The 105571-nt window shown below is 41.7% G+C and carries 91 protein-coding genes (1 of these 91 only partly in view); 55 read left to right on the top strand and 36 right to left on the bottom strand.

Annotated features, from left to right (window positions below; translation table 11 throughout):
* Nucleotides 1–135 precede the first annotated feature (135 nt).
* Nucleotides 136–678, top strand: coding sequence for a gamma carbonic anhydrase family protein (locus ACGHEH_RS14465; RefSeq protein ID WP_390446506.1), 543 nt, complete (start codon nt 136–138; stop codon nt 676–678).
* Here the strand turns inward: ACGHEH_RS14465 and ACGHEH_RS14460 are convergent.
* Nucleotides 661–900, bottom strand: a complete 240-nt coding sequence (locus ACGHEH_RS14460) for a DUF1488 family protein (protein WP_390446504.1) — start codon at nt 898–900, stop codon at nt 661–663. The genes ACGHEH_RS14465 and ACGHEH_RS14460 overlap by 18 nt on opposite strands.
* Nucleotide 901: 1 nt before the next feature.
* Nucleotides 902–1720, bottom strand: coding sequence for a shikimate dehydrogenase (gene aroE, locus ACGHEH_RS14455; protein WP_390446502.1), 819 nt, complete (start codon nt 1718–1720; stop codon nt 902–904).
* Between the two features lie 23 nt (nt 1721–1743).
* Between aroE and ACGHEH_RS14450 the strand changes: the two genes are divergently transcribed.
* Nucleotides 1744–2202 carry a group II truncated hemoglobin gene (locus ACGHEH_RS14450; RefSeq protein WP_390446500.1) on the top strand — a complete coding sequence of 153 codons (459 nt, stop codon included), beginning with the start codon at nt 1744–1746 and terminating at the stop codon, nt 2200–2202.
* 103 nt (nt 2203–2305) lie between these two features.
* Nucleotides 2306–3913, top strand: a complete 1608-nt coding sequence (locus ACGHEH_RS14445; RefSeq protein WP_390446519.1) for a methyl-accepting chemotaxis protein — start codon at nt 2306–2308, stop codon at nt 3911–3913.
* A 76-nt stretch (nt 3914–3989) separates the two neighbouring features.
* Here ACGHEH_RS14445 and hemF read toward each other — a convergent pair whose 3' ends face one another.
* From hemF to ACGHEH_RS14415, 6 genes are all read right to left on the bottom strand, one after another.
* Nucleotides 3990–4904 (bottom strand): oxygen-dependent coproporphyrinogen oxidase, encoded by a 915-nt coding sequence (hemF, locus tag ACGHEH_RS14440; protein ID WP_390446498.1) that lies wholly within the window; start codon nt 4902–4904, stop codon nt 3990–3992.
* A 2-nt stretch (nt 4905–4906) separates the two neighbouring features.
* Nucleotides 4907–5476 carry a Sua5/YciO/YrdC/YwlC family protein gene (locus ACGHEH_RS14435; RefSeq protein WP_390446496.1) on the bottom strand — a complete coding sequence of 190 codons (570 nt, stop codon included), beginning with the start codon at nt 5474–5476 and terminating at the stop codon, nt 4907–4909.
* The gene (locus ACGHEH_RS14430) at nt 5476–6042 is read right to left on the bottom strand and encodes a type I DNA topoisomerase (protein ID WP_390446494.1); all 567 of its coding nucleotides are present in this window, start codon (nt 6040–6042) and stop codon (nt 5476–5478) included. The genes ACGHEH_RS14435 and ACGHEH_RS14430 overlap by 1 nt, the downstream gene beginning before the upstream one ends.
* Before the next feature lie 89 nt (nt 6043–6131).
* Complete coding sequence (locus ACGHEH_RS14425) at nt 6132–6605, bottom strand: DUF494 family protein (RefSeq protein WP_058028302.1); 474 nt, start codon at nt 6603–6605, stop codon at nt 6132–6134.
* 2 nt (nt 6606–6607) lie between these two features.
* Complete coding sequence (gene dprA, locus ACGHEH_RS14420) at nt 6608–7705, bottom strand: DNA-processing protein DprA (protein WP_390446492.1); 1098 nt, start codon at nt 7703–7705, stop codon at nt 6608–6610.
* A gap of 37 nt (nt 7706–7742) precedes the next feature.
* Nucleotides 7743–8864 (bottom strand): LysM peptidoglycan-binding domain-containing protein, encoded by a 1122-nt coding sequence (locus tag ACGHEH_RS14415; protein ID WP_390446490.1) that lies wholly within the window; start codon nt 8862–8864, stop codon nt 7743–7745.
* A gap of 118 nt (nt 8865–8982) precedes the next feature.
* On the opposite strand from ACGHEH_RS14415, the gene def reads away from it, so the two are divergent.
* Genes def through trkA form a run of 4 tightly spaced genes read left to right on the top strand, consistent with a single transcriptional unit; the run spans nt 8983 to nt 13135 of the window.
* Nucleotides 8983–9492, top strand: coding sequence for a peptide deformylase (gene def, locus ACGHEH_RS14410; RefSeq protein ID WP_390446488.1), 510 nt, complete (start codon nt 8983–8985; stop codon nt 9490–9492).
* 27 nt (nt 9493–9519) lie between these two features.
* Nucleotides 9520–10464 carry a methionyl-tRNA formyltransferase gene (fmt, locus tag ACGHEH_RS14405; protein WP_390446486.1) on the top strand — a complete coding sequence of 315 codons (945 nt, stop codon included), beginning with the start codon at nt 9520–9522 and terminating at the stop codon, nt 10462–10464.
* Complete coding sequence (rsmB, locus tag ACGHEH_RS14400; protein ID WP_390446484.1) at nt 10464–11747, top strand: 16S rRNA (cytosine(967)-C(5))-methyltransferase RsmB; 1284 nt, start codon at nt 10464–10466, stop codon at nt 11745–11747. Before fmt ends, rsmB begins: the two co-directional genes overlap by 1 nt.
* An 11-nt stretch (nt 11748–11758) precedes the next feature.
* Nucleotides 11759–13135: a Trk system potassium transporter TrkA gene (gene trkA, locus ACGHEH_RS14395; protein WP_390446482.1), complete on the top strand. Its 1377-nt coding sequence runs from the start codon at nt 11759–11761 to the stop codon at nt 13133–13135.
* 15 nt (nt 13136–13150) lie between these two features.
* On the opposite strand, the gene ACGHEH_RS14390 is transcribed toward trkA, so the two are convergent.
* The 5 genes from ACGHEH_RS14390 to ACGHEH_RS14370 all read right to left on the bottom strand — a co-directional run bounded on the left by ACGHEH_RS14390 (nt 13151) and on the right by ACGHEH_RS14370 (nt 19682).
* The gene (locus tag ACGHEH_RS14390; RefSeq protein ID WP_390446480.1) at nt 13151–13840 is read right to left on the bottom strand and encodes a flagellar brake domain-containing protein; all 690 of its coding nucleotides are present in this window, start codon (nt 13838–13840) and stop codon (nt 13151–13153) included.
* A gap of 115 nt (nt 13841–13955) precedes the next feature.
* Nucleotides 13956–15407: a TrkH family potassium uptake protein gene (locus ACGHEH_RS14385; RefSeq protein WP_058028291.1), complete on the bottom strand. Its 1452-nt coding sequence runs from the start codon at nt 15405–15407 to the stop codon at nt 13956–13958.
* A 52-nt stretch (nt 15408–15459) separates the two neighbouring features.
* Nucleotides 15460–16074 carry a YigZ family protein gene (locus ACGHEH_RS14380; RefSeq protein WP_390446478.1) on the bottom strand — a complete coding sequence of 205 codons (615 nt, stop codon included), beginning with the start codon at nt 16072–16074 and terminating at the stop codon, nt 15460–15462.
* Between the two features lie 307 nt (nt 16075–16381).
* Nucleotides 16382–17704, bottom strand: coding sequence for a Xaa-Pro dipeptidase (gene pepQ / locus ACGHEH_RS14375; protein ID WP_390446476.1), 1323 nt, complete (start codon nt 17702–17704; stop codon nt 16382–16384).
* A gap of 91 nt (nt 17705–17795) precedes the next feature.
* On the bottom strand, nt 17796–19682 hold the full coding sequence (locus ACGHEH_RS14370) for a transglycosylase SLT domain-containing protein (RefSeq protein WP_390446474.1): 1887 nt from the start codon (nt 19680–19682) through the stop codon (nt 17796–17798).
* Between the two features lie 364 nt (nt 19683–20046).
* Here ACGHEH_RS14370 and fadB point away from each other — a divergent pair, with 364 nt between their 5' ends.
* The 3 genes from fadB to tusA all read left to right on the top strand — a co-directional run bounded on the left by fadB (nt 20047) and on the right by tusA (nt 23895).
* Entirely contained in the window at nt 20047–22209 is a 2163-nt protein-coding gene (fadB, locus tag ACGHEH_RS14365) for a fatty acid oxidation complex subunit alpha FadB (RefSeq protein WP_390446472.1), read from the top strand.
* A gap of 7 nt (nt 22210–22216) precedes the next feature.
* Nucleotides 22217–23383, top strand: a complete 1167-nt coding sequence (fadA, locus tag ACGHEH_RS14360) for an acetyl-CoA C-acyltransferase FadA (RefSeq protein WP_058031497.1) — start codon at nt 22217–22219, stop codon at nt 23381–23383.
* 272 nt (nt 23384–23655) lie between these two features.
* Nucleotides 23656–23895, top strand: a complete 240-nt coding sequence (gene tusA, locus ACGHEH_RS14355; protein WP_058028286.1) for a sulfurtransferase TusA — start codon at nt 23656–23658, stop codon at nt 23893–23895.
* Nucleotides 23896–23928: 33 nt separating this feature from the next.
* Here tusA and ACGHEH_RS14350 read toward each other — a convergent pair whose 3' ends face one another.
* The 7 genes from ACGHEH_RS14350 to dnaA all read right to left on the bottom strand — a co-directional run bounded on the left by ACGHEH_RS14350 (nt 23929) and on the right by dnaA (nt 33682).
* The gene (locus tag ACGHEH_RS14350; protein WP_390446470.1) at nt 23929–24369 is read right to left on the bottom strand and encodes a hypothetical protein; all 441 of its coding nucleotides are present in this window, start codon (nt 24367–24369) and stop codon (nt 23929–23931) included.
* 183 nt (nt 24370–24552) lie between these two features.
* On the bottom strand, nt 24553–26622 hold the full coding sequence (gene glyS / locus ACGHEH_RS14345) for a glycine--tRNA ligase subunit beta (protein ID WP_390446468.1): 2070 nt from the start codon (nt 26620–26622) through the stop codon (nt 24553–24555).
* A 2-nt stretch (nt 26623–26624) separates the two neighbouring features.
* A complete protein-coding gene (glyQ, locus tag ACGHEH_RS14340; protein ID WP_390446466.1) occupies nt 26625–27524 on the bottom strand; it encodes a glycine--tRNA ligase subunit alpha in 900 nt (299 codons plus the stop codon).
* Nucleotides 27525–27702: 178 nt separating this feature from the next.
* A complete protein-coding gene (gene gyrB / locus ACGHEH_RS14335) occupies nt 27703–30126 on the bottom strand; it encodes a DNA topoisomerase (ATP-hydrolyzing) subunit B (RefSeq protein ID WP_390446464.1) in 2424 nt (807 codons plus the stop codon).
* Nucleotides 30127–30141: 15 nt separating this feature from the next.
* Nucleotides 30142–31227 (bottom strand): DNA replication/repair protein RecF, encoded by a 1086-nt coding sequence (recF, locus tag ACGHEH_RS14330; RefSeq protein WP_390446462.1) that lies wholly within the window; start codon nt 31225–31227, stop codon nt 30142–30144.
* 3 nt (nt 31228–31230) lie between these two features.
* Nucleotides 31231–32334: a DNA polymerase III subunit beta gene (dnaN, locus tag ACGHEH_RS14325; protein WP_130254917.1), complete on the bottom strand. Its 1104-nt coding sequence runs from the start codon at nt 32332–32334 to the stop codon at nt 31231–31233.
* 19 nt (nt 32335–32353) lie between these two features.
* The gene (dnaA, locus tag ACGHEH_RS14320; protein ID WP_390446517.1) at nt 32354–33682 is read right to left on the bottom strand and encodes a chromosomal replication initiator protein DnaA; all 1329 of its coding nucleotides are present in this window, start codon (nt 33680–33682) and stop codon (nt 32354–32356) included.
* A 621-nt stretch (nt 33683–34303) separates the two neighbouring features.
* Here dnaA and rpmH point away from each other — a divergent pair.
* The 35 genes from rpmH to glmU all read left to right on the top strand — a co-directional run bounded on the left by rpmH (nt 34304) and on the right by glmU (nt 73800).
* Nucleotides 34304–34438, top strand: a complete 135-nt coding sequence (gene rpmH / locus ACGHEH_RS14315) for a 50S ribosomal protein L34 (RefSeq protein WP_008488847.1) — start codon at nt 34304–34306, stop codon at nt 34436–34438.
* 6 nt (nt 34439–34444) lie between these two features.
* Nucleotides 34445–34873, top strand: a complete 429-nt coding sequence (gene rnpA / locus ACGHEH_RS14310) for a ribonuclease P protein component (RefSeq protein ID WP_058031496.1) — start codon at nt 34445–34447, stop codon at nt 34871–34873.
* 81 nt (nt 34874–34954) lie between these two features.
* Nucleotides 34955–35248 (top strand): membrane protein insertion efficiency factor YidD, encoded by a 294-nt coding sequence (gene yidD / locus ACGHEH_RS14305; RefSeq protein WP_390446460.1) that lies wholly within the window; start codon nt 34955–34957, stop codon nt 35246–35248.
* Nucleotides 35249–35256: 8 nt separating this feature from the next.
* The gene (yidC, locus tag ACGHEH_RS14300) at nt 35257–36942 is read left to right on the top strand and encodes a membrane protein insertase YidC (protein WP_390446458.1); all 1686 of its coding nucleotides are present in this window, start codon (nt 35257–35259) and stop codon (nt 36940–36942) included.
* A gap of 151 nt (nt 36943–37093) precedes the next feature.
* Complete coding sequence (gene mnmE / locus ACGHEH_RS14295) at nt 37094–38458, top strand: tRNA uridine-5-carboxymethylaminomethyl(34) synthesis GTPase MnmE (protein WP_390446456.1); 1365 nt, start codon at nt 37094–37096, stop codon at nt 38456–38458.
* 662 nt (nt 38459–39120) lie between these two features.
* The gene (gene mioC / locus ACGHEH_RS14290; RefSeq protein ID WP_390446515.1) at nt 39121–39564 is read left to right on the top strand and encodes an FMN-binding protein MioC; all 444 of its coding nucleotides are present in this window, start codon (nt 39121–39123) and stop codon (nt 39562–39564) included.
* A 426-nt stretch (nt 39565–39990) separates the two neighbouring features.
* Complete coding sequence (mnmG, locus tag ACGHEH_RS14285; RefSeq protein ID WP_390446454.1) at nt 39991–41880, top strand: tRNA uridine-5-carboxymethylaminomethyl(34) synthesis enzyme MnmG; 1890 nt, start codon at nt 39991–39993, stop codon at nt 41878–41880.
* A gap of 16 nt (nt 41881–41896) precedes the next feature.
* A complete protein-coding gene (rsmG, locus tag ACGHEH_RS14280) occupies nt 41897–42517 on the top strand; it encodes a 16S rRNA (guanine(527)-N(7))-methyltransferase RsmG (protein WP_058031488.1) in 621 nt (206 codons plus the stop codon).
* Between the two features lie 12 nt (nt 42518–42529).
* Nucleotides 42530–43315 carry a ParA family protein gene (locus tag ACGHEH_RS14275; protein WP_058031487.1) on the top strand — a complete coding sequence of 262 codons (786 nt, stop codon included), beginning with the start codon at nt 42530–42532 and terminating at the stop codon, nt 43313–43315.
* 14 nt (nt 43316–43329) lie between these two features.
* Complete coding sequence (locus ACGHEH_RS14270) at nt 43330–44286, top strand: ParB/RepB/Spo0J family partition protein (RefSeq protein ID WP_390446451.1); 957 nt, start codon at nt 43330–43332, stop codon at nt 44284–44286.
* A gap of 138 nt (nt 44287–44424) precedes the next feature.
* Complete coding sequence (locus ACGHEH_RS14265; protein ID WP_130254907.1) at nt 44425–44805, top strand: ATP synthase subunit I; 381 nt, start codon at nt 44425–44427, stop codon at nt 44803–44805.
* A 15-nt stretch (nt 44806–44820) separates the two neighbouring features.
* Complete coding sequence (gene atpB / locus ACGHEH_RS14260) at nt 44821–45678, top strand: F0F1 ATP synthase subunit A (protein ID WP_349284988.1); 858 nt, start codon at nt 44821–44823, stop codon at nt 45676–45678.
* Nucleotides 45679–45734: 56 nt separating this feature from the next.
* Entirely contained in the window at nt 45735–45968 is a 234-nt protein-coding gene (atpE, locus tag ACGHEH_RS14255) for a F0F1 ATP synthase subunit C (RefSeq protein ID WP_349284987.1), read from the top strand.
* A 41-nt stretch (nt 45969–46009) separates the two neighbouring features.
* Complete coding sequence (gene atpF / locus ACGHEH_RS14250) at nt 46010–46480, top strand: F0F1 ATP synthase subunit B (RefSeq protein ID WP_058031482.1); 471 nt, start codon at nt 46010–46012, stop codon at nt 46478–46480.
* 15 nt (nt 46481–46495) lie between these two features.
* Nucleotides 46496–47029 carry a F0F1 ATP synthase subunit delta gene (gene atpH, locus ACGHEH_RS14245; RefSeq protein ID WP_058031481.1) on the top strand — a complete coding sequence of 178 codons (534 nt, stop codon included), beginning with the start codon at nt 46496–46498 and terminating at the stop codon, nt 47027–47029.
* A 14-nt stretch (nt 47030–47043) separates the two neighbouring features.
* Entirely contained in the window at nt 47044–48585 is a 1542-nt protein-coding gene (atpA, locus tag ACGHEH_RS14240) for a F0F1 ATP synthase subunit alpha (RefSeq protein ID WP_058031480.1), read from the top strand.
* A 57-nt stretch (nt 48586–48642) separates the two neighbouring features.
* Nucleotides 48643–49503 carry a F0F1 ATP synthase subunit gamma gene (atpG, locus tag ACGHEH_RS14235; protein ID WP_130254903.1) on the top strand — a complete coding sequence of 287 codons (861 nt, stop codon included), beginning with the start codon at nt 48643–48645 and terminating at the stop codon, nt 49501–49503.
* Nucleotides 49504–49535: 32 nt separating this feature from the next.
* Nucleotides 49536–50921 carry a F0F1 ATP synthase subunit beta gene (atpD, locus tag ACGHEH_RS14230; RefSeq protein WP_390446447.1) on the top strand — a complete coding sequence of 462 codons (1386 nt, stop codon included), beginning with the start codon at nt 49536–49538 and terminating at the stop codon, nt 50919–50921.
* Between the two features lie 14 nt (nt 50922–50935).
* A complete protein-coding gene (locus tag ACGHEH_RS14225; protein ID WP_058031477.1) occupies nt 50936–51352 on the top strand; it encodes a F0F1 ATP synthase subunit epsilon in 417 nt (138 codons plus the stop codon).
* A gap of 234 nt (nt 51353–51586) precedes the next feature.
* On the top strand, nt 51587–53803 hold the full coding sequence (locus ACGHEH_RS14220; protein ID WP_390446445.1) for a winged helix-turn-helix domain-containing protein: 2217 nt from the start codon (nt 51587–51589) through the stop codon (nt 53801–53803).
* A gap of 1044 nt (nt 53804–54847) precedes the next feature.
* The gene (locus tag ACGHEH_RS14215; RefSeq protein ID WP_390446443.1) at nt 54848–54988 is read left to right on the top strand and encodes a hypothetical protein; all 141 of its coding nucleotides are present in this window, start codon (nt 54848–54850) and stop codon (nt 54986–54988) included.
* A gap of 20 nt (nt 54989–55008) precedes the next feature.
* Nucleotides 55009–55590 carry a hypothetical protein gene (locus ACGHEH_RS14210; RefSeq protein WP_390446441.1) on the top strand — a complete coding sequence of 194 codons (582 nt, stop codon included), beginning with the start codon at nt 55009–55011 and terminating at the stop codon, nt 55588–55590.
* A 1250-nt stretch (nt 55591–56840) separates the two neighbouring features.
* On the top strand, nt 56841–57023 hold the full coding sequence (locus ACGHEH_RS14205; RefSeq protein ID WP_390446439.1) for a hypothetical protein: 183 nt from the start codon (nt 56841–56843) through the stop codon (nt 57021–57023).
* Between the two features lie 16 nt (nt 57024–57039).
* Nucleotides 57040–58746, top strand: coding sequence for a hypothetical protein (locus tag ACGHEH_RS14200; protein WP_390446438.1), 1707 nt, complete (start codon nt 57040–57042; stop codon nt 58744–58746).
* The gene (locus ACGHEH_RS14195) at nt 58747–59790 is read left to right on the top strand and encodes a formylglycine-generating enzyme family protein (RefSeq protein ID WP_390446436.1); all 1044 of its coding nucleotides are present in this window, start codon (nt 58747–58749) and stop codon (nt 59788–59790) included.
* Between the two features lie 302 nt (nt 59791–60092).
* Nucleotides 60093–61967 carry a WD40 repeat domain-containing protein gene (locus tag ACGHEH_RS14190; RefSeq protein WP_390446434.1) on the top strand — a complete coding sequence of 625 codons (1875 nt, stop codon included), beginning with the start codon at nt 60093–60095 and terminating at the stop codon, nt 61965–61967.
* A gap of 645 nt (nt 61968–62612) precedes the next feature.
* Entirely contained in the window at nt 62613–65690 is a 3078-nt protein-coding gene (locus ACGHEH_RS14185) for an efflux RND transporter permease subunit (protein ID WP_390446432.1), read from the top strand.
* 1 nt (nt 65691) lies between these two features.
* Nucleotides 65692–66498 carry an efflux RND transporter periplasmic adaptor subunit gene (locus ACGHEH_RS14180; RefSeq protein ID WP_390446430.1) on the top strand — a complete coding sequence of 269 codons (807 nt, stop codon included), beginning with the start codon at nt 65692–65694 and terminating at the stop codon, nt 66496–66498.
* A 55-nt stretch (nt 66499–66553) separates the two neighbouring features.
* The gene (locus tag ACGHEH_RS14175) at nt 66554–67555 is read left to right on the top strand and encodes a class I SAM-dependent methyltransferase (protein ID WP_390446428.1); all 1002 of its coding nucleotides are present in this window, start codon (nt 66554–66556) and stop codon (nt 67553–67555) included.
* A 2-nt stretch (nt 67556–67557) separates the two neighbouring features.
* A complete protein-coding gene (locus ACGHEH_RS14170; protein ID WP_390446426.1) occupies nt 67558–67986 on the top strand; it encodes a VOC family protein in 429 nt (142 codons plus the stop codon).
* A gap of 4 nt (nt 67987–67990) precedes the next feature.
* Nucleotides 67991–69259 (top strand): DUF6687 family protein, encoded by a 1269-nt coding sequence (locus ACGHEH_RS14165; RefSeq protein ID WP_390446425.1) that lies wholly within the window; start codon nt 67991–67993, stop codon nt 69257–69259.
* Nucleotides 69252–70589, top strand: a complete 1338-nt coding sequence (locus ACGHEH_RS14160; RefSeq protein ID WP_390446423.1) for an MATE family efflux transporter — start codon at nt 69252–69254, stop codon at nt 70587–70589. The genes ACGHEH_RS14165 and ACGHEH_RS14160 overlap by 8 nt, the downstream gene beginning before the upstream one ends.
* 55 nt (nt 70590–70644) lie before the next feature.
* Nucleotides 70645–71265 (top strand): NADPH-dependent FMN reductase, encoded by a 621-nt coding sequence (locus ACGHEH_RS14155; RefSeq protein ID WP_390446421.1) that lies wholly within the window; start codon nt 70645–70647, stop codon nt 71263–71265.
* Between the two features lie 49 nt (nt 71266–71314).
* Nucleotides 71315–71947 (top strand): GTP cyclohydrolase II, encoded by a 633-nt coding sequence (ribA, locus tag ACGHEH_RS14150; protein WP_390446419.1) that lies wholly within the window; start codon nt 71315–71317, stop codon nt 71945–71947.
* A 491-nt stretch (nt 71948–72438) separates the two neighbouring features.
* Nucleotides 72439–73800: a bifunctional UDP-N-acetylglucosamine diphosphorylase/glucosamine-1-phosphate N-acetyltransferase GlmU gene (gene glmU, locus ACGHEH_RS14145; protein WP_390446418.1), complete on the top strand. Its 1362-nt coding sequence runs from the start codon at nt 72439–72441 to the stop codon at nt 73798–73800.
* Between the two features lie 48 nt (nt 73801–73848).
* Here glmU and ACGHEH_RS14140 read toward each other — a convergent pair whose 3' ends face one another.
* Nucleotides 73849–74037 (bottom strand): hypothetical protein, encoded by a 189-nt coding sequence (locus tag ACGHEH_RS14140; RefSeq protein WP_390446416.1) that lies wholly within the window; start codon nt 74035–74037, stop codon nt 73849–73851.
* A gap of 176 nt (nt 74038–74213) precedes the next feature.
* Between ACGHEH_RS14140 and ACGHEH_RS14135 the strand changes: the two genes are divergently transcribed.
* From ACGHEH_RS14135 to ACGHEH_RS14115, 5 genes are all read left to right on the top strand, one after another.
* Nucleotides 74214–75458, top strand: coding sequence for an HlyD family efflux transporter periplasmic adaptor subunit (locus ACGHEH_RS14135; protein ID WP_390446414.1), 1245 nt, complete (start codon nt 74214–74216; stop codon nt 75456–75458).
* 46 nt (nt 75459–75504) lie between these two features.
* Nucleotides 75505–77628 (top strand): peptidase domain-containing ABC transporter, encoded by a 2124-nt coding sequence (locus ACGHEH_RS14130; protein ID WP_390446412.1) that lies wholly within the window; start codon nt 75505–75507, stop codon nt 77626–77628.
* Between the two features lie 1037 nt (nt 77629–78665).
* Nucleotides 78666–79877 (top strand): lanthionine synthetase C family protein, encoded by a 1212-nt coding sequence (locus ACGHEH_RS14125; RefSeq protein ID WP_390446410.1) that lies wholly within the window; start codon nt 78666–78668, stop codon nt 79875–79877.
* 9 nt (nt 79878–79886) lie between these two features.
* Complete coding sequence (locus ACGHEH_RS14120; RefSeq protein WP_390446408.1) at nt 79887–83066, top strand: lantibiotic dehydratase; 3180 nt, start codon at nt 79887–79889, stop codon at nt 83064–83066.
* 219 nt (nt 83067–83285) lie between these two features.
* Nucleotides 83286–83801 carry a hypothetical protein gene (locus tag ACGHEH_RS14115; protein ID WP_390446406.1) on the top strand — a complete coding sequence of 172 codons (516 nt, stop codon included), beginning with the start codon at nt 83286–83288 and terminating at the stop codon, nt 83799–83801.
* A gap of 25 nt (nt 83802–83826) precedes the next feature.
* Here the strand turns inward: ACGHEH_RS14115 and ACGHEH_RS14110 are convergent, their stop codons facing one another.
* A complete protein-coding gene (locus ACGHEH_RS14110; protein WP_390446404.1) occupies nt 83827–85068 on the bottom strand; it encodes a serine hydrolase domain-containing protein in 1242 nt (413 codons plus the stop codon).
* 134 nt (nt 85069–85202) lie between these two features.
* Between ACGHEH_RS14110 and thpR the strand changes: the two genes are divergently transcribed.
* Nucleotides 85203–85730, top strand: coding sequence for an RNA 2',3'-cyclic phosphodiesterase (gene thpR, locus ACGHEH_RS14105; RefSeq protein WP_390446402.1), 528 nt, complete (start codon nt 85203–85205; stop codon nt 85728–85730).
* Here the strand turns inward: thpR and ACGHEH_RS14100 are convergent.
* The 6 genes from ACGHEH_RS14100 to ACGHEH_RS14075 all read right to left on the bottom strand — a co-directional run bounded on the left by ACGHEH_RS14100 (nt 85722) and on the right by ACGHEH_RS14075 (nt 91717).
* Nucleotides 85722–86741 (bottom strand): helix-turn-helix domain-containing protein, encoded by a 1020-nt coding sequence (locus ACGHEH_RS14100; RefSeq protein WP_390446400.1) that lies wholly within the window; start codon nt 86739–86741, stop codon nt 85722–85724. The genes thpR and ACGHEH_RS14100 overlap by 9 nt on opposite strands.
* Nucleotides 86738–87388 carry a glycoside hydrolase family protein gene (locus ACGHEH_RS14095; RefSeq protein ID WP_390446398.1) on the bottom strand — a complete coding sequence of 217 codons (651 nt, stop codon included), beginning with the start codon at nt 87386–87388 and terminating at the stop codon, nt 86738–86740. The genes ACGHEH_RS14100 and ACGHEH_RS14095 overlap by 4 nt, the downstream gene beginning before the upstream one ends.
* 28 nt (nt 87389–87416) lie before the next feature.
* Complete coding sequence (locus tag ACGHEH_RS14090) at nt 87417–88208, bottom strand: hypothetical protein (protein ID WP_390446396.1); 792 nt, start codon at nt 88206–88208, stop codon at nt 87417–87419.
* A gap of 46 nt (nt 88209–88254) precedes the next feature.
* Entirely contained in the window at nt 88255–89535 is a 1281-nt protein-coding gene (locus ACGHEH_RS14085) for a LysM peptidoglycan-binding domain-containing protein (protein WP_390446394.1), read from the bottom strand.
* A 146-nt stretch (nt 89536–89681) separates the two neighbouring features.
* Nucleotides 89682–90524, bottom strand: coding sequence for an S-formylglutathione hydrolase (gene fghA, locus ACGHEH_RS14080; protein ID WP_390446392.1), 843 nt, complete (start codon nt 90522–90524; stop codon nt 89682–89684).
* 62 nt (nt 90525–90586) lie between these two features.
* Nucleotides 90587–91717: an S-(hydroxymethyl)glutathione dehydrogenase/class III alcohol dehydrogenase gene (locus ACGHEH_RS14075; protein WP_130254874.1), complete on the bottom strand. Its 1131-nt coding sequence runs from the start codon at nt 91715–91717 to the stop codon at nt 90587–90589.
* Between the two features lie 200 nt (nt 91718–91917).
* Here ACGHEH_RS14075 and ACGHEH_RS14070 point away from each other — a divergent pair, with 200 nt between their 5' ends.
* On the top strand, nt 91918–92805 hold the full coding sequence (locus tag ACGHEH_RS14070) for a LysR substrate-binding domain-containing protein (RefSeq protein ID WP_390446390.1): 888 nt from the start codon (nt 91918–91920) through the stop codon (nt 92803–92805).
* 103 nt (nt 92806–92908) lie between these two features.
* Complete coding sequence (locus tag ACGHEH_RS14065; RefSeq protein ID WP_390446388.1) at nt 92909–94759, top strand: choice-of-anchor I family protein; 1851 nt, start codon at nt 92909–92911, stop codon at nt 94757–94759.
* A gap of 587 nt (nt 94760–95346) precedes the next feature.
* Here ACGHEH_RS14065 and ACGHEH_RS14060 read toward each other — a convergent pair.
* The 6 genes from ACGHEH_RS14060 to ACGHEH_RS14035 form a co-directional block, all read right to left on the bottom strand.
* Nucleotides 95347–96909 carry a PepSY domain-containing protein gene (locus ACGHEH_RS14060; RefSeq protein ID WP_390446386.1) on the bottom strand — a complete coding sequence of 521 codons (1563 nt, stop codon included), beginning with the start codon at nt 96907–96909 and terminating at the stop codon, nt 95347–95349.
* The gene (locus ACGHEH_RS14055; protein ID WP_390446385.1) at nt 96906–97175 is read right to left on the bottom strand and encodes a hypothetical protein; all 270 of its coding nucleotides are present in this window, start codon (nt 97173–97175) and stop codon (nt 96906–96908) included. Before ACGHEH_RS14055 ends, ACGHEH_RS14060 begins: the two co-directional genes overlap by 4 nt.
* Nucleotides 97175–97510, bottom strand: coding sequence for a hypothetical protein (locus ACGHEH_RS14050; protein ID WP_390446383.1), 336 nt, complete (start codon nt 97508–97510; stop codon nt 97175–97177). The genes ACGHEH_RS14055 and ACGHEH_RS14050 overlap by 1 nt, the downstream gene beginning before the upstream one ends.
* A 139-nt stretch (nt 97511–97649) precedes the next feature.
* Nucleotides 97650–99992 (bottom strand): TonB-dependent receptor, encoded by a 2343-nt coding sequence (locus ACGHEH_RS14045; protein WP_390446381.1) that lies wholly within the window; start codon nt 99990–99992, stop codon nt 97650–97652.
* A gap of 314 nt (nt 99993–100306) precedes the next feature.
* Nucleotides 100307–100855, bottom strand: a complete 549-nt coding sequence (locus ACGHEH_RS14040) for a hypothetical protein (protein WP_390446379.1) — start codon at nt 100853–100855, stop codon at nt 100307–100309.
* 93 nt (nt 100856–100948) lie between these two features.
* Nucleotides 100949–101800 (bottom strand): LytR/AlgR family response regulator transcription factor, encoded by an 852-nt coding sequence (locus tag ACGHEH_RS14035; protein WP_390446377.1) that lies wholly within the window; start codon nt 101798–101800, stop codon nt 100949–100951.
* Nucleotides 101801–101981: 181 nt separating this feature from the next.
* Between ACGHEH_RS14035 and ACGHEH_RS14030 the strand changes: the two genes are divergently transcribed.
* Together ACGHEH_RS14030 and idi are read left to right on the top strand one after the other, a co-directional pair.
* The gene (locus ACGHEH_RS14030; RefSeq protein ID WP_390446375.1) at nt 101982–103232 is read left to right on the top strand and encodes an acyltransferase family protein; all 1251 of its coding nucleotides are present in this window, start codon (nt 101982–101984) and stop codon (nt 103230–103232) included.
* Between the two features lie 181 nt (nt 103233–103413).
* A complete protein-coding gene (idi, locus tag ACGHEH_RS14025; RefSeq protein WP_390446373.1) occupies nt 103414–103956 on the top strand; it encodes an isopentenyl-diphosphate Delta-isomerase in 543 nt (180 codons plus the stop codon).
* A gap of 4 nt (nt 103957–103960) precedes the next feature.
* Here idi and ACGHEH_RS14020 read toward each other — a convergent pair whose 3' ends face one another.
* Both ACGHEH_RS14020 and ACGHEH_RS14015 read right to left on the bottom strand, forming a co-directional pair.
* On the bottom strand, nt 103961–104854 hold the full coding sequence (locus tag ACGHEH_RS14020) for a Brp/Blh family beta-carotene 15,15'-dioxygenase (protein ID WP_390446371.1): 894 nt from the start codon (nt 104852–104854) through the stop codon (nt 103961–103963).
* A protein-coding gene (locus ACGHEH_RS14015; protein ID WP_390446369.1) for a lycopene cyclase family protein crosses the window boundary here: on the bottom strand, nt 104851–105571 show its 3' portion. It continues 425 nt past the right edge of the window; 721 of the gene's 1146 nt are visible here — the last part of the coding sequence; its start codon lies beyond the right edge, outside the window — the gene reads right to left on this strand; its stop codon occupies nt 104851–104853. Before ACGHEH_RS14015 ends, ACGHEH_RS14020 begins: the two co-directional genes overlap by 4 nt.

Genomic DNA, 105571 nt, shown 5'->3' with positions numbered 1-105571 from the left:
GTACTTTAATGTTGTAATTTTGGTCACATCTGAGTGTTAACTGCTATTTTTAAGCTATGGTAAATTTCTCGCTTTGACTCTAAACTAATTACAAAGCATAAATAACATCTCAATAAAACTCGGGGCTCTACACAAATGATAAGAAGTTATAAAGGGATCTATCCTAAATTAGAGAAGTCGGTCTATATTGATGAATCAGCCGTTTTAGTCGGTGATATCACTATTGGTGAAGATAGTAGCGTCTGGCCTCTAGTTGCAGCGCGAGGAGATGTTAACTATATACAGATCGGTGAGCGCACTAATATACAAGATGGTAGCGTACTTCATTTAACGCGTAAGACCGCTAACAATCCTGATGGTTACCCGCTTATTATCGGTGATGATGTGACTGTTGGTCATAAAGTAATGCTACATGGATGTAAGCTTGGTAACCGTATATTAGTAGGCATGGGTGCTATCGTGATGGACAATGCGATTGTCGAAGATGATGTCATCATTGGTGGCGGAGCATTAGTACCACCTAATAAGAAACTTGAATCAGGCTATTTATATGTAGGTAGCCCGGTGAAACAAGCTCGCCCGTTAACTGACTCAGAATTAGCCTTCTTGAAAATATCTGCGCTCAATTATGTTGAGTTGAAAGATGATTACTTAGCAGAGTCAGACTCGGCTAAGTAATACTTCCCCTTCTGCTGAGTAGCTTTCTTCTTCGATAAGCGCCTCAGCTTGCATTTCATAATCAAATTGATGCTCTGCAAAGTGTGCTAGCGCTGTCGCCTCTTCTCCTTCAAATGCAACACAGCAACGAATGATTAAACCAGAATTCATCGCTGTGAACTCTATTCTTTGCTGAGTCGCATTAAACCTGGCATCATCATTAAATAAGATTGCTTGATTCATGTTAGCCCTTAGCAAATGTATTTATTACCGGAGTTAATTCAGGCATATCACCTTGCCAAAGGTAGTATGCTTCTGCGGCCTGCCCTATTAGCATACCAATTCCATCTACTAACTTGGTATTTGAGTTAATAGACTCGACCCATTTCAAGAAGCTAGTTTGCTCATTGCTATAAAACATATCGTAGGCAAGGTGACATTGTGTAAAAGCAGCCTCCGATATATTTGGAAACTCACCGGTCACACTCGATGAGGTTGAGTTAATCACCACTTGATAAGTCGAATCGGACACCTCGTCTAAGCCAACCCCTTTCACATGACCATAAGCAGAAAACTGCTCGGCCAATATCTCAGCTTTCTCTTTGGTGCGATTCGCAATGGTGATGTCTTTTACCCCTGCTTGAAGTAAAGGATAAATACACCCTCTTGCTGCGCCACCCGCACCAATAAGTAATACAGATGCGCCATCTAGTTTGCATTCATTACGAATTAAGTCAGCCACTAACCCAGCGCCATCGGTATTATCACCGAGTAACCGACCATCATCTAACTTCTTAATAGTATTCACAGCGCCCGCTAGCTGTGCCCTTTCTGTGAGTTCATCCACGAGCTCAAATGCACGCTCTTTAAAAGGCAAGGTGACATTGGCTCCCTCACCGTCTTTATTTGTGAAAAAGTCTTGTGTGAATGCTTCAAATTCATCTAGTGGCGCTAGCAAAGCTTGATAATCTATTTGCGTTGAAAACTGCTCTGCAAATTGCCTATGGATCTGTGGCGATTTAGAATGTTTTATCGGATTACCAAATACCGCGAATTTACCCATTAAATAAGCCCAGTGAATTGTTTATGAAGCAGCTAATTAAACGCATCTTCAACAAAGATGCAAGTAAAGAACAAGAGAGTAATATGCACGAGACCCCTACAGTGGAAAAATCACCTTATGAAATTTTAGGTGGGGAAGCAGGTGTTAAAGCCTTAGCAGATCGCTTTTACGATGTAATGGCAGAAGAAGAATACGCAAAACCACTATATGACATGCATCCACAACCTTTAGATAGAATACGTTTAGTCTTTTTTGAATTTCTATCTGGTTGGTTAGGGGGCCCTGACCTATTTGTTGAGAAATACGGACACCCTATGCTGCGTAAGCGTCATATGCCCTTTGCAATTGACAAAGACTTAAGAGATCAGTGGATGTTTTGCATGAATAAAGCACTCGAAATCGAAGTGGATAACCCGCTGTTAAGAGTGGGGCTAAGAAAGTCTTTCGAGCAATTAGCCACACATATGATAAATAAGGACTAAACTATTAATCAATTGTTAAATTAGCTGTGGCTCATTTGCGCTGCATCAAGCTCCTGTTCTCTAAAATTTGCATAATTGAATGACATATGAGTTTGATTGAATAATTACTGTGAAATCGATACAACATAAAATTTATGTACTTTTAGCGATAACGGGCGTACTTGTACTCATAGCCAGTATTTGGAGTAGCTCAGATCAGCAACAAAAGCTTGCTCAAGAGACCGTCGCAGAGAATATCAAGTTATTAGCCGATAACTACTTTGATTCTATTAATACCATGATGCTGACCGGCACGATGGCGAATCGTGAGATACTCAGTGAAAAACTACGCGCTCACCCTAGCATCGAAGATGCCCACATTATTCGAGCAGAGTTAATCAACAAACTTTACGGTCCTGGCAACCCCAATCAGGCTCCAACCAGTGATGCTGAGCGTGATTCACTGAGGGGTAAAGAAACTTTAGTCATTGAGCAACGCGATGATATGCGTGTAATGACATTTCTTAGACCTATGATTGCCAGCAGTGACTATAAAGGCACGAACTGTTTGGGTTGTCACATGGCCAAAGAAGGCGATGTCTTAGGGGTTGTTCGCATTAGCTATTCGCTAGAAGACATAGATAACACAGTGACCAGCAATACTTGGTTAAGCACAGGGTTAATGTCGGCCATTTTCGTCTCAGCGTTTGTCATTTTAGGCATGCTATTTAGAAAACTATTTATTGTGCGTCTAAAAAACCTTGGCCGCACCATGCGCCTTGCTACACAGAATAAAGATTTAAGTCTTCGTATTGATGATGATATTGACGATGAGCTTGGCCGTTTAGCGACGAACTTCAATAAAATGATGACCTCGTTTAAAGAAAATATGGCGCAAGTCTCCCACTCTTCTCATGTGCTTATTCGCTCGGCAGAGAGTATTTACAACTCAGCAGATACCACAGAGCAAGCCATCTTAGCGCAAAAGCAAGGCACAGATTCAGTTGCCGCTGCGATTAATGAATTAGAGAGCTCATCAAGCGAAGTTAAGAATACTACACATTTTGCCTCAGAAAAGTCGGATTCAAGTAATCATCTAGCAGAAGAAAGCATGGCCGTTGCAGAGCACACCGAAGCAAGTATTAATCAACTTGCGCAGGATGTTCGCCAAGCCGCAGAGCAAGTTAGTCAATTACAAAACCAAACCCTTGAAGTGGGTAAAGTACTTGAAGTGATCAGTAGTATTGCTGAGCAAACTAACCTGCTAGCACTTAACGCAGCAATCGAAGCGGCACGAGCGGGTGAAGCAGGTCGAGGCTTTGCAGTGGTTGCCGATGAAGTAAGAACGCTGGCAACTCGTACTCATGACTCTACGGATGAAATAAAGCGCACCATTGAAAAACTGCAAAGCGAAGCAGCGCAAACCGTTCAGGCGATGAGTGCATCTTGTGAAGAAGCGGATGACAGAGCCTTACAAGTGAAAAAAGTCGCACAGGCATTAAAAGATATTTCAAATCAGATGCATGAGATTAATGACTTAAACGTACAAATCGCCGATGCCACAGAGCAGCAAAACCTGGCAGCAGAAGAAATTAATCACAGCGTCATTGGTATTCGTGATAACGCGGAAGAATCTTTAAAAGATGCGCACCGCAGTAAACAAGTCAGTGAAGAACTCCTGACATTAGCGCGCTCTTTGGATGAGCAAGTGCGCAGCTTTAAAGTCGATTAATAATAAGCTTCTTTTATAAAAAAAACGGCGCTCACTCGAGCGCCGTTTTTTATGGACTGCTATTCAAGCTCTGAAGTTAAAGGCTTAACCAGTCTCTTGGCTTTAAGTAAGATTCATATAAATTGGCTTCTAATGAGCCGGCTTCTGGTGTGAAGTCATATTCCCAACGCGCCAATGGTGGCATCGACATTAAAATTGACTCAGTACGACCACCGGTTTGTAAGCCAAACAAGGTACCACGGTCCCACACTAGGTTAAATTCAACATAGCGACCACGACGATAAAGCTGGAATTGACGCTGCGCATCATTCGTTGGCGTGTCTTTACGTTTTTCAATGATTGGTAAGTAGGCATCTAAGAAACCATTGCCCACTGCTTGCATAAAGTCGAAGCTCTTCTCAAACCCCCACTCATTGAGATCATCAAAGAATAGACCACCTACGCCACGGGTTTCACTACGGTGTTTTAAATAAAAATATTCGTCACACCACTTTTTATAATCGTTATAAACAGTATCACCAAATGGATCACACAAGTCTTTTGCGACTTGGTGCCAATGCTTAACGTCTTCTAATACAGGATAGAAAGGTGTTAAATCGAAACCACCTCCAAACCACCAAATAGGTGCTTCGTCTTCTTTTTCAGCAATGAAAAAGCGCACATTGGCATGACTCGTAGGAATATGTGGGTTTTTAGGGTGAATAACCAAAGACACACCACAGGCATGGAAACTACGACCTGCTAACTCCGGGCGATGTGCTGTTGCCGAAGCCGGCATTGACGCACCAAATACGTGAGAAAAATTAACACCTCCCTGCTCGATTACGTCACCATCACGAATAACACGGGTACGACCACCGCCGCCTTCCGCTCTTTCCCACGCATCTTCAACAAATTTCGCTTTACCATCAGCTTGCTCTAAGCCTGCACAAATTGTGTCTTGTAATTGTAATAAGAAGGCTTTGACTGTTTCTAAATTTACTTTTGACATGCTTACTCTCTAATTAGCTGTGTGGTAAAGGCATCTTTAATTTGACTTGGTTTGGTTTCACCACCAAGTGGCCCTTCAACATAAAAGTCGATTTGATCGTTAAATACTGCTTTTACTTTGTCTAGTGTTGCTTCTGGTTGTTGCCCTGCAATGTTTGCACTGGTCGACACCAGCGGCTTGCCAAACTGCTGACAGAGCTGCTTCACCACCGGGTGTGCACTAACACGTACCGCGATTGTCGAATGAGTACCGGTTAACCACTTAGGGGTTGAAGATTTGGCAGGTAGAGCCCAAGTAATGGCAGCTGGCCACGAAGAAAAAATCTCAGCGCGTTTATCCATAGGGATTTTGTTTTCATCAACATAAGGTAAAAGCTGAGCAAAATTATCGGCAATTAAAATTAGCCCTTTCTCTTCTGCTCTTAGCTTTAACGCCAAAATACGCTGCACAGCACTGTGATTATCAGGGTCACAACCAAGACCATACACAGCTTCTGTTGGATAACAAATTACGCCACCAGCACGCAATACAGCTTCAGGCGTATCTTTGCTGGTTTGTTGTTCATGGCTCACTATGATTTCTCTACTTTATGTTGGCAGGATTTCTGCGGACATTGTAACACAGCTTTATCGCCACGAGATTTCTCAACCATTACCCCCCAACCGCATTGCGGGCAAGTTTCGTCGACTGGGTGTTGATTTAAACTATACTTACAACTTGGGTAGGCATCACATGAGTAAAATTGTTTACCGAATTTATTGTTACGAACAACGAGCTTACCCTTTTTGCACTTAGGGCAGCTTGGTAAACCTTCTTCTTCGGGCTCGTCTTCATGCACAATAAAATGGCAGGTAGGGTATCCGGTGCACCCAATAAACATACCATAGCGACCGTTACGAATAACTAATGGTTCACCACACTCAGGGCAAGGAGAATCGTCGAGTACTTTGATGTCGTGATTATCATGCTGGGCGAGAGAACGAATATAGTCACACTTAGGGTAACTGGCGCAGCCTAAGAAAGGCCCATTCTTGCTGTGCTTCATCACCAGCTCAGAGCCACATTTAGGACAAATTTCATATTCCTTTTCTAATGCATGTTTATCAGCATTAAATAAAGAATGATCAATCTTACTCATACATGCCACCCACTTAGCTCGGTTTGAATTGCGCCTAATATAACCGTGCTAAAGTTAGGGTCAAGTATTGTGCATCAATAAAAGTACGTCTAGTGCAAGTACTCCGTGGGCTCATCGAAGATCAGATCTTCCATTTGCGCATAGGCTTGCTCTTTACCTGGCACATTAAAGAGCACCATTAGGATCACCCACTTTAAATCATCTAGACTGATCTCAGCCTTTTCAAGGGCCATTAATCGGTCGATGACCATTTCACGTGTTGTGCTATCAATCACACCAACTTGCTCGACAAACATTAAAAAACCACGGCTTTCAACATCCAGAAGCTGGCACTCTTCTTCGGTATAAATACGGATGGCTTTATCGGCCGTCGCATTTAAGTAAGGAATTTCATCGCTATGTTGTAAATCTGCTAATTGCTCCAGCCAATCCAAGGCTTTGTAAATCTCATCTTGATTAAAACCAGCACGTAATAGCTCGTCAGTTAATTCGTTTTGTTCAACAAAAATATCCGATTCAGAATGGATATAGTTCTCAAATAAGTACATTAAAATATCAAACATGATTAACCCCTCGCTAATTTTATGTAGCCTTCCGCAGTGCGGGCGACTTTATCTTCGAGTTCGAGATCCAGCAGTCGTGCTAATACTTTCTCTACTGGCCATTGAGTTCTATGGGTTATGACATCGACACTGGCCGCTTCAAAACCAAGACTCTTTAATATTGGGCAATTCTCCTCACTATCTTCTATTGGGGCATTTTCTGCCCTTTCTATATTATATAGACCGTTATTTGGCAAAAAGCTCACTTCTTCTAAAATATCGGTCACGCTTTCTACTAACTTTGCCCCTTGTTTTATCAGGTGATGACACCCTGCTGCTAGCGGATTTCTGATAGAACCGGGTATCGCAAACACTTCTCTATTTTGTTCAAGCGCATACTTTGCTGTGACTAAAGAGCCGCTTTTTATTTCTGCTTCAACAATTAATGTACCTAGCGACAACCCCGATATGATCCTGTTTCGCCTCGGAAAATGATGTTGGTTTGCCACAGTTCCCGGCAAAAACTCACTGACAACAAGCCCTTGCTCTGCCAATTGTTGATACAAATAGTTGTGTCGTTTGGGGTATAGCACATCGACCCCCGTACCTAGCACCGCAATGGTATTGCCGTTACCTGCGAGTGCCCCTTTATGCGCCGCGCCATCTATGCCCATAGCCATGCCAGAGGTAACCGTTATACCTGAACGCGTTAATTGATAGGCAAACTCAGAGGCGCACTCCAACCCTGGCGGTGTTGCGTTACGACTTCCCACAATGGCAATTTGCGGCTCATTCAGTAATGTAATATTACCTTTGCAAAAAAGAATTAAAGGCGCATGACCGGTTTGTTTCAGTAAGCTTGGGTAAGCAGTATGCTCGGTATGAATAATTTGAATATTATGTTGTGCACAAAACAGCTGTAATTGCTCAATGCGGTTTAAATCAGGATTAATAATTTGCTCAGCGATGGCGGGATTTATGCCTATTTCGATCAGTTCATCTAAAGGAGAGTCGAATAGTTCAGTCAGGCTCAATTTACTTTCTATGGCTGAGAGCGTTGCACTGCCCAGCCCTTTAGTTAAATACAGTATCAGTCCTTGTAACTGTGAAAGTGTTGCCATACTCCCTCCTTAGAGTATTTCATTTATTAGCTTAAAGTTAATTAGCGCTAATGGTATCTCCCACTCTGATTGGTTGTTGAGAGCGAGTCACCATCGCATAGCTAATGTTGTCGTAAACTTTAAATACCATCAGCTCACCGACTTTTTCTTTTGGCATCGTCCACACAACACTGTCTTCGTCGTTTTCAGTACCAAACATTTCTCTAAAGCCAGTAATAAACTTTTCTAGCTTATTAGCGTCTTCAACGTAGCGCGGGCCATGTTTGCCTTCAATAACTGTAGGTGACTGTTTGTTAATATCAAGAATATGGCCTTCTTTAAGGTTGTCGTCACGGCCACGATTCAATACCACAATGGCAGTAGAACCAAATTCACGCATCTGGTTATCGCTTGAAATAATCGAGCCATCGATGGCTTCGGTAGGACGCATCATATTAAATTGCGCCGAAAAGCTTTGATCTACATTAATCGGCATCAGTACATCATTGGTTTTGATTTCTTGGCGAACCGTTTCTATCTCAACTTTTGCCGGATGGCCCGCTTCAATGTCACCACCAAATAATACTCGAGCCGTCCCCACTAAACGCGACTCATACGCTAAGATGTCACCATTTTCAGGATCTATGTAGGCCTCACCACGACGGTAAATGCCATAGTTCGCAGATGGATTAAGATTACCTTTCACATATAGCAGCTGACCTTGAGTGTTACGCAGTACGTTGCGGTTTGACCCCAATACAATTGGCTTGCCATCTAGGTCATCGGCCCCAATGGCTTGGTCGAAGCGCAAAAACGGCTCTATCATGGCTAGAGGAAGTGTTGGAATAGCTGTGTTTTTTTGCACCACAACACGTGTACGAGGAGAAAGCTTCTTCATCCCTTTCTTTAACACTAGACGCGGGTTACCTTGGGCATCATATTGCAACGCCAAAACATCGCCAGGATAAATTAAATCTGGATCATCAATTTGCGGATTCCATTGCCACAATTCGGGCCAACGCCAAGGCGTGTTTAGATACATGGTCGAAATGTCCCACAAGGTGTCGCCTTTTTTCACCACATATTGTTGTGGCGCATCGGCTTTCAACTTTAAAACATCAGCCATGGCCGAAAATTGAGCGCCAACAGAGAGCATTAACGCAGCAATGGAATATTTCATCAAAGCTTCCTTGAGTTATTTTTCGATATTATCAACCAAAACCTGTAAAAGGGAAACGTGAATGGCTAAAATGAAAGCATACACGAATGCATATATAGCTCAATAGTAAAAGGTAACCATGGCTAAGTTAGAAGTATTAAGATTCCCAGATGAGCGTTTACGCACAGTTGCAGAGCCTGTGGCTGAAGTAAACGACGAGATCCGTCAAATCGTTAGAGATATGCTTGAAACCATGTACGACGAAAATGGCATTGGTTTAGCAGCTACTCAAGTTGATATTCACAAGCGTATTGTGGTGATCGATGTATCAGAAGAAAGCAATGAGCCACTGGTATTAATCAACCCAGAGATCATCGCGAAAGATGGCTCTACTATCAGTGAAGAAGGCTGCTTATCTGTGCCTCAATCATACGCAAAAGTTGACCGCGCAGAGCAAGTCACAGTTAAAGCACTAAATGAGAACGGTGAAGAGTATACCTATGAAGCAGATGGCCTACTGGCGATTTGTACTCAGCACGAACTTGATCACCTAATGGGTAAATTATTTATTGATTACCTATCGCCACTTAAGCGCCAGCGTATTCGCAAGAAACTTGAAAAAGAAGCACGCTTAGCAGCTCGTTCTTAATTTAACCTGACAACATTGGAATATTCTGTGACTCAACCATTACGTATTGTTTTCGCTGGTACGCCTGATTTTGCTGCGCGCCACCTTCAAGCACTTATCGATTCAGAGCACCAAATTGTTGGTGTGTATAGCCAACCAGACCGTCCTGCGGGTCGCGGTAAAAAACTCAAAGCCAGTGAAGTAAAAACCTTAGCACTTGAGCATGATTTACCCGTTTATCAGCCTGAATCATTTAAAAGTGAAGAAGCACAGCAAGAGTTAGCCAGCCTAAACGCCGATATAATGGTTGTTGTTGCTTATGGCCTATTATTACCCAAAGTGGTGTTAGATACACCTCGCCTTGGCTGCGTTAACGTGCACGGCTCTATTCTTCCGCGTTGGCGTGGTGCCGCGCCCATTCAGCGCGCACTGTGGGCGGGTGATGCCGAAACAGGTGTAACCATAATGCAAATGGATGAAGGCCTAGATACAGGCGATATGCTGCATATTGCGACTTGCCCGATTACCGCAGAAGATACCAGCGCGAGCCTTTATACTAAGCTTGCCGAGCTTGGGCCACCTGCACTCATTGAAACGCTCAACAGCATGGCTGCAGGCACTGCGGTTGCAGAACCTCAAGATGATAACCTTGCTAACTACGCAAAAAAACTCAGCAAAGAAGAAGCTGACATTGACTGGCAAATGGATGCAGCACAACTAGAGCGTAACATCCGTGCATTTAATCCTTGGCCAGTATGTTTTACCCAAATGCAAAAAAACACCGTGAAAATTTGGCAAGCTGATGTTGTTGAACAAAGTGGCGAAGCGGGTACCGTATTACATGCCGACAAACAAGGTATCGTGATCGCATGTGGTGAAAATGCCCTTCGTATCACGCAACTGCAGCCGCAAGGTAAAAAACCAATGTCTGCACAGGACTTCTTAAACGGTCGTGCTGAGTGGGTTGCCGCTGGTAATAAGGTAGGTCAATAATGACCAATGTGCGCGCCCTTGCGGCGCAAACCCTATTTCAGGTTGTCGATAAAGGTCAATCGCTGAATACTCAGCTTCCGCTTGCTGCAAAAAACTTATCACCAAAAGACAAAGCGCTATTACAACAAATTTGTTACGGCGTTTTACGCTACTTACCAAGTTTAGAAAATTACTGCCAGCAACTGCTAGAAAAGCCGCTTAAAGGTAAAAACCGCGTTTTCCAATTTTTACTTTATGTAGGTATTTATCAGTTACAGCATATGCGTGTGCCTGAGCATGCTGCCGTTGCCGAAACAGTAAATGCATTGATGCAAATGCGCGCCGGTGGTCTTAAAGGTTTGGTCAATGCAGTACTACGTAACTTCCAACGCCAGCAAGATACCTTAGAAGAAAGCAGCCAAGGTAATGATGTTTTAACATTCAATCACCCGGGCTGGTTTATTAAAGCAGTTAAAGAAGCCTACCCTGAACAGTGGCAAGATATTCTTGAGCAGAACCAATTACAAGCGCCTATGTGGCTGCGTGTTAACCAGCACATGGGCAGCACAGAAGAATACTTAGAGGCACTTGATGAAGCGGGTATACGCGCCGAGCACTATCCTGAATATCAAGACGCCATCATCTTAGATAAAGCCTGTGATGTAGCCAAGCTACCTGGCTTTAAACAAGGTGCGAGTTCGGTGCAAGATGCTGCAGCCCAGCTCGCAGCACGTTTACTTGAACCACAAGATAACGAGCGTATATTAGATGCGTGTGCAGCGCCTGGCGGTAAAACCTGTCATATTTTAGAGCTTGCCAAGGCAAACGTTGATGCACTAGATGCTGACAGTGATCGCTTACTTCGAGTTGAGCAAAATCTTGATCGTATTGGCCTTGAAGCAAATTGTATTCATGCCGATGCGAGTCAGCCAGATACCTGGTGGGACGGTCAGCAATACGATCGCATCTTGCTCGATGTGCCCTGTTCAGCCACAGGTGTAATTCGTCGCCACCCTGATATCAAATGGCTTCGTAGAAAAACTGACATTGACGATCTTTCCGATCTGCAAGGTCAGATCCTGAAAAACATTTGGCCACTGTTAAAGTCTGGTGGTACGTTACTGTATGCAACTTGCTCAGTACTACCAAAAGAAAACAAACAGCAAGTCGCACAGTTTTTAGCTGACAATAGCGACGCCATTCACCAGCCTCTTCATGAGAGTGACACACCTGAAGCACCCGGCTTACAGTTGTTACCTGGTTTAACCGATGGCTTTTATTACGCAAAAATAATTAAAAAGTAATTAATCACACTATGAAGATCATCATTTTAGGCGCCGGACAAGTTGGCGGCACCCTAGCAGAAAACCTTGTGGGTGAACAAAACGAAATCACCGTAGTTGATATAGACGGCGATCGTTTACGAGAGCTACAAGATAAATATGACTTACAAGGGGTTGCAGGTCACAGCGCACACCCTGATGTACTTCGCCAAGCAGGTGCCGAAGATGCCGATATGATCATCGCGGTGACCAGTTCGGATGAAGTTAACATGGTTGCTTGTCAGGTCGCCTACAGTATCTTCAATACACCAACAAAGATTGCTCGGATCCGCTCTGAGCAATATTTGAAGTATCGTGAGAAGCTATTCCATAACGACGACTTACCCGTAGATCACTACATTGCGCCAGAACAGTTGGTGACCAAATACATTCGTCGCTTGATTGATTACCCCGGTGCATTACAAGTACTTCAATTTGGTGATGGCATGCTGTCACTGGTTGCTGTAAAAGCATATTACGGTGGTCTGCTAGTGGGCTATGCGCTATCAGCATTGAAAGAGCATATTCCAAATGTTGATACTCGCGTTGCGGCGATTTACCGCCAAGGCAAAGCCATTAAGCCTCTGGGTACCACGGTCATTGAAGCTGATGATGAAATCTTCTTCCTTGCCGCAACCAAACACATTCGCGCGGTAATGAATGAGCTGCAAAAGCTGGAGCAATCTTATAAAAAGATCATGATTGCCGGTGGGGGTAATATCGGTGCGGGTCTTGCGCGCTCGCTTGAGAAAAACCACAGCGTGAAACTGATCGAACGTAATCAAGCACGCGCCACTGAGCTTTCAGAAATGCTCGACAATACTGTAGTGTTCTGTGGTGACGCTTCAGATCAAGAACTACTTTCTGAAGAGCATATTGAACAAGTTGACGTGTTCATCGCGGTTACCAATGATGATGAAGCCAATATTATGGCTGCCATGTTGGCAAAACGTATGGGCGCACAGAAAACTATGGTACTGATCCAACGTGGTGCTTATGTTGATTTAGTCCAAGGTGGTGAGATTGATATTGCTATCTCACCTCAACAAGCAACCATATCTGCGCTACTCACCCATGTTCGTCGTGGTGATATCGTCAACGTATATTCATTACGCAAAGGGGCCGCTGAAGCCATAGAAGCGGTTGCGCATGGTGATGAAAACACCTCAAAAGTAGTGGGCCGTGCTATCAGCGATATTAAGCTACCTGTTGGTACTACCATTGGTGCCATTGTGCGTAATGATGAAGTGCTGATTGCCCATGATGACACTGTGATTATATCTGGCGACCATGTCATCATGTTCTTAATCGATAAAAAGCAAATTGGTGTAGTCGAAAAGCTATTCCAAGTAAGCGCGCTATTCGTTTAGATTCAACCTATGACGTTAGTCTTTTTGTTCGGCTTGTAACACTGACAGGTCGATCAAATACTCTTTCATTATGGCTTCCATAAAAGTCTGATCGTTCTTCAATTTTATTCCCAGCATGACTAAAGCTTCTTTTTGTTTCACTCGGCAAATCTCACCATTAAGTTTAAATTGCTGGTTTTGTTTACCCTCAAGTAAAATTTCACAGTCTCGTTCTTTTAAATCAGTATTAGGACAGACGTCATCACTGTGCAAATCAAACTGAAGACCCGACAAAGAAATATCCTTTATCACGCCAATCTCAGAGTGGTCACTAGTCTGAAATACTGCTGGGATTAAAGTGGGAATACGAACTTGTTCACGGAGTTGATAACTTTGTACTACGCGAGGTAGAAATAAAAAGATAAGCTTAGTCGGATGTGTTGTTACGGCTTTAATCATGCTTTTGAAAGCAATGATTTGGCCATCGCCTTGCTCGAGTACTGCGCGCACCACGACGTACGTGCCCTCTTTGACATAATCAAGTGCTGCACCTAAACGTTGTGCAGACGGGTAATTCAAAATGATATATTGCCTTGACATATAACCGACGAATTCCGTTTTTGAACGTTTTGAGCCTGCCGGCATGATCACTTCAATATCTATCATGCTTCCTGTTGGCAGCTGAGAAATAATAGATACATCTACACTGGTTTGTGACTTTAACATCTTTGATCTTTACAACTTGTAGTCAGAACAAGTGTCCCTTTTATTTTTGTTATCCCTGTTTATATCGACCGTATACTGAAGACTTTACCCTACTGTACTAGATTTTAGTCAAGCCTTAACCTCGCCAAAATGTCGGTGTAAATAACACCAGAAGCGTGAATATTTCTAAACGACCAAATACCATGGCTAACGTTAAGATCCATTTAGCTGAATCGGTAATATCGCCATAATGTGCAGCCACATCACCTAACCCTGGGCCTAAATTATTTAAACACGCAGCGGTCGCTGAGAACGCTGTTATGTTGTCCATACCCGTACCTAACAAGGCAATCATGATAATAACGAACACTAGGGCATAAGCCGAGAAAAAGCCCCATACAGCTTCAACCACTTTGTCTGGCAGTGCTTTACGACCTAGTTTAATAGAGTAAATAGCACGAGGGTGAACCAAACGATTTAGTTCTCGTACACCTTGAAGATACAGTAGGAACACACGTACCACCTTCATGCCACCACCAGTCGAGCCCGCGCAACCACCAATAAAGCTTGAGAAGATGAGTAAGATAGGCAGAAACAGAGGCCAAGCAGAGAAGTTATCCGTCGCAAAGCCAGCTGTTGTACTGATAGAAACGGCTTGGAACAAAGCCTGATCTAGGGTTTCATCTCCATCGGCATACACTTGATTTGACGATAAAACAGCAAAGCAAATGACGACCAAAGCAAGCTGTATAAATAAGAACACTTTAAATTCCGGATCGCGTAAGTAAACACGAACATTTCGACTCGACACCGCCGCATAATGCAGTGAGAAGTTCACCGCAGCAATAATCAAAAACACCACACAGATGAGGTTAATCAAAGGGCTGTCAAAGTAACCCATGGATGCGTCATACGTCGAGAAGCCGCCAATCGCAATAGTTGAGAAAGCATGGCATAGCGCATCGAAAAAGTTCATGCCCGCCAACCAATATGCCAAAGTACAAGCTAACGTTAAAGCCACATAAATATACCAAAGGTGCTTAGCCGTATCTGCGATCCGCGGTGTCATTTTCGAGTCTTTCACTGGCCCCGGCGTTTCTGCACGATATAACTGCATGCCACCGACACCTAGCATTGGCAGAACAGCAACCGCTAGTACGATGATACCCATCCCCCCTAGCCACTGCAGTTGCTGACGGTAAAACAATACCGACTTGGGCAAGGTTTCAATGCCTGTTAAAACGGTTGCACCGGTGGTGGTTAAGCCTGAAAACGCTTCAAATACAGAATCAGCCAAGGAGAGGTTGGGTGTTTGTAAGAAGATAAGCGGTAAGGAGGCGAACGACCCCAGTACCAGCCAAAATAACACCACTATCAAGAAGCCTTCTCTGGCTTTCAAATCTCCTTTTTGATGGCGGTTAGGATAATACGCCAACATACCCATTATAATACTGAACACAAACGCCAGTACGAATGGTACACCCCCACCATCTTTATAAATCAGCGAAACCAGTGCAGGCGGCACCATGGTGATACTAAATAAGGCCACCAGCTGGCCAAGAATTTTTATTATGGTACGAAATTGCATGCTGCGTTACGCTTCAAAAATAAGAATGACAGAGTGTTATTACTTGATTGTCTTACTCTTTACAGACTAACTCAACCACTCCATGGGTTAAATCAAAAATTTCTTGCTGTGCTTGTTCGACTTGTCGACTATCAATGCTGACTTGCCAATTCACCGCTGAGTCATAGCTTTTATCCAGCTGCAAAATAGTGAAATGGGTATTTAGATACTGCTCGATAATTCCCTGCAGCGCATAATCAGAGCGCCCTATCAGCTCAGTTGCAGGCACTTTCAATGTGGTTTTTAGTACCTCTAGGGCATTGTTTAGCGTGCCGCCATAAGCACGCACTAAACCGCCCGTGCCCAGTTTAATGCCGCCAAAATAACGGGTTGTCACTGCGGTTATTTCACCAAGTCCAGAGCCAATAAGCACATTCAACATTGGTTTACCCGCAGTGCCATTGGGTTCGCCATCATCCGAGAAACCATAAACATGACTGCCCCCGGGCTCCCCTGCCACATGTGCCCAACAATTATGTCTGGCATCTGGGTAGTCATCGTTGATCTTCTGAATAAAGGCTTTCGCAGACTTAATGGTTGGCGTATGCGCAATATGCACTAAAAAAGTGCTCTTCTTAATTTCTTCATGATGACTAATGGGTTCGCTCGGAATATAGAATTCTGACATAAAGTTGGGGGTCCAGTATTTATACCAATCCTCAATAATACTTAATCATTTTGAGGGATTAAAGCTGCCGCTAACCGCGTTAAAAATTTCTCATTTAGAATAACTAAATAGCAAAATTTTCGCCTTGCCTACATGGATGTAGGTACCTCGGCGATAGCAGGACGCGTGAGCGGCGTTATCGACAAACTTTCCTTGCCTCAAAATAGATCACTTAATTAAGAGGATTGGTATTAGATTCTTTAATAAAAAACGGGAAGCAACTGCTTCCCGTTAGTGTAACGAATTTCGTTTCAATGCGTCGACTTAATTAGTCTAAGTCTAAATCACGCGTCATATTCTCTAGACGATCTTCATGCACTATGATGTTGTCTTCGATACGAATACCACCATATGGCTTGAATGCGTCAACCTTTTCCCAATTAATGTATTGGTTGTTATCCGTCTTCGCTAAATCACCGAGTAGTGAATCGATGAAGTATAAACCTGGCTCGATAGTGAACACTTGGTTTGCTTCAATCTTACGTGTGCAACGTAAGAATGGATGGCCTTCAGGTGGCGCTTGGTGCGTGCCTGCTTCATCAGCCATGAAACCACCCATGTCATGCACTTGCAGACCTAAATGGTGACCTAAACCATGTGGGAAGAATGTTGATGTAATGCCTTTAGCCACAATGTCATCTGCCGCTAGGTTTACAATCTTAAATTCCGCTAAGGTTTGTGCAATGCGCTGATGACAATCACTATGTAACTCACCGTAAAGCTTACCCACTTGCAAACCTTTACCCAGTGCAATTTGGTGATCGTTCAGAACTTTAATTAGCTCAGCAAATTCACCCTTTCTTTCAAAATCATACGTACGGGTAATATCAGACGCGTAACCGTTAAAGTTTGCGCCTGCATCAATTAAGAAAGATAAATGCTTAGCAGGTGCTTTACGGTCAAAATGCGTGTAGTGCAAGATTGCACAGTTTTCATTAAGCGCCACAATGTTGCCATATGGCGTATCATTTTCCATATGCTGCGTGGCGTTTAGGTAAGCTTGTTGAATAGCAAACTCTGAGCCACCAGCATAAAACGTATCACGTGCCGCTTTATGACCTAACACAGCTAGACGGTTTGCTTCACGTAGACAAGTTAATTCATATTGCGTTTTGTAAGCACGGTGGAAGTGCAAGTAGTTCATTACCGGCTCAGGGTTTACATTGGTAAAACCTAATGCCTGTGCCACTTCTAAGTACTCACCAATGTAAGCGAACTTTTCTTTGTCGTATGGTAGATACTTTTCTACCTGATCTGGCTGCAATAATAACTGGATATCAAAATACTCAGCCCAGAAGTCACTCGGCTCATCAGGCACTTTATGCCAGAAATCAACCGGACGATAAAAAATGAGTTTAGGCTTATCTTCACCGTTTACCACAATCCAACAATGTGGATTATCGATCACAGGTAACCAAGCTTTAAACTGAGGGTTCACCTTAAACGGATAATACATGTCATCTAAAAACTGGCGCTTTGCCTGTCCAGAGTGGATCACTAAGCCATCTAAGCCTTCTCGCTCAATAATGGTTTTGGTGCGCTGCTGCAATGTTGCAATATGCTCAGCGTATAAATGTGCTAATTGTTCCATGGTGTACCCATTTCGTTTAGTTTTTCATTTTGCCAGTCTAGCATAAGGCCAGAAATGCAATCCAGCCAACACGCTGGATTGCGATGACACATTATTTCTCTATTTTCATATCCAAGATTGGGGCCAATATATTGCCCTCTCGACCCAACTTAGTGTGATAAACCTGACGATATGCCATCACGTTTTTCACATAATTTCGGGTTTCTTTAAATGGAATGAGCTCTATCCAAAGCTCAGCTGGCATGCCTTGCTCGGGTAACCAGCGCTTAATTCGATGATACCCCGCGTTATAAGAAGCCGTAGCTAAAATCTCATTGCCACCATTCTTTTTCTTTAAATACTCTAAGTAATCAGTGCCTAAACGAATATTGGTGGCCGGTTTATAAAGCTGACGCTTTGAAACTTTTTGCTTGCTAACGTATCGAGCCGTACTCGGTAATAATTGCATTAAGCCATGGGCGTTAGCATGAGACACCGCATCTGGTGCAAACGAGCTCTCTCTACGAGAGATAGCAATACTCCACGCCACATCAACATGATTACGCTTACTGTAACGGGTGAATAACTCCTCAAAGGCCATTGGGAATCGTAGGTCGACATAATTCCACGCTTTAATCTCAGCTAAAGTTCGGATAGCACTGTCATACCACTCAAGATCTGCAGCGAGTAACGACGCTGCCAGTTTTTCAGCATTACTAGAGGTATTAGTCAGATAATTCCACTCTCTGCGTGCAGAAGTAAAACGATCAAGCTCATAAAGGGCTTTCGCTCTTAAAAAGCCCGGCGCCTGAGACACCTTATCAATGATGGGTTGTGGTACATCGAGGGTTTGATTATTCAACGACACCGGCATATTCAAACGTGCCGCGGCTAAAAAGCCATAATAATCACGCTTTAATGCCAGAGGCTGCCATAACTGTTGTGCTTGTTCAGGCTCACCACGCTGATTGTAACTATAAGCAAGCCAGTATTGCTGGCCATTACTTAAGTTCTTCATCCCTGTAAATAAAGCCACGATCCCCGCCCAATCTTGCTCTTTGAGCATGTTGGCCATCATCCACTGGCGCAGCTTAGTATCTTGTAATTCTTCAGGTACTTTATTTAGCCAAAAGCGTGCATCATCATGCCCTTTTGATGCCAAAGCCAATGCAAAGCGATATGCTACCGCATCTTTTTGCGCTTGGCTGAATGTAAACATACCTTGTAGTTTGTCCCATGCTCTTAGCGCAAGCTTTTGGTCTCGCCAAATTAGACGCTTCACACCATAAACCGCAATTTCAGCCTCTTTGCTTGAACGCTTCTTATAACGGTATAAACCCGCAGAGGCACTTGGGTCACGCCTTACAGCTTTATATAAATCAGCTAAGTAAGCTTCTTTTTTAGGGAGCAACGTTTTTAAGTAAGGCAACAACGCAACTTGCCCGCCCTGTGCCGCTTTAGTGATACGCTGCCAGACCAAAGCTTGTGTCATGCGCCCGTCTTTACGCCAAATTCTAAATAACTTATCGCACGCTTTAGGCTGAGATTTGCCGACCGTCCAAAGTGCATCAACTTGATCAAGCAATTGCGCTTTCGGTGCGCCTAAATCAATCTGATACTGTAAATAGCGGCAGTGTAATTCGGCATTACTGGTGGGCTGGTAATACTCAACAAAGAGCGCTTTTTTTCCACGACGCTGCAAATACTCTAGCCAGCTCTTGCGCACCGGCCACTCTAACGGCGTGTTATCGTAGACACTTAAATAATGGCTGATGTCTTGCTGGTATTTAAGACGAGGGTAACGTTTATAAAACGCCAGCTCGGCATACGGTTTGAGCGGATGTTCTAAGTCGTTGATCGCCGCTTTAAACGCTTTATAGTTACCTGAACGTGCAACTTTTTCTGCATCTTTAAATGCTTGATGATCATTGCTCGCAGAAGAAAACCAGCTAAATGCGCCAAGGCTGGTAGCGGCAATGGTCATGATCCAAGATTTCATAATGACCTTTACACTTTAAATTTTAAATTAATGAATGAGATAAGTATTAATACATTCATCTTGCCTAAGCTTGGCTATCTCTAAGATGAATAAATGTACTCAAGGGCATTGGTTCTACGCACAAATAACACACCAATAAAAAACACACACTAAGTTTGCACATCAACGGTAATCAAGACCAAACGCCATTAAGATAAAAATGACTTGAGCATGGTGTCACTCAACCACCTTAGCAGCTCAACTGCAAATTTTTAAGGCAGGCGTAAACCTGGGGTAAATTTTTCATTGCAATTTTAATTTAAAGGGTCCAAACTGAGTAAATTAACAACTCATCGTACCAGTGTAATAACACGGGAGAACAAGCATGTTATACAAGAGCGAGTCCTTTGTAGTTGATTTTTACAAAGGCAATATCGCTGAGTTCAAGTTTTGTATGCCAGGTTCGGTAAACAAACTCTCTCAGCAAACCCTACAAGAATGTGGCAAAGCATTTGCCGAACTTAGCCAACGCGATGATATCGCGGCGATGGTTTTCACCAGTGACAAAGACCATTTCATCATCGGCGCCGACATTTTTGAATTCTTACCGACTTTCCAACGCCCAGAAGAAGAACTCGTTGGTTGGATCAAGTCAGCAACAGATGTTTTCGATGCCATTGAAGACTTACCATTCCCAACTGCATCTGCTATTGATGGCCTTGCACTCGGCGGTGGGTGTGAATGGTTACTTGCTACGGATTATCGTATCGCAAGTCAAAAAGCAAAAATTGGCCTACCAGAAGTTAAATTAGGGATCATGCCTGGTTTTGGCGGTACGGTACGCTTACCACGTATTATTGGTGCTGATAATGCCATGACGTGGATCACCACAGGTAAAGAAAACCGTGCAGCAGACGCATTGAAAGTCGGTGCGGTAGACGGTGTGGTTGCAAAAGAAAAATTAGTAGAAGCAGCAGTAAAAACCCTTGAGCAAGCTGTAGCGGGCAAACTTGATTGGCGTGCAAAGCGTCAACTAAAACTTGACCCACTGAAACTAAACCGTGTTGAGCAAGGCATGAGCTTCGCAATGGCTGAAGGCCTAGTAATGGGTAAAACCAAAGGTCACTATCCTGCACCTGTAATGGCTGTAAGAACGATTAAAGCCGCTGCGAATGCAAAGCGCGATGAAGCCATGGCCATTGAAAATGCCAACTTCGCAAAGCTGGCTAAAACAGCAGAAGCGGCCGCGCAAACGGGTATCTTCTTAGCTGACCAATACATCAAAGGTGTGGCAAAGAAGCAAGCTAAGCAATCTTCTACTGAGATTAAACAAGCCGCAGTACTAGGTGCAGGTATTATGGGTGGCGGTATCGCTTACCAATCTGCTTATAAAGGCACGCCGATTGTCATGAAAGACATCAACCAAGCGGCCCTTGATCTAGGCATGAATGAAGCAGCAACGCTACTTGGTAAAAAAGTAGAACGCGGTCACATGAAGCTAGACAAGATGGTTGGCACGCTAGGTAAGATCAAGCCAACACTGAATGATGCTGATTTAGCTGGCTCTGACATTGTGGTTGAAGCCGTTGTTGAGCACCCACAAGTGAAGAAAACGGTGCTTGCTGGTCTTGAAAAGCAATTACCTGAAGGCACTATTTTAACCTCGAACACATCGACAATCCGCATTGATGAACTGGCTGAAGCATTAGAAAAGCCAGAGCACTTCTGTGGTATGCACTTTTTCAACCCAGTGCCAAAAATGCCGCTTGTTGAGATCATTCGTGGTGAAAAGACCTCAGATGAAACAGTTGCTGCCGTAGTTGATTACGCATTAAAACTTGGCAAGTCACCTATCGTTGTAAACGATTGCCCGGGTTTCTTTGTTAACCGTGTACTTTTCCCTTACTTTGCAGGTTTCAGCAAACTCGTTGTTGAAGGCGCTGACTTTACTAAAGTTGATAAGGTCATGGAAAACGTATTTGGTTGGCCTATGGGCCCAGCATATCTACTAGACGTTGTCGGTATCGATACAGCTAACCATTGTACGGGCGTGATGGCGGATGGCTTCCCTACTCGTATGGCTCGCCAAGATAAAGATCCAGTTGCGGTACTTGCTAATGCCGAACGTTTTGGTCAGAAGAACCAAAAAGGTTTCTACCAATATGCCCCAGATCGTCGCGGTCGCCTTAAGAAAACTAAAGACGCTGATGCAGTTGCACTATTAAGTAGTATTTGTGACTCTGCAACTGAGTTTGATAAACAAACCATCATTGAGCGTTGTATGGTGCCAATGATTAACGAAGTTCTACTTTGCTTACAAGAAGGTATTGTCGCTTCTCCACAAGAAGCAGATATGGCGCTTATTTACGGTATTGGCTTCCCTCCATTCAGAGGCGGTGCATTCCGTTATCTAGATCAAATTGGTCTAGCTAATTTTGTTGCTATGGCTGACAAGTATGCACATCTAGGTGAAATTTACCAAGTATCAGAACAGACACGTCAATGGGCGACTGAAGGTAAAGTATTCTATGCCGTGGAGGGCCAATAACATGACTATGCAAAATGCAGTAATCGTTGATTGTCTTCGTACGCCAATGGGCCGCTCTAAAAACGGTGTGTTCAAACACCGTCGCGCAGAAGACTTAAGTGCACACCTAATGAAAGGTATTCTTGAGCGTAACCCACAAGTTGATCCAGCAAGCATCGACGACATCTACTGGGGTTGTGTTCAGCAAACTCTTGAGCAAGGCTTTAATGTAGCGCGTAATGCAGCACTGCTTGCTGGTATTCCTCACACAGTGCCAGCGGTTACCGTTAACCGTTTATGTGGCTCATCAATGCAGGCACTGCATGATGCAGCACGCGCAATCATGACAGGTGCTGGTGACACTTACCTTATCGGTGGTGTTGAGCATATGGGTCATGTACCTATGACACACGGTGTTGATTTCCACCCAGGCTTATCAACTTCAGTGGCACAAGCTGCTGGCTCAATGGGTTTAACGGCCGAGTACCTTGCAACGATTCATGGTATCAGCCGTGAGCAACAAGATGCATTCGCGGTACGTTCACACCAACGTGCACATGCTGCGACCGTTGAAGGTCGTTTCGCTCGTGAGATTTTACCAACTGAAGGTCACGATGATGATGGCGTGCCAGTATTAGTAGAAAACGACGAAGTAATTCGTCCAGAGACAACACTTGAAGGTTTATCGCAACTTCGCCCTGTTTTTAACCCAGCTTCAGGTACGGTGACTGCGGGTACTTCATCAGCACTGTCAGATGGTGCATCTGTGATGCTCGTAATGAGTGAAGAGAAAGCCAAAGCACTAGGCTTACCTATTCGTGCCCGTGTTAAGTCAATGGCGGTGGCAGGCTGCGATCCATCAATCATGGGTTACGGTCCGGTTCCTGCGAGTAAGAAAGCACTTAAGCAAGCAGGTATCACCATTGATGATATCGATGTAGCTGAGCTTAACGAAGCATTTGCTGCACAGTCTCTACCTGTATTAAAAGATCTTGGTCTACTTGAAGTGGCAGACGAGAAAGTGAATCTAAATGGTGGTGCGATTGCCCTAGGTCACCCACTGGGTTGTTCGGGTTCACGTATCAGTACGTCACTAATCCACTTGATGGAAGACAAAGGTGCAAAATATGGTTTAGCCACCATGTGCATTGGTTTAGGCCAAGGCATCGCAACGGTGTTTGAGCGCGTAGAATAAGCCCAAACAGCTTACTTAGTAAGTGAGCTGTTAAAGCGCTTGCGCTCATTTCTCTTGTCGAGAAATTATTCAAAACGCAAAACTCAACTTGGTGAACCAGTATTTCAGTCAAGAATGCTGGTACAAAGGCAAAGTGTGAAAACGCTTTGCCTTTTTTCGTTTTGGGTTCTAAATCTCTATAAAGCTCAAATTAGCAGCTTGTGATGGTTTATTTGTCATCGCGCAGTGGGTAAAATATTCGCCCTATTTTCAGCTTGTTTAAGAGAGTCACCATGCCATTTTCTAATCCCGATCATACATTAGATGCAATCGGTCTTCGTTGTCCTGAGCCTGTGATGATGGTACGTGGTGCGGTGAGAAAAATGTCTGATGGTGAAACGTTATTAATTATCGCCGATGACCCATCAACTACCCGAGACATTCCAAGCTTCTGTGAATTTATGGACCATACATTGGTTGCCAAAGAAGTTGAACAAGCACCTTTCCGTTACCTAGTAAAAAAGGGCAAATAAGCCCTTTTTTGTAAAGCATTCGTTCGCTTTAACTTACCCTTTACTCACCATGACCATAGGTGATGCTGAGTTTCGATAATCAAAGGTGATGGTGTACCAGCCCTTTTTACTTGGTGCAAAACTAAAGTAGTTATATACCGTGTCACAGTTCGCTGGTATTGGTTTATTTAATTGCAGTGAGCCTGACGACTGATAACCACAGTTAAAGCCTTTACTCCAGGACTCATCGGCAATTTTAAATTCATACACTTTGCCCGGCGTCATAAACTTTGCGCGTACCGTGTAAATACCCGGTTGTTGTGCGCCCAGTTTATAGTGAGGCTCTGCATCCCATAAGGTGAAATCACCACGCAGATACATGTCTCTATCGAGGGGTTTTACATTAGGCTGAATAGTTTCTTGGCCTGGAACATATACCTGACTCGAACATGCAGAAAGTAATAAAGCCATTAACGCTGCGGATAGTTTTTTCATACTTTTAAATTCCTCTCAGCCATTTCGCTCAGCTTGTTCTGAGCTCTTCTAATTGATGTTCATTAGAATCTAAATAACTGTAAAAGTGCGAAGTATTGTGTAAAAGAATTTATAACTCTCTAACACTAAATGACAAAAAGCCAACCTCATAGGGTTGGCCTTTTAAGTTTTTTATCAGCTCGACTAGTTCTGTAAAACAGAGATATCCGCTGTATTTAAGAACAAGCGACTTAACTGACTTAGCAGTGCTAAACGGTTATTCTTCACCGCTTCATCATCAGCCATTACCATCACGTTATCGAAGAAGTTATCTACCGCTTCACGTAGGCTTGCCAATTGTGTTAATGCACCTTGATAATCGCCAGCTGCGTATACAGGAGCAAGCGCCTCCGTTAACTCTGCAACTTGTGCAGCTAGCACTTTCTCAGCGTCTTCAGCTAATAAAGCGTTATCTACAGCTGCATCACTAGTCACATTATTCTTAGCAAGAATATTATTTACACGCTTATTCGCTGCAGCCAAACTTTCAGCTTCTGCCAATGTACGGAAGTGACTTACCGCTTTAACACGACGGTCGAAATCAGCTGGTGAAGATGGACGACGCGCTAATACTGCTTGGATCACATCAACACTGATACCTTCATCTTGGTACCAAGCGCGGAAACGTCCTAGCATAAATTCGAATACATCTTCAGCCACATTGTCATTACTTAGTTTATCAGCAAATAATTCCTGAGACTTAGCAACAATGTCATGGATGTCTAACTTAAGCTCTTTCTCAACCATGATACGAAGTGCACCGATGGCTGCACGACGAAGTGCAAACGGGTCTTTGTCACCTTTTGGTGCTTGACCAATACCAAAGATACCCACTAACGTGTCGAACTTATCTGCCAATGCAACAGCATAGCTGATAGGATTTGATGGTAAGTTATCACCAGCAAAACGCGGCATATATTGCTCGTTTTGTGCTAGCGCGACTTCTTCTGCCTCGCCGTCAATACGTGCGTAATGCATACCCATTACACCTTGTACGTCAGTGAACTCCATGACCATTTCAGTCATTAGATCTGTTTTACTTAATAGACCTGCACGCTCAGCTAGTGCCTTGTCTGCACCAACTTGCTCAGCGATATAACCAGCTAGCGCCGCAATGCGCTCTGACTTGTCTTTTAAAGTACCAAGCTGCTTTTGGAACAATACGCTACCTAAAGATTCTAGGCGGCTATCAAGGGTTTTCTTTTTATCGGTTTCAAAGAAGAACTGTGCATCAGCTAGACGAGGACGAACAACCTTTTCGTTACCTGAGATAACCACACTTGGATCTTTACTTTCGATGTTAGACACAAATAAGAACTTATTAATTAAGTTGCCTGCTTTGTCTAATAACGGGAAGTACTTTTGGTCGTCCTTCATGGTATAGATAAGTGCTTCGTCAGGCACAGCTAAGAACTCTTCTTCGAATGACGCTGTTAGTGTAACCGGCCACTCAACGAGTGAAGTCACTTCTTCAAGTAGGTCTTCATCCATTGCCACAACCGCGTCAACTTCCGCTGCTGCTTCTTCGATTTGTGCACGAATTTGTGCTTTACGCGCTTCGTAGTCTGCAACAACATAAGCTGACTTAAGCGTTTCGAATACCTCATCAGCATGGTTTACAGTTACACGAGCTGGATGATGGAAACGGTGACCTTGTAGTTCATTACTGATCGCTTTACCTAGTACTTCACCTTGTACTTGTGTGTCACCAAGAAGAGCAGCCACAGTATGCACAGGACGAATAAACTGTGTTTTATTCGCGCCCCAACGCATAGGTTTTGGAATAGGTAATTTAGCCAGCGCTTTATTAATTGCATCAGCAAGTAGCTCTGTAGCCGCTTGACCTTTTACTGTTGCACGGTGAAGTAACCAAGCACCCTTTTCTGTTTCTAGCGTCTCTGCTTCGCTCACTTCGATACCACAACCACGCGCCCAACCCATGGCTGCTTTAGTTGGATTACCGTCCGCATCAAAAGCTGCCTTAGTGGCAGGACCACGCTTTTCTACAACTTTATCTTGTTGTTCAGTCGCAAGCGCTGCAACCTTTAAACCTAAACGACGTGGTGATGCATACCAATTAATGCTATCGAAAGATAACTCTAATGCTTTCAACTCTTCAGTTAGGTTGTCTGCAAACGCCGTCGCTAGTTTGCGCAGTGATTTTGGTGGTAACTCTTCAGTACCAATTTCTACTAATAAATTTTCAGTTGTCATGTTCAGTCCTTACAAAGCGGGAAACCAAGCGCTTCACGCGCTTCATAATATGCCTGTGCACAAGCTTTAGATAATGCGCGTACACGAAGGATATAACGTTGACGCTCTGTTACTGAGATAGCATGACGGGCATCTAATAAATTGAAGGCATGAGATGCTTTCATCACCTGCTCGTATGCTGGCAGTGGTAAACCTGCTGCGATTAGTTTTTCACTTTCTTTCTCACACTGATCAAACTGTGCAAATAAAGCATCAACATTCGCGTGCTCAAAGTTATACGTCGACTGCTCAACTTCGTTCTGATGGAATACATCACCGTACGTGACTTTACCCATTGGGCCATCAGTCCATACTAAGTCATAAATACTATCTACACCTTGTATATACATAGCAAGACGCTCTAGACCGTAAGTAATTTCGCCAGTTACCGGTGCGCATTCTAAGCCGCCCACCTGTTGGAAGTAGGTGAACTGAGTCACCTCCATACCATTTAACCACACTTCCCAACCAAGACCCCAAGCACCTAGTGTTGGTGATTCCCAGTTGTCTTCTACGAAACGAACTTCATGCGTTAACGTATCGATGCCCATCGCAGCTAGAGAGCCTAAATACAGCTCTTGAATATTATCTGGAGATGGCTTTAACACAACTTGAAATTGGTAGTAATGTTGAAGACGGTTTGGGTTCTCACCGTAGCGGCCATCTGTAGGGCGACGACACGGTTGCACATAAGCACTCGACATTGGCTCTGGGCCAATTGATTTTAAGAATGTCAGTGGGTGGAATGTACCCGCGCCTACTTCCATATCAAGTGGCTGAGCGATCACACAGCCTTGCTGTGCCCAGTAATCCTGTAGTGCCAGGATCAAGCCTTGAAAGGTTTTTAAATCGTATTTTTGCATAGTTGGCTTAATTTAATTTGGCTCATTGCGCATAGTGGAGCTCACAGAGTGGCTATTAGCGCAGGGTTTTGTGATTGAAAATTATGCTCAGTATACCGCGTGCTGTGCAGGGTTTTAAGCATCAAACATAAAAAAAGGCGGGAAAACCCGCCTTTTTAAATATTATTTTAGAACTCGATTAAACGTCTAAGTTCACAACACGTAATGCATTGCTTTCGATGAACTCACGACGAGGTTCAACTTGGTCACCCATTAGTGTCGCAAACAATTGGTCAGCTGCAATAGCATCTTCAATGGTTACCTGAAGCATACGACGTGCACCTGGATCCATCGTTGTTTCCCAAAGCTGGTCTGGGTTCATTTCACCCAATCCTTTATAGCGTTGTGTATACAAGCCACGCTTAGATTCACTCACTAACCAATCAAGGCCTGATACAAAGTCAGTAACTGGGTGTGTCTTCTCACCACGTTGCACGTAACCGCTCTCTTCCATCAAGTTCGCCATTTGCTTACCTGTGTTTGCGATACGTAAATAATCTTTAGACGTAATGAAGCTGTAGTCTAGTGTATAAGCTTTATCAACACCATGCTGACGGATCTTAACCACTGGGTAGTACATATGACGCTCTTCGTCGTACGCTACTTCAGCATTAAAGATAGTTGCATCTTCATCTTTTTCTACAAGGTCAGCGACTAAACGTTCTGTCCAGCTAGTTACTTTGTCTTTATCAGATAGATCAGCTTCTGTGATCTCAGGTTGATAGATTAAACGATTCGTTACTGATGCTGGGTATTTACGATTTAATCGCTCTAACACTTCTACCGTTTTCTGATAATCATAAACGATATTTGCTAGTGCATTGCCTTCAATTGCAGCAGCACCTTCAGCTGGATATAAAGCAGCACCATTTAATGCTAATTCTAATAAGTAGCCAGTAAGCGCATTTTCATCTTTAATGTACTGCTCTTGCTTACCTTTCTTCACTTTATAAAGTGGCGGCTGGGCAATATAAACATAACCACGTTCAATGATTTCTGGCATCTGACGGTAGAAGAAGGTCAATAGTAACGTACGAATGTGCGAACCATCGACGTCAGCATCGGTCATTATGATGATACGGTGATAACGCAGCTTTTCTGGGTTGTATTCGTCACGGCCAATGCCACAACCAAGTGCAGTAATAAGCGTTGCAACTTCTTGAGAAGATAGCATCTTATCAAAGCGTGCTTTCTCAACGTTCAGAATTTTACCTTTCAGCGGCAGGATTGCTTGGTTCTTACGGTTACGACCTTGCTTCGCAGAACCACCCGCCGAGTCACCCTCCACTATATATAGTTCAGAAAGTGCTGGGTCTTTTTCTTGGCAATCAGCCAGCTTACCAGGTAAGCCCGCTAAATCCATTGCGCCTTTACGGCGAGTCATTTCACGTGCTTTACGTGCCGCTTCACGCGCACGAGCAGCATCAATGATCTTATTTACTACCGTCTTCGCATCACCCGGGTTTTCTAGTAGATACTCATTAAGTTTTTCAGCCATGGCTTGTTCAACAGCTGACTTAACTTCACTTGATACAAGTTTATCTTTGGTCTGAGAAGAGAACTTTGGATCTGGTACTTTAACACTTACAACAGCTGTTAGGCCTTCACGCGCATCATCACCTGTCGCGTTACTTGCTGTTTTAGCTTTCTTGTTAAAGCCTTCTTTTTCCATGTAGTTGTTCAGCGTACGAGTCAGTGCTGCACGGAAACCCGCTAAGTGAGTACCACCGTCACGCTGAGGAATATTGTTCGTGAAACAGTAGATGTTTTCTTGGAAACCGTCATTCCACTGCATTGATACTTCAACACTAATGCCATCTTCACGTTCAGAAGTGAAGTTGAATACATTCTGATGTACAGGTGTTTTCTTACGGTTTAGATATTCAACGAAAGCTTGAATACCACCTTCATATTTAAAGTGGTCTTGCTTATTATCTTCACGCTCATCAGTCAGGATAATACTTACACCAGAGTTAAGGAATGAAAGTTCACGAAGACGTTTTGCAAGAATATCGTAGTGGAAATTTGTATCAGAAAAAGTTTCAGCACTTGGCCAGAAGCGTAACTCAGTACCTGTAGTTTCAGATTCACCAATCTCCGCTAACGGTGCATCTGGTACACCCATCGTATATTTTTGCTGGTGAAGTTTTCCTTCACGGCGGATTGTAAGTTGTAACTTTTCAGATAGCGCGTTTACTACTGAAACACCTACACCGTGAAGACCACCTGATACTTTATATGAGTTGTCGTCGAATTTACCACCGGCATGAAGCACCGTCATGATAACTTCGGCAGCAGATACACCTTCTTCAGGGTGAATAGAGGTAGGAATACCACGTCCATTATCTCGAACTGATACAGAGCCGTCAGTATGAATAGTTACGAAGATATCATCACAATAGCCAGCTAATGCTTCATCGATAGAGTTATCTACTACTTCGAATACCATATGATGAAGACCAGTGCCATCATCTGTATCCCCTATATACATTCCCGGACGCTTTCTTACCGCATCCAATCCTTTCAGTACTTTAATACTGGACGAATCGTAATTTTCAGACATGGGTTTCTTCCAATTTTATGTTGTTAAACTGCCATGTTTCACGTGGAACATTTTCTTTTCTCTTTGTATTGGTTCCACAACAGCAGAAATACTTTCAGCAGTAATAGCCGTAATAAATAGCTGTGACTGACATAATTTTAATAATTCAGCCACGCTTTTCATCGTTTCTTCCCCTAGCTCTGAGGGCAAGTCATCGATAAGCAAAATTGACTGCTTTTTAGTTTCGGTCTCAATTAAGGTGTTTTGCGTAATCTTTAACGCATACAACAACAGCTTTAACTGACCCCGAGAAAAAATATTTTCTATACTATGACCATTTATATAAAAGCTAAAATCAGCTTTATGCGGTCCTTTACTTGTATAGCCAAGCTTAACGTCACGCTCAAAGTTCGCTTTTAGCGTGCTAGCTAAGTCTTCTTTCCAACCAGCATCATAACGTAATTCTAGGCCAGAAAATATAGGTATTTGACCCACTATTTTATCAAAAAAATACGCATTAAACCTCTCTATATAGGCTTTTCTTGCGATATTTATTTGATCAGCCACCTTAACAAATTCAACGTCCCAGAATTTGATTTGCTCGGCGTAATTATGTGGACGGGATTTAAGGAGTGCGTTGCGTTGCTTCAGAATTTTATTGAACTGACGCCAGGCATTAAAAAAAGATTGTTCCACGTGGAACACACCTAAATCTAAAAACTTTCTACGTTCTTTAGGGCCACCAAAAAACAACTCGTAGCTTTCAGGTGTAATAACTTGCACTGGTAAAAGTTGCGCCAACTCCGAGATTTTTCTACTCGCTTGACCTTGTATTTTAAGCTGTGTTTCACCCTGCTTATTTTTACTAATACCTACAGGTATAGACAAGTTAAGGTGTTGTTTTTTAGCATGAACAATACAAGCGTCTTGTTCGTAGTGAATAAGGAGTTTCTGCTTGTTAGTGCGAAAAGATTTACCGTGAGAAAGAAAATAGATGGCTTCGAGAAGACTGGTTTTTCCACTGCCATTCGCACCATAGATGATATTAATGTCTGCGCTTGGCTGAAAAGATAAAGCCTCAATATTTCGAAAATGATTGAGGCTAATATGATTCAAGCTCATAAACTATAGACGCATTGGCATCACAACATACATTGCATCATCTTGGCTTACGCCCTCAATTAATGCACTTGAGTTTGAGTCAGATAAAGTGAACTGAACATCTTCAGTTTTTAGAGTATTCAACACATCTAAAACATAAGAAACGTTAAAGCCAATTTCTAAGTCATCGCCTTGATAACCCACTTCAACCACTTCTTCTGCCTGTTCTTGTTCAGGATTGTTCGCTGTGATCTTCAATAAACCACTTGATAAATTAAGACGAACACCACGGAACTTTTCATTCGATAAAATAGAAACACGTTGGAATGCACTACGTAACCATTCACGATTTGCAGTTACTAATTTATCACCACCACGTGGTAGTACACGACGATAATCAGGAAAACGGCCATCAACCAATTTACTGGTAAAAGTAAACTCACCATCAATTAAGCGCACATGGTTCGCACCAAACTGAATTGTGATTAGTTCATCGTCAGCAGGCAAAAGGCGCATAATTTCTTGAACACCCTTTCGCGGAATAATTAACTGACGCTGCGTATTTAAAGATTCAGCTAATGGCTGAGCCGCAATTGCTAAACGGTGACCGTCAGTGGCAACGGTTTTAATTTCACTGTTATCCACTTCAAATGACATACCATTTAGATAATAACGGACATCTTGGTTCGCCATTGAGAAATGCGTGCTTTCTAGTAAGCGTCTTAACTCTAAACGGGTCGTCTTGAATTCAACTTCACCATCCCACTGTTCGAGGTTTGGAAAGTCTTCAGCTGCCAACGTCGTTAATGAAAAACGACTTTTCCCACTGGTTAGAAGCACTTGATGCTCTTGCATCGAAAAAGTGAGTTCTGAACCATCAGGTAAGCTTTTACAGATATCGAGTAGCTTCTTAGCCGGCAAAGTCAACTTGGCGTCTTCAGCTGGATTTTCAAGGTGCGAACTTGCAACCAATTCAATCTCTAAATCAGTCCCCGTCATCGCCAACACACCGCCTTTAATTTCTAACAATACATTAGAAAGAATAGGTAGCGTGTGTTTGCGCTCAATGGCACCAGAAACCTGCATTAACGGCTTTAAAAATTGCTCTCTTGAAATTGTAATTTGCATAATAAATTAAGCCCGAAAATTAAGACGACAATGTTCTAATTAAATTTTGATAATCTTCTTTTACCTCATGACTTTCGTCACGAAGTGATTTTACCTTACGACAAGCATGTAACACGGTCGTGTGATCTCGACCACCAAATGCATCACCAATTTCAGGTAAGCTGTGGTTTGTTAATTCTTTAGATAACGCCATAGCCACTTGTCTTGGTCTTGCAACCGAACGACTACGACGTTTAGATAATAGATCAGAAACGCGAATACGATAGTACTCGGCAACAGTACGTTGAATGTTATCGATCGTAACCAACTTATCTTGTAGTGCTAATAAGTCACGCAGTGCTTCTTTTACGAAATCGATAGAAATTGGACGACCTGTGAAGTTTGCATTTGCAATAACACGGTTTAGCGCCCCTTCTAATTCACGTACATTTGAACGCAATTTTTTCGCGATAAAGAAAGCCACTTCATGCGGTAAATTGATATTACTTTGCTGTGCTTTCTTCATCAGGATTGCCACACGCGTTTCAAGTTCAGGTGGCTCAATGGCAATGGTTAACCCCCAACCAAAACGAGATTTTAATCTGTCTTCGACCCCTTCAATTTCTTTTGGGTAACGGTCTGAGGTTAAAATAATTTGCTGGTTACCTTCTAATAAAGCATTAAAGGTATGGAAAAACTCTTCTTGCGAACGCTCTTTGTTTGCGAAAAATTGAATGTCATCGATCATCAAAGCGTCAACGCTGCGGTAATAACGCTTAAACTCTTCAATGGCATTATTTTGTAATGCTTTTACCATATCTTGAACAAAACGCTCAGAGTGCATGTAGACAATTTTGGCATCTTTTTTCTTTTCCATGATGCCATTACCCACCGCGTGTAAAAGGTGAGTTTTACCTAAACCCGTACCACCATATATAAAGACAGGGTTGAACGCATTACCCGGGTTATCGGCAACTTGCGTTGCAGCCGCTTTAGCTAACTGGTTTGATTTACCTTCAACGAAGTTATCAAACGTATAGTTTTCTTTAATATTAGATTTATAACCAGATTTAGGTGCAGGCTCTACTTTTTGATCAGCAACAGGCTGAGCTGTTACTTGAGCTTGTTCGCTGCTAGTCGCTTGAGGTGAGACATTATTACTCTGCTCTGCAGCAGTATTCACTTGAGCGGCCGCAGGAGTGCCAACGTCAAAACGCAACTCAGGCGCTTCATCGCCACAAATTTCAACTAATAACTCATTAATGCGGTTGAGATATTTTTCTCTAACCCAATCTAAAACAAAGCGATTAGGTGCATAAATGGTCAAAGTATCATCGGTACTCTCTGCTTGCAGTGGCCTGACCCACATACTAAATTGCTGAGATGGCAATTCATCTTGCAACACATATAAACAACTTTGCCAAACAGACAGATACACGCTGAACAACTCCAATGGGTTAATATTCCCGTACATCGTAAAGAGTACGAGAATTGATTAATTATTATCACAAAATATAAGCGGAAGCCGGGTATTATGAATTGATCTTATCCACAACTTCAATATTGACTTTTGCAAAAACTAGGATCTTGTTGATAAAAATAATTAAACAACTGTTTTTTAAGAGTTTTTATTTTAGATCCGAGCAATAGATCATAACAAAAAACGACCAAGATCACACGTAATAATTGTGATCAAATTAAGTTTTCCCAAGCTTTTGTTCAGATTGACCCCAAGACCTGTGGAAAACCCAAATAAGATCAGATCCTTTAAGATCTGCTATCCTTTTTATCTCGATCACGGGTATAATGCAGCCGCTTTTATATAGGGCCAATCAAGTTGATTACTTTTACAACTATTTTGCCCTGTAAATGAGATTATCATTGACTTTCGTCGTCCTCGGCATTAAAATCTCGCGCTCGCAATGGCACCTGTGCCAGGATCGCGACCTGCATAGGATGTTTTAACCTTAACCGATCGGATGGAATTGTTATGAAAAGAACTTTTCAACCTAGCGTATTAAAGCGTAAGCGTACTCACGGTTTCCGTGCACGTATGGCTACTGCTAACGGCCGTAAAGTTTTAGCACGTCGTCGTGCTAAAGGTCGTAAAGTACTTTCTGCTTAATCATTAGTGGAAAGCTTTAGCTTTGGCAGGGAGTTACGTCTGTTAACTCCCTCGCACTACTCCCGCATATTCAATGAACCTGCTCGTGCAGCAACACCCTTCTTTACTTTATTAGCTAAACCAAATGAAGCTGGTCAACCAAGACTAGGTCTAACGGTTGCTAAAAAACGTTGTAAACTAGCTGTTCAAAGAAACCGCATTAAACGCCTTGCCCGTGAGAGCTTTCGTTTAAATCAACATAAACTTGATAACATCGATATTGTCTTGATGGTTAAATCTGGTGTTGATGAACAATCAAATGAAGAGCTAACAAAACAGCTTAATAAACTTTGGTTAAAAATAAATGAACGTTGTAAGCCAGGTGCACCAAAACCTAAACCTTACAAAAAGCGTCCTTATAAAGGTAAGAAACCAGCTAAAACTCAGCAAAAGTAGTGTATTAAACTTCTGCTGAATAGCTTTACCCCCCTATTTAAGGTATCTTTAGCTCACCTTTTAAACATTCAATGCGTGACCATGGCACAAGCTAGAAAAAAGTTGACCCTTGCATGGCTATTAACCCTGCCGAAACTTGCTTTAATTGTGCTAATTAAAGGCTATCAAAATTTTATTAGCCCGTTACTTGGTTCTCACTGTCGCTTTAATCCAACATGCTCCAGTTATGCAATTCAGGCAATTAATTGTCATGGATCGATAAAAGGGAGTTGGTTAGCGCTCAAACGCATATTAAAATGTCACCCTTTAAGCGCAGGTGGGGATGACCCCGTACCTGAGAAGTCCAACAAAGTTAAACACCAACACGAGAAATAAGAGCTGTTATGGAATCACAACGCACGTTTTTATTTATCGGTTTATTGCTTGTGTCGTTTTTATTGTTCCAAGAGTGGAATAATGAAAAACTTCAAGCGAATGCCGATACCAGTGCCACTACACAACAAGTCACTGCACCTTCTTCATCAATCGCGCAAGATGATGATGTGCCAGCATCAACTCAAAACGATGTACCAGCCGCAGTTACTAAAGCAGTTCGTTCAGTTATCACAGTTAAAACTGACGTACTAGATGTAAAAATTGACACCAAAGGCGGTGATGTTGTTGAAGCGAAGTTATTACAACACGCAGAAACACATGGCAGCGATACTCCTTTCCTATTGTTAGGTGAATTTGAAGGCCGCCAATATATTTCACAAAGCGGTTTAATTGGCTTACATGGTCCGGATGCAAACCCTGAAGGTCGCCCTGTTTACACCGCGCCACAAAAAGCGTATGAACTATCAGGCGATGAGTTACGTGTACCACTGACTTTTGTTGATAACAAAGGTGTTCAGTACACAAAAACCTATGTATTTAAAGCAGGTAAGTATGATGTTGCACTGGAATACACAGTCAACAACACCACTGCTGACCCAATCCAAGTCCAGCTTTACACGCAAGTTAAGCGCACTGTGCAACCAAAAGGCAGCATGGTTGACCAAACTTACTTAGGCGCAACGTATGGTACCTCTGAAGAGCCTTACGAAAAGTATAGCTTCGAAGATATGGCTGAAGCGAACTTAAGCAAAAACACACAAGGTGGTTATATTGCTTTCATTCAGCACTACTTCTTAAGTGCTTGGGTACCAGACCAAACCGTAAACAACACGGTTTATACATTACTGCGTAATAACCAAGGTATTATTGGTATTAAAGGCGAAGCGGTAAATGTACAAGCAAACAGCACGACCAACATTAACTCAACTTTCTATATGGGTCCAAAAGATGGTGATTCACTTGAAGCCATCCATGAAGACCTAGATTTAGCGGTAGACTTTGGTTGGTTATGGTTTATTTCTCAGCCACTATTAGATTTACTAAAATTCATTTACTCTGGTGAAGGGTCATTCTTAGGGCTATTTGATGTTGACCTTGGTGGAGTTGGAAACTGGGGTTTAGCCATCATCGCTATCACTATTTTAGTTAAGATGGCACTTTATCCTCTGACTAAAGCGCAGTACACGTCTATGGCTAAGATGCGTGCTCTACAACCTAAAATGATGCAATTAAAAGAGCGCTATGGTGATGACCGTCAAAAGATGGGTCAAGCCACTATGGAGCTTTACCGCAAAGAGAAAGTAAACCCTATGGGTGGTTGTTTGCCGCTATTACTGCAAATGCCAATTTTCTTAGCGCTATTCTATGTATTCCTAGAGTCACCTGAATTACGTCATGCTGAATTCATGTTCTGGCTAACAGACCTATCTGCAAAAGACCCATACTACGTATTACCGATTCTATTTGGTGCAAGTATGTTCTTAACGCAGAAACTGCAACCAATGACAGTGACTGATCCTATGCAACAAAAGATGATGACGTACATGCCAATCGTATTTACGTTCTTCTTCATCTTATTCCCATTCCCATCAGGTCTAGTACTTTACTGGTTAGTATCTAACTTGATCACCATTGCACAGATGCTTTACATCTACCGTGGGATGGAAAAACAAGGGATCAAAGTTCGCGACTAATCGCCGACTTTAAACACTTCAAAACGCCTGCTTATTGCAGGCGTTTTTGTTTCAGCCTTGATAACTAACATTTCTCAACTCTGCCCAATCTGGCTGACACTGATGCTTTAGAGTACAATTGCAGTATTGTAATTGCTCAGCAAAAGAATCCATGATTAATCAAGACACCATAGTCGCTCAAGCAACCGCGCCCGGTCGTGGTGGTGTAGGCATCATCCGAGTTTCGGGTAGCTTATCTACTAACGTAGCCGAAAAGATTTTAGGCAAATGCCCAAAGCCGAGATATGCTGAATATCTCTCTTTCAATAGCCTTGCGGGTACGCAGCTTGACCAAGGTATTGCCCTATTCTTCAATAACCCACACTCTTTCACTGGCGAAGACGTATTAGAGCTTCAAGGCCACGGTGGACCCGTTGTAATAGACATGCTGTTAAAAGAGATCTGCCAGATTGAAGGCGTACGTTTAGCGCAACCTGGTGAATTCTCAGAACGTGCTTTCTTAAACGATAAAATGGATTTAACCCAAGCTGAAGCCATTGCTGACTTGATCAATGCAACCAGCGAGCAAGCAGCAAAAAGTGCCCTACACTCGCTGCAAGGTGATTTCTCAAAACACATTCACACGCTGGTGGAAAAAGTCATTCACCTACGTATGTATGTTGAAGCTGCTATCGACTTCCCAGATGAAGAAATTGATTTTTTATCGGATGGTAAAGTAGCAGGCGACTTAGCAGCCATCATCACGCAGCTTGATGAAGTGCGCCAACAAGCGAAGCAAGGCAGCATTATGCGTGAAGGTATGCGCGTGGTGATTGCTGGACGTCCTAATGCAGGTAAATCATCGCTGCTTAATGCCCTAGCAGGACGAGAAGCGGCCATCGTGACTGATATCGCCGGCACCACGAGAGATGTACTGAGGGAGCACATTCACATTGATGGTATGCCGCTACATATCATTGATACAGCAGGTCTTCGCGAAAGCCCTGATAAAGTGGAGCAAATCGGTATTGAGCGCGCATGGGATGAAATTCGCCAAGCCGATCATGTGTTATTTATGGTTGATGGCACAGATACCACAGAGACCGACCCTATGCAGATCTGGCCTGAGTTTATGCAGCAGTTGCCTGATGGCATGAAAGTGACTGTGGTACGCAACAAAATCGATCTCTCAAATGAAGCGGTAAACCTCGATAAAGCGGGTCAGTATCCCCTACTTCGCTTAAGTGCTAAAAGCACCGAAGGTGTCGATTTACTGCGTGAACATCTCAAAGAATGTATTGGTTTTACCGGTGCCACTGAAGGCGGATTTATGGCAAGACGTCGTCATTTAGACGCCTTAGAGCGTGCCGCCGAGCATTTAGATATCGGACAAACGCAGCTAGAAATGCATGTAGCTGGCGAGATCTTGGCTGAAGAATTGCGCCTCACTCAGCAACATTTAAATGAGATCACCGGTGAATTTAGCTCAGATGATCTACTTGGTAAGATCTTCAGCTCATTTTGTATCGGTAAGTAACGGTATACATACTTCAAGCGTCGCATCCCCCCTATTGTGACGCTCATTTCCCTAATAGCCAGCCCATTATTTCATCAAATTAAGTTAAAAACCTTAAATTCTTCTCACCGTTATGCTGCAACCCCACCAACTTTTAAGGCATCCTTGGATAAAATCAGACAAAAAACGTCACCAAAAAGCGATCTCATTCGAGAAAAAACAGACCTCAGAGCCGATCAGCCTGCAAAGCGCACTTTGATCAGACCAATAAATAGACCTTTGATCACCTTATTCGGATCTATTTTCAGAATTTATAGAACATTTAATTATATAAACTTATTTTTTAGATCCAAAAGTAAGTGTAGCAAAATAAACAAGTTCGAGTTATACACAAGCAGCCTATCCACATTGCTAAAATATCAACACAAAAACCTAAAAGAAGATCTTTTTAAGCCCGTCAACTCACCGAAGAAAATAAACTAGACGCAACTTTCACTCAGTTTATCCACAAATTAACAACTAAAAAACAGCGAGGAATAAATTATTATTTTATTATAAATCAATATATTGAGTGATAAACGCTGATTTCATAGGCATTAAAAGTTATCCCAAGTTTAAATCCCCTCTTTACTTCTTCCACAGGCACATTATGATAGCCCCTCAAAGTAGATAGGATGAGTAAAATGCCGCAAGTCGACATCATTGTAGGTAGCCAGATGGGATCAGCAGAGTATGTCGCTGAGCAACTACAAGAAGCCCTTGAAGATCAAGGTTTCGAAACCGTGTTACATGAACAACCAAACTTTGATGATTGCCAACAGGCAAACTGGCTGGTGGTAACCTCTACTTATGGTGCTGGAGATTATCCAGACAATTTACTGTCATTTATTGAGCAAATAACAGCGCAATCTTCTTTATCACAGCTCAAACATACAGTTGTCGGAATTGGCGACAGTAGTTACGACACCTATAACTATGCAGCAAAGAACTGTGATGCACTGTTAAAAAGTAAAGGATCACAGTCTTTATTAGCACCATTAGAGATCAATGTGCTTGATGAAGCCTTGCCAGAAGATACCGCTTTAGCTTGGTTGCCAAACTTGATCGAGAAATTGGCAGATAATTAGAAAGATCTTTTACACAGAAGTTATTCACAAAATCCCCATATATTAGATCGGATTGTGGATAACCGTTGATCTAACTGCTGATCTACGCATACTTATCCCTTGGATAAATATTTCCCGATCTGAGGTTGTGAATAAAACGCCGATTTGATCAACGCTTATACCGAGTAAGATCCGATCTAATTCACACCTATTGATCTGATCTAAGTTTATGCTTTTAAAGATGTAGTTAGAGTTACACACAGATCTCACGATCACTAATAATAAAATCTAATAAAAGATCTTTAAAAAGATCCTTATATATATTTAGTGATCACATTTTCGTATTTTCTAGGTTGTTTAATATTTAAGCGTTTCACTTCTGAGTTTTTCTAGGTAGAATACGCATCCTTTCAAAATTCACCGGTTGTTTTAAGTAGGATCCCGTAGATGATTTATCATGAACATTTTGATGTAATAGTTGTTGGTGGCGGTCATGCAGGTACTGAAGCTGCATTAGCGGCTGCACGCATGGGCATGAATACCCTATTGTTAACCCATAATATGGATACTTTAGGCCAAATGTCATGTAACCCAGCAATTGGCGGGATCGGAAAAGGACATCTGGTAAAAGAGATCGATGCACTTGGTGGTGCAATGGCCAAAGCGATCGACAAAGGCGGGATCCAATTTAGAACTTTAAACTCGTCTAAAGGTCCTGCAGTTAGAGCAACTCGCGCACAAGCTGATCGCGCACTTTATAAAGCAGCGATCCAAGACATTTTGCAAAATCAAGAAAACTTGAAGATCTTCCAGCAGTCTTGTGATGATCTCATTGTTGAACAAGATCAAGTTAAAGGCGTTGTGACTCAAATGGGTCTGCGCTTTAGTGCGCAAACGGTAGTATTAACTGTTGGTACATTCTTAGGTGGTCAGATTCACATTGGTTTAGAAAACTTCTCTGGCGGTAGAGCGGGTGATCCACCTTCTATCGCATTAGCAAAACGCTTAAGAGAACTGCCATTCAGAGTTGATAGACTTAAGACGGGTACGCCACCACGTATTGATGCCCGTACAGTTGATTTTTCTGTGATGCAAGAACAACCGGGTGATACGCCAACACCGGTATTCTCTTTCATGGGTAAGCAGAGCGATCACCCACAACAGATCCCTTGCTACATTACTTATACCAATGAGAAAACCCATGATGTGATCCGTGATAATTTACATCGCTCACCAATGTACGCAGGTGTCATTGAAGGTATTGGTCCACGCTATTGCCCATCTATTGAAGATAAAGTGGTTCGTTTTGCAGATAAAGAAAAGCACCAAATTTTTGTTGAGCCTGAGGGCCTAACGTCTTATGAGCTTTATCCAAATGGTATTTCGACAAGCCTGCCTTTTGATATTCAACTAGATATTGTTCGTTCAATTAAAGGGTTTGAAAACGCGCACATCTGTCGCCCTGGTTATGCGATTGAATATGATTTCTTTGATCCGCGTGATTTAAAACAGTCCTTAGAAACTAAATTTATTAATGGCCTATTCTTCGCTGGTCAGATCAATGGCACAACTGGTTATGAAGAAGCCGGTGCACAAGGTTTGATCGCAGGTATGAATGCGGCATTACAAGTACAGGGCAAAGATGCTTGGACACCACGTCGCGACCAAGCTTACACAGGTGTACTGATTGACGACCTTGCAACATTAGGTACAAAAGAACCATACCGTATGTTTACCAGCCGTGCTGAATACCGTTTACTTCTTCGTGAAGACAATGCTGATCTTCGCCTAACAGAGAAAGGTCGTGAACTAGGCTTAGTCGATGATGAGCGCTGGGCGGCTTTCAATGAAAAACTCGAAGTGATGGAACAAGAAACACAGCGTGTTCGCAGCACTTGGATCCATAAAGAGCACCCAGCACTCGATCAAGTTAATGCGCTGCTTAAAAAGCCATTAACGCGTGAAGCAAGTTTAGAAGATCTGATCCGTCGTCCAGAAGTCGCACAAGCTGATCTATATAACATCGAAGGGCTTGGATCTGAATCTGACAACTGGCAAGCCTTAGAGCAAGTTGAGATCCAAACCAAATACGCAGGTTATATTGCACGTCAGCAAGATGAAATCGAAAAACTGATGCGTCATGAAGAAACACAAATCCCTGCTGACTACGATTATAGTCAAGTAAGTGGCTTATCGAATGAAGTGGTTGCCAAGCTTTCTGATGCCAGACCGCAAACTATTGGTCAAGCATCTCGTATTTCTGGTATCACCCCAGCAGCGATTTCGCTATTATTAGTCTATTTGAAAAAGCAGGGCTTACTTCGTAAGTCAGCATAAGCCGCAAGGGTAGACTGTGTTACAACCATTACTGACTTCTTTATTAGCACAAACGGATATTGTGCTAAGCGACAAACAACAGCAACAACTGGTTGCTTATGTCGAATTGCTTGATAAATGGAATAAAGCCTACAACTTAACTTCTGTGCGTGATCCTAAAGAAATGATGGTGAAACATATCATGGATAGTTTAGTGGTAGCGCCTCACTTAACAGGCAAGCATTATATTGATGTAGGTACAGGCCCTGGCTTACCGGGCATTGTACTTGCTATTGCTTTACCTGATACCCAATTTGTATTACTGGATAGTTTAGGCAAACGTGTGCGCTTCTTAATGCAGGTGAAACATGCATTAGGGTTAGATAATGTCACGCCAGTACAGTCTCGAGTTGAAGAATATCAACCAAGTGTTAAATTAGACGGGGTACTAAGCCGTGCATTTGCATCATTACAAGATATGGTGCAGTGGTGTTCGCATTTAATTGATGATTCAGGTCGATTTGTTGCTTTGAAAGGGCAATTTCCTGATGAAGAACTTGAAAACCTGCCTGCAGGTACCAAGTTCGAACAAGATATTAGTTTAGATGTGCCTAAATTAGATGCTGAGCGACATTTAATTATTCTGTCAAAAGACTAAGTTGAGGGTAAAGTGGCAAAAGTTATTGCAATCGCAAACCAAAAAGGGGGCGTGGGTAAAACAACCACCGCCGTAAACCTTGCCGCATCAATGGCCGCAACCAAACGCAAAGTATTACTTATCGATTTAGACCCACAAGGTAACGCCACTATGGGTAGTGGTGTTGATAAGTATGGCGAGGTTGCCACCATCTACGATTTGTTAATCGAAGAAACACCAATCAATGACGTGGTTTGTAAAGAAACGTCTGGCGAATACCATTTAATTGCTGCAAACGGTGATGTTACCGCAGCAGAAGTTAAATTAATGGAATTATTCGCTCGAGAAGTAAGATTAAGAAATGCCTTAGAGGCAGTTCAAGATCAGTATGAATTTATTTTTATTGATTGTCCGCCTTCATTGAATATGCTGACAGTCAATGCCATGGCGGCAGCGGATTCTGTTTTAGTGCCTATGCAATGTGAATATTACGCATTAGAAGGTCTAACTGCCTTGATGGATACCATCACTCAGCTTGCTAAGTTGGTAAACCCTAACTTACAGATTGAAGGCATTCTACGCACTATGTACGATCCGCGTAATCGACTTGCCAATGATGTATCTGAACAATTAAAACAGCACTTTGGCGAGAAAGTATACCGTACTGTGATCCCAAGAAATGTCCGTTTAGCCGAAGCGCCAAGTTTCGGTGCGCCAGCCATGTATTACGATAGAGCATCAAGCGGTGCAAAAGCATATTTAGCATTAGCCGGTGAAATGTTAAGACGTAAAGAGCAGCAAACGGCTGCTGTTGCGTGAGAGGATAATAATAAATGTCAGTAAAAAAACGTGGTTTAGGTCGAGGCTTGGATGCCTTATTGAGTTCAGCAAAACCAGCTCCGGCTGTACCTGTTGAAGTAGCAGCACCAGAACCTGAATTACCGGCCACTGCACCTGAGCAAGAAGTTGCATCGACAACCAGTACTTCACAAACCGATAATGAACTTCGTCGTTTACCAATCGAGTGGCTTCAGCGTGGCAAATACCAACCACGTAAAGACATGTCTGAAGAAGCGCTAGAAGAACTTGCCAGTTCAATTCGTGCACAGGGCGTACTGCAACCGGTTGTCGTGCGTGAAATTGCCCATGAAAAGTTCGAAATCATTGCAGGTGAACGCCGTTGGCGTGCTGCACAGTTAGCGCAACTCGATGTTATTCCATGTTTAGTTAAAGATGTTGCCGATGAAGCTGCGGTTGCCATTGCATTGATTGAGAACATTCAGCGTGAAGATCTAAATGCTATGGAAGAAGCGGTTGCACTCGAACGTTTACTGAACGAATTTGAATTAACGCATCAGCAAGTTGCAGAAGCGGTTGGCAAATCTCGCACTACGGTCACCAATTTACTGCGTTTAAATAATCTCAACGATGATGTAAAAAAATTGTTAGAGCATGGTGACATCGAAATGGGTCATGCCCGTTGCTTACTTGCACTAACAGGTGAAGTGCAATCAGAAGCAGCACGAACAGCAGTTGCAAAAGCGCTTACAGTTCGTGAAACAGAAAAATTAGTGCGTTCAATCCTTGAACCTGTGGATAAAAAACAGACAAAAGAAAAAGACCCAGATGTCAAATTGTTAGAACAACAGTTGGCAGAAAATTTAGGGGCGAAAGTTGAGATTAATTACAATCAAAAGGGCAAAGGAAAGCTAGTCATCTCCTATGCAAATCTCGATGAATTAGATGGCATTCTTAGCCAAATTCAGCCAGATCTACAACAACCTTCCTAACGCATAATTATTAGACGAAAGTGGCGCTGAAAATGTGTCACATTTCGTCGCTGCAAGTTGCAAAATCACCAAAAATAAGTATAATTTCGCCAGTTTTCATACCCTGATAAATTTTTGCGTCATTAAGGTAAATTAAAAGTGACAAATTCGTTAGCAGGCCCATATAGGCGTGCCGCATTAAAAGGTGTTTTACTTCAGGGTATCGTAGCAACAATCGCTGCAGTAATAGTTTTAGTTGGTTGGGGAGTACAAGCAGGCGCTTCAGCATTAGCTGGCGGTCTAGTTATGGTACTTCCTAATTTTGTATTTGCTTTATATGCATTCAGATATATGGGCGCCAGTAAAGCAGAACAAGTGTTTGACTCGATAAAACGAGGCAACGGATTAAAATTTTTGATTACCATTTGCTTGTTTGCACTAATATTTAAGCACTTTGCTGTCATGGCTTTGCCATTTTTCTGTTGTTATATATTAGTGATGTTTGCACAGTGGTTTTCACCGATTTTTTTTAATCATTAACTTTTGGGATAAAACATGGCTGCAGAAGAAGTGACTCTATCGAGCCATATTCAGCACCACTTGACCAATGCTAAGATGTGTTCAACCGATGCCGGTTTAGCCTTCAATAAAGCATGTGCGGACAGTGGATTCTGGACATGGCACGTGGATACCCTCGCATGGTCTATCGGTTTAGGTCTTATTTTCTTATGGATCTTCCGTAGCGCCGCTAAAAAATCAACCACAGGTGTACCTGGCAAGTTTCAGTGCTTCATCGAGATGATCGTTGAGTTCGTTGGCGACAACGTACGCGACACTTATCACGGTAAAAGTGCTCTAATTGCGCCATTAGCCCTAACAATCTTTGTTTGGGTGTTCTTAATGAACCTGATGGACCTTATTCCTGTTGACTTCTTACCTGCATTTGCTGGTTTCGTTGGCGAAACGGCATTTGGTATGGATTCACACGATGTGTACATGAAAATTGTACCAACAACTGACATCAACCTAACAGCTGCACTGGCTATTGGTGTGTTTTTACTGATGATCGGTTACTCAATCAAGATGAAAGGCATTGGTGGTTTCATTGCTGAATTAACGCTTCACCCGTTCAGCTCTAACAACAAGATTGCCATGATTTTCTTGATCCCTTGTAACTTATTACTTGAAACAATTGCGCTGGTTGCTAAGCCATTCTCGCTAGCTCTGCGTTTGTTCGGTAACTTGTACGCTGGTGAATTGATTTTCATCCTTATCGGCGCAGTTGGTCTTATGCAGCTTCCGTTGCATTTCATTTGGGCAGTGTTCCACATCTTAGTAATCGTACTTCAAGCATTCGTATTCATGATGCTGACTATCGTTTACCTAAGTATGGCTAGCTCAGATAACCACTAATTATTTATAGATTTTATTAACTTTAACTTTAACTTTAAGAAACTTTGGAGAAAAAAATGGAACTAGTAGAAGGTTTAAAATTCATCGCTGTTGCTCTACTTATCGGTTTTGGTGCTATCGGTACTGCGATCGGCTTCGGTAACATGGGTGGTAAATTCCTAGAAGCATGTGCTCGTCAACCTGAACTTGCACCTTCACTACAAGTTAAAATGTTCATCCTAGCTGGTCTAATCGATGCTGTAGCAATGATCGGTGTTGGTATCGCAATGGTATTGTTGTTCGTACTTTAATATTATTTTTGAACAGCTTACTATTTTAAGGAGGAGCGGTTGTGAACTTAAACGCCACTCTAATAGGTGAATTAATTGCATTTACGGTTTTCGTACTTTTCTGTATGAAATACGTATGGCCACCGTTAAATGGTGCAATTGAAGCTCGCCAGAAAAAGATTGAAGATGGCTTAGCTGCCACTGATAAAGCTGAACAAGAACTTGAAGTTGCGCGTAAACAAGCTGCTGAGCAGCTTAAAGAAGCGAAAGCTCAAGCAGCTGATATCGTTGAACAAGCTAAGAAGCGTGCTGCGCTTATCGTTGACGAAGAGACAACGCGTGGTCAGCAAGAACGTGAAAAAATCATCGCTCAAGGTCACTCTGAAATTGAATCAGAGCGCAGCCGAGTTTCAGAAGAGCTACGCAAGCAAGTTGCTACGCTTTCTGTAGTTGGTGCTGAGCGCATTTTAGAGCGTGAGATTAACCAAGCTGCACACAGTGACATCGTTGAAAAACTTGTCGCTGAGCTTTAAGTAGGGGGTCTGAGCATGTCTGAATTGACTACTATCGCTCGCCCATACGCTAAAGCAGCTTTTGAACTTGCCGTTGAAAAAGGCAATGTTGAAGCATGGAATGAAATGCTGTTCTTCGCTGGTCAAGTGGCCAGCGATGAGCAAGCAAGTTCATTACTAGCTAGCATTCCAACAGCTGCAGAACAAGCTGATGTTTTCATCAAAGTTTGTGCTGAACAGCTCAACGAACAAGGTCAAAATCTTATCAAGCTGATGGCCGAAAATGAACGTTTAGCCGCCATCCCAGCAGTTGCTGAAATCTTTGCTGAATTTAAAGCAGAGTTTGATAAAGAAATCGACGTAGACGTGGTTTCTGCAACTGAACTTGCTGCTGAGCAGCAAGACAAACTGGTCGCGGCACTTGAAAAACGTTTCGCACGCAAAGTTAAGCTGAATTGTAGCATCGACGAAACCGTTGTTGGCGGTTTAGTTATCAAAGCTGGTGACACCGTGATTGACGGGTCTGTCCGAGGCAAGTTGGACCGCCTAGCGGTATCGCTACAATCGTAATTGGGAAAAAGAGCATGCAACTTAATTCCACTGAAATTTCTGCACTGATCAAACAACGTATTGAACAGTTTGAAGTTGTTAGTGAAGCACGTAACGAAGGTACTATCGTATCTGTTACTGACGGTATCATCCGCATCCACGGTCTAGCTGACTGTATGCAAGGTGAGATGATCGAGCTTCCTGGCAACCGTTATGCTATCGCACTAAACCTTGAGCGTGACTCAGTAGGTGCAGTAGTAATGGGTCCTTACGCTGACCTTAAAGAAGGCGTAAAAGTACAATCTACAGGTCGTATCTTAGAAGTACCAGTTGGTCGTGGTCTACTTGGTCGTGTTGTTAACACACTAGGTCAGCCTATCGATGGTAAAGGTGCACTAGACAACGACGGTTTCGAGCCAGTTGAAAAAATCGCACCAGGCGTAATCGAGCGTCAATCAGTAGACGAGCCAGTACAAACTGGTTATAAGTCTATCGATGCGATGATCCCAGTTGGTCGTGGTCAGCGTGAGCTAGTAATCGGTGACCGTCAGACTGGTAAAACTGCTCTAGCAATCGATGCTATCATCAACCAAAAAGACACAGGCGTTAAGTGTGTGTACGTAGCGGTTGGTCAGAAAGCGTCTACTATTGCTAACGTAGTACGTAAATTAGAAGAGCACGGTGCACTTGAAAACACTATCGTTGTTGTTGCATCTGCTTCTGAATCAGCAGCGCTACAATTCCTAGCGCCATTTGCTGGTTGTACTATGGGTGAATACTTCCGTGACCGCGGTGAAGACGCGCTAATCGTATATGATGATCTTTCTAAGCAAGCTGTTGCTTACCGTCAGATCTCACTACTACTTAAGCGTCCACCAGGCCGTGAAGCATACCCAGGTGACGTATTCTACCTTCACTCACGTCTTCTAGAGCGTGCATCACGTGTAAACGCTGATTACGTTGAGAAGTTCACTAACGGTGAAGTGAAAGGTAAAACAGGTTCATTGACGGCATTGCCAATCATTGAAACTCAAGGTGGTGACGTTTCTGCATTCGTACCTACCAACGTTATCTCAATCACCGATGGTCAGATCTTCCTAGAAACTGACTTATTCAACGCAGGTATCCGTCCAGCTGTTAACGCTGGTATCTCGGTATCTCGTGTAGGTGGTGCAGCGCAAACTAAAATCGTTAAGAAACTAGGTGGTGGTATCCGTCTAGCGCTAGCTCAGTACCGTGAACTAGCGGCGTTCTCTCAGTTCGCTTCTGACCTTGACGATGCAACGCGTGCACAGCTTGAGCACGGTGAGCGTGTAACAGAGCTAATGAAGCAGAAACAATACGCACCAATGTCTGTTGCTGAAATGTCTCTGTCTCTATTTGCTGCTGAGAAAGGTTTCCTACAAGACATCGAAATCAACAAGATCGGTGATTTCGAAGAAGGCCTTATCGGTTTCGCAAACAGCACTTACGCAGAGCTAATGGCTCAAATCAATGAAACAGGTAACTACAACGCTGAGATCGAAGCGCAGCTTAAAGAACTTCTAGAGAAGTTCAAAGCAACGCAAACTTGGTAATTTAGTTATGGATGGTGAGTGTTCTTAGAATACTCACCTTGATTCGGAGAGAGAGTCATGGCCAGCGGAAAAGAGATTAAAAGCAAGATCGGGAGTATCAAGAATACTCAGAAGATCACCAGCGCAATGGAAATGGTTGCTGCTTCTAAAATGAAGAAAGCACAAGACCGTGTGGCTTCAAGCCGTCCATACGCTGAGAACTTACGCAAAGTGATCGGTCGTGTTGCTCAAGCAAATCTTGACTTCCAGCACCCGTTCTTAGAAGAGCGCGATGTGAAGCGAGTTGGTTATATTGTTATCTCTACAGACCGTGGTCTATGTGGTGGTTTAAACTCAAACGAGTTTAAGAAAATCACACAAGACGTACAGGCGTGGAAAGAAAAAGGCGTTGAAGCTGAATTCGCTACTTTAGGTAGCAAAGCTGCTGGTTTCTTCCAACGTTTCGGCGGTGATTTACTCGCTAAGAAAGCGGGTCTTGGAGATGCACCTTCAATTCAGGACGTAATTGGTCCTGTAAAAGTAATGCTAGACGCATTCGCTGAAGGCAAAATTGACCGTTTATTCGTGGTATACAACAAATTCGTAAATACCATGAAGCAAGAGCCAACGATCGAACAGTTATTACCTTTGCCAAAAGCTGAAGAAGAAGTATCAGCTCACGCTTGGGATTACCTATATGAGCCGGGCCCAGAAGCGATCCTAGAGACGCTATTGGTTCGTTTCATTGAATCACAGGTTTACCAAGGTGTAGTTGAGAATGCTGCCTCTGAACAGGCTGCCCGTATGGTTGCGATGAAAGCCGCAACTGATAACGCAGGCGACCTAATGGATGAGCTGCAACTTGTTTATAACAAAGCCCGTCAGGCTGCAATCACACAAGAAATCAGTGAGATTGTAGGCGGTTCGGCAGCTGTATAACGCTTCGGCAAAGTTTAACGAGAGGAATAGACATGAGTTTAGGTAAGGTCGTCCAAATTATCGGCGCCGTTGTGGACATCGAGTTTCCACAAGACAACGTGCCAGCCGTATATGACGCACTAAAAGTTACAGATGGCGACTTAGCTGGTTTGACTTTAGAAGTTCAACAGCAGCTAGGTGGCGGTGTGGTACGTGGTATCGCACTTGGTACTACTGACGGTTTACGTCGTGGTACTTCAGTAGAAGGCACAGGCGAGCCAATCAAGGTTCCAGTTGGTACTAAGACCCTAGGTCGTATCATGGACGTACTTGGTCAGCCAATCGATGAAGCAGGTCCAATTGGTGAAGACGAGCGTATGTCAATTCACCGTGCTGCGCCTTCATACGAAGAACAATCAAGTTCAGTAGAACTTTTAGAGACTGGTATCAAGGTAATCGACCTTGTATGTCCATTCGCTAAAGGTGGTAAAGTTGGTCTATTCGGTGGTGCCGGTGTAGGTAAAACCGTAAACATGATGGAACTTATCCGTAACATCGCAATCGAGCACAGCGGTTACTCAGTATTCGCAGGTGTTGGTGAGCGTACTCGTGAGGGTAACGATTTCTACCATGAGATGAACGATTCAAACGTACTAGACAAAGTATCTCTAGTATACGGTCAGATGAACGAGCCACCGGGTAACCGTCTACGTGTTGCACTAACGGGTCTAACTATGGCTGAGAAGTTCCGTGACGAAGGTCGTGACGTACTTTTCTTCGTAGATAACATCTACCGTTACACACTAGCGGGTACTGAGGTATCAGCACTTCTAGGTCGTATGCCTTCAGCGGTAGGTTACCAGCCAACACTAGCTGAAGAAATGGGTGTACTTCAGGAGCGTATCGCGTCTACTAAGACTGGTTCAATCACGTCTATCCAAGCGGTATACGTACCTGCGGATGACTTAACTGACCCATCACCAGCTACGACGTTCGCGCACTTAGATGCAACAGTTGTACTTTCTCGTGACATCGCATCACTTGGTATCTACCCAGCGGTAGACCCACTTGATTCAACGTCACGTCAGCTTGACCCTCAAGTAATCGGTAACGAGCACTACGACACAGCACGTGGCGTTCAGACTGTACTTCAGCGTTATAAAGAACTGAAAGACATCATCGCGATCCTAGGTATGGACGAGCTATCTGACGAAGATAAGCAAGTTGTATCTCGTGCACGTAAAATCCAGCGTTTCCTATCTCAGCCGTTCTTCGTTGCTGAGGTATTCACAGGTGCACCTGGTAAATACGTTTCACTGAAAGACACTATCTCTGGCTTCAAAGGCATCTTAAACGGTGAATACGATGACATGCCAGAGCAAGCTTTCTACATGGTTGGCTCAATCGACGAAGCGATCGAAAAAGCCAAAAACATGTAATTTAGGAGGGTGTTATGGCAATGACAGTACATCTTGACGTAGTAAGTGCAGAGCAGAGTGTATTCTCTGGTGACGTAACCACTATTCAAGTGACAGGTAGTGAAGGTGAGCTAGGTATTCATCCTGGTCACGCGCCACTATTGACTGGCCTAAAACCTGGTATGGTACGTTTAGTTAAACAAGATGGTTCTGAAGACATCATCTATGTTGCTGGCGGTACGCTTGAAGTTCAACCTAAGACAGTAACCGTTCTTGCGGACGTTGCTATCCGTGGTGAAGAGCTTGACGAGCAGGCTGCTGAAGAAGCTAAGCGTGAAGCGCAAGCACAAATGGCTTCAGGCACGACGTCTGAGCTTGATACGCATGCTGCAGCTGTACAGTTAGCAGAAGCAATCGCTCAGCTACGTGTTATTCGCCAGCTACGCAAATAATACATCCTATCTGGTTTAAAAAGCCCGCACAGCAAAGTGCGGGCTTTTTTATTTGTATAATACTGTGAGTTCGCGACGACAGTATGTCCAAACTAAGCTTAGTTCAGTACACAAACAGGGAGTGTGCATATAGGATATATCATGTTGCTCGTTCAAATATTTTGTCATTTGATAAAATATGGAATGATAGCAGTTAGTTATCCACGTTAATTAAATGCTAATTTATGAATGGGATTGAATTTAGAAACAGATTCAATTAAATTGACCGCCACTGCTAGTAAAACTAAGACGCACGGAATGAATGAGGTTAGCTTTTCTAGGGCAGTTAAAGAAGTCAAGTTTGGAGCTTGGACTTTAGACCCTAAACGACAAACAATTTTCGATGGCGAAGTTACAAGAGAGCTTGAGCCTCTGTTGTTCAAAATTTTATGCTATTTAATTATCAATGACGGTCAAGTGATCATCCGGCAAAATCTCATAGATGATGTGTGGTGTCAAAAATATGTTGATGATAATGCCATAAATAGAGCTATGTCTGAACTGCGGAAAATACTTAAGTCAGACATCCAAAAAGGAATTGTAGTAAAAACCCACTATCGAAAAGGTTACAGCTTTTTCCTAGAGCCAGAAATCATATATCACGAAGAGCAACTAACTGAGGAAGTTCGCCCGAATACTACTGAACCTAAAAGTGAAGAGTCTTTATCACCGAAAGCTTACCTTAGCTCACATGATAAAAATCGCTCCTTATCTTTCTACTCTTCGGTCATTTTATGCTTAGTTCTTATTACTGTTACAGGTTATTTTTTTACAGTAACTAATTATACAAAAGAAGAAGTTGTAGTCGAAAGCCGAGATATTGAAGACAGTGTTTTGTCTTGGGTACCTGGTCGTTATGCTAACTTACGACTCTCTTTTGATAAAAAGCTCCTTGCTCTGTCTTTTATACCTCAGGGAACAAATTTTCATTCGCTAGTTGTTAAAGAACTAGCTAGTGGGTATGAGCGAAGGCTTGGAGAGGACGGTGTTGATTACTTTCCTCTTGGGTGGTCGACCGACTCGAGTATTCTTTACTACCGTGCCAAAACCGATACTACTTGTCAGATATGGCAAATAAAAGCTGATTTTAGCCAAGGTAATAAAGCCTTATTCGAATGTAATATGCGGGCTCAAGTTTATGGAAGTGGAGTTGGTAAAGACCGCCTAGTTTATTCTAAGTCAGGCTATCGAAACCGAGATGAGCTTGCTGCATTGACAAGCAGAGATCTAAATACAGGGGCCGAGTTTCAAATTAGCTCCCCTAACCTAAATTCATACGGAGACCAGTTCTTAACCTATATTCCCGAGCAAGAAATTATTTTTTTTGAACGTCGCCAATATGATAAGAATGAGCTTTATATGACGGATCCAGATGGCGGAAATCAGGTGAAGTTATTAGAGTCGCCTAATCGTATATGGTCGATAAATTATGACTCTGATTCGGGTTTACTTTTATGGTTTGATAATACCGAAAACATTGTATTTGGTTACAGTTTAAATGAACGTAAATTAGTAAAAAAAGAAAAGTTAAACACCTCGCAAAGCTTTTCAATTTTTCAATTTTTAAATAGTAATGAAATGCTCATTGCAAGTTATCCATATGGCTCTTACATGTACACCCTTAATCTTAATAACAAAGAGATGCAAGTTGATATACCTCTAAACTTAGGTAGTTTGAGCCCAATTAAGATTAAGCAAGATCATCTTGTTATTACCAATCGGGGTGAAAATGCATTTATATCTCTGATTGAAACTGATGGGACTAGCCTCGCCTTAAATATCCCTGCTGGAGATATTCGAGGTATAAGGTATCAACAAAAGGGTGATTTATTACTGGTTCAGCACCACAATAAAATGGAGATATACAAGTATTCAGACCTTACACTGATTGATAGTATTAACGTTGATGGTGCTATCATTTCAGCTGAGTTTTTGAGTGAGTTTGATATTGGCTACGTCACTTTGGGAGAGCACAAAGTTAAAAGTAGCTCTTACAAGTACTCTCTAAAACATAAGAAAAAGACCTCGATCCCAGCACTGAATTCTCTATGGCTTGGCCGTCTTGATAATACAACACTGGTCTCATTATCATCTAATGATACCGTGATTATGTATGACATCAATTCGGGAGAAACCTTGCAAGAAATTGATTTACCAATCGCTAGATATAAGCACTCGATAGCTACGGGTGGCGGGTACATCTATCATTCTGACGGGGAGAAGATATATCGAACTACGCGCGGTAAAGAAGAGGAATTAAAAGAAATATATATGGTTGAAAATGCTAATATGCATACCATTAAGGATATTCGCTACTCAGCAGAAGACAATGCACTGTGGCTATATATGATTGAAGTTAATGATAATCAGCTATTGAGTATTAAGCTTAAAGGCAAGCAAGAGGATAAGTAAACCTCTTTAAAATTAGGGTTTATATCATTCTATTTAGCATTCGATTTTATTTAAAATCTTCATTTGCTATGAATGTTGTTTGTACTAAATTAAGAAAATTTTGATATTGTTGAATTGACAGCCTACAGAAAGAAATTTTTCTTTCTATTCTGCTTTTATACTCATCTGATGAATAGGTCACCTCCACCAGCAGAGTAAGCCAAGAGTGAAAAAACAATTCCTGTTTCAACTTTGCATTTTCAATCAATAGCATACTTATTTTATAAGCGTTATTTATTATGTTACACAGATCATAAATATATCCTGATGGACAAACCATGACATTATTAAGTCATGTCAGTGTGACTATACTGATGTTAAATCGGATATTTAACATGCACAAGTACAGGTGACAACTCAGTTGCTTTACCGACAATAAATGACTAATAGCATATTTTGAATACAAATGAAGCTGTCGCTAAGCGTAGTTAATCTTGTGCTTACGTTCTAAAAGCTTAGAGCCCTGCCAATAGTTAAAATCTAAATGTAATAAAGTCAATTTCTATTCACTACCTCTTAGTGGCAGATTACTCATCAAATGTGAGAGTGATTTCTAGCGCTGGCTAATTCTTTTTAGCAGAAGTATAGGGAACAGTGCGGCGAATTCCTCGAATATGTACTTTAAAGTATATGGTCAATTATTATGTACTCTTAGCGTAAGCATCATTTACCTTGTGAAAATCTAACGTCAACAGACTTACTCTTTAAATGGCACTCAACTGGGCTTTGTATGTCATGTAGAGATTGAGGGTAACGTACTAATTTATATGAATAAAAAACTTATAAGGTTGGAATAATATTTTGGTTTTTATAAATAACTATAAAGATCAATAGCTTGAGAAACTGTTATCGATGAAAGTCTAAGGATTGATAATTACAGAAATAAATGGAATTCGCTTAACTTAGAAACCGTTATCTACACACAACAATGCAATTAACAACTTACTAATAAAAGGACACTTAACTATGGTATCTGGTTTCAAATTAAAGCTAAAAACAAAGAAAATGAAAATACTATCAGCGAACTCAGTAATGGATATGAAGCAGACAAAAGTGATTGCAGGTGGTACATCTGAAACAGAAACTCATAAGTACCCAGACTTATTAAATCCAGCACCGAAGGAAACGAGCACAAATAATAGCTAAGGTATTATAAGGAGGTATATGTGAACACCGCATACTCATTACTTGCCGTATTACTTAGTGCTGAATCAGTTGTAGGAACACTTCAGCTCCAAGAGCCTGCTGGTGAATATTATTATTCCAGGGATGGAGGGGTAGTTATTAATGACTATCAACTAAAACTAAAGGATAAAGTGAGTAAAGGACAGACTCTATTGACGTATGTCACAAAGCCTGATCAAATACAGAGAACTATCATTGCTCGTGATAGTGGCTATATTGAGTACGTGAATGAAAAGCTAAGCAAAGGCTATGAGATTACTTCTGATGAAATGCTGTATAAGGTTAAATCAAATCGAATATTCGGCTGGTATTATCTAAAAAGCTCACAGTTACAACCTTTAGATATGAATATTAAACTATGGACTTGCAATCAGCTTGGAGAAAAATGGACGTTTGATATCGATGCTGTTAAGCCTGATAAAATTCTAGTGTCAGCCCTCGTACCGAAAACATTTAAAAATGTTAAGGTTTTAAATCAACAAGGGTTGGTAATGTATTTTAATGAGCGTGATTGCTCCAATGGCAGATCTTTTACTAAAGCGCCTCAAGACACATTAGATTAGAGTGCATTTCAATATACTCAGCGTATGTTGAAATGCGACAACTCAAGTGACGAGTGGATTTAATCTGCAATTTCGGCTTTCTAGAGTCTAAATGTAAAGCTTAAGCGGTATGGCAGAAATATTTTTGTCGATTAGGCTTAGCATTGCTGCGCAGTGAGTAACCATTCATGGTACAAAGAATATCTCTCATAATCTGTTTCATAAGTTTAAAACAGCATAATCATGGTGTGTGGACTTGTATATAGCCACCCCTTCAATGAAGTCATCAAATTAAGAACACATTACGACTTAATTAACCTGAGCTCTGGATAATAAATCTATCTCCAGCGGCTATTTTCAACGTTAACTGCGTTGAATTTACTTGCAATAGGCTAGCTATTGACGCGTAAATTCGCCTGGTTATCGATAAAAGTCTCCGGCTGCAGACTTAAAAAACACTTATCATTTCAATATCAAAACGTTAGTAAATCTCTTAACCAAAGCTCAGGTTAATTATACTGAATTTGCAATTGTAGAGGGCTTCGGTTTACTTGAGATACTTGTTGTTTCTTATTCCCTTTTTATGGCGCCCTGACAATAGAATAATTATGGTACGTCAGATGATAGCCGATCAAAAATCTTAACGTATTGATTATTAGGAGCCTTGGATGGTATTTGCTATTGAGTGGGTTTTGGTTGAGGTATGCACTTGGGTGGTAATATTCATCGGGAGTAACAGTATGCTTACAGATGGTATTATGATGATGGATTCAGTTTGGAGCATTTCTATTAGCAGTCATTTATATGTTGAATATATCAAATAAGTTATGTTGCACCTATTCTCATATCTGAATGCACTTCATTCCTAAATATCCTTCATTCCTAAATATCCTTCATTCCTAAATATCCTTCAAGGCCAAGCTTGTTCTTTGCCCTGGCATTCAAACGACTGTAAAGGAGAAAACTACGCTGACTTTTCTGGATTAAAGTGCTTCAGAAAGATAAAGAAATATTACAAAAAATCGGCTTTCTATCAGAAATTGACTTCTAAATATCTCATATGAGTACGAGCGTTAGAATGATTAATAGGTACTCTTACAAAACAATATTAAGAACACTAGCTTCATAAGTATTGGTTTTAATTATCTGTTTTTATTGGTTATTTTTTAAAATTTACTCTTTTGACTAATTTTTATTTCGACAGCAGAATGGGTCACGAACACAAGCTACTTTATGACAGTTTTTAAAACGTATGATGCTCGGAGTTAACAATGCCAGACCAAATAGAAAGTGATTTTTATAATCCGATAAATAGCAGTGCTGTTTTTAGCTATTCGAAATATCAACTAGAAGCGGTGAACCACGATATGAAGCTTACCAATGCAACATGTGATATTGCATTGAATTCAGAATACGAGTGGTTGGCCTCAGTAGACTTCGCACCAGTTATTTAATTAAAAGGAGTTTAAAATGATAAAACATACTTCTCCACTGAGTGGTATCGCAACATTTCAAGGAAAATATGTCCTGTCCGCAGGGTATGATAACCAAGTTATTTTATGGGACGCTAATACCAAAGAGGCATTAGCGCGCGGAATTCATGACCATTTAGCAAATCAGTGCGTATTCCATTCAGATGGAAAACTGTGTGCTTCGTCTAGCTCTGATTATTCGGTTAGGCTGTGGGAATTACCGAATATGAAGTTAAAAACCGTATTGAATGCGCATACGGATGACGTAGAGGGTATCGCATTTCATCCTGAAAAACCGCTTATAGCTACTTGCTCCCGAGATCACACGCTGTGCCTTTTTGATTTTAATAATAATTTGATACAGCGTTACTGTGGTCATACCGCGGATGTTATTTCTGTTGCATGGCAAGGCAACTCGGATATTTTAATTAGCTGTTCAGATGATGGAACAATTAAACGCTGGGATGCTGAAAGTGGAAGAATAATTGAAGACATTGATCTCGACGGCATTGAAACCGACACCATTGCAATTTCTCAAGAAGGCGTGATCTATGCTGGTAATGATGAGGGTGAGATCATCCTAATCAACCAAAATAGCAAGATCACAGTCCCAGCCCATAACGCAGGAATAAAAAGGCTAGTTTATGATCCTGCACAAAAGCTGCTCGTCAGTATCAGCTACGACAGACAGGCCAAAGTATGGGCATGTAGCAATGACTCTATTAATTGTGTTCACAGCGCTGAATTACCAGCCATTATTTGGCCTCGGTCTGTGGCATTTTTAGACAGTGAAACGCTTGTTTTTGTGACCTTTGGCAGTTCCTATGCGCAATATAACATCAACACTCAGCAATGGTCTTTAAATCATATAGAGCCAACACTTGGCGTTAATGCGGTGTGTGAATATCAAGGAGATATTTATACAGTTGGTGACGCAGGCACTGTGTATCGAAATAACAAGTTACAAAGAACGCTACCAAGTTTGTGTAACTTTTTCACTCCTTTAGGTGATGCATTAATAACAGGTGGGCAAACAGGCCAGGTATTTGATGCTATTACTGGTGATTGTATTTACCAACACCGCTCGCCATTGAATTGTGGTGCAACTTTTAAGCGTCATGGTGAAGAGTATGTCGTTGTTGGTACTTACACCGGCGAAAACTTGATATTCAAACGCAACGAAAGTGGCAAAGTAGTGCTATTTAAGTCAATAAAATCACATGCTAATGCGATTAAAGGCGTGAGTGCTAATAACAATACTATTTTTAGCGTGTGCGCAGACACATCGGCTTCATTTATTAATATCAAAGACTTCTCTACAGCTGAGTTCATGGAAGAGGGTCACAGTATGATTGCCAATGGATGTGCTAGTTCAGATGACGGCGTATTCGTATCAGTCAGTCGAGATTTGAAACTTAGAGTCTGGGAAGACGGTGAAGTTTCAGTAATAGATACCCCTCATCAAAATTCAATTAAATGTGTGGCAATCAGTAGCGATGGGAATCTTGTCGTGACAGGTAATTATGCCGGGTTTATTGGTGTATATGATCGTTCAAGTCAAGAGTGGGTAAAGTGGTACCACCCAAGTTATGCCGGTATTTCATCACTCAGCAGAACAGAGAATGGTGATTTCTTAGCTAGCTCATATGAGGGAAGAGTGCACTTAGTAACTGGTAGAGACTTTATACAAGCAAAGGCGGCATAAATGTTTAGTCAAAATCAAAGCATTGAAGCGATTCATCAAAAGCTTTCTCTAACAGGTGCAATTATAAGTAGTAATGAATTAGACAATATTAATCGATTGAGTGAACGCGCAGCGATGGCGTTACAAGATAATTATATTGCCTCTGATTTGGATGATTTATCTGAACAGTTTCGTTCGTTGATGGAACTAGATAAAGAAGTATTAGTTGAATATCTTTCAGATATTAATCGTAACTTCAAAGAAAGGTTTGTAGCTGGGCAATTATTAAACTTGGTGGGAGATCCGCGTATTAATGCATTTGAGCCAGCCATGATAAATATTCCTGCTCAGAAAATAACGGTTGGCTTAGATCCTAAAAAGGTAAACAAAATAGTGGAGCAATATGCGCATTATGGTGTTTTACCTGAGTGGATAAAAAAAGAGACGCCGGTTTTTAGCATTGATATTGCCCCTTTTAGACTTGGTAAGTACCCAGTCACAAATTTGGAATATAAAGAATTCTTAGTTGATAGCGGGTATGAATACCTACCTGATAGCTGGGAATATGGCACATATAAGGTAGAGACCGCAAACCACCCAGTACATACCATTAGTGCTGAAGACGCTGATAATTATTGTATATGGCTGAGTGAAAAGTTAGGACGAAAATTTCGCTTGCCGACAGAACCTGAGTGGGAGTATGCGGCAACAGGTGGAAAAGATATTGAATTTCCGTGGGGCAATGATTTCATGCCAGATCATGCTAATACAGTAGAGAGTGGTATTTTGCGTAGCACTCCTGTCGGTATCTTCCCTAAAGGCTCCGGGCCATTTGGTCACCTCGATTTAGCAGGCAATGTTGAAGAGTATGTTGCTGATAATTATCACGCTTATCCTGGAGCAGAGTTAATTTATGATGACTTGCTTGAAAAAGAGGGGGAATACCGAGTAGCGAGAGGTGGAAGCTATACCAGGTTTAGAGATTTAGCTAGGTCACGTCGACGTCACGGGCGGTATAGGTCCAAGCTTTATATTATGGGGTTTCGTTTAGCTGAAACAATATGATTTAGGTGGGATAAATAAAAATTTGAATCTGATTATTGCTTTATGTGCAAGGAGTAGACTCTATATCAAAGCTTCTTGCTCTGCATGTGATGAGTATCAAAACAGGACGCAGAATAAGTAAAAAGATCTTTTAGGTGTGGAAAATATTTCTACGTCAATAATAAGTCAAATTAGTGAAACTTATATTGGCTTTTATATTTTATTTTGGGATTTTAAATTAATTTAATTTCTGTTTTTTAATTCAAGTTTTTTCTTTTTTATAATGATTTTAGTGGTTTTTTATAATCACCAAGGAGGATAGGATGTACGCTTCTAAAAAGATTGATAGCTTTAGAACTAATACAAATGAGCAGTTTATTTTTGCAACGAACTTCGATGGTGAAGTGGAATGTATCGACATTAATACTTTTGAACATATTAACAGTATCAAAGGGCATGTTGGGTCTATTCACACGGTAGCAGTACATAGAACATTAAATTATGTCGCGACATGTGGCATGGACAATAGAATTACCGTTTATGAGTATGATGAAAGCGGTGTGTTGTCTATTGTTGATAGTATTTCAGTGACAGAAGTAGTACCTGAAGGAGAGGAATGGGATAAAGTTATTACAACTTCTCAGGCTATTGATTTTCACCCAACTAAAAAAGTCCTTGCTGCACGAGGCGGGACTTCTGGGTTAGTTGAAGTGTCATTTGAAACTGGAAAATGTGAAATTCTGCATTGTTCACGGTTACACGATTTTTGGGATTTAATCACTGTTCAATATGTGCATGATGGCAGTGGACGTTTGTTATCTGCATCGAATAGGGGTGACATCATTCTTAGTGAGTCCGGCGTTGCTATTAATAAATGGAACATACATGAACAGTTAAGACCACACTCTACCCATTGGATTGAACATGTTGCTGGATCGACTTACGCTATCGCGAATGATGCTTTGAAAGTGATAACCATTGATATCGATGATCTAGAAAAAACAATGATTGGACCTGAGAATGTTGTACTTGATCACCTTGAACATTTGACATACAACCCTGTATCAGACCGCATGTTTGTATCCTCTTTCGACCGAACAGTTGTTGAAGTAGATAGATACAGTGGTGAAAAAGTTAAGGTTGCATTTGAAGCTCCATTTAAATGCCGCTGGCTTAAATCTCTCCAAACAAATCCGAATCACTTGATTGTGCAGTGTCGAAATGGCGCACTTTATAAAGTCGACATTGATACACATGAGGTCATTGCAACAGTAAAGCGTACTCCTGACGCAATATGGACTGGCTTTATGCAAAATGGGACAGTCTTTTTATCAGGAGAAGGTGACTATTTCTATACATTAAAAGCAACAGGGCAAGAGTATGGTAGTCGCGTGACCCAATTTGATATTGAGTCAACGTCTATATTTAAAAATGGACAAAGTTATACAAAAAGACTTCAAAGTGACGGCAACGTTGTGGCATTTGCTAGGACCAATAATGTCTTATATACCTACAATCTAGCTTCAAAATCAGTAACAGATATTGAGTTAACCAGCGCAATTAGAGACATCGAGCTATTTGAAGAAGGTGAAAAATTCTTAGCCTGTTGTGAAGATGGCAATGTTTATCTCGGTAATACCGATGGCTCAAGCAAAGAAAAAATATTCACATCAAGCACTTCTGTTTGGTCTGTTTCTTTAAATAAAGAAAAAGGCCTCATTGCAATGGCTGATCGTAAGGACCGAGTCCACTTTCTCAACATGAATACGGGAGAAATCACTCATTTTGAATACCTATCTGAATATGGAAGTAAATATATCAAGAGAATTCAATGGGTTAGTGAGGATGAGTTATTAGTCGCTTTAGGTGGAGACCTAATTAAGTATCGTTTATCTACTAATAAAGCGACAGAACACTTCAGAGCACCAAATACAATCGAAGATTTTGCGTGGGATAAAAATAAGCGTTTCTTAATTGTTATGAGCTACACGCGATTCATTTATCTCTGTGACTTTGACTCTGGCAGGTTGTTACATACAGCTGGTGCATCAATTGATTATACCAAAGGGCTTTGCTTCATTAATGGCGAGGACGACTTTATTTCATTTGGTCGTGATGGTGTTCCATATTATCACCGTATCCATGATGAAAGGATTGTTACTCACGGCGTTATTAATAACTTCAAACCTAAATTTTAGATTTCAAAGGAGGGGTTATGTCTGTAGTTACTAACGTATGAATATGATTTAAAAGGTTTTATTTTTTTACAAACAAGGAGGATAAGAATGTCTGTAGTTACTAACGTATAACATTGATTTTATTGGTTTTATTTTTAATACAAGCTAAATGGGAGAATAAGAATGTCTGTAGTTACTAACGTATAGTATTGATTTAATTGGTTTTTATTTTTTTAACTAGCAAGGGGAAGAAGAATGTCTATAGTTACTAACGTATAAGTCTGATTTTATTGCTTTTATTTTTTAACTGGTAAGGGGAAAGAGAATGTCTGTAGTTACAAATGTGTAAATTTTAACGGTTTTATCATGGTTAATTGAATATAAGAAAATATAACAAAAGGGGATTTAAAATGTCTGTAGTTACCAACGTATAATCAAATCAGTTTTTTTACATTAATCTTTTAATTAAACAGAAGGAGCTTTCTAATGTCAGTAGTTACTAACGTATAAGTTTAAAACGATTTTTTATTTCATATTAACTTTAAAATAAGGAGATTAGTCATGTCAGTAGTAACTAATGTGTAAATTTAAAATGTGTCAGGTCTATTAGGCCTGACTTAATCAAGGTTGGTTTGTAGGTTTTTAATAAGGTAATGGGATTTTCAAATGTTTAAAGGTCTTTTGGCGCAAAGTGCTTCAGTAATAAGTTTAGCAGTGATCACCATATTGTTGGGATTTCTAAGCATTGCAAAACTCCCTATTGAGTTAACACCAGATATTGTCAAACCAACATTGGTTATTCAAACACAGTGGCCAGCAGCATCTCCTCAAATTATAGAAGAAGTGCTGATCGAGCAACAAGAAAGAGTGCTACAAAATATAAGTGGCATTAATAGAATTGAGTCAACAGCTTATAATGGCTTGGCCAGTATTATGCTCACATTTAACTCAAATAGTGACCTTGCAAGCCTAACTCAAATGGTGAGTACTAAGCTTGGTCAAATTGAGAATATTCCCCTTGAAGTTAGCACACCACAACTTTTGTCTTTAGACGGCAGTAATGAAGCGTTGAGCTGGTTGTTTTTGTTAAAAAATGAAGATAAACAAGGTGACGGCTTCAATATCAAACACTACGCAGAAAATATACTGGTACCTAAACTTGAGAAGCTAAGTGGGGTGTCTAATGTTGCAATTTATGGTGATGCATTTAACCAGTTAGTGGTTGACCTGGATTTGTATAAATTAACCAATAACAACTTATCAATTACACAAGTAAAAAGGGCGCTTCAGACAAACTTTGATATTTCTGCAGGCACTAAGAGTATTTCCAATAGAGATTATCGCATCATATTTGAAAGCCAATATGACGCTGAAGATATGCGTGAAATGGTCGTTGATTGGAAAGGCTCTTACCCTGTCAAGTTAGGTGATGTAGCAGAGGTGTCAATTCAGAAAGGAAAAGTTTCTTCTGCAGTGTTCCTAAATGGTAAGCCTGGTGTTTCTTTAAAAGTAATGAAGATGCCGAATTCAAATTCAGTAGAGACACTCACTCAGATTAAAGAAATCATTACAGAGTTTAATGCTGTAAACCTAGATGAAAATGGGTTGAAGTTAAGCATGTCATTTGATCCAACTAAGTACATCTATGACGCAATCGATATGGTCTCTGCAAATTTGCTTTTTGCTATTATTTCTACGGTTTTAGTTGTTTATCTTTTTATTCGTAACAGTATAACCACTGCACTTGTGGCGATTTGTATACCTATTTCGTTATTATCAACTCTGTCTTTTTTATATCTATTAAATGTAAGCCTTAACCTGATTTCTCTAGCTGGCTTGGCGATATCTGTAGGGTTAGTGGTTGATGCCGTCATTGTTGTACTCGAAAGCATTAGACAGCAGGATCAGTCCAAGCGTGTCGTGGAACGTGTCATTGCAGGTGCAGACAAAGTTAAAGGCGCGCTATTTTCTTCGACAATCACAACTTTAGTTGTTTTTGGTCCAATTATTACTATGTCAGAGGTTGAAGGGCAAATATTTAGAGATTTAGCGGTTGCCATAAGCATTGCTGTTTTAACGTCATTGGTCATTTCTTTAACTTTGATACCTGTGCTTTACAATTACCTTTCTCCATTAATCCAAGAGAGTAAGAAAGAACACAGCGGTATTTTGTTAAAAAAATACCAAACATATTTCACACAGTTTTTATCAAATAAAAAAGTTCCGGCATTGGTACTCGTTGTAAGTTTTCTAGGCGCATTATTAATCTTTGTTAAGAGTGATATTGAAGCTGATTATTTACCAGCAGTAGAAGAAGATATGATGAAACTGTCATATGTTTTCGATAAAGGCACGAGTCTTGAGCATAAAAAATCGCTGGTTGTTGAACCAACCCTGCAAATTTTAGAAAGCTTACGTCTGCAAGACGATCCCGTTGTAAAAAATTACTTTGTGATGTTCTTTGAAAACTTTTCAGTACTGGGAATTCGTCCCGTACCTGGCGTGAGTATGCAATCACTCGAGCAAATTATTAAAGAGCAGGTGGTGATAAAAGCACAAGGCGTTTCAAGTTTTGTCTATAGAAATAAGTTCCTTAGTGGTCAAGGTTGGAGCAAAAAAGTAGACCTGAATCTTCAAGCTGCTGATATGCAAGTCCATCAAGAGGCTGCAGATGAACTGCTTACGCTACTTAAGATGCATTTTCCTGAGAGTAAAATTAATCCTAAAAACAGTGTGAAATTATCAAGCCCTATTTTGAAAATAGAAGCTAACCGTCAAAGAATGGCACAGTTAGGTTGGGACACACAGTCAATCTCTCTTTTAATACAAGGCATTGGTGAAGGTTCTTTTACTGGAGATTATTTTGATGGTAATAAGCGCATTCCTACATACCTTAAGATTAATGATTGGGATCAGCCAAGCCAAATTGCGAATTATCCTGTTATTTCACCAACTGGACAACGATCTGTACTAGGAGATCTATTCACTATCTCAGAAAGTGTTGGACCTTCAGAGATCTATCGACTAGATGGGGTTAGAGCATCCACATTTGAAATATACCCAGGCCAAAACTTATCGGTAAATGAAGTAGTAGACACAATTAACTCGGATATTGCACAGCAGTTGGCTTTAAATTTTGGGGAGCAGGCAAACCTAACTTATGGCGGTGTTACGGATAAGTATCAACAAGTTAAAGAGAGAATAAACAGCGTTGTAGCTTTGGCGTTTGCCATCGTAGCCATCGTTCTTTTGAGCTTACTAAAAAACGTTACAAAGTTAGTGTGTGTATTAACCACCGTGCTATTTGCTTCATCTGGCGGATTACTATTTCTTGAAATTATTAACATAGTGACAATTCAAAAGCTGGATATGCTAACTATGGTTGGGTTCATTATTGGCTTTGGCCTTGTAGTAAATAACTCAATTCTAGCTGTACAAAGCGGTGATCAAACGGCCAGTCAGTTACTTGATATTGAACAACTCATGAACAACTTAAAAAACCGTTTGAAGCCGATTATCGTCACAACGATTACCAGTATTGTGGGCATGGTACCTCTGATATTTTCACCAGGGGATGGCAGTATGATTTATCGCGGGCTTGCCACTGTCATCGTGGGCAGCTTGGTCTTCGGCATGATTTATACCTTGTTTATTTTGCCTGCTCTATATGTATATCTAGTTAAATTGACAAACACAGTGAATGGTTTGGTTACAGTTAAGTTTATGAAGTTAAGGAGTGAGTAATATGCTTATCAACTATAAAGTTTCTTTAAAAGGTGCAGTTTTATTTTTAGCTTTAGCGTTTCCATTAAAACAGGCTAATGCGGCTAAAGAAATCAGCTCAGATTTAACTTATTTTGGCACTGTTATAAGTCGCTCATTTAGCAATGTGGCGAGTGATGTTGAAGGCTTGGTGGTATCAAGGTTAGAAGAGGGCAGTGTTGTTGAAAAAGACACTGTTATTGCTCGATTAGATACAAAAAGGTTGGAAATTGAAAGGAAAAGAATTCTAGCCAAGATTAAACAGAAAACAAAGCAACTGGCGCACGATGAATTGCAAGTACAGCGTATTCAAATGCTCAATGGTAGTAACGCGATTTCTGCAGACAAATTAGATCAAGCGGTGTTAAAAAAAGAGCTTTCACAAGAAGCGCTTGATATAGCTAAACATGATTTAGAGGTTGTAAGCCTTGATATCGAGCGCTCTACAATACGGGCACAGATCTCAGGTGTGGTTGCTCAGTCTTTTGTACAAGTAGGCGAGTATGTTCAGCGTGGTACAGCTCTGAGCAAAATTGTTGACCCGAATTATATCGAAGTAACAATGCGTGTTTCAGGTGAGCAAAGTGCCAATGTGCCAGTAAACTCATCGGTCACTATTAGAACAAATAGTCGTCAGGGTATAGGCACCATTCGCTCTCATATCCCCAGTTCAAATATAGATAACCCACATACAGAAATGCGAGTCGAAGTGGTTTCTGGCGAATTTACACCAGGTGAAATGGTTAAAGTAATCGCTACAACTCACTTGGCTCAAAGAGATAAAACATAAACCTATTTTAATTTACATGTCATACGGCAATAACAAGAACAGAAAGGAAATCCAAATGGAAAATATTAGACAAAACCTGATTGGCAAGGCGGTAGCCTATCGCGATTCAATGGCACTATTCTGGGTATTTGAACTTGATTTAATTAAGCATCTAGGCGCGAACAATTTGACCGCTCAAGCGCTATCAGAGGCATCTAAAGTTCACTTATCTAAAGTGCATGCTCTATTGGCCTTTATGGTTGAAGTATCATTGGTCGAGCATAACTTAGAAGAGAATACTTTTAGTTTAAAGGCTGAAAATCGTGAATATCTTTTGGAGCATTACGCAGAGCTAAAAGATGAAGCTTGTTATTTCAGAGAGCAATTGGAGCAATGGGTAAACCTAAGCTTCCCAGTGAGTGGCACTGATGCCGATGAAAGTGAGCTACCTGAAAGCAAGATGTTTAATGAAGGTAATGGGTTAGTCGAATATCTACGCATGGTAAAAAATGCTAACAAGGCGCATGCAGAGTTTTTGGCTGATAGCTTAAAAGATATTTTCCCAAGTGATATGTTCAACAAAGTCTTAGACTTAGGTGGCGGTCATGGTGCTTATTCGCAACTTATCAAAGCCGCTTTTCCCACTGCTGAAGTGCAACTTGTAGACTTACCAAACACCGTCGCAGCATCACAGGAAATTAACAAAGGAAATGCTGCAATGGATCAAGTAATAATGAAGGTGGGTGATGCGTTTGATACAAGTACTTACGACAATAACTACGATCTAATTTTAATGAATGATTTATTGCACTCATTTTCTTATGAGAATAAGCAATTGTTAGTCAGAAACTGTGTGGAGTCACTCAATAACGGCGGGTACTTAGCAATTTCAAAAGTAAAACATGCCTTCACTGAGAAAGAAAACAATTTTAACTTGTCGATTAAGCTAAATGTAAATACCGGCACGGGTTATTTAGAAAGCGATCATGAGCTAGAAAATATTTTAAAAGAGCAAAATCTAGCACTATATAAAGTTGTTTCGCACGGTCATAAAGTCACTTACATCGTTAGGAAGTAATCATGCAACTAAATCATATTAATATATTAACGACAGATGTGGCTCGTTCCGTGGCATTTTATGAAAAGCTTTTTGGTGCAAGAAAAATCTTTGAATTTCATGAAAATAAAGTGGTATGCATAATCAATGGATTTGAGTTCTTTATTCAAAAAGTTGATGAGGTTATATACCCAGAGCATTTTCACTTAGGTATTCGAACAGATCACAGTAAGTTAGATACTCTATATCAAGTAGCTAGAGATCTTAAGGTACCTTTTATTAAGGGTAGTAATCCAGAGCCAGACGTTTTTGAGTATGACGAATATCGCACTGCATTTTATCTTACCGATCCTGACGGCTTGGAGATAGAAGTGTATACACCAGATAAGTTTGTGCTTGATGATGAGCAAGAACAAGCACATACCTGCTCTAGCCTTTGTGTTAATGGATAATCATATGGCTAATATAGACGTGCTGGAATCACAAATAAACTATCAACTGGGAGGGCGAATTATCGCCCTTGCTGGTGGGTTACCTTCTATTGATGTCTTAGCCCAATACTGTGAAGGCAGCTTCACTATGAGCTCGCTGGATACGCATGCAGGCAATGCTACGTTGAATGTTGAGCGCTATAACGGGCAGGAAGTAACATCTGAAAAGCGAGACTTTTCAGTGTTCAGTTCTACAGAAGTCGTTAATTGTCATGACGGCCTGTCTAAAGAAAACTTTACTTCGTTTTCTTATCAAGGTCGCCAGTTTGATATTGTGAATGATAACTCAGCACCTTTAGTTGAACATATTGCGTTGGATAGCTATCAATTTCCTAGCACGCAAATGTGCTTGTCGCATTGGCCAGGTAACACGACACCTCAGGCTTTTCGAAGTCACTTATCGGCGTTATCAACTTATCTTTATACACAATCTAAAGCGTTTAACCCTGACTTTAAATATATTTATATCAATCATTACGATGTTGATTCAGTAGTGAGTTTGTATCTTTACCTAAACCCTGATCTAGGTAAATGCATGAGTGACTTCTTAGTTGAGGTTGCCCATTGCGGTGATTTCTATTCATATGCAAATGAAAAGGTACTTTGTACTGCATTGGCTATTAAAAATATCCCTCGTCATTTTGAGTGTGATACTCACCAACAGGCGATTGCACAAGCCATTGGTATTATGGGTGATATTATTGATAACTTGGACAAATACACGCATTTATGGCGAGCTGATTTAGAGTTCATCAAGCTCGAATCTCAGCTGTTGCTTGTATCTGAGGTGACGGTTAATTTGGATTGTGATCTTACTCATTATAAACTTGAAGACTGTAATGAAACCAGAGCGCTATTCAAGCAATTAAAAATAAATGGCATTGATGAGTTGTCTTTAATCCCTTTCTTTAATCACACAACAACAGGCAATATCTTCTTTTCTTACGGCAATGAATTTTTACTTCTGCAAATGTATGAAACTTGGGTTGAGTATACGCAAAAAGATGGACATGGCTTTAATGATCGGATCGATTTGAGGGCACTGGCGAATTATTTAAAACAATTTGGTGAATGTAGTTATACAGGTGTACACACGATTAGACCTAGATTGCGTTTAAGTTCTGTTGAAGGCTCGCCTTGTGATGCGGACAAAGTTATACGTCATTTTATGAGTTTTACGCGAGACTCTCAGTGTCAGTGGCAACAAGCTTCCAGGAGTGAAGAACATGTTTAAATATATAAATGAACTACTTACGCTATCTTTTCCGATCACTGTTGCTAGAATTGGCACTTTTTTAATCGTTTTTATTGACGTGATTATGATTGGTGGTGAGGGGGCTTTTGCATTTAATGCTTATAATTCAGCTAATTTAATCAATACCGCTTTTTGGTTAATGGGGATAAGCGCACTTTTTGGGATCCGAATATTAATCAGTCAAAACAGCCAAAATTCAGATGAAAGCCTTATTCAAGCCATTGTCTCTGAGGGAGTGTATTTTGCAATTGGGATTGCGTCCTGCTTATTCATATTGAGCCTCTTTTCACACAGTTGGATTCCATTATTTGGCTACTCTGAAGATACTTATAAAGCTATGATCCCAGTAATAATTTGCTTAGGAGTTGGCTTGTTCGGGCATATGGTATACGCCGCAATTGCTTTTTATCTTGAGGCGACAGAAAAAGCAAAAGTGGCTATGTGGATAGTACTGTTTGGGATTATTCTGAACTTCGCTCTAAATCATTTGTTTGTCTCTTTATTTGAAGGTACTTCACACTCTTATTTGATAGCAATTGCAACATCTGTCGTGCGTACAGTGATGTGCCTTTTCGCGATTCTTTACGTAATAAAAATTTGTAAAATCAATCCTTTCTCTCGATCAAAGCGTCATGAGAGTCGCGTTTATGCTCGCAAAGAGCTATATGGACATGGTGTCGCAAGTATTGCCATTGCAAGCATGAGTTTCGTGTCTGTATTTTTCAGCTCAATCATGGAAAGTATCGGTATTATTGAAGCAGCCGCTTTCCATATCTTCATGAGTTTAGTTGGTTTAATTTCTAACTTTACGAGTGGGGTAGCGTCTGCACTAAGTATTAAGGTGGGTAGATCCTATAGTACTGGCGACTATTCAGATATTACGCATTATTGCATGGCGACATTATGGATAAGTGTGGCTGTTTCTGTATTGTTTCATGCAATTTCTTTGTTTGCTGGTGGCTTTGTTGTTGGGTTTTATTCAACAGAAAATGATGTAATTACCAAATCTTTAGAATATTTAGTAGTTTGTGGCTTTATTTTTGTTTTCTGTGATGTTTTCATTAAGGGGGCAAGCGGTGTGTCTAGAGGACTTGGAGATAAGAAATTTACCACCTTGACCATCGTATTAGCAAACATTGTAGGGGTTATGTTGGCTTACTTTATGTGCATATCTCTAAATATGGATAGTTATTATTTATTTATCTGTGTAGCAATGGTTAATTTAGTGAGCTCTATATTAATAGCGCTTAAATCAATTCAAATAATTAATGAACAACAAACACTCAACAGGCAGTCCATAGGCGCCTAGTTATAAATTTGGAGGAAAGGCCTGTATTTTAACAAGGATATAAGGCCATATTTTTATGAATATATTAATTGTATCTGGAAGCCCAAGGAAAGGTTCCCAGTCAGCGAAAGTTGCAAATCAGTTTAAAAAAATATTAGTTCAAAGGTTTAAGGTCGATGATAAGAATGTGAATATTCTTGATCTGTCTGACAATAAACTACCTTTATGGCCAGCGGATGACCCTCAATTAAACGCGGCTCAAGTAAAGGATAATATTGAATCTGTGGTATTCCAGCTTCAAAAAGCCGATGCTTTGGTATTTCTCTCACCTGAATATCACGGTATGGCTTCTCCGGCGCTTAAGAATTTCTTTATGTATTGCCCTGTGTTTGACATAGCACATAAACCAGCCTTAGCTGTTGGAGTGTCTTCTGGCCGTGGAGGTACTTATCCAATCACCGAGTTAAGAATTAGCAGCTTCAAAAACAACCACCTTTTCTACATACCAGAGCATCTCATCATTTCAAATGTGATCGAAGAGTTTGAAAAAGAGAGTTATACATCTTGGGAAGAGATGTCTGTGACTGAAAAGCGTGCGACTGATTGTCTTGATATGTTGCTAACCTATGCGGAGGCATTAAAGGGCGTTAGGGGTAAATTGGTCGATATACAACAAGACTATCCGTACGGTATGTAAGCAACCAAAATAATCAATAACAAATATAGAGCAAGAAAATAAGGAAATAATGATGGATAAACTCGAGAAGCTTAAATCATCTGAAGTAGTAAGTGTTCGCAACAGTACATTAGTTCCTCTTGGGGACTATGACAAACCGTCAGAAATGTTTTCATTCTATGGCCTTGAAGATGGTAAAGAGCACATTGTAATTGCACTGGGTGATTGGGAAAACGTGGAAGTGCCTTTAGTGCGTTTGCATTCTGAATGTTTAACTGGTGATGTTTTTAATTCAAGAAAGTGTGACTGTGGTGAGCAGTTAGAGCAAAGCATAGATGAAATTTACGAGCATGGTGGCTTTGTGGTTTATTTACGACAAGAAGGTCGAGGTATAGGTTTATATAACAAGATAGATGCATATAGGCTTCAGCAACAAGGTATCGATACATTTACTGCTAATACGCACCTTGGTTTTGAAGATGATCAGCGCAGCTTTAAGGTCGCTGCTGACATGCTGACAGCCATAGGGGTTGAAAAAGTGATATTGCTTTCTAATAACCCAGATAAAAAAGCACAATTAGAAGCAAATGGTGTAAGTGTTGAAAAGATGCAAAATACAGGTGTATTTCATAACGAGCATAACTATAACTACTTACTTGCTAAAGTAGAAAGCAGTAATCATAAAATTAACTTGCCTCGTTAGAGTAGGCGTAAACTGCCACAAATTAATGATAGGGTCCTGCAGCATTAAAAAGCCGCAGGACTTTTTTATATTTGAGCCATGCAGGCTATTTGTGGGAGCGCTTACACTGTCGAGTTAATCGGCAATACATTGAATTTATATGGAATATTATTACGCTGCATCTGATCTAATAACAAGAAAGATCGCCTTACCGAGTTAACTGACCAAGCTTAATGTGAGGATAACCTACTTTTTTCCTTATCAAGTTTTCAGAGTCATAGAGTTGTACAACAAGCTGCTTCCCCGAAGGTATTTGGCTTCTATTTGTCTCGATTCCTGAGAACAAGGTTTTTTATGACTATCAATTTTGATAATTCTAGTTAAAATATCGGCAATAATTTCTACGCGATATTTTGTTCTACGCTTTACAGTTTGATTGTGCACACGGAGTGGCAATCTTAGAGTAACTAATTGAGCATAGGAATCTAAAGTAAAAAAAGGATCCCTCACTGATGGCATTAGATACCGTTATTCTTGCTGCGGGTAAAGGCACCCGTATGCGTTCTAAACTTCCAAAAGTCCTTCATTCGATTGCTGGTAAACCTATGGTTCAGCATGTAATCGACAATGCAATATCACTTGGTGCGCGTGAAACAAACTTAGTTTATGGTCATGGTCGAGAGCAGTTACAAGCAGCGCTTTCTCACAATGATGTAAATTGGGTTTTACAAGAAGAACAGTTAGGCACAGGCCATGCTGTTGCTGTTGCCAAAGAGCACCTTGCTGATGAAAATACCGTTTTAATTCTATACGGTGATGTGCCATTGACTAAAAAGTCGACGTTAGAAAAGTTACTAGCGGCAACGCCTGAAAAAGGGCTTGCTGTGCTAACAGTCAACCTTGACGATCCAACAGGTTATGGACGTATGATCCGAGAAAATGGCAAACTTGTGGGCATCGTAGAACAAAAAGACGCGACTGCAGAGCAGTTAGCTATCCAAGAAATAAACACGGGTATCATGGCGGTAAATGGAGGGTTGTTGAAGCGTTGGTTAAGCAACCTTTCAAATAATAATGCACAAGGCGAATACTACCTGACAGACATCGTCGCTATGGCGCACAGTGAAGGCGTTGAAATTACTTCGGCTCAACCCGATCACCCAATGGAAGTTGAAGGCGCGAACAACCGTGTGCAACTTGCTGCCCTTGAGCGAGCTTACCAAGCATGGCAAGCAGAAGAGCTAATGATCAACGGTGCAAGTCTTGCAGACCCAGCACGCATCGACGTGCGTGGTACGGTAAAAACAGGCCAAGACGTACAAATCGATGTGAATGTTATCTTTGAAGGTGATGTTGTGATCGGCGACGACGTGGTTATTGGCCCAAATTGTGTACTTAAAAACTGTACCATCGGTGATGGTGTGGTTGTAAAAGCAAACAGCATGATTGAAGATGCGCAAGTCGCTGCTAAGTGTACACTTGGTCCATTCGCACGCTTACGCCCAGGTGCGGTGATGGAAGAAGACTCTCACATTGGTAACTTTGTTGAGATGAAAAAATCACGCTTAGGTAAAGGCTCAAAAGCAAACCATCTGACTTACTTAGGTGATGCTGAAGTCGGTGAAAAAGTAAATATTGGCGCAGGTACCATTACTTGTAACTATGATGGTGTAAATAAATCAAAAACCATTATTGGTGACAACGCGTTTATTGGCTCTAACTCTTCTTTAGTAGCGCCTGTGCAAATTGGTGCGACTGCGACAATCGGCGCAGGTTCGGTGATCACTTCAACGGTAGAAGATGAGCAACTGGCTGTTGCGCGTGGCAAGCAGCGCAACCTTGATGGTTGGCAACGTCCTGTTAAGAAATCTTAATACCATTCATATGAAGTAGCTGTTACAGCTACTTCATTTATTTACAGCTTAGCCATTAGGATTTAGCTGAATAAAACACAATGCGTCACACTTAGCTGAATCTCCCCAATCATCTTCATCTAAATGAGTAAAAAGAGGTCCACCAGCTCCACCGACACGAGGTGTCATTTGTGCAGGTAAATGAGACTTGTCTAAGTTTAGCTTTTTGAATGTTTTTTTATTTAATTTTAATTTCATTATAACTTTCCTTATTTGTTGAAATTATAGACTAATTATACGTTCCTTTTTTGTCAACATCATACTTGATGATATATTGCTTAACATGAAAAGGAGATTTTACATTTATCAGCAGCAAGGAAAGTGGTACATTGAATTTCAAAGTTAATTTAACGTTAACATATAAGAAGTAACCTATGGACAGTCTATTCCGCAAAGAAGTGCTGGAGCATAAACGACATCGACTAGAAGGAGCTGTGTCGCTTATTCAGCCACCCATTTTTAGAAGACTCACAGTGTTGATCTTAACGGTCGTCGTTGTCAGTCTGGTATTTTTGAGTCTTGGGCAATACACCAGAAAAGAGCGTGTGAGTGGGGTGATAGAACCCGATGCCGGTCTTTTACGTGTTGAGGCCTCTCAGGCAGGCTTAATTTCAGAAGTGCTCGTTTCTGAAGGTCAGTTTGTTGAAGTCGGTGAACCGTTGTTGAGAATAGCCTCTGCGAAGCACAGCAGCCAAGAGTTAGAACTCAATCAGGCTTTACTTAACCAATATCAGTTTCAACTTAATTCACTCGAGCGACAGTTCACCCAGCAAATTGCTCAGGATAACTTAGATCTTGAGCAGTTGAATTTGCAGAAAATCTCTCTCGAGCAGCGTTTATCAGAATTAGACAGCCAAGCTGCCACCTTTAAACAGCGACTAATGTTAAATCAGAAGATGGTTGAGCAAGTCGGTAGTTTAAAAGGCACAGGCTATATTTCAGAGTTAGAACTGCAAAGACAAAAAGATACCTTATTGTCGCTGCAACAGCAGGCGTCGAGTATCAAGTCAGAGCGTGTGTCACTGGTTAGTCAATTACAGCAACTCGAAAAGCAAATTGAGCAACGACCTTTGCAACAGCAAACGCGTATTGCGCAATTGGAGTCACAGCGCGCCGATCTTAAAATGCAGTTGTCGTCGATTGAGCAGCAGCGTCTAGGTGAGTTAAGAGCACCTAAATCAGGTATTGTCAGTGGTCTCACTGCAAAAGTAGGTAAAACAGTGGCAACAGGGCAAAGCTTACTCTCTGTGCTTCCTGAAAACAGTGAAATGCAAGCAATCGTCTATGTACCTACTTCGGCTTTTGGTTTTGTTGATGTTGGCCAAAATGCCCGTTTGCGCTATCACGCCTTCCCGTATGAAAAGTTCGGGGTGTACGATGGCACCATCAAAGAAATCAGTAATTCAGTGATATTACCTGAAGAGGCTGCAACACCAGGCGTACTGACAGAGCCTGCTTATCGTGTGGTTGTGGCACTCTCTGAACAAGATATTCAAGCTTATGGAAAAGCGACACCACTTAGAGCGGGTATGAGGCTCGACGCAGATATCGTGATCGAAGAACGTTCACTTCTACGTTGGTTATTTGATCCGGTATTTAGTATTAAAGGTCAGCTGTAAATTTTCAGCACAAACTATGTTTATAACAATAATAAGGCAGTAAAAGATGCATGAAGAAGATGAAAGTGTAGTAAACAAACTACAGTTTTGGTCAAGGAACTCATTGCCCATTATTTTACAGTCGGAAGCCGCGGAGTGTGGCTTAGCAAGTTTAGCCATGGTGGCGTGTTACCATGGCTATCAAACCGACTTGGTATCTATTCGACAAAAATTTAGCATTTCTCTAGAGGGCGCGACGCTGCTCGATATTATGGGATTTGCTGAGCAACTCAAGCTAAGCACAAGACCACTACGTATTGAGCTTGAAGATCTTGACGCATTGCAAACGCCCTGTATTTTACACTGGGATCTCAATCACTTTGTGGTGCTAAAAAAAGCCAATGAAAAGCGCATTGTCATTCATGATCCTGCTAAAGGCGAAAAAACGCTGACCCTAGAAGAAGCGTCAAAACATTTCACCGGTGTTGCTCTAGAGCTCACACCGACCAAAGACTTTGAAAAACAAGAAAGTAAACCCACACTCAGATTCTCTGACTTTTGGAGCCGAATCTCGGGTCTTAAACGTTCTTTATTGCTGATCTTCTTACTGTCTTTGCTGTTACAAGTATTCACCCTGGCTGCACCATATTACATACAATTAGTCATTGATGATGTTGTACTCACAGGCGATACCTCCTTATTGACCGTACTCGCCGTCGGTTTTTTCTTGGTATTAGTGTTTGAGATAGCCACCAATGCGCTGCGGGGCTTTACCTTGCTGCATTTTGGTAATCAAATGAATATTCAGCTCGGTGCCAATTTATTCCATCACCTTGTACGCTTGCCGATTTCTTACTTTGAAAAGCGCCACATGGGTGATGTGGTATCGCGTTTTGGTTCACTACAGCAGGTTAAACAATTACTCACCACTGGGGTTATTGAGGCCATTATTGATGGCCTAATGGCGATAATCACCTTGGCGATGATCTTCTTCTATAGCCCAACCCTTTCTGCGGTGGTGCTGGTGGCGGTATTTGCCTATGCCGGCGTGCGAATTGCCATGTACAAGCCATATAGGGCGATTAGCGAGCAAGAAATTATGGCACGAGCCGAAGAGAACTCTAACTTCATGGAAACCGTGCGAGGCATTCAAACCATCAAGCTATTTGGTTCTGAAGTAAAACGTGAAGGGCAATGGCAAAACCGCTATGCCAATGCTATTAATCAGAACATTCGAATTGGTAACTTTAATATTGGTTACGAAGCCATTAACCGTGCTTTATTTGGTATCGAAAACATTGTGGTGGTCTATTTGGCGGCGCACTTAGTGATCCAAGGTGGATTCAGTACCGGTATGTTATTTGCGTTTATGTCTTATAAACGTCAGTTTATGGAAAAAACCGCCAACCTTATTGAGAAGTTTATTGAGTTCAAGATGTTAGGTTTACACTTTGAGCGTATAGCAGATATTGCATTGACTGAAAAAGAAGATTTACAGCCAACAAATATCAAACGTCATAGTATTGAAGGTGACATTGAAATCAAAGGCGTGAGCTTTGCTTATTCAGATGCAACCCCGAATGTACTCGATAACTTGAGCTTGAAGATAAAAGCTGGCGAGTCGGTGGCAATCACAGGGCCTTCGGGCTGTGGTAAATCAACGCTATTAAAACTCTTGTTGGGGCTCAATAAAGCCAAATCTGGCGAAGTGCTAATTGATGGCGTACCGCTTGAGCAAATAGGTGCGCGACAATACCGACAGCAAATCGCGGCGGTCATGCAAGACGATGAGCTTTTATCTGGGTCGGTCTCAGATAACATCGCTTTCTTTGATTCACCCGTTGATATGGAGCGCGTGGTGTATTGTGCACAACTTGCAGCTATACATGACGATATCGCGCAAATGCCTATGGGCTACGATAGTTTAATTGGCGATATGGGCTCGAGTCTTTCTGGAGGTCAAAAGCAGCGTATTATTCTTGCCCGTGCTTTATATAAACAGCCTAAGATCTTGTTTATGGATGAAGCCACCAGCCACTTAGATACTAATTTAGAAGCCGATATTAATGAGGCGGTTTCCCGTTTAGATATCACCCGAGTAATTATTGCGCATCGTAAAGAAACGATTGCGTCTGCTGATAGAGAAATTAAGCTGAAGAAAGTAAAAGATAAGTTACAAGAGCAAGCATAGAACATACATAGACTAAGAAGCGCGTCTAATGAAGTGCCTCTTAGTTAATGTAAATTAATACCAATCCGCAATAACATTTAATCATTTTGAGGGATTAAACCGGATGATAGCGCGTTAAAGGTTTCTCATTTAGAACAACTAAATAACGAAATATTTGCCTTGCCTGCATATATGTAGGTACCTCAGTGATAGCAGGACGCGTGAGCGGTGCTACCAACAAGGTTTTCTTGCCTCAAAATAGACCTCTTAGTTAAGCGGATTGATATAATAATGCTAATCGTATGGACCCAAGCATTGTTAATGAAACGCTATTTTCAAATAAGCTTTGATTAGTCAACACTTGGTGTCATAAATTACTGCTATTTAACATACAGAGTTGCTTATAAATTGTTTTTTTGTTATTATTGTGTAAAAATAAACTTTCAAAATAAAAATAAAAGGAATAAATTATGAAGTTAAAACTTACCTCTAAAAAGTTAAAAAATCTATCGACAGACTCGTCTCTGCTTCCTAAAAATGCAACACCAAATATTGCAGGCGGAATAAACACAGGGTTTAACAAATGTGGTGTTCCTAGTCTCAATTGTGGAATAGATACCATGAAGTGTCTTCCAGATCCAACGCATGGTTGTGCGACAGTTTCTTGTGGCTCTTGCGCTTGTGATTCTATAGGTGGTGATTGTAATACAAACACTTGCTTCTAGTTTAGTAATGGCTGCAATTGCTTAATGCCGTTGCAGCTTTTAAAGTTTAATTTTTTATTATATTTCTATACTGCAAAATTATTAGCAAACAATAATATGTTATTAGTTTCTTACTTAATCAAAAGCTTTGCCATAAGGTTTAATGATATACAGTGTAACCTTATAAAATAAAGTAATACCTTCATAGCCTTCACTATATTTATCTTAAATCTTAAATCTTAAATCTTAAAATAATTAGCCTATAATTGTTGAGGCTTTTGATGTGTGCTAGTAAGGTATCTATCAGTTGTTGCAGGAATAATAATTAAATGGTGTCTTCACCTAAGGATAGATATGCCAACACAAGCGATTGCATCGTTAGAGCAAGCAGCTCAGGTGCGCGAAATAATTAAAAGCTTGGCCGAAAAAGTGAGTCAAGGCCTTCATAATGTAGAAACCAACGGTTTGTTAAGTGGCTTAGCTGGCCATTTATTATTCTTATACAATGCGTATCGCATTGACCCAAGTTTTGTTGATGAAACGCTATTCTCAGAAAAACTAGAAAAGCTGCAAGAAGAGCTAGAACAGCAAGGGTTTGAGCTCAGTAATGGTCTTGCTGGCCAAGCTTGGGTTCTAGAGTATCTAAATCAAGCTGACATGGAAGACTACGATCCTGAGTTACTCTGCGATATGGATCAAATCTTTTATGATGCTCTGAATTTCCAGCCATGGCCGGGTGAAATAGAAACTGTACTTGGGCTTGCGGGTTATGCCCCGTATGCTGCAAGGCGCAGCAAGCAATCAGATCAAGCAGCTTTATATGGTGTGATAGTCGATAACTTTAACAGCGTAGCACAGCAAGTAGATGACAAACTAATAAGCTGGTCTCAACCTGAGTATTCGGTCTACCGCTTCGAAAAAGAAGATCGTAAGAAGCCAGAGTACAATCTGGGTTTAGCGCATGGTGTGCCGGGGATCATCGCAGCGCTTATTCCTGCTCTAAATATAGATGCCATTAAAGATAAAGCCGCTCAGTTAGTCACGCAGTCTTGTGACTGGTTACTTACCCAACAAAACCCAAACCATGAAGAAGAACACTGCTATGGTTCATGCTCTGGTGGCGAGCACAAATCGAGACTCGGTTGGTGTTATGGTGATCTGACAATCGCATTAACCCTTGCTCGTGCAGGTCACGCACTAGATAGACCGAGTTATGTCGACGAGGCACGTAGAATGGCGTTAAAAGCGGCAAAACGTGACGCCGAAAGCGGCTTTATCAATGATGCTGGCTTATGCCATGGTTTCGTTGGTCTTGTCAGCATCTACCAACTTTTAAATCAACTTATGCCCCACCCAGAGCTTGAGCAAGCCGCAAAATATTGGCTTAACTACAGTCTTGATCAGTACCAAGAAAAAGGCCTTGAAGCATTTTACTCATACAATGGTGAGACTAAGGAACACAATGAGGACTTTGGTTTCTTAATGGGCTATGCGGGTGTTGGTGTTGGCTTTATCTCAGTATTGAATGATGACCTAGACTGGGCTGAATGTTTACTGATGGCATAAGGAGTGCCTATGTCGAATAACAATAATCAAAAACAAGAAAACAAACCAATTAAGCATGCGCCGTTTTTTGTCATGCGTACGCCGCGCTTATCACTAGAGCACTTAGCTGAATTTAGCTCTGAGACAGCTGATACTAATGCTATTTTAGAGAGGTGGTTAGCAATTGAGGGAGTGGAAGAGGCCATTTATCTTGCAAGCCCCTCCTTACTAGAGCGTATTGAGCAATGGCGAACAAAGCCGGAATCAAAACAAGGTAAAAAGGTTGCGCAAGCTCTACTCAAATATATGTTGCGTATGTGTGCAAGGCCAACGCCTTTCGGCTTATTCTCAGGCATCTACAAAGGTGAAGTGAGTGACACAACCGAGTTTGTGAGTGCGTCACATACTCAAGATAGTCGTAAGACGCGCCTTGATATGTTTTATCTGTCGGCATTAAAAGAGCATTTTGTGAAAGAGGCACAACGTGCCGATAACTTGATGTATCGTCCAAACCCTTCTCACTACTTTGTTGCCGAGCAATGTCGTTATATCGAGAATTATCTCTCTGAAGACAGCATGCAGTATCGTTTAAGTGCGGTAGACAGTGATGAATATTTTCAGTGTGTACTTAAGCTTGCAAAAGGCGGCTTGAATTTTAATGGTCTAGTCGATGCTTTTTGCGCACAGTATGCTGAAGCCGAAAAAGAAGACGTTGAAGCATACATTCAAGATCTGATTGACGAAAAAATACTTCAGGCCGATATCCCGTTGCCGCTGACGGGCGATTCACCAGATTACGCTCTTTTAAAGTCATTACAAGATATGGAAGAGTTAACAACAGCAGATCAACTTGCAACGGCTCTGTCCATGATTGAAAAGCTCGATAACGAGAAAAGTGGCGAAATTAAACCTTATAAGCAACTGCTTGAACACTTTCAGAGCATGCCAGTTAAAGCGCAAGAAAATAAACTATTTCAAACAGACGTTTATCGCGCCTTTGAACAGTGTCAATTAAGCGCTCAAGAAGTACAGCGGGTGCAAAAGCAACTTGAGCTATTGGCTGAATTAGGCGATACAAGTAAAGCTAACCCATTGAGTAACTTTATCACTAAGTTTAATGCTCGTTTTGAGGGTCAGTTTGTACCGCTTGATGTGATCTTAGATGACGAGTCAGGTATTGGCGTTTCAAATGAAACCGGATACGAAGCCCCGCTGGTGGCAGGTCTAAACTTAGTTAAGGGCAATCAAGGCGCGGGTGAAGCGCCAAAACCGACTTTGCTCAATCAGATTATTGAAGAGGCATTGAGCTTACCGGCGAATCGTAGCAAAGACAGCATAGTTCTAAAGAGCAAAGAGCTAAGAAGCAAAGTAAACAGTAAAGAGCCCGTTAGCAAAAACTTCCCAGCCTCTTTTTCTGTGATGCTCAGTGCGTATCAAGACGACAGGGCAAACCCTGTGTTCAAGCTGGGCGGTTGTGCAGGTCCATCATCAGCTAACTTGCTAGGTCGCTTTTGTCACTTAGATGATGGCTTAAAACAGTCTGTGATTGATGAGTTAAAAAAAGAGCAAGCACACTCAGACAATGTCATTTTTGCTGAAATTGCGCATATGCCAGAAGGTCGTCCAGGCAACGTTATCGCACGACCACATCTGCGTGAATATGAAATCGTATTTATGGCAGACAGCAGCTTAGACAGTGAATATCAAATTCCACTCAGTGATTTATTTGTCTGGGTTGAGGGGCAAAAAGTTAAACTGTGGAGTAAGCGTTTAAATAAGCAGATCATCCCTCGTTTATCATGTGCACATAACTACTCAGCGCGCAGTTTAAGTGCTTATAAGTTCTTATGCATGTTGCAACACCAAGAAGGTCGCGCACCGAACTTCGGTATGCCAGGTAGCACCGCCAATGACGCTTTTGTGCCTAGAGTGATGCTTGATAATCTGATCTTAAGTGAAAAAACGTGGCGTATTGACCGTAAAGAGCTCGAAGCCATCAATAAAAACGGCAAATTCTCATCTGAAAAGCTAGAGGCATTATTAGCCAAGTATCAGCTTGATCCACAGGTGTGTTATGCCATGGCCGATAACGTACTTCAGCTAGACCTGCGTCATCCAGATATGCTGGCGGTATTACTATCAGAAACCAAGGGGCAGCCTCGCGTTGAGCTAAAAGAAGTCCTAACGGCGCAATATGCTTCGCGTGTTGTCGACACTCAAGGTCAGCACTATAACAACGAAATGGTGATCCCATTATTCAATGGTAATGCCCCAATACACCATCATTTCTCTGACGATCCACTTGCAAATATCACAGCCAAGCCGATTAAACGTCGCTTTAGTGCTGGCTCAGAATGGCTAAGCTTGAAGATTTACTCTGGTAATTCAATCGTCGAGCAGCTATTAACTGAAAAGTTATTGCCATTTATTGCTGAGCAGCAAGGTGATTTTGAAAAATGGTTCTTCATTCGCTATGGCGATCCTGACTGGCATTTACGTTTGCGTTTCTATGGCGAGCCAAGCAAGTTATGTGGTCAGTTGTTACCTAAGTTGAATCAGCTACTCGATCCTATGGTTGAATCGGGCGAATTGCATAAGGTTGAGCTAATGACTTACGAGCGCGAAGTAGAGCGCTACGGTGGTCCAGAATCTATGGCACTGATTGAGTCATTATTCATGCTAGACAGTGAATTAATTGCCCGTACTTGTGGCTTAATTGATGAGTATGGTGAAGACATTCGCTGGCGTGTGGCGCTGCAGTGCACCGATAAACTGCTTAATTTGTTCAATTACAATGATGAAGGCAAGTTTAATTTAATCAGTGGGTTGAGAGCCGGTTTTGGTAATGAATTTAATGAAACCAGTCATCTGCGCAAGCAACTAGGCAATCGTTATCGTGACTACCAAACTCAGCTAGAAGATGACTTTGTGAAACTCGCTGACTTGACTCAGTTACCTGACGATGAGGCCCAAAACGCGATTGCTCAATTGCTTAACTTATGGCAACAGCAAGCACAACCAGTCGTTGCGCAGCTCAATGAGATGCTAGAAGAAGACAAGCTCAACTGTAGTCGAGATTCACTGCTGAGCTCTTTGCTACACATGCATAACAACCGTATGTTTAAAGCCTATGGTCGTGAGCAAGAGCTGGTGATCCATGACTTGATGCGCCGTAAATATTTCTCCGCAGACAAAGGCCAAAGCCACTAACAGGCTATCGCAATTCAATATTTAAAAAGCACTGTTTTTACAGTGCTTTTTTATACTCAATAGTCATGTTTATCAGCCTAAACATCGGTAGCACCGACTTTATGTCGGGTCTGTCTTTATCTCCACCTTAACAGCATTGCTTTCATTTCTTGCTTATTGTCTATTCATCAAATGCTGACTAACATTACTATTCCAAACTGCTTGGAAAGACATAACAACATGAAAAAAGCATTTATATTAATTATTTCTCTGTTACTCAGCATACCTACATTTGCAGGCTCACTGGTAAAAGAGTTACAGGTATTTGAACCTTACCTTGGTACTTGGCAGGCAGACTTTGCAGTGCCAAAAGGTCAACCTGCCATGCAAGATGTCAGTAAGTGGGAGCGCGCACTAAACGGCACCGCGATCCGCACCCTGCATTCAATTAATGAGGGTATGTATGGTGGTGAGTCATTAATATTTTGGGATAAAACTAAACAAAGCTTAGTGTTTTACTATTTCACAACCGCAGGCTTTTATACCCAAGGCACCATGGAGGTATTACCCAATGGTGCGTTTGTGGCCTATGAAGATGTGACAGGGAGCAAGGACGGCATTACCAAAGTGAAGTCCACCAGCCAGTTCGTTGATGGTGAGTTTAAAGTCTCGACACAATATCTCAAAAATGGCGAATGGACTGCGCCTGAATCTCGCAGCTATCAGCGCAGTGACCAGCTGGTGAAGTTTAAATAGGGCACTATTAACAAACTTTTTCTTTTTACAGGGCGGGTGTTATGCCCTGTAAAATGACTTCTTCTGCAAGTGCAGTTACAACTTCACCAAAGTCCCAAAAAACTTCAGTATTGACGTTTATATTGGCCGCTATGCTCAGAGATAGCTCAGGGATGACAATAAGCATAGACTGCGACCCTCGAGAGACCCCGCCATGATGATAAACCTTATGTTTACCTTGCATTAAATGATTTGCCTCTCGCCAGCCCAGCGCATAATTTTGTGGGTTTATTTCACCATTGTTAAGTTGTTGCGGTGTCCACATGGTATCGACAGTGGTTTGACTTAAAAAATGCCTATCTAGGTAACCACTGCCAAGTTTTACCAAATCACTAGGTGTACTGATAAATCCTCCTCCCGCTAGACGATGACTCAAGTCGACATTGCGCCATGGTATATAGCTTGTTTGCTGCCCTTTGTTATTAAAATAAAAATCAACAAGGTGTTCGGCCTCTGCTTCTAACCCTGTATTAGTCATATCAAGGGGCTGCCAGATGCGTTCACGCATAGCGTCGATAAAGTCTTGCCCTGATGCGGCAGCAAGTAGTGCGCTCAGCAACACGGTGCCGTAACTTGAGTAATAAAACTGTTCACCGGGAGAGTAAAGTAGTTCACTGCCGTCAAAGCCTTTTAGCGCCTCAAGCGGTGTTTCAAAATGACTGGTCAAGGCCATTGAGTAATACAATCCCATCAAGTCAGTATTGCGTTTGTAATGCGGTAAACCAGAACTGTGTGAGGCAAGCTGCCTAGGTGTCATTGCCGGCCATAGTGGGTTTGGGTTGAACCCTAAATAGTCTTGGATCGGGGTATCTAAATTGAAGTTGTGCTTATCAATCAATTGTGCCAACATTGTTGCTGTTATAGCCTTTGATGTGCTGCCAATTCGAAATTGATGTTCAGTCGTCAATGGTATGTTGTTCTTTAAAGACGCATAGCCAACTGTACCCGACCAAAGCGGTTTGCCTTGGTAGGCAATGGCTGCTGATAGCCCTGGTGCATGGCTTTGTTCTCTGTACTTCTTAAGAATATTAATGAGCTTTGCTTCATCGAGTTTAGTCTCACTATGCGTATGACTTGTTTCTGGATGAGGGGAGTTTGGCAGCGCATAATGGCTTGCAAATAAAATTGGGGCTTTTCCACGATAGGCTGCCCAATCGTAAACGGGTTTGAATAACCAGATCAGTAAGGCAATAATCAGGCATATAAAGGTGATAATTTTGTTTTTCATAACAAGCTCTCATGGAATGTGATAGAGCTAATGTATTGAAAGTTTTGCTATTAAATCTTGCCGATAAATAAAAATGCTGGCCGATAGTTAAAAGAGTAAGTTTATTTATTAAAAATGATAATAAAGAGGAAGCTATGAGTGAAGCAAAGCGCTTGTTTTTTGGAATTGGGTTAGATCAGGGGATGACTGAGCACCTTGAGGCTTGGCTTGCAAACTCTGTCACCGCAAAAAAGCCACATACTAAGCCCAGTAATTGGCATCTTACTTTGGCTTTTTTACCGAATGTGTCTGCTGAGCAGCAAGCGCAATTAATTGAGTTTGCTCGCGCGCTTCAAGTGGCTCGCTTTTCTTTAACGTTTAGCGAAACTGGCTATTGGGCACACAATGGTATTTTTTATTTGAAACCTGACTTCATCGCGTCACAACTTAAAGCTTTAGCTGAGCCATTAAGAAGCATAGGCACTGAACTGGGTATTTATGATAACCCTTATGGGTTTTCGCCTCACATCACCTTATACCGAAGTCATAAGCCATGTCCTGAAGTAAAGCAGGCAATCTCGTCTTGTTCACTTCAGGTCAACCAGTTTCACCTTTATCACTCGCATCGAACAGAAGCCGAGGGGCTCATTTACGAGCCGATAGAGACCTTTGATTTAATCTAAAAATAACTGCTTTCGATATTGGCTAGGTGTGGTGTTGAATCGCGCCTTGAACGCGCGATTGAATGGCCCGATAGAGTTAAACCCGGCATTAAGTGCGAGCGTTAATATTGGTGTATTTATCTGCTCTGCTTGCTTAAACTGCATAACCACATGATCTAATCGATGATGGTTTAAAAACTGACTAAAGTGATTAAAGCCAAGTTGCTCATTAATATATTTTCTTAACTGATGAGGTGGCACTGCCATGGCTTCAGCAAGTTGCGCAATGGTGAGTGTTGGTTGAAGATAGATTTGAGCTGCCAACTGCGCATTGAGTTTATCGGTTAAAGCACTTGAGGGGCTAATTTTAGGTTGTCCAAGCTGAGTTACTGAAGTGAACAACCAATCTTTAATCGTCAGTAGGCTGGCAAATAAGGCTATAAACACGACCACGGCATTGCTCAACATAAACCAAGATTGACGACGCCATGGCGAGTCAGTGAGTTCAAACACTAACAGCAACAAACAATAAGCGACTGATAACGTTGCCAATACAATACGCAACCGTCTTCTGGCATCGACTAAATCATCCTGAAAGCCCCACATACTTAAGCCTATTGCGGTAAGTAAAGCGATGGCCTCTAATAAGTGCATCACTTGGTGAAATGGTGCCGATATATCGGTGAGGACAAATTGCCAAAACAAAATCAGCACAAGTATGAAGATACCGGCTTGACTGGCTTTGTGTGAAAGCCAATGCGGAAAGCGAGCATGGAAGGTGCGCCAAAAGGTCAGTGCGAGTACAAAAGGAAACAGCTCAGTTAAAAAGAGAAACACGCCTCTGGCTGGGTTAAACCTTAACTCATGAATGGGCTGAGTCAGCAATAGAAAGCCTGTTAAAGACAGCGAAAGTGCCAACGCTAAAAGCCGCTCGCCTCGGCCAAGCTTGTGCCAAAGTAAGGTGCTCAATGTCAGCATGATACCAACACTCGAAAAACGCAGTAATAGGTCGAAGAGTGTTAGGCTTGTCATGGCAGTAGCTTATTTTTGATACGGCTCGTTATCCAACTCAATACTGAAGGCTTGGTAGTAGGAGATGAAGTCTTCGAGGCCTGTTTAAAAAGCTGCTCTGTTGCTGCATTACGTTCACTTTGAATATGTCTACGGCTGCATTCTTGGGCGGCACAGTGCCAGTCTTGTTGCTTAATGGCTTGGTGTAGTTTCGGCCAGTTTTTCGCTAAATGCGGAGTGCCTAAATTAAAAGCCATATCGAGCAAAGCATATTGGGCACTTAGTGGCATTTGTTCAAATTGGCAGTTAAAACCGCTTTGTTTGCTAAAGACCTTGTTCAATTCTTGTTTAAACTGGACGAGGTGTGTGTGCAGGAACTTATCAGTTTCATGGCTGGGTAGTGTCAGTTCACAAAACTGCGCATACCAACTGGCCTTATAACCTGACTTTTGTTTGCTTATCTTTTTATATTCGGCTTGTTTTTCGCTATTACTGGCGGGCTTTCCTGATTGTTTATGGACTAGATTGAGCGCACAAAACTGTTGTGTGTTTGCCATTAAGAATCCAACCCCTATGGTGGGATTGCCTCTGCTATCTAAATAGAGATGGGCGATTTCGCCCTCAAAGCGTTTTAGTTGCTGTATAAACTGGGTGTCGTTACTCGGCATAACTACTCATACTGTCGAAAAATACGGATTATTCGGTCAATGCTTGTGTTTCTTCCTGCTTAGGAAGGTCACAACTTTGTACCTCTTCAATATTAGACTTTTCATCAACAATATAGCAATGCTTTAAGATAGAGCAGTAGCAAGCGTTCACTTTTACATCAAATATGCTTTGATCAATTTGCTGCCAAAGACCCGAGTTAAAATTGGTCTTTTGCATCATAAAAACATTAAATTCTTCACCGTCGGCAAGTAAAAAGTTAGTGGTATCGCTTGAAGCAAACCAGCCGAATGCGTTGCGGTAATTAATGTCTCTTTGATCTTGCTCTATCTCAGCAAGCGCTTCTTTATATGCGTTTAACGAGCAGCAGCTATCGAGTAACTCTTCAATGTGAAAATGGTTCTCATCGTTATAAATGTACTCGATGTAATGGACCATGGCAGGGCCGGTGCCAGAGTTAGAAATATTGATATTAATATATTGTTTTTCTTGGTTAATATCGAAATTAGAATAGCCCATTTTTAGCCAAGGTAGGGTTTCGGCTTTAAGCTGACGTTTAGCGGCGGCAACTTGCTCTTGCGAGGCTTTTGCTTGTAGATAAGTGGCATAAAACGAGGCAGCAGAAATGACAATGGCACACACTGCGAGCATAGAGTTTATCTTTGAGCGGGTAAGGCCTTTTCTCGGTGGGCGCTTTGCTCTGAGCTTATGCTTTTTATCATCGTGATGATCTAGCACGGCTTGCTCAGAGAGCGCATGGAGTGTCTCTTGGTTTGAGTCTGAGGCCTGCTGCGTTTGTTCTTGTTTGGGTTGTTCGCTCATGTCCTTGCCTTAACGTGTTATTTTTATTGTTTTATTTAAATCGTATTTAAGGTGCGGCTAAGAAAATCGTTAACTTATCGCCAATCCGTAAAACGTCTTTCGATAAGCTATTCCACTGCTTAATTTTACTGACCGTAACATCAAAGTGTCTGGCGATGCGCCATAGGCTGTCACCTGACTTAACTTTATACTCAATTTGCTTATCTGCCAAAATTGGCAGCATTAAGGTGTCGCCTGCGCGAATACGGCTCGATTTTAATTGATTAAAGCTTTTTAATTGCGAAACCGTAATCGAGTGACGCTGGGCGATAACACTCAAACTGTCACCGCGGCGAATGGTGTACTTTTGCCATTGTTCACTTGGCATTTCGGGTAAGTTCGCGACATAATCTTGCCAGTTCTTACTTTCGCCTATTCTTAAAACTAAGTGTTTAGGGCCGTCTAATAACGCTGGGAAACGGGTATATCCCGGGTTTAATACTTCAAGCTGCGCCCACTTCTTTTTGTCATCTAAAATTACCCCATGACGCATATCAATCACATCTATGGTTGGCTGGTTGGCGATTTTTGGAAAGGCCATTTGCTCTTCACGAAGCAGTTGTGCGGCAGCTAAAAGCTTGGGTACATAGTGACGGGTTTGCCTAGGCAGCTTTAAATAGAAGAAGTCGGTCGATTTGCCCTGTTTCTTATTATTGCGAATGGCACGTGCAACACGCCCTTCGCCTGTGTTGTAAGCGGCAATAGCATGGTACCAGTTGCCATCGAAGCGTTTGTGCAAATAGGTTAAAAAATCGAGTGCGGCATTAGTGGCATCAATCACGTCTTGGCGACCGTCATACCAAGGGCCTATTTTTACACCATAATGCTTGGCGATAAGCGGCGTCAGTTGCCAAAGGCCGGAAGCATGCTTGTGCGAGTAAGCGCTGGTATCAAAATCACTCTCGATTAATGGCATCAAAGCCAACTCAATTGGCAGACCTCTGCGCTCAACTTCATTGACGATGTAATACAAAAACGGCTCGGCGCGCTTTGTAATAGTTTCCATGTAGTTCGGGTGTTTTAAATACCAGTCCACACGGTTTTGCACACGTTCGTGATGAGATGGCGCAAATTGCAATTGAATACGAATACGATGCCAAACATCTTCAGCTTCACTCGGTAAGATATTTTCAACGAATACCGGTGCCACTGGCTCACTTGGTTCTGTGAGTGCGTTGTCTTCTACTGGAGGCGTATGAACAAGGGGTTCTTCAACTTCAGTGGGGGAGTTGGTTAGACTGGCACAGCCTGATAACAGTAGAAAAAGAGAGATAAATACAATGCGCATGAAGATTCTTTTTAGTTAGAGTTATTTTTGAATATCACAACAATTGTATAGAAGTTAGTTACAGGGGTTAAGTGAAAATTTTTATGGGGAAGAGAGCGATACGGTAGGCGCGACTTTACGTCGCGCACTCTGTAAAAGCCGTTTAGTTACTTGGCGTTTAAATGCTGGTGGTGAAAGCGCAGGTGGTCTTCTATGAAACTGGCAATAAAGTAATAGCTGTGGTCGTAGCCTGCGTGCATTCTCAGCTCACACTCGGCATCGACTGACTTAGCTGCGGCAATTAAGTTTTCAGGTTTTAATTGCTCTGCTAAAAAGCCATCTTCGCTACCTTGGTCAACCAAGATTGGTAAACTCGGTTTACCTGCTTTTAAAAGCTCAACACTGTCGTATTCAGCCCAAGCTTGCTTGTTGTCGCCTAAGTACGCAGTAAAGGCTTTTTCACCCCACGGGCACTGCGTTGGGTTAGTGATAGGGCTAAATGCAGAGATTGAACTAAAACGAGATTGGTTTTTAAGGCCGATCATCAATGCACCGTGTCCACCCATAGAGTGACCGCTGATTGCTCTCTGTGAAGTTACCGGAAAGTTCGCTTCAATTAAGTTTGGCAATTCATCAAGGATATAATCGTACATTTTAAAATGTGTCGCCCAAGGGGCTTGCGTTGCATTAACGTAAAATCCTGCGCCTTGGCCTAAATCATACCCCTCATCGTTTGCCACTCCCTCGCCACGTGGGCTGGTATCAGGCGCTACTATGGCCATGCCTAATTCTGCTGCAATACGTTGAACTCCGGCTTTTTGCATAAAGTTTTCGTCTGTGCAGGTTAGGCCTGAAAGCCAATACAGCACAGGCACTTTATGGCCTTCGTTCACCTGCGGGGGTAGAAAAATAGCAAAGCGCATGGCGCAGTTAAGCACCTCAGACTGATGAGTATATTGCTTATGCCAACCACCAAAGCTTTTGTTATTACTGATATTCTCTAAGTTCATTTTTGATATCCATAAAGAACAAAGAGCTTGTTTATACAAGCTCTTTTGGGGTGTTGAACTGTTTACTTATTGTAATGAATCACCGAGCGAATGCTCTTACCTTCATGCATCAAATCAAAGGCTTCATTGATGTCTTCAAGGCCCATAGTGTGAGTAATAAAGTCTTGTAAACCAAACTCACCCGCCATGTAACGCTCAACGATTTCAGGTAACTCTGAACGGCCTTTTACACCACCAAATGCGCTACCACGCCATACGCGGCCAGTAACCAGTTGGAATGGACGCGTTGAGATCTCTTGGCCTGCGCCTGCAACACCGATGATCACTGACTCACCCCAACCTTTGTGACAACACTCAAGGGCTGAGCGCATAACGTCAACATTACCAATACACTCAAATGAAAAGTCTACGCCACCGTCAGTCATATCAACAATCACTTCTTGAATTGGTTTATCGAAGTCTTTAGGGTTGATACAGTCTGTTGCGCCTAATTTTTTTGCTAAGTCATATTTGCTTTCGTTGATATCTACACCAATGATACGACTTGCACCTGCCATGGTTGCACCAATGATCGCTGAAAGACCAATGCCACCTAAACCAAAAATCGCTACTGTGTCGCCTTTTTGTACTTTTGCTGTGTTCAGTACCGCACCCATGCCGGTTGTCACACCACAACCTAATAAACACACTTCTTCAAGCGGTGCTTCTTTGTTTACTTTGGCTAAAGAGATTTCAGGCAATACTGTGTACTCAGAGAAGGTTGAGCAACCCATGTAGTGATAGATTGGCTGACCGTCTTTGTAGAAGCGCGTTGTGCCATCTGGCATTAGGCCTTTACCTTGCGTTTCACGTACCGCTTGGCACAGGTTGGTTTTACCAGATGTACAGAACTTACACTCACCACATTCTGCGGTGTAAAGTGGAATCACATGGTCGCCTACTTCTAGGCCAGTTACACCTTCACCTACTTGCTCAACGATACCACCGCCTTCGTGGCCTAAAATTGAAGGGAAAATACCTTCAGGATCATCACCTGATAACGTAAATGCGTCGGTATGACATACACCCGTTGCAACGATACGCACTAATACTTCGCCTTTACGCGGCAGCATTACATCGACTTCTTCGATTTTAAGTGGCTCATTTGGGCCCCATGCGACGGCCGCCTTAGATTTAATAAATTGATCTGCCATGTTGTCCTCAGTTTTTTAAGTGAATTGTTTTAAGTGTTATGTGCAAATAAGAGCGTAGGCACTCAAAACTATTTTAGCGACGAACTTTACGCGTATTTGCAATATTATTTTTGACGAGAGAAAGTGTAGTTTGTTTACTCCTGTTCGATAATCCCTTATTTTTGTAAATTACTTTTACTCAGTGGTAATAATGGGGCTGTATGAATAGTTGGCAGGGCATTAATGAGTTTGTTGCGGTGGCGCAATCGGGTAGCTTTACTCAAGCAGCGAAGCGATTAGGTGTATCGACTGCGCATATCAGCCGCCAAGTTACCGCGTTAGAAGAAAAGCACAGTACTAAGCTATTTTATCGTTCAACGCGCAAGGTTGCTCTGACCGAAGAAGGCCAAGTGTTTTTTCACCATTGCCAGCATGCGCTAACGGGGCTTGAAGAGGCAGAGCGCGCAATCAGTAATTTGCGAGACACGCCGCAGGGTTTAATTAAAATGACTGCCCCAGTTGCCTATGGTGAGCAGTTTATCATGCCGCTGGTACATGACTTTATGCGCCAATACCCGGAAGTCGAAGTGCAAATGTTTTTAAGCAACCAAACCTTTGACTTGGTGGCAGAAGGATTTGATCTAGCCATCCGTCTTGGTAAGTTGAATGACTCAAGCATGATGGCAAAGCGTTTAACCAGCCGAATTCAATATGTTTGTGCCTCTCCCGATTATTTACGTCAATATGGCGCACCTCATACATTAGACGAGCTGAAACAACATCAGTGTTTAACAGGGAACAGCGAGTACTGGCGTTTTCTCGTTGAGGGTAAAGAGCGCACATTAAAAATGAAAAGTCGCCTCAACTGTAATAGTGGCTTTGCACTTAGAGATGCAGCACTTAAAGGTTTGGGGATAATCAAGTTACCCGACTACTACATTGCAGATGACTTAAAGCAAGGCAACTTGGTTGAGGTGTTACCGCAGTACTTAGAAGCTGAAGAGGGAATTTGGGCGCTGTATCCGCATAATCGTCATTTATCACCTAAAGTCAGATTGCTGGTGGATTATCTGAATACGCATTTAGATTCCGACAATAATACGCAATAAAACTGCAATCAATCCTTAAGATCGCAGAAACTTAAACGTCATAAACCTGCTGTTTAATTGTTCGCTATTAAATATTACACAATAAACAACAATAGGTTTAGTCATGCTTAAACGCTCTCTGATCGCGCTCTCTTTATTAACGGCTCTTACAGGTTGTGCCCTTGATGGCGACGATGGTCAACAAGGTCTTCAAGGTGAACAGGGCCCAGCTGGTGTTGCTGGTACGAATGGTTCAAACGGCACAAATGGTAGTGATGGTTCAAATGGCACAGACGGCACCAATGGGGTTGATGGTAAAGATGCCAACCGTCTTTTAGATATTCAAATGGTTGGTCGTGCAGTGTTAAATGCACAAAGTCCAGAGGGTGCGGCTGAAATTGTGGCTTACCAAGCATCTAAAAAATGGATTTACGCAATTAACAGCTCAGGTGATAGCGCTGTGGTAAACATCATTGCAGCAGACAGCTTTGATGACGCTGGTTTAGTGAAAAATAACGAAGGTGTGATCACGACGACTAACTTAAGCAGTGCGATCACGTTAACGTTAAACGACAACACCCCAGGCGATGCGAATAGCATAGCAATCGATGAAAACAATCAATTGTTAGCGGTTGCGATGGCAGCAAAAAACACTGGCGAAAATGGTCAAATCGCGTTTTATGATATTTCAGGTGATGCGCCGGTATTTCTCAAAAATGTCACAGCGGGTGCATTACCAGACATGGTGACGTTCAGCCCAGATGGCAGCAAAGTCGTTGTGGCTAACGAAGGTGAGCCAGAGGGTGATTACAGTGTTGATCCTGAGGGTAGCATCAGTGTGATTGCGGTAACTAATGGTGTAGTGGCAGATACCGCAACTCAGATCACCTTCACAGATTACAACGGCAAGCAGGGCGAATTAGAAGCCATGGGTATGGTGTTCGCAAACCCAACGGGTCGCACAATCAACGGCAAGTTAATTAATACCACGGTGGCGATGGACCTTGAACCTGAGTATGTCAGTATTTCAAAAGACAACCGTTATGCTTATGTATCTATTCAAGAAAACAATGGCTTAGCTGTGGTTGATTTAAGCGACAACAGCGTCAAGTTAATGGGGTTAGGCTTTAAAGATTGGTCTAACTTAGTCATGGATGCGTCTGATAAAGATGGCAAGATCAACTTTAAGAAGTACCCGGGTCTGTACGGTATGTACCAGCCAGATACCATTGCAAGCTTTAGCTGGAAAGGTGCAAACTTTGTCGTGTCTGCCAATGAAGGTGACGGTCGTGAATACTTCTTTGATACCACAGATGCAGCGGACTGTACTGCAAAAGGTGGTCTAGATTTTGATGAAGACGACGGTTGTTTGTCGTATATCGATGAGTCTCGTGTTGAAGACTTAACGCTGGCAAATAACTTTTCTTATTTAAACAACGATGACGACGATATTGGTCGACTAAAAGTGACAACAGTGAAAGGTGACACTGATAACGATGGTCAATACGAAGCACTTTACACTTACGGTGCGCGTTCTTTCACGATTTGGGACAGCAATGGTTTAATCGTCTTTGATTCTGGCGATGAAATTGCCCGTATTACAGCATCTGTTCATGGCGCTGCATTTAACAACGATGAAGATGAAAATGAAGGCGACACGCGTTCTGATGCAAAAGGCGCTGAACCTGAAGCGTTGGCTCTGGGCCAAATTGGTGAGCGTATGTTTGCGTTTATTGGTCTAGAGCGCATGGGCGGCATCATGGTGTACGACATCACTAACCCTTATGACGTTAAGTTTGCTGATTACTTCTTTAACCGCGGCGTGGTTGAAGGCGCAGATATTACAGGTGACTTAGCGCCAGAAGGCATGTCATTTGTACCTGCTGAACAAAGCGCCACAGGCAAGCCTTTGCTTATTATTGGTAATGAAATCTCAGGCTCAGTGGCAGTTTGGCAGGTTGCATTAAAAGACTAGGTGCAAAATAGATCTGCGAAGCAGATTACTTTTGCGCAAGGGGGACGAACAACCGATGCAAAGCATCGCAGTGTGAGGAAGTGGAGGCAAGGATGCCGACAGGTCACCGTTACAAGGAAGTAATACTTCGCAAGATTGTTAATCAGCAAGTTTAGATGGCTTTGAATTGAGGTATTTACGAAACCATTTTTTTCGCCGTAAACGACGACCTTCAAGCTAAAGTTTAATCTTTGTAGATCGTGCTTCAGCGCGATAATTTAGAAAAGTTGTACAACTTACCCATACCAAAAAGCGCATTTGTGAGAAGTGCGCTTTTTTTTAGTGCAAAATACACTTGCGTAGCAGGTTATTTTGCGCAAGGGTGACGAACAATCGATGCGAAGCATCGCAGTGCAAGGAAGTGGAGGCAAGGATGCCGACAGGCCCATGCTACAAGGAAGTAATACTCCGCAAGATTGCTAATTAGCAAGTTTAGACGGGTTTAAATAAAAGTATCTACAAAACCGTTTTGTCGCCGTAAACGACGACCTACATGCAAGGGTTTAATTCCTGTAGGTCGTGCTTCAGCGCGACAATATTTTCGCAAATTAACTTATAGCGGGCTCTAGATTAAATGTTTTTGCCCTTGGTCTGTGATGTCTCACCAATAATAAACAAAATCCAGCAACTAACACTTGAGCAATGGTCACCAGCCAAACATCCACAATAAGATAACTCGGTGGCGTGTGGCCAAGTAGCATCTGGATTAAGTCGTAAAGTGGGCAAATTAGTGCCAATATCGCAGCAACATAAAGCTGTTGTATCATGCCGCCTCTGACATTTTTACTAAACCAGCCGTGCACTAGACAGACTAAGATCATCACGCCAAACAAAGGCGGGAGTAGACTGACTTGTGACCATGACTCTGGTGCAAAGCGTGCCGCAATGAAGGTGCTGGCAACGGCGATCAAAGTACCGCTCGATAGCGCTAAGGTCATGGCTTTGACGAATTGCAGGCCGCGTTTACTTTGTTTACGGTTATTTTCACGCTTTTCTAGCCAGATTAGATTACCTGTTAAAATCATATAACAGCATGCTAAACCGAGTAAGAAATAGATAAACTTCAGCGTATTGCCGCCATATTCACCGAAATGCAGAGAACTGAGTACACTATATGTGCCTGCGGTGGCTGATTGACTTGGCTTATATTCTTTGATTAAACGGCCATCTGCTAACGAGTATGTCAGGCGAGTCAGTTGGTCGAGAGTATGGGGCGCTGTCATTGCAACTTCAACTTGGCCTGCTTGATCGTTGGGCGCAAATATATTCAAAAAGTACACGCTTTGCTCAGGGTAGCGACGCTTTGCATCTTCCACCATATCATCCAGCAAAGTTAGGTCTGCGGGTTGACCCGATAGCTCTGTAATTCTTGGTGGCGCGTAAAAGTCTGCGGTTGCCATTAAAGCAGGAATATTGCCCTTAAATACCGCAAAGCCAAACCCAGCTTGCAGTAAAATACTCAAGTTGAACATGACACCCGTGAGGGCAAATAAAAACGTATAGGGCAAAGTGCTAATACCTATGATGCTGTGGCCATCAAGGTAGGTGTCTTTGCGGCGGTCTACTCGGTATTGGTAATAATGACTGATGATTTTCTTCAGCAGGATCAGCGTGCCGGTAAACACCATGACAAAGAAGATCAACGACACAATACCGACCAACTCGGTGCCACCAGGTAGCATCAAACTAATGTGCATACGATACAGCATGTTACCAAGATAAAAGTCTGCTTGATCTAACTCGTAACGTTGGCCAGTTTCTGGATCAAAACTCTGATTGACGTCGACATGTTCGCCTTCAGGTGTCTCGATTTCAAAATAACTGACATAAAAAGGCTGAGCTTGAGTAGGAAGTTCGATAAACACACCATGATCAGCTGGCATGGTATGCCCTTGGTTGCTGATCTGTTTGGCAATCGTTGAAACTGGTACTTGATGCCTTTGGCTTGCCAAGTCTGTTTTCGGAGCATCATATTGCATATCCCACAATACAATGTTTTCTCTGAAAAACGACATTGAGCCACAGACAAAGACGATCATCAAAACGCCTGAGGTGATCAAACCAAGCCATGCATGTGCATGGGTGAAATTCTTTAACGTAGACTGTTTCATCCTGTTGGTCCTGCTGCAGTAAAGAAGGTGATCACAAAAATAATGATGGTGGGAATGGCCAGTAAGCCAGCTCGTTGCCAAGCTTGTTTGCCACTTTCAGCGCCATAACACCAAGTCATTACGCCAGCCCAAGCAGATAATGCCAGTACCAGGGATATGGCTAATATCATATTGATATGTGTGACTAACCAAAGACTTAAAATGCTCGGCACTAAGATCATTACGATGGTGCCAGACAAGAACCCAGCAAAGGTTTTATGCCACATTATTTGACTCCCGAAATCAGCTGCAACCCTGCACTAAGCATACAGATAGCAATAATGCTAGCGATGGCCCACTGAGGTTTATGGTTAAGTAAGAATACGGGCGCGGGAATAAACAGCATTAAACCAAGTAGCGCAAAAATACCTGCGACCACAGGGCTGAAATTCGCTCCAATCAGCAATGACAGAGTAATCGCACTGAGTACTGCAATGGTGACTAATGCCAACCAGCGAGGGGGTTTAAATTGTTGTGTCTTTAAAAACTGTTGCCGAGGGCTTGAGGCATAAAGCAGCATGCCAGTTAACCAATAGGCAGGAAGGAGGTAAAAAAAACTCATTGTTAAATCCTTGCTACTTGTACCAATCCTCAAAATAAATCACTTAATTAAGAGGGTGGTATTAGTTATATTTCCTAAAACCGCGAACAGATGTCGCATTGCTACGACATCTTTTTATAGGGGCTAAGTGTTGACTGTGTTACCAGTCGAATACACCACGGAACGAAATTGCATATTCTGCTGGGGCACCTAAACGTGCATTACGGGCACGGTGTGCGACGTAATATTCTTCATCAGTGATGTTTTTACCAATGAAGTAGATACCATAGTTATCCCATTCGTAACCAAGCTGTAAGTTAACCAGAGTGCGCGCATCGTTATGTAAGTCAAAGAACGCGTCGCCAGGCTCCAAACCATCACGATATGGGTTCGGTCTATTCGGTGCATCGCTTGCATAGTTAATATTGATGTTCGCGAATAGGCCATCTGGCCCTTGGTAGGTTAGACCCGCGCTTTGCGTACGTTCAGGTGCAGCGAATTGGCGTCCAGTTAAGTCATACTCGGTTTCTGGTGTTGTGAACTTAAAGTTAGTGAACTCAGTGCCCGCATAGCCAATCGCTGCATAAGCTTTGAGGTAATCGGTTACGTTGTAATTGACTTCAAACTCAAACCCTTTCACTTCAGAGCTAGCCGCATTGACTGTTTCAAGGTCAAAGTTGTTTGGAGAACGTAGAACAGAAACTTGTTGATCGGTCCAATCTGTATAGAAGAAGTTAGCATTGGCAGTTAATGCGCCATCTAGCCAAGTTGAGCGAACTGCTAATTCATAGTTATCGGTATATTCAGGCTTATATTCAAAGATTTTAGACTCAGCTTGGTTGATACCAACACCGCCCGAACGGTAGCCCTTTTGGAAAGTAAAGGTTGAGGTGATGTCGTCATTGAAGTGATAGCTCACGCCTAGCTTTGGCAAGAAAGTATTAAAGCTATTCTCTGTTGTTGCAGCGGGCTGAGATGCTCTATCAGCGATACTTAAAAGTTGGCCATTAATACCGGTAATGAGCGGCACAATACTCTCATAAGGTGTACCCACATAATTAGCAGGGTTTGGCATTTTATCTTGGTTTAAAACCTTATATTTGCCATTGCTACTATTTTTTTGCTCTTCGCGATCAAAGCGCACGCCCGCTAAAATATCCCATTGCTCATTGAGGCGCCAAACGCCATCAGCGAAGAGTGCATAGCTCGTTACTTCTGTTCCAGAAAGAGAGTAGATTTGCGTTCTGGCAGGGTCAAAATCTGCATATTGTGCAATGACCAAGTCGGCAATTTGTGGGCTTAGTTTATATTTTGCTTGTAACACGCTACTTGATAAACCAAGGCGAGATAAGTTGTAGTTGTTTAAACCTGTGCTTAACTCTTTTCGGTCGCCATCAAAGTAGTAAGCACCCGCTACGCCGCTGAAGCTTTCATAGTCAAAAGTTAGTCTGAACTCTTGAGTCAGCGTTGTTTCAGTATTGTCATAGAATGTACTGCTACCCGTGTCGACGACAGGTGCGTTACTTAGGCCTTGTGGGTAGTCCGAATCCCAGTCAAATGCCTCAAGTACGTCAGAGTAAGTTGTATAAGATGAGAACGATAGCTCGTTATTAATGTCATAGTTCAAAGTTAAAGAAACAAGTTCAGTTTCGGCTTTACGCTCACGAGTATCGTTATATGAAGTACTACGGTTGTCAAAATCAACTTCACCAGCATTGGTAGTTAAGTTTGCATCACCATATGCGCGCTCTGCGTTCATGTAGCTAAGCATTGCCGAAAAGTCTTCTAACCCTGCCGGCTCGTATAAAAGTTTTAATCGATAGGTATGTTCTTCATTAAAATCTGAGTCAGAGTTGTCATGTAAGTTCGTGACGTTACCATCGTAGCGCTTTTCTTCACCGCTGAATCTAAATGACAACTCATCTTCAACCAGGCCACCACCAATGGCAATACCGGCTTCTTGCTGACCATTCTGACCAATCAGAAATTTGTATTTACCTTCGTTTTCATGGCTTGGCATTTGAGTATTTAAAATAACTGCACCAGCAAGTGCGTTGCGCCCTTGCAATGTAGATTGTGGCCCACGCAAGATTTCAACTTGCTGCGCATCCCATGTTGAGAAGCCACCATTACGAACTAAGCCCTGTGGTAGCGGTGCGCCATCAATATACACACTTGCTAAGTAGCTATTACCACCGCCAGATACATTAAAGCCGTCGATTCCGCGAATGCTGAAACCATAGCTATCGCCATGGGTATTGGCTGTGTTCATCATCACATCGGTGAAAGTGTTGATCTGCTGTTGTTCGATCATATCAGGAGTTAATACAGCAACACTTGTGGTGGTTTCTTGCAGGCTACGTGCAATTTTCTGACCTGTGACCATGATGGTTTCGATTTCTTTTTCATCACCTTGATCATCGGCAAAAACAAGTTGGCTAGACAGTACCATTGGAATTGCAAGAGACGCACGTAGTGCAAATGAGAGCGCAGAGAGTTTCATTATTCGTCCGTATAAAGTATTTGCTCAAAAAACAGGTTGCAAATACTAACATGATCAAGATTGCAAATCATTATCATTACCGTGCTTGTTGTGGGTATTTTAACCTGTTTTTTATGCTGGGCTGAGAAAGGTGGGGTAATAAAATTATGTTGATACTTTTTTAAGGTGCTGATTTGTTTGGATAAAAAATTATTCTAGCTGCTTTGTATGAGAGCTATCTTAGATTAAATGTACACATAGGGCTTGCTAAAAAGAATGCATATATTCATGAATATACTAATATATGCATTAACGAAATGACTTAAAACAGGTATTTAAAAGCTAAAGGAGAGCTGCAAGCCAGTGAAATGGTTATCTTTAGCCTCCCAGCCATTACCATCAATTTGTCGGTAGCGGGTGTAGGCTTCGAGTTTAAGATGTTCTACTTGCACACCGATGCCTGCACCTAAGTATGCATCAATCTCGTTGTTTGGCGCATTATAAACGGTGATACTTGAGTGGTTACTATAGCGGTCATTGTTACGCTGGTCGTGAAACATAAGCTCAAATGCATCAAAGCCCAACTCACCATATGCGTAAATAGTAGAGAAATAACCAAATTTAAGCCCGGTATCTAAAGTGAGAAAGTCTTCGCGATAACCTTGCTCTGTTGTCACACTGGCATTTCCTAAAGCACTAATAAAACCAATACCAAAAGGGGTGTGATTAAAATAGCCAAGCACTTCAAATCCAGTTGAAATGATATGGTCATCAAGCGCATTAAATTCTGATTTGGCAAATAAAGAAAAATCGAAATCATCATTAGCGGCACAAGGTAAAGAGGTTAAACCGAGTAAGAAAAGAGAAGCAATGTAGCGCGTCATGCGGGGGTCCTTGCAAGTAAAACTGATGAAATTGTAAGGTGAGTAAAGGGCGCTAACTGTAAGAAAGTGTTCATACTTTGTAAGTATCTTCGGCTAATTAGGCCTTAATTGACCTTTAAACTGTTCCTTATAGCGTCTCGAAAGATTAAGCTTCTTACCACTAATGAGGGTCACTTCGCTGTCGCCACTTTGAATGGGGGTGATGGAACTAATGGCATCAAGTCGTACCGCGTGACTGCGGTGAATGCGACAAAACCCCTGAGGCTCGAGTTGTTCACTGAGCTTAGTTAAGGTGGCGCGAAGTGGATAAATACGCCCACCAATGTGTAAGTTGACATAATTACCTGCAGATTCTAACCACTCAATATCACTGACTTTGATAATAAATTCTTTGCCGAGTTTTCTTACCAGCAGGCGTTCAAACTGCGGTTTTACAGACTCTTCAGTTTGTTGCAGAACATGGGCCTCGCCCTTTAATTGGCCGATAAGATATTGATAACCTTTAATCGCCATAATTAAAAACAAAAACCCCCATACATCTTTTCGGTATTCATACAAAAATTCATACCAGAGCAAACCAAAATCGTAGCTGCTTGCTTGGCTCCAATAAACGAGTTTGCGAAGTGCCACCATAATGGCAACATGTAATACACTAAACACGATTGACGCGAAAAAGTACAAGCAGAGTGAGCGTGTTATGGCTTGAAAATTAAAAGGTTGGTATTTAAGAAGGTAAATTACACCGGGTACGAGTATTAGCGTACTTAAGGCGCTGCTATATTCCCAGACAAATGGTTCCCACAACTGAAAAGGCAATACGCCATCACGTTGCGCTTCCATAATGTCAGAAGTGGCATTAATGGTATTGTTGATAAGGATATAAACCATTAATAATATCGCGCCATACTGACCTGAGTATCTTAAAAAATGTGTAGAACGCGCCATCTTTGGTTCTCTTTAAGTGAACATAAAACCAGCTTATCAAGTAACTTAAGCAGTCCCAAGCTGTTTATCCCACATTGCCACCGCTTATCCCTAGTTACTGTTTTTTAAGCACATATTTATTTTATTTCAGACAGTATTCAGCAACAGTGAGATTACTTGGATTGAGTACAAGATAGGAAATATGATGCTCAAAAATATCTCTACATTATGGCAACCCCCCTTAACGCATTCATCGTCACGTTTAGTTGAACTGGATTGGCTTAGAGTCTTGGCGTTTGGCTTGTTGGTTTTTTATCACACAGGCATGTTGTATACGCAAAACTGGGGATTTCATTTCAAAAGCACGTACCTAAGCTCAGGGATTGAAAATGCCATGCTCTTACTCTCGCCATGGAGAATGGGTTTAATTTGGTTTATCTCGGGTGCCGCTTTAAGTTGTTTAATACAAAAGAGCGTAATACCCTCATTTTTGTTCAGTCGAACCATAAAAATCTTACTCCCTTTATTTATTGGCGTCTGGCTGATTGTGCCTATTCAACTGTACGCACAAATGCACCAAGAAGTCGGGTTAGATCTTAAGTATTTTCAGTTTTATCTGGCCTTTACTGACTTATCTAACCCATTATTTTCTCAGTACCAATCGGGGATTTGGCCACATGTTGATGTTAATCATCTTTGGTATTTACGCTCTCTTTGGGAGTTCACTTTACTGTTGGTTTTGTTGCTACCTATATTGTGGAGTAATTGGTTGCAAGTTGCGCTTGAATCACTCATAAAGCGTGATTTTATTTGGGTTTTCTTAGGGCTATTAGTGCCTCTTTGTGTATTAAAACTGTCTTGGCCTAGTGAGACATTTCGTTATCCAATGGGGCTTGTTTTTTTAATTTATGGCTTTTTACTGACACATCATCGAGTGTTCTTTGAAAAGCTCAGTCAGAACTGGCATAGGCTATTAGGTAGCTTTATTGTGGGATATCTGCTGGTGGTTTGGGGCTACCAAATGATTTGGCTTAACGATCAAAGTTTACAATGGCAGATTACCGCAATGGACATGCTTTACACTGCTCAGAGATTACTTGGCGTGATGACGATGTTGGCATTGGCAGCGCGATTCTTAAAGCGTCCCCATCGCTTATTACCAAGAGTTAATCGGTTAGTGTTTCCTTTTTATATTTTTCATCAGAGTATCATTATTGCTTTGGCATTCTGGTTCCATGATATGAATTTGGGGGCAGTAGCGGAGGCTTGCTTAATTGTATTAGGTACTTTTACACTCTGTGCTCTGTTGTGTGTTGTCTTAAATTACTTGCCATTTATGCAGCCATTATTTGGTATCAGGGTGAATAAAGAATATTCGAAATACCTTAAAATAGCCGGGAATACTTTGATGTTCATCCTTTTGGTGCCCATGGCCTTAAACATTCTATTTTGAATATATTCCGTAACCCTTAGTTATATATCGGGTTGACTCATGCTTATTCAGAAAAGCTTGATGATTGTGTACATTAAAAGTGTTTTAAAATATAGCAAGTTGTATATTTTACCTAAACTTAAAGGGTGACTTCACACGTATTACTCATAGTATAAGTAGCATCACACAGGTGAAATAATGTATGAAAGAAGAAGTTCAATTAGTTGATGAGCTGGGTAATGTAATTGGCTACGAAGAAAAGCTAAAAGCACATAGGTTGGGGCTTTTGCACAGCGCGTTTTCACTCATGATTGTCAGGAATACCAAATCAGGCTATGAATTTCTACTTCAACGTCGTGCGCTTGGTAAATATCATAGTGGTGGTCTTTGGAGTAATACATGTTGTTCTCATCCTAGGCGAGGCGAGCCCATTCAAGATGCTGTTCGTCGACGTGTCAATGAAGAGCTAGGTATCATGACATTGTCACCGCTCCATGCACTATCGCCATTTACCTATAAAGCTTATTTAGATAATGATCTCATTGAACATGAATATGACCATATTTTTATATCAGAGTGTTCACCTGATCCTATCTGCCCTGAGCCAAATGAAGTCATGTCATTTGAGTGGATGAAAGAGCAGCAAATTTTGCAACTCTTAGACACAGAACCGAAACGATTTACGGCATGGTTTGCTGATGTTTTTAAATATGTACGTGCTTATTTATTGGGTTTTAAATCATAAACAGTTACTTTTTTTCCGACCAAATAGTTAACAGCATATGGGGCACCGTCAGCGCGAATAACAAAATAAACGTAGTGCTAAACAGGTTTTCGTCGAACGCTCGAATATTGTTAAACATAATAAAAAAAGCGAATGCCAACAGTGCGGTGCCAACCATAGGTATGCTCACCCAACAGATAAACGAGAATCTACTTAATTGATAGTCGGTCATAATCCTCTTTGTATGTAATATCGAATGAAATGCACAAAAGTAAGCTAGAAAAAATGCCAGAGGCGGTAACAAGAAGGCAGACAATGCGATACCCAATGTCGTTTTAATATGTGTTTTGAAATAAAGATGAAATGCACGGATAAAAACTAAGCTAATTAGGCTTATGCTGTTCAAAGCTTTCAACAGTAAGATAAATCTTTCAGCAGTAACTTGGTCGTTGCCAAGTAGCATAAACAGAGACGTTAGATTGTCAGAGTAAAGCCATACGCTTGCACTAAGTAAAATGGAGGCAAGGCATATTCTGGCTAAAAAGTGATTTAGTTCAACCCAGTCTTCTTGAAAATGGCCAATCGCCAAGACATAGAAAGTTAAGAGGCCAAGAAAAGGAGAGGATTGCCAAAAAAATAAACAAACTAAGACAATGAGTAGATAGACACCATACAAAATGACTCTTTTGAGGAGGCTACTTTGGAAAGGCAGCTGTTTTAAACAGTATTTTTCAATAACAATCACATCAAGTGCACCATGAGGTATCCCAACAAAGAAAATGGCGACGGCAACGAGTGTGAACAAAAAAAGCTGAGAAAGATCAGCGATGGCAAGCATACACACTAAACCAACAGCAACCGCAAAAAATGGAAATATCTGGTCGGGTGATTGGTACGTTTTAGGTGTGATCCTATTCATAATGCGCGTAAAAAAGCCCTTTTCGGCATCGCAAGAATGATATTGGTTAAATCTTTGAATGAAGCAGATTCCGTCATAAATTGCGTGAAGCAGCCTGGACTCGTTCTCTGTATCAATGATTTAAAAAGATTGGGGGCAATAAGCATGTTATTTTTTAAAGCACGAAGAAACAGTCTATCCATTAACCTGTATCTGATTGATATAGGCATTTTTTGTGTAAAAGGTTGCCCTGTGTTTATCTGATATGCGGCTTCTTTCGCCCAGCGTTGAGTGGGTAAAAACGTGTAACCCGAGCTGGTTCTGACATGACCTCCAGCAATACCGCTGCGAGTATAAAATTGCCCGAATTTAAGGTGATTTTGAGGTTTCATTGTGTGCATTGGTATTACGCCTTGCTCCCAAGTGAGCGCGCGTAGTTTTTTCAAATCAAAGCGCTCTGCAATTTTGTCATTAACTTCTTGCTTAATAATATTAAATGGCAGTACAGATTGGCTAAAGTAAGTCACTTCATAAAGTGCACGATGGTCGTCGATAGGTAGAATATAGACAAAGCGCAAAGCGCCGTTGTTTGTGACTGTCATTTGCTCCATTAATCCAACACAGCTCGAATCAAACAACGCCGTTGAGCTTTCAAGCCAAACACCTACAAAGCATTGAAATAACTTACCTTTAGCATTTACATGTTTGTCTAGTCGGCTGTCTACAATATAGTTTGAA

It is taken from the genome of Pseudoalteromonas sp. MTN2-4, from assembly GCF_042848605.1.
Classification (GTDB): Bacteria; Pseudomonadota; Gammaproteobacteria; order Enterobacterales; family Alteromonadaceae; genus Pseudoalteromonas.
The sequence above is the reverse complement of the archived record's forward strand: the minus strand, read 5'-3'. Positions and strand labels throughout refer to the sequence as shown.

Bases quoted from the DNA above. Each gene is read 5' to 3' on its own strand.
- ACGHEH_RS14115 (WP_390446406.1), top strand. From the start codon at position 83,286: ATGAAAAAAGCATTTATATTAATTATTTCTCTGTTACTCAGCATACCT.
- tusA (WP_058028286.1), top strand. From the start codon at position 23,656: ATGCCATTTTCTAATCCCGATCATACATTAGATGCAATCGGTCTTCGT.
- ACGHEH_RS14100 (WP_390446400.1), bottom strand. From the start codon at position 86,741: ATGACAAGCCTAACACTCTTCGACCTATTACTGCGTTTTTCGAGTGTT.
- ACGHEH_RS14070 (WP_390446390.1), top strand. From the start codon at position 91,918: ATGAATAGTTGGCAGGGCATTAATGAGTTTGTTGCGGTGGCGCAATCG.
- ACGHEH_RS14225 (WP_058031477.1), top strand. From the start codon at position 50,936: ATGGCAATGACAGTACATCTTGACGTAGTAAGTGCAGAGCAGAGTGTA.
- ACGHEH_RS14425 (WP_058028302.1), bottom strand. From the start codon at position 6,605: ATGTTTGATATTTTAATGTACTTATTTGAGAACTATATCCATTCTGAA.
- ACGHEH_RS14460 (WP_390446504.1), bottom strand. From the start codon at position 900: ATGAATCAAGCAATCTTATTTAATGATGATGCCAGGTTTAATGCGACT.
- ACGHEH_RS14060 (WP_390446386.1), bottom strand. From the start codon at position 96,909: ATGAAACAGTCTACGTTAAAGAATTTCACCCATGCACATGCATGGCTT.
- ACGHEH_RS14270 (WP_390446451.1), top strand. From the start codon at position 43,330: ATGTCAGTAAAAAAACGTGGTTTAGGTCGAGGCTTGGATGCCTTATTG.
- ACGHEH_RS14055 (WP_390446385.1), bottom strand. From the start codon at position 97,175: ATGTGGCATAAAACCTTTGCTGGGTTCTTGTCTGGCACCATCGTAATG.
- fadB (WP_390446472.1), top strand. From the start codon at position 20,047: ATGTTATACAAGAGCGAGTCCTTTGTAGTTGATTTTTACAAAGGCAAT.
- atpE (WP_349284987.1), top strand. From the start codon at position 45,735: ATGGAACTAGTAGAAGGTTTAAAATTCATCGCTGTTGCTCTACTTATC.
- ribA (WP_390446419.1), top strand. From the start codon at position 71,315: ATGATGGATAAACTCGAGAAGCTTAAATCATCTGAAGTAGTAAGTGTT.
- ACGHEH_RS14065 (WP_390446388.1), top strand. From the start codon at position 92,909: ATGCTTAAACGCTCTCTGATCGCGCTCTCTTTATTAACGGCTCTTACA.
- ACGHEH_RS14075 (WP_130254874.1), bottom strand. From the start codon at position 91,717: ATGGCAGATCAATTTATTAAATCTAAGGCGGCCGTCGCATGGGGCCCA.
- ACGHEH_RS14350 (WP_390446470.1), bottom strand. From the start codon at position 24,369: ATGAAAAAACTATCCGCAGCGTTAATGGCTTTATTACTTTCTGCATGT.
- idi (WP_390446373.1), top strand. From the start codon at position 103,414: ATGAAAGAAGAAGTTCAATTAGTTGATGAGCTGGGTAATGTAATTGGC.
- ACGHEH_RS14170 (WP_390446426.1), top strand. From the start codon at position 67,558: ATGCAACTAAATCATATTAATATATTAACGACAGATGTGGCTCGTTCC.
- ACGHEH_RS14125 (WP_390446410.1), top strand. From the start codon at position 78,666: ATGCCAACACAAGCGATTGCATCGTTAGAGCAAGCAGCTCAGGTGCGC.
- def (WP_390446488.1), top strand. From the start codon at position 8,983: ATGGCTAAGTTAGAAGTATTAAGATTCCCAGATGAGCGTTTACGCACA.
- ACGHEH_RS14130 (WP_390446412.1), top strand. From the start codon at position 75,505: ATGCATGAAGAAGATGAAAGTGTAGTAAACAAACTACAGTTTTGGTCA.
- glyS (WP_390446468.1), bottom strand. From the start codon at position 26,622: ATGACAACTGAAAATTTATTAGTAGAAATTGGTACTGAAGAGTTACCA.
- pepQ (WP_390446476.1), bottom strand. From the start codon at position 17,704: ATGGAACAATTAGCACATTTATACGCTGAGCATATTGCAACATTGCAG.
- ACGHEH_RS14385 (WP_058028291.1), bottom strand. From the start codon at position 15,407: ATGCAATTTCGTACCATAATAAAAATTCTTGGCCAGCTGGTGGCCTTA.
- ACGHEH_RS14180 (WP_390446430.1), top strand. From the start codon at position 65,692: ATGCTTATCAACTATAAAGTTTCTTTAAAAGGTGCAGTTTTATTTTTA.
- ACGHEH_RS14110 (WP_390446404.1), bottom strand. From the start codon at position 85,068: ATGAAAAACAAAATTATCACCTTTATATGCCTGATTATTGCCTTACTG.
- ACGHEH_RS14040 (WP_390446379.1), bottom strand. From the start codon at position 100,855: ATGACGCGCTACATTGCTTCTCTTTTCTTACTCGGTTTAACCTCTTTA.
- ACGHEH_RS14050 (WP_390446383.1), bottom strand. From the start codon at position 97,510: ATGAGTTTTTTTTACCTCCTTCCTGCCTATTGGTTAACTGGCATGCTG.
- atpH (WP_058031481.1), top strand. From the start codon at position 46,496: ATGTCTGAATTGACTACTATCGCTCGCCCATACGCTAAAGCAGCTTTT.
- fadA (WP_058031497.1), top strand. From the start codon at position 22,217: ATGCAAAATGCAGTAATCGTTGATTGTCTTCGTACGCCAATGGGCCGC.
- dnaN (WP_130254917.1), bottom strand. From the start codon at position 32,334: ATGCAAATTACAATTTCAAGAGAGCAATTTTTAAAGCCGTTAATGCAG.
- ACGHEH_RS14085 (WP_390446394.1), bottom strand. From the start codon at position 89,535: ATGCGCATTGTATTTATCTCTCTTTTTCTACTGTTATCAGGCTGTGCC.
- glmU (WP_390446418.1), top strand. From the start codon at position 72,439: ATGGCATTAGATACCGTTATTCTTGCTGCGGGTAAAGGCACCCGTATG.
- atpG (WP_130254903.1), top strand. From the start codon at position 48,643: ATGGCCAGCGGAAAAGAGATTAAAAGCAAGATCGGGAGTATCAAGAAT.
- yidC (WP_390446458.1), top strand. From the start codon at position 35,257: ATGGAATCACAACGCACGTTTTTATTTATCGGTTTATTGCTTGTGTCG.
- fghA (WP_390446392.1), bottom strand. From the start codon at position 90,524: ATGAACTTAGAGAATATCAGTAATAACAAAAGCTTTGGTGGTTGGCAT.
- ACGHEH_RS14215 (WP_390446443.1), top strand. From the start codon at position 54,848: ATGAAAATACTATCAGCGAACTCAGTAATGGATATGAAGCAGACAAAA.
- ACGHEH_RS14185 (WP_390446432.1), top strand. From the start codon at position 62,613: ATGTTTAAAGGTCTTTTGGCGCAAAGTGCTTCAGTAATAAGTTTAGCA.
- ACGHEH_RS14045 (WP_390446381.1), bottom strand. From the start codon at position 99,992: ATGAAACTCTCTGCGCTCTCATTTGCACTACGTGCGTCTCTTGCAATT.
- mioC (WP_390446515.1), top strand. From the start codon at position 39,121: ATGCCGCAAGTCGACATCATTGTAGGTAGCCAGATGGGATCAGCAGAG.
- ACGHEH_RS14135 (WP_390446414.1), top strand. From the start codon at position 74,214: ATGGACAGTCTATTCCGCAAAGAAGTGCTGGAGCATAAACGACATCGA.
- ACGHEH_RS14205 (WP_390446439.1), top strand. From the start codon at position 56,841: ATGCCAGACCAAATAGAAAGTGATTTTTATAATCCGATAAATAGCAGT.
- ACGHEH_RS14190 (WP_390446434.1), top strand. From the start codon at position 60,093: ATGTACGCTTCTAAAAAGATTGATAGCTTTAGAACTAATACAAATGAG.
- dnaA (WP_390446517.1), bottom strand. From the start codon at position 33,682: ATGTGGGTCAGGCCACTGCAAGCAGAGAGTACCGATGATACTTTGACC.
- rpmH (WP_008488847.1), top strand. From the start codon at position 34,304: ATGAAAAGAACTTTTCAACCTAGCGTATTAAAGCGTAAGCGTACTCAC.
- ACGHEH_RS14415 (WP_390446490.1), bottom strand. From the start codon at position 8,864: ATGAAATATTCCATTGCTGCGTTAATGCTCTCTGTTGGCGCTCAATTT.
- ACGHEH_RS14450 (WP_390446500.1), top strand. From the start codon at position 1,744: ATGAAGCAGCTAATTAAACGCATCTTCAACAAAGATGCAAGTAAAGAA.
- ACGHEH_RS14030 (WP_390446375.1), top strand. From the start codon at position 101,982: ATGATGCTCAAAAATATCTCTACATTATGGCAACCCCCCTTAACGCAT.
- ACGHEH_RS14200 (WP_390446438.1), top strand. From the start codon at position 57,040: ATGATAAAACATACTTCTCCACTGAGTGGTATCGCAACATTTCAAGGA.
- ACGHEH_RS14175 (WP_390446428.1), top strand. From the start codon at position 66,554: ATGGAAAATATTAGACAAAACCTGATTGGCAAGGCGGTAGCCTATCGC.
- atpA (WP_058031480.1), top strand. From the start codon at position 47,044: ATGCAACTTAATTCCACTGAAATTTCTGCACTGATCAAACAACGTATT.
- yidD (WP_390446460.1), top strand. From the start codon at position 34,955: ATGGCACAAGCTAGAAAAAAGTTGACCCTTGCATGGCTATTAACCCTG.
- thpR (WP_390446402.1), top strand. From the start codon at position 85,203: ATGAGTGAAGCAAAGCGCTTGTTTTTTGGAATTGGGTTAGATCAGGGG.
- mnmE (WP_390446456.1), top strand. From the start codon at position 37,094: ATGATTAATCAAGACACCATAGTCGCTCAAGCAACCGCGCCCGGTCGT.
- hemF (WP_390446498.1), bottom strand. From the start codon at position 4,904: ATGTCAAAAGTAAATTTAGAAACAGTCAAAGCCTTCTTATTACAATTA.
- ACGHEH_RS14090 (WP_390446396.1), bottom strand. From the start codon at position 88,208: ATGAGCGAACAACCCAAACAAGAACAAACGCAGCAGGCCTCAGACTCA.
- ACGHEH_RS14195 (WP_390446436.1), top strand. From the start codon at position 58,747: ATGTTTAGTCAAAATCAAAGCATTGAAGCGATTCATCAAAAGCTTTCT.
- ACGHEH_RS14380 (WP_390446478.1), bottom strand. From the start codon at position 16,074: ATGTCAGAATTCTATATTCCGAGCGAACCCATTAGTCATCATGAAGAA.
- rsmB (WP_390446484.1), top strand. From the start codon at position 10,464: ATGACCAATGTGCGCGCCCTTGCGGCGCAAACCCTATTTCAGGTTGTC.
- ACGHEH_RS14095 (WP_390446398.1), bottom strand. From the start codon at position 87,388: ATGCCGAGTAACGACACCCAGTTTATACAGCAACTAAAACGCTTTGAG.
- mnmG (WP_390446454.1), top strand. From the start codon at position 39,991: ATGATTTATCATGAACATTTTGATGTAATAGTTGTTGGTGGCGGTCAT.
- ACGHEH_RS14160 (WP_390446423.1), top strand. From the start codon at position 69,252: ATGTTTAAATATATAAATGAACTACTTACGCTATCTTTTCCGATCACT.
- trkA (WP_390446482.1), top strand. From the start codon at position 11,759: ATGAAGATCATCATTTTAGGCGCCGGACAAGTTGGCGGCACCCTAGCA.
- ACGHEH_RS14120 (WP_390446408.1), top strand. From the start codon at position 79,887: ATGTCGAATAACAATAATCAAAAACAAGAAAACAAACCAATTAAGCAT.
- ACGHEH_RS14370 (WP_390446474.1), bottom strand. From the start codon at position 19,682: ATGAAATCTTGGATCATGACCATTGCCGCTACCAGCCTTGGCGCATTT.
- ACGHEH_RS14035 (WP_390446377.1), bottom strand. From the start codon at position 101,800: ATGGCGCGTTCTACACATTTTTTAAGATACTCAGGTCAGTATGGCGCG.
- dprA (WP_390446492.1), bottom strand. From the start codon at position 7,705: ATGGCAACACTTTCACAGTTACAAGGACTGATACTGTATTTAACTAAA.
- ACGHEH_RS14390 (WP_390446480.1), bottom strand. From the start codon at position 13,840: ATGTTAAAGTCACAAACCAGTGTAGATGTATCTATTATTTCTCAGCTG.
- atpB (WP_349284988.1), top strand. From the start codon at position 44,821: ATGGCTGCAGAAGAAGTGACTCTATCGAGCCATATTCAGCACCACTTG.
- ACGHEH_RS14430 (WP_390446494.1), bottom strand. From the start codon at position 6,042: ATGAGTAAGATTGATCATTCTTTATTTAATGCTGATAAACATGCATTA.
- ACGHEH_RS14465 (WP_390446506.1), top strand. From the start codon at position 136: ATGATAAGAAGTTATAAAGGGATCTATCCTAAATTAGAGAAGTCGGTC.
- ACGHEH_RS14140 (WP_390446416.1), bottom strand. From the start codon at position 74,037: ATGAAATTAAAATTAAATAAAAAAACATTCAAAAAGCTAAACTTAGAC.
- atpD (WP_390446447.1), top strand. From the start codon at position 49,536: ATGAGTTTAGGTAAGGTCGTCCAAATTATCGGCGCCGTTGTGGACATC.
- aroE (WP_390446502.1), bottom strand. From the start codon at position 1,720: ATGGGTAAATTCGCGGTATTTGGTAATCCGATAAAACATTCTAAATCG.
- ACGHEH_RS14165 (WP_390446425.1), top strand. From the start codon at position 67,991: ATGGCTAATATAGACGTGCTGGAATCACAAATAAACTATCAACTGGGA.
- ACGHEH_RS14020 (WP_390446371.1), bottom strand. From the start codon at position 104,854: ATGAATAGGATCACACCTAAAACGTACCAATCACCCGACCAGATATTT.
- ACGHEH_RS14155 (WP_390446421.1), top strand. From the start codon at position 70,645: ATGAATATATTAATTGTATCTGGAAGCCCAAGGAAAGGTTCCCAGTCA.
- glyQ (WP_390446466.1), bottom strand. From the start codon at position 27,524: ATGCAAAAATACGATTTAAAAACCTTTCAAGGCTTGATCCTGGCACTA.
- recF (WP_390446462.1), bottom strand. From the start codon at position 31,227: ATGAGCTTGAATCATATTAGCCTCAATCATTTTCGAAATATTGAGGCT.
- gyrB (WP_390446464.1), bottom strand. From the start codon at position 30,126: ATGTCTGAAAATTACGATTCGTCCAGTATTAAAGTACTGAAAGGATTG.